The organism is Streptococcus halichoeri, from assembly GCF_019774635.1.
Lineage (GTDB): Bacteria > Bacillota > Bacilli > Lactobacillales > Streptococcaceae > Streptococcus > Streptococcus halichoeri.
The window spans coordinates 864,548-979,890 of sequence record NZ_CP081502.1 but is presented as its reverse complement, the minus strand read 5'-3'; the positions used below and the strand labels follow the sequence as shown (position 1 = coordinate 979,890).

At 42.5% G+C, this 115,343-nt stretch carries 108 protein-coding genes, 1 other RNA gene, 1 pseudogene and 1 riboswitch (2 of these 111 running past the window's edge); of the genes and pseudogenes, 15 read left to right on the top strand and 95 right to left on the bottom strand.

Annotated features, from left to right (window positions below):
* Nucleotides 1-383, top strand: partial view of a VOC family protein gene (locus K5J94_RS04720; RefSeq protein ID WP_221913686.1) — the 3' portion only. It extends 28 nt beyond the left edge of the window; only the last 383 of its 411 coding nucleotides appear in the window; its start codon lies beyond the left edge, outside the window; the stop codon is at nt 381-383.
* Nucleotides 384-438: 55 nt separating this feature from the next.
* Here K5J94_RS04720 and K5J94_RS04715 read toward each other — a convergent pair whose 3' ends face one another.
* Genes K5J94_RS04715 through K5J94_RS04705 form a run of 3 tightly spaced genes read right to left on the bottom strand, consistent with a single transcriptional unit; the run spans nt 439 to nt 1,865 of the window.
* Entirely contained in the window at nt 439-804 is a 366-nt protein-coding gene (locus K5J94_RS04715; RefSeq protein ID WP_159544999.1) for an arsenate reductase family protein, read from the bottom strand.
* Nucleotides 801-1,298 carry a methylated-DNA--[protein]-cysteine S-methyltransferase gene (locus K5J94_RS04710; protein ID WP_221913683.1) on the bottom strand — a complete coding sequence of 166 codons (498 nt, stop codon included), beginning with the start codon at nt 1,296-1,298 and terminating at the stop codon, nt 801-803. The genes K5J94_RS04715 and K5J94_RS04710 overlap by 4 nt, the downstream gene beginning before the upstream one ends.
* A gap of 15 nt (nt 1,299-1,313) precedes the next feature.
* On the bottom strand, nt 1,314-1,865 hold the full coding sequence (locus K5J94_RS04705; RefSeq protein WP_221913680.1) for a GNAT family N-acetyltransferase: 552 nt from the start codon (nt 1,863-1,865) through the stop codon (nt 1,314-1,316).
* A gap of 267 nt (nt 1,866-2,132) precedes the next feature.
* On the opposite strand from K5J94_RS04705, the gene K5J94_RS04700 reads away from it, so the two are divergent.
* On the top strand, nt 2,133-2,765 hold the full coding sequence (locus K5J94_RS04700) for a copper homeostasis protein CutC (protein WP_159544993.1): 633 nt from the start codon (nt 2,133-2,135) through the stop codon (nt 2,763-2,765).
* A gap of 154 nt (nt 2,766-2,919) precedes the next feature.
* Here the strand turns inward: K5J94_RS04700 and rsmI are convergent, their stop codons facing one another.
* The 10 genes and pseudogenes from rsmI to K5J94_RS04650 all read right to left on the bottom strand — a co-directional run bounded on the left by rsmI (nt 2,920) and on the right by K5J94_RS04650 (nt 10,955).
* Entirely contained in the window at nt 2,920-3,792 is an 873-nt protein-coding gene (gene rsmI / locus K5J94_RS04695; protein WP_159564931.1) for a 16S rRNA (cytidine(1402)-2'-O)-methyltransferase, read from the bottom strand.
* 4 nt (nt 3,793-3,796) lie between these two features.
* Entirely contained in the window at nt 3,797-4,126 is a 330-nt protein-coding gene (gene yabA / locus K5J94_RS04690) for a DNA replication initiation control protein YabA (RefSeq protein ID WP_159544989.1), read from the bottom strand.
* Nucleotides 4,119-4,907 carry a regulatory iron-sulfur-containing complex subunit RicT gene (gene ricT, locus K5J94_RS04685; RefSeq protein WP_221913678.1) on the bottom strand — a complete coding sequence of 263 codons (789 nt, stop codon included), beginning with the start codon at nt 4,905-4,907 and terminating at the stop codon, nt 4,119-4,121. Before ricT ends, yabA begins: the two co-directional genes overlap by 8 nt.
* Nucleotides 4,904-5,779 carry a DNA polymerase III subunit delta' gene (locus tag K5J94_RS04680; RefSeq protein WP_159564927.1) on the bottom strand — a complete coding sequence of 292 codons (876 nt, stop codon included), beginning with the start codon at nt 5,777-5,779 and terminating at the stop codon, nt 4,904-4,906. Before K5J94_RS04680 ends, ricT begins: the two co-directional genes overlap by 4 nt.
* Entirely contained in the window at nt 5,779-6,432 is a 654-nt protein-coding gene (tmk, locus tag K5J94_RS04675) for a dTMP kinase (protein WP_221913676.1), read from the bottom strand. The genes K5J94_RS04680 and tmk overlap by 1 nt, the downstream gene beginning before the upstream one ends.
* A 378-nt stretch (nt 6,433-6,810) precedes the next feature.
* Nucleotides 6,811-7,089, bottom strand: coding sequence for a YlbG family protein (locus tag K5J94_RS04670; RefSeq protein ID WP_159544981.1), 279 nt, complete (start codon nt 7,087-7,089; stop codon nt 6,811-6,813).
* Between the two features lie 31 nt (nt 7,090-7,120).
* Nucleotides 7,121-7,420 (bottom strand): annotated as a pseudogene (locus K5J94_RS04665) (YlbF family regulator); the annotation flags it as partial.
* 246 nt (nt 7,421-7,666) lie between these two features.
* On the bottom strand, nt 7,667-8,257 hold the full coding sequence (locus tag K5J94_RS04660) for an ATP-dependent Clp protease proteolytic subunit (protein ID WP_159544977.1): 591 nt from the start codon (nt 8,255-8,257) through the stop codon (nt 7,667-7,669).
* Nucleotides 8,258-8,448: 191 nt separating this feature from the next.
* Nucleotides 8,449-9,078 carry a uracil phosphoribosyltransferase gene (gene upp / locus K5J94_RS04655; protein WP_159544975.1) on the bottom strand — a complete coding sequence of 210 codons (630 nt, stop codon included), beginning with the start codon at nt 9,076-9,078 and terminating at the stop codon, nt 8,449-8,451.
* 239 nt (nt 9,079-9,317) lie between these two features.
* Nucleotides 9,318-10,955, bottom strand: a complete 1,638-nt coding sequence (locus K5J94_RS04650) for a putative polysaccharide biosynthesis protein (protein WP_159592561.1) — start codon at nt 10,953-10,955, stop codon at nt 9,318-9,320.
* An 88-nt stretch (nt 10,956-11,043) separates the two neighbouring features.
* Here K5J94_RS04650 and K5J94_RS04645 point away from each other — a divergent pair, with 88 nt between their 5' ends.
* Nucleotides 11,044-12,498: a UDP-N-acetylmuramoyl-L-alanyl-D-glutamate--L-lysine ligase gene (locus tag K5J94_RS04645; RefSeq protein ID WP_221913674.1), complete on the top strand. Its 1,455-nt coding sequence runs from the start codon at nt 11,044-11,046 to the stop codon at nt 12,496-12,498.
* Between the two features lie 234 nt (nt 12,499-12,732).
* Here the strand turns inward: K5J94_RS04645 and K5J94_RS04640 are convergent, their stop codons facing one another.
* The 22 genes from K5J94_RS04640 to K5J94_RS04535 form a co-directional block, all read right to left on the bottom strand.
* Entirely contained in the window at nt 12,733-13,386 is a 654-nt protein-coding gene (locus K5J94_RS04640) for a DUF1803 domain-containing protein (protein WP_159564919.1), read from the bottom strand.
* Nucleotides 13,387-13,543: 157 nt separating this feature from the next.
* Nucleotides 13,544-14,479, bottom strand: a complete 936-nt coding sequence (locus tag K5J94_RS04635) for a manganese-dependent inorganic pyrophosphatase (RefSeq protein ID WP_221913672.1) — start codon at nt 14,477-14,479, stop codon at nt 13,544-13,546.
* A gap of 99 nt (nt 14,480-14,578) precedes the next feature.
* Complete coding sequence (pflA, locus tag K5J94_RS04630; protein WP_159544965.1) at nt 14,579-15,370, bottom strand: pyruvate formate-lyase-activating protein; 792 nt, start codon at nt 15,368-15,370, stop codon at nt 14,579-14,581.
* A gap of 893 nt (nt 15,371-16,263) precedes the next feature.
* Nucleotides 16,264-17,616, bottom strand: coding sequence for a hemolysin family protein (locus K5J94_RS04625; protein ID WP_221913670.1), 1,353 nt, complete (start codon nt 17,614-17,616; stop codon nt 16,264-16,266).
* 164 nt (nt 17,617-17,780) lie between these two features.
* The gene (locus tag K5J94_RS04620) at nt 17,781-18,320 is read right to left on the bottom strand and encodes a tRNA (mnm(5)s(2)U34)-methyltransferase (protein WP_221913668.1); all 540 of its coding nucleotides are present in this window, start codon (nt 18,318-18,320) and stop codon (nt 17,781-17,783) included.
* Nucleotides 18,321-18,494: 174 nt separating this feature from the next.
* The gene (locus K5J94_RS04615) at nt 18,495-19,412 is read right to left on the bottom strand and encodes a TIGR01212 family radical SAM protein (RefSeq protein WP_159544959.1); all 918 of its coding nucleotides are present in this window, start codon (nt 19,410-19,412) and stop codon (nt 18,495-18,497) included.
* Between the two features lie 210 nt (nt 19,413-19,622).
* Nucleotides 19,623-20,273 carry a phosphatase PAP2 family protein gene (locus K5J94_RS04610; RefSeq protein WP_221913665.1) on the bottom strand — a complete coding sequence of 217 codons (651 nt, stop codon included), beginning with the start codon at nt 20,271-20,273 and terminating at the stop codon, nt 19,623-19,625.
* Between the two features lie 7 nt (nt 20,274-20,280).
* The gene (locus K5J94_RS04605) at nt 20,281-20,844 is read right to left on the bottom strand and encodes an ECF transporter S component (RefSeq protein WP_159547853.1); all 564 of its coding nucleotides are present in this window, start codon (nt 20,842-20,844) and stop codon (nt 20,281-20,283) included.
* 76 nt (nt 20,845-20,920) lie between these two features.
* Nucleotides 20,921-21,043: riboswitch (FMN riboswitch) on the bottom strand.
* A gap of 586 nt (nt 21,044-21,629) precedes the next feature.
* Nucleotides 21,630-22,169, bottom strand: coding sequence for a tRNA (cytidine(34)-2'-O)-methyltransferase (locus K5J94_RS04600; protein ID WP_159544955.1), 540 nt, complete (start codon nt 22,167-22,169; stop codon nt 21,630-21,632).
* Nucleotides 22,170-22,586: 417 nt separating this feature from the next.
* Nucleotides 22,587-22,835 carry a membrane protein insertion efficiency factor YidD gene (gene yidD, locus K5J94_RS04595; RefSeq protein WP_159544953.1) on the bottom strand — a complete coding sequence of 83 codons (249 nt, stop codon included), beginning with the start codon at nt 22,833-22,835 and terminating at the stop codon, nt 22,587-22,589.
* Nucleotides 22,832-23,557: a pseudouridine synthase gene (locus K5J94_RS04590; RefSeq protein ID WP_159544951.1), complete on the bottom strand. Its 726-nt coding sequence runs from the start codon at nt 23,555-23,557 to the stop codon at nt 22,832-22,834. Before K5J94_RS04590 ends, yidD begins: the two co-directional genes overlap by 4 nt.
* Before the next feature lie 19 nt (nt 23,558-23,576).
* Nucleotides 23,577-24,134: an SMC-Scp complex subunit ScpB gene (gene scpB / locus K5J94_RS04585; protein ID WP_159564667.1), complete on the bottom strand. Its 558-nt coding sequence runs from the start codon at nt 24,132-24,134 to the stop codon at nt 23,577-23,579.
* On the bottom strand, nt 24,122-24,838 hold the full coding sequence (locus K5J94_RS04580; RefSeq protein ID WP_159544947.1) for a segregation/condensation protein A: 717 nt from the start codon (nt 24,836-24,838) through the stop codon (nt 24,122-24,124). Before K5J94_RS04580 ends, scpB begins: the two co-directional genes overlap by 13 nt.
* Before the next feature lie 2 nt (nt 24,839-24,840).
* A complete protein-coding gene (gene xerD, locus K5J94_RS04575; protein ID WP_159564665.1) occupies nt 24,841-25,584 on the bottom strand; it encodes a site-specific tyrosine recombinase XerD in 744 nt (247 codons plus the stop codon).
* Entirely contained in the window at nt 25,568-26,047 is a 480-nt protein-coding gene (gene cbpB, locus K5J94_RS04570; protein ID WP_159559974.1) for a cyclic-di-AMP-binding protein CbpB, read from the bottom strand. Before cbpB ends, xerD begins: the two co-directional genes overlap by 17 nt.
* Nucleotides 26,044-26,565, bottom strand: coding sequence for a metallophosphoesterase (locus K5J94_RS04565; RefSeq protein ID WP_159564663.1), 522 nt, complete (start codon nt 26,563-26,565; stop codon nt 26,044-26,046). Before K5J94_RS04565 ends, cbpB begins: the two co-directional genes overlap by 4 nt.
* Nucleotides 26,544-27,536, bottom strand: coding sequence for a nucleoside-triphosphate diphosphatase (locus K5J94_RS04560; protein WP_221913773.1), 993 nt, complete (start codon nt 27,534-27,536; stop codon nt 26,544-26,546). The genes K5J94_RS04565 and K5J94_RS04560 overlap by 22 nt, the downstream gene beginning before the upstream one ends.
* Nucleotides 27,530-28,324: a glutamate racemase gene (gene racE / locus K5J94_RS04555; protein WP_159544939.1), complete on the bottom strand. Its 795-nt coding sequence runs from the start codon at nt 28,322-28,324 to the stop codon at nt 27,530-27,532. The genes K5J94_RS04560 and racE overlap by 7 nt, the downstream gene beginning before the upstream one ends.
* Nucleotides 28,325-28,493: 169 nt before the next feature.
* On the bottom strand, nt 28,494-28,736 hold the full coding sequence (locus K5J94_RS04550; protein WP_159544937.1) for a YneF family protein: 243 nt from the start codon (nt 28,734-28,736) through the stop codon (nt 28,494-28,496).
* Between the two features lie 331 nt (nt 28,737-29,067).
* A complete protein-coding gene (locus K5J94_RS04545; RefSeq protein WP_159544935.1) occupies nt 29,068-29,757 on the bottom strand; it encodes a Bax inhibitor-1/YccA family protein in 690 nt (229 codons plus the stop codon).
* A 13-nt stretch (nt 29,758-29,770) separates the two neighbouring features.
* Complete coding sequence (locus tag K5J94_RS04540; protein WP_159564659.1) at nt 29,771-30,271, bottom strand: HD domain-containing protein; 501 nt, start codon at nt 30,269-30,271, stop codon at nt 29,771-29,773.
* Between the two features lie 39 nt (nt 30,272-30,310).
* Nucleotides 30,311-31,048, bottom strand: a complete 738-nt coding sequence (locus K5J94_RS04535; RefSeq protein ID WP_159564657.1) for a TrmH family RNA methyltransferase — start codon at nt 31,046-31,048, stop codon at nt 30,311-30,313.
* A gap of 90 nt (nt 31,049-31,138) precedes the next feature.
* Here K5J94_RS04535 and K5J94_RS04530 point away from each other — a divergent pair, with 90 nt between their 5' ends.
* On the top strand, nt 31,139-31,417 hold the full coding sequence (locus K5J94_RS04530; protein WP_159564655.1) for an acylphosphatase: 279 nt from the start codon (nt 31,139-31,141) through the stop codon (nt 31,415-31,417).
* Between the two features lie 81 nt (nt 31,418-31,498).
* The gene (yidC, locus tag K5J94_RS04525; protein WP_159542758.1) at nt 31,499-32,440 is read left to right on the top strand and encodes a membrane protein insertase YidC; all 942 of its coding nucleotides are present in this window, start codon (nt 31,499-31,501) and stop codon (nt 32,438-32,440) included.
* 1,032 nt (nt 32,441-33,472) lie between these two features.
* Here the strand turns inward: yidC and hpf are convergent.
* The 3 genes from hpf to K5J94_RS04510 all read right to left on the bottom strand — a co-directional run bounded on the left by hpf (nt 33,473) and on the right by K5J94_RS04510 (nt 36,052).
* A complete protein-coding gene (gene hpf, locus K5J94_RS04520) occupies nt 33,473-34,021 on the bottom strand; it encodes a ribosome hibernation-promoting factor, HPF/YfiA family (RefSeq protein ID WP_159542761.1) in 549 nt (182 codons plus the stop codon).
* A 73-nt stretch (nt 34,022-34,094) separates the two neighbouring features.
* The gene (locus tag K5J94_RS04515; protein ID WP_221913663.1) at nt 34,095-34,757 is read right to left on the bottom strand and encodes a ComF family protein; all 663 of its coding nucleotides are present in this window, start codon (nt 34,755-34,757) and stop codon (nt 34,095-34,097) included.
* Entirely contained in the window at nt 34,757-36,052 is a 1,296-nt protein-coding gene (locus tag K5J94_RS04510; protein WP_221913661.1) for a DEAD/DEAH box helicase, read from the bottom strand. The genes K5J94_RS04515 and K5J94_RS04510 overlap by 1 nt, the downstream gene beginning before the upstream one ends.
* A gap of 57 nt (nt 36,053-36,109) precedes the next feature.
* Here K5J94_RS04510 and K5J94_RS04505 point away from each other — a divergent pair, with 57 nt between their 5' ends.
* Together K5J94_RS04505 and cysK are read left to right on the top strand one after the other, a co-directional pair.
* A complete protein-coding gene (locus K5J94_RS04505; RefSeq protein WP_159564649.1) occupies nt 36,110-36,745 on the top strand; it encodes a YigZ family protein in 636 nt (211 codons plus the stop codon).
* Between the two features lie 112 nt (nt 36,746-36,857).
* Entirely contained in the window at nt 36,858-37,784 is a 927-nt protein-coding gene (gene cysK / locus K5J94_RS04500) for a cysteine synthase A (protein ID WP_221913659.1), read from the top strand.
* A 279-nt stretch (nt 37,785-38,063) separates the two neighbouring features.
* On the opposite strand, the gene K5J94_RS04495 is transcribed toward cysK, so the two are convergent.
* The 13 genes from K5J94_RS04495 to K5J94_RS04435 form a co-directional block, all read right to left on the bottom strand.
* Nucleotides 38,064-38,420, bottom strand: coding sequence for a S1 RNA-binding domain-containing protein (locus K5J94_RS04495; protein WP_159542777.1), 357 nt, complete (start codon nt 38,418-38,420; stop codon nt 38,064-38,066).
* The gene (locus tag K5J94_RS04490) at nt 38,420-39,820 is read right to left on the bottom strand and encodes a bifunctional Cof-type HAD-IIB family hydrolase/peptidylprolyl isomerase (protein WP_159542780.1); all 1,401 of its coding nucleotides are present in this window, start codon (nt 39,818-39,820) and stop codon (nt 38,420-38,422) included. Before K5J94_RS04490 ends, K5J94_RS04495 begins: the two co-directional genes overlap by 1 nt.
* A gap of 33 nt (nt 39,821-39,853) precedes the next feature.
* Entirely contained in the window at nt 39,854-40,495 is a 642-nt protein-coding gene (locus tag K5J94_RS04485) for a response regulator transcription factor (protein WP_159542783.1), read from the bottom strand.
* The gene (locus K5J94_RS04480; RefSeq protein ID WP_159547791.1) at nt 40,492-41,493 is read right to left on the bottom strand and encodes an envelope stress sensor histidine kinase LiaS; all 1,002 of its coding nucleotides are present in this window, start codon (nt 41,491-41,493) and stop codon (nt 40,492-40,494) included. The genes K5J94_RS04485 and K5J94_RS04480 overlap by 4 nt, the downstream gene beginning before the upstream one ends.
* Nucleotides 41,490-42,185 carry a cell wall-active antibiotics response protein LiaF gene (gene liaF, locus K5J94_RS04475; protein WP_159542789.1) on the bottom strand — a complete coding sequence of 232 codons (696 nt, stop codon included), beginning with the start codon at nt 42,183-42,185 and terminating at the stop codon, nt 41,490-41,492. Before liaF ends, K5J94_RS04480 begins: the two co-directional genes overlap by 4 nt.
* A 254-nt stretch (nt 42,186-42,439) precedes the next feature.
* Nucleotides 42,440-44,356 (bottom strand): Stk1 family PASTA domain-containing Ser/Thr kinase, encoded by a 1,917-nt coding sequence (gene pknB, locus K5J94_RS04470; RefSeq protein WP_159547789.1) that lies wholly within the window; start codon nt 44,354-44,356, stop codon nt 42,440-42,442.
* A complete protein-coding gene (locus K5J94_RS04465) occupies nt 44,353-45,093 on the bottom strand; it encodes a Stp1/IreP family PP2C-type Ser/Thr phosphatase (protein WP_159547787.1) in 741 nt (246 codons plus the stop codon). The genes pknB and K5J94_RS04465 overlap by 4 nt, the downstream gene beginning before the upstream one ends.
* 38 nt (nt 45,094-45,131) lie before the next feature.
* On the bottom strand, nt 45,132-46,454 hold the full coding sequence (gene rsmB / locus K5J94_RS04460) for a 16S rRNA (cytosine(967)-C(5))-methyltransferase RsmB (protein ID WP_221913657.1): 1,323 nt from the start codon (nt 46,452-46,454) through the stop codon (nt 45,132-45,134).
* A complete protein-coding gene (gene fmt / locus K5J94_RS04455) occupies nt 46,444-47,382 on the bottom strand; it encodes a methionyl-tRNA formyltransferase (protein WP_221913656.1) in 939 nt (312 codons plus the stop codon). The genes rsmB and fmt overlap by 11 nt, the downstream gene beginning before the upstream one ends.
* Nucleotides 47,383-47,422: 40 nt before the next feature.
* Nucleotides 47,423-49,810 (bottom strand): primosomal protein N', encoded by a 2,388-nt coding sequence (locus tag K5J94_RS04450; protein ID WP_221913654.1) that lies wholly within the window; start codon nt 49,808-49,810, stop codon nt 47,423-47,425.
* A 60-nt stretch (nt 49,811-49,870) separates the two neighbouring features.
* Nucleotides 49,871-50,188 carry a DNA-directed RNA polymerase subunit omega gene (gene rpoZ, locus K5J94_RS04445; RefSeq protein ID WP_159542807.1) on the bottom strand — a complete coding sequence of 106 codons (318 nt, stop codon included), beginning with the start codon at nt 50,186-50,188 and terminating at the stop codon, nt 49,871-49,873.
* Nucleotides 50,189-50,211: 23 nt separating this feature from the next.
* Nucleotides 50,212-50,838, bottom strand: a complete 627-nt coding sequence (gene gmk / locus K5J94_RS04440; protein WP_159542810.1) for a guanylate kinase — start codon at nt 50,836-50,838, stop codon at nt 50,212-50,214.
* 469 nt (nt 50,839-51,307) lie between these two features.
* Nucleotides 51,308-52,915, bottom strand: coding sequence for a ribonuclease Y (locus K5J94_RS04435; RefSeq protein WP_159547780.1), 1,608 nt, complete (start codon nt 52,913-52,915; stop codon nt 51,308-51,310).
* A 152-nt stretch (nt 52,916-53,067) separates the two neighbouring features.
* On the opposite strand from K5J94_RS04435, the gene K5J94_RS04430 reads away from it, so the two are divergent.
* On the top strand, nt 53,068-53,550 hold the full coding sequence (locus tag K5J94_RS04430; protein WP_221913651.1) for an S-ribosylhomocysteine lyase: 483 nt from the start codon (nt 53,068-53,070) through the stop codon (nt 53,548-53,550).
* 269 nt (nt 53,551-53,819) lie between these two features.
* Here K5J94_RS04430 and K5J94_RS04425 read toward each other — a convergent pair whose 3' ends face one another.
* Nucleotides 53,820-54,014 (bottom strand): hypothetical protein, encoded by a 195-nt coding sequence (locus K5J94_RS04425; RefSeq protein WP_221913648.1) that lies wholly within the window; start codon nt 54,012-54,014, stop codon nt 53,820-53,822.
* 262 nt (nt 54,015-54,276) lie between these two features.
* Between K5J94_RS04425 and K5J94_RS04420 the strand changes: the two genes are divergently transcribed.
* The gene (locus K5J94_RS04420; protein WP_221913646.1) at nt 54,277-54,579 is read left to right on the top strand and encodes a hypothetical protein; all 303 of its coding nucleotides are present in this window, start codon (nt 54,277-54,279) and stop codon (nt 54,577-54,579) included.
* Between the two features lie 344 nt (nt 54,580-54,923).
* Here K5J94_RS04420 and K5J94_RS04415 read toward each other — a convergent pair whose 3' ends face one another.
* The 5 genes from K5J94_RS04415 to K5J94_RS04395 form a co-directional block, all read right to left on the bottom strand.
* A complete protein-coding gene (locus tag K5J94_RS04415) occupies nt 54,924-56,465 on the bottom strand; it encodes a cell division site-positioning protein MapZ family protein (protein WP_221913644.1) in 1,542 nt (513 codons plus the stop codon).
* Nucleotides 56,466-56,481: 16 nt separating this feature from the next.
* On the bottom strand, nt 56,482-57,633 hold the full coding sequence (locus K5J94_RS04410) for a THUMP domain-containing class I SAM-dependent RNA methyltransferase (protein WP_159564643.1): 1,152 nt from the start codon (nt 57,631-57,633) through the stop codon (nt 56,482-56,484).
* Between the two features lie 61 nt (nt 57,634-57,694).
* Nucleotides 57,695-58,069, bottom strand: an RNA gene (rnpB, locus tag K5J94_RS04405) — RNase P RNA component class B.
* A gap of 20 nt (nt 58,070-58,089) precedes the next feature.
* Nucleotides 58,090-58,416, bottom strand: a complete 327-nt coding sequence (gpsB, locus tag K5J94_RS04400) for a cell division regulator GpsB (RefSeq protein WP_159542825.1) — start codon at nt 58,414-58,416, stop codon at nt 58,090-58,092.
* Between the two features lie 109 nt (nt 58,417-58,525).
* Nucleotides 58,526-59,041, bottom strand: a complete 516-nt coding sequence (locus K5J94_RS04395; protein ID WP_159564136.1) for a DUF1273 domain-containing protein — start codon at nt 59,039-59,041, stop codon at nt 58,526-58,528.
* Between the two features lie 78 nt (nt 59,042-59,119).
* On the opposite strand from K5J94_RS04395, the gene recU reads away from it, so the two are divergent.
* Together recU and pbp1a are read left to right on the top strand one after the other, a co-directional pair.
* Nucleotides 59,120-59,728 carry a Holliday junction resolvase RecU gene (recU, locus tag K5J94_RS04390; protein WP_159542831.1) on the top strand — a complete coding sequence of 203 codons (609 nt, stop codon included), beginning with the start codon at nt 59,120-59,122 and terminating at the stop codon, nt 59,726-59,728.
* Entirely contained in the window at nt 59,715-61,940 is a 2,226-nt protein-coding gene (gene pbp1a / locus K5J94_RS04385) for a penicillin-binding protein PBP1A (protein ID WP_159564134.1), read from the top strand. The genes recU and pbp1a overlap by 14 nt, the downstream gene beginning before the upstream one ends.
* 166 nt (nt 61,941-62,106) lie before the next feature.
* Here the strand turns inward: pbp1a and nadE are convergent, their stop codons facing one another.
* The 26 genes from nadE to citC form a co-directional block, all read right to left on the bottom strand.
* A complete protein-coding gene (gene nadE, locus K5J94_RS04380) occupies nt 62,107-62,931 on the bottom strand; it encodes an ammonia-dependent NAD(+) synthetase (RefSeq protein ID WP_159582944.1) in 825 nt (274 codons plus the stop codon).
* Nucleotides 62,928-64,388, bottom strand: a complete 1,461-nt coding sequence (locus K5J94_RS04375) for a nicotinate phosphoribosyltransferase (protein ID WP_159547851.1) — start codon at nt 64,386-64,388, stop codon at nt 62,928-62,930. The genes nadE and K5J94_RS04375 overlap by 4 nt, the downstream gene beginning before the upstream one ends.
* 395 nt (nt 64,389-64,783) lie before the next feature.
* Entirely contained in the window at nt 64,784-66,181 is a 1,398-nt protein-coding gene (locus K5J94_RS04370; protein ID WP_221913771.1) for an amino acid permease, read from the bottom strand.
* 613 nt (nt 66,182-66,794) lie between these two features.
* Nucleotides 66,795-67,712 (bottom strand): thioredoxin-disulfide reductase, encoded by a 918-nt coding sequence (gene trxB, locus K5J94_RS04365; protein WP_159542838.1) that lies wholly within the window; start codon nt 67,710-67,712, stop codon nt 66,795-66,797.
* A gap of 61 nt (nt 67,713-67,773) precedes the next feature.
* Complete coding sequence (locus K5J94_RS04360; protein ID WP_159547771.1) at nt 67,774-67,998, bottom strand: DUF4059 family protein; 225 nt, start codon at nt 67,996-67,998, stop codon at nt 67,774-67,776.
* Between the two features lie 99 nt (nt 67,999-68,097).
* Complete coding sequence (locus K5J94_RS04355; RefSeq protein WP_159542842.1) at nt 68,098-68,841, bottom strand: amino acid ABC transporter ATP-binding protein; 744 nt, start codon at nt 68,839-68,841, stop codon at nt 68,098-68,100.
* Entirely contained in the window at nt 68,838-69,644 is an 807-nt protein-coding gene (locus tag K5J94_RS04350; protein WP_159547770.1) for an amino acid ABC transporter permease, read from the bottom strand. The genes K5J94_RS04355 and K5J94_RS04350 overlap by 4 nt, the downstream gene beginning before the upstream one ends.
* Nucleotides 69,645-70,598: 954 nt before the next feature.
* Nucleotides 70,599-71,942: a DEAD/DEAH box helicase gene (locus K5J94_RS04345; protein ID WP_159564130.1), complete on the bottom strand. Its 1,344-nt coding sequence runs from the start codon at nt 71,940-71,942 to the stop codon at nt 70,599-70,601.
* A gap of 73 nt (nt 71,943-72,015) precedes the next feature.
* Nucleotides 72,016-73,023 carry a phospho-N-acetylmuramoyl-pentapeptide-transferase gene (gene mraY, locus K5J94_RS04340; protein WP_159542848.1) on the bottom strand — a complete coding sequence of 336 codons (1,008 nt, stop codon included), beginning with the start codon at nt 73,021-73,023 and terminating at the stop codon, nt 72,016-72,018.
* 1 nt (nt 73,024) lies between these two features.
* A complete protein-coding gene (gene pbp2x / locus K5J94_RS04335; RefSeq protein WP_159542850.1) occupies nt 73,025-75,277 on the bottom strand; it encodes a penicillin-binding protein PBP2X in 2,253 nt (750 codons plus the stop codon).
* Nucleotides 75,278-75,280: 3 nt separating this feature from the next.
* Nucleotides 75,281-75,604 (bottom strand): cell division protein FtsL, encoded by a 324-nt coding sequence (gene ftsL / locus K5J94_RS04330; RefSeq protein WP_159542853.1) that lies wholly within the window; start codon nt 75,602-75,604, stop codon nt 75,281-75,283.
* Nucleotides 75,605-75,609: 5 nt separating this feature from the next.
* Entirely contained in the window at nt 75,610-76,560 is a 951-nt protein-coding gene (gene rsmH, locus K5J94_RS04325; protein WP_221913641.1) for a 16S rRNA (cytosine(1402)-N(4))-methyltransferase RsmH, read from the bottom strand.
* A 225-nt stretch (nt 76,561-76,785) separates the two neighbouring features.
* The gene (locus K5J94_RS04320) at nt 76,786-78,048 is read right to left on the bottom strand and encodes a transposase (RefSeq protein WP_221912773.1); all 1,263 of its coding nucleotides are present in this window, start codon (nt 78,046-78,048) and stop codon (nt 76,786-76,788) included.
* Nucleotides 78,049-78,361: 313 nt separating this feature from the next.
* The gene (locus tag K5J94_RS04315; RefSeq protein WP_221913639.1) at nt 78,362-80,011 is read right to left on the bottom strand and encodes an ABC transporter permease; all 1,650 of its coding nucleotides are present in this window, start codon (nt 80,009-80,011) and stop codon (nt 78,362-78,364) included.
* 1 nt (nt 80,012) lies between these two features.
* A complete protein-coding gene (locus K5J94_RS04310; protein WP_159564126.1) occupies nt 80,013-80,747 on the bottom strand; it encodes an ABC transporter ATP-binding protein in 735 nt (244 codons plus the stop codon).
* A 174-nt stretch (nt 80,748-80,921) separates the two neighbouring features.
* Nucleotides 80,922-82,907: a transketolase gene (gene tkt / locus K5J94_RS04305; RefSeq protein ID WP_159564125.1), complete on the bottom strand. Its 1,986-nt coding sequence runs from the start codon at nt 82,905-82,907 to the stop codon at nt 80,922-80,924.
* Between the two features lie 254 nt (nt 82,908-83,161).
* Nucleotides 83,162-83,812 carry a fructose-6-phosphate aldolase gene (gene fsa, locus K5J94_RS04300; protein WP_159564124.1) on the bottom strand — a complete coding sequence of 217 codons (651 nt, stop codon included), beginning with the start codon at nt 83,810-83,812 and terminating at the stop codon, nt 83,162-83,164.
* Between the two features lie 220 nt (nt 83,813-84,032).
* A complete protein-coding gene (gene glpK, locus K5J94_RS04295) occupies nt 84,033-85,547 on the bottom strand; it encodes a glycerol kinase GlpK (RefSeq protein ID WP_221913637.1) in 1,515 nt (504 codons plus the stop codon).
* Between the two features lie 394 nt (nt 85,548-85,941).
* Nucleotides 85,942-86,199 (bottom strand): DUF896 family protein, encoded by a 258-nt coding sequence (locus K5J94_RS04290; RefSeq protein ID WP_159542874.1) that lies wholly within the window; start codon nt 86,197-86,199, stop codon nt 85,942-85,944.
* A gap of 158 nt (nt 86,200-86,357) precedes the next feature.
* Nucleotides 86,358-88,397, bottom strand: coding sequence for a glycine--tRNA ligase subunit beta (glyS, locus tag K5J94_RS04285; protein ID WP_221913636.1), 2,040 nt, complete (start codon nt 88,395-88,397; stop codon nt 86,358-86,360).
* A gap of 168 nt (nt 88,398-88,565) precedes the next feature.
* Nucleotides 88,566-89,483, bottom strand: a complete 918-nt coding sequence (gene glyQ / locus K5J94_RS04280; RefSeq protein WP_159542880.1) for a glycine--tRNA ligase subunit alpha — start codon at nt 89,481-89,483, stop codon at nt 88,566-88,568.
* A gap of 645 nt (nt 89,484-90,128) precedes the next feature.
* Complete coding sequence (gene citG / locus K5J94_RS04275; RefSeq protein WP_221913635.1) at nt 90,129-91,493, bottom strand: triphosphoribosyl-dephospho-CoA synthase CitG; 1,365 nt, start codon at nt 91,491-91,493, stop codon at nt 90,129-90,131.
* Between the two features lie 3 nt (nt 91,494-91,496).
* Nucleotides 91,497-93,035 carry a citrate lyase subunit alpha gene (gene citF / locus K5J94_RS04270; protein WP_221913769.1) on the bottom strand — a complete coding sequence of 513 codons (1,539 nt, stop codon included), beginning with the start codon at nt 93,033-93,035 and terminating at the stop codon, nt 91,497-91,499.
* Complete coding sequence (gene citE, locus K5J94_RS04265) at nt 93,025-93,939, bottom strand: citrate (pro-3S)-lyase subunit beta (protein ID WP_159542886.1); 915 nt, start codon at nt 93,937-93,939, stop codon at nt 93,025-93,027. Before citE ends, citF begins: the two co-directional genes overlap by 11 nt.
* A gap of 3 nt (nt 93,940-93,942) precedes the next feature.
* Nucleotides 93,943-94,233, bottom strand: coding sequence for a citrate lyase acyl carrier protein (gene citD, locus K5J94_RS04260; RefSeq protein WP_159542889.1), 291 nt, complete (start codon nt 94,231-94,233; stop codon nt 93,943-93,945).
* Nucleotides 94,230-95,264, bottom strand: a complete 1,035-nt coding sequence (citC, locus tag K5J94_RS04255) for a [citrate (pro-3S)-lyase] ligase (protein ID WP_221913634.1) — start codon at nt 95,262-95,264, stop codon at nt 94,230-94,232. Before citC ends, citD begins: the two co-directional genes overlap by 4 nt.
* 74 nt (nt 95,265-95,338) lie before the next feature.
* Between citC and K5J94_RS04250 the strand changes: the two genes are divergently transcribed.
* Nucleotides 95,339-96,277 (top strand): sugar-binding transcriptional regulator, encoded by a 939-nt coding sequence (locus K5J94_RS04250; RefSeq protein WP_159547759.1) that lies wholly within the window; start codon nt 95,339-95,341, stop codon nt 96,275-96,277.
* A gap of 184 nt (nt 96,278-96,461) precedes the next feature.
* Here the strand turns inward: K5J94_RS04250 and K5J94_RS04245 are convergent, their stop codons facing one another.
* From K5J94_RS04245 to K5J94_RS04200, 10 genes are all read right to left on the bottom strand, one after another.
* Nucleotides 96,462-97,796, bottom strand: coding sequence for a 2-hydroxycarboxylate transporter family protein (locus K5J94_RS04245; RefSeq protein ID WP_159542898.1), 1,335 nt, complete (start codon nt 97,794-97,796; stop codon nt 96,462-96,464).
* Nucleotides 97,797-97,824: 28 nt separating this feature from the next.
* Nucleotides 97,825-98,970 (bottom strand): NAD(P)-dependent malic enzyme, encoded by a 1,146-nt coding sequence (locus K5J94_RS04240; RefSeq protein ID WP_221913633.1) that lies wholly within the window; start codon nt 98,968-98,970, stop codon nt 97,825-97,827.
* A 320-nt stretch (nt 98,971-99,290) separates the two neighbouring features.
* Nucleotides 99,291-100,130: an aldo/keto reductase gene (locus tag K5J94_RS04235; protein ID WP_221913632.1), complete on the bottom strand. Its 840-nt coding sequence runs from the start codon at nt 100,128-100,130 to the stop codon at nt 99,291-99,293.
* A gap of 125 nt (nt 100,131-100,255) precedes the next feature.
* Nucleotides 100,256-101,107 (bottom strand): alpha/beta hydrolase, encoded by an 852-nt coding sequence (locus K5J94_RS04230; RefSeq protein ID WP_159564117.1) that lies wholly within the window; start codon nt 101,105-101,107, stop codon nt 100,256-100,258.
* On the bottom strand, nt 101,100-102,266 hold the full coding sequence (locus K5J94_RS04225) for a PTS sugar transporter subunit IIC (protein ID WP_221913630.1): 1,167 nt from the start codon (nt 102,264-102,266) through the stop codon (nt 101,100-101,102). Before K5J94_RS04225 ends, K5J94_RS04230 begins: the two co-directional genes overlap by 8 nt.
* A gap of 464 nt (nt 102,267-102,730) precedes the next feature.
* Nucleotides 102,731-103,666 (bottom strand): ATP-binding cassette domain-containing protein, encoded by a 936-nt coding sequence (locus tag K5J94_RS04220; RefSeq protein WP_221913628.1) that lies wholly within the window; start codon nt 103,664-103,666, stop codon nt 102,731-102,733.
* Entirely contained in the window at nt 103,659-104,729 is a 1,071-nt protein-coding gene (locus K5J94_RS04215) for an ABC transporter ATP-binding protein (protein WP_221913627.1), read from the bottom strand. The genes K5J94_RS04220 and K5J94_RS04215 overlap by 8 nt, the downstream gene beginning before the upstream one ends.
* An 8-nt stretch (nt 104,730-104,737) precedes the next feature.
* A complete protein-coding gene (oppC, locus tag K5J94_RS04210; protein ID WP_159542918.1) occupies nt 104,738-105,664 on the bottom strand; it encodes an oligopeptide ABC transporter permease OppC in 927 nt (308 codons plus the stop codon).
* Nucleotides 105,664-107,163 carry an ABC transporter permease gene (locus K5J94_RS04205; protein ID WP_159542921.1) on the bottom strand — a complete coding sequence of 500 codons (1,500 nt, stop codon included), beginning with the start codon at nt 107,161-107,163 and terminating at the stop codon, nt 105,664-105,666. The genes oppC and K5J94_RS04205 overlap by 1 nt, the downstream gene beginning before the upstream one ends.
* Nucleotides 107,164-107,230: 67 nt before the next feature.
* Nucleotides 107,231-109,207, bottom strand: a complete 1,977-nt coding sequence (locus tag K5J94_RS04200) for a peptide ABC transporter substrate-binding protein (protein ID WP_221913625.1) — start codon at nt 109,205-109,207, stop codon at nt 107,231-107,233.
* A gap of 322 nt (nt 109,208-109,529) precedes the next feature.
* On the opposite strand from K5J94_RS04200, the gene pbp3 reads away from it, so the two are divergent.
* The 3 genes from pbp3 (at nt 109,530) to K5J94_RS04185 (ending at nt 113,658) form a co-directional block, all read left to right on the top strand.
* A complete protein-coding gene (gene pbp3 / locus K5J94_RS04195) occupies nt 109,530-110,774 on the top strand; it encodes a D-alanyl-D-alanine carboxypeptidase PBP3 (protein ID WP_221913623.1) in 1,245 nt (414 codons plus the stop codon).
* 356 nt (nt 110,775-111,130) lie between these two features.
* Nucleotides 111,131-112,369, top strand: coding sequence for a serine hydrolase (locus K5J94_RS04190; RefSeq protein ID WP_221913620.1), 1,239 nt, complete (start codon nt 111,131-111,133; stop codon nt 112,367-112,369).
* A 140-nt stretch (nt 112,370-112,509) separates the two neighbouring features.
* Nucleotides 112,510-113,658: a D-alanyl-D-alanine carboxypeptidase family protein gene (locus K5J94_RS04185; protein WP_408022840.1), complete on the top strand. Its 1,149-nt coding sequence runs from the start codon at nt 112,510-112,512 to the stop codon at nt 113,656-113,658.
* A gap of 409 nt (nt 113,659-114,067) precedes the next feature.
* Here the strand turns inward: K5J94_RS04185 and K5J94_RS04180 are convergent, their stop codons facing one another.
* The gene (locus K5J94_RS04180) at nt 114,068-114,901 is read right to left on the bottom strand and encodes an energy-coupling factor transporter transmembrane component T family protein (RefSeq protein ID WP_221913618.1); all 834 of its coding nucleotides are present in this window, start codon (nt 114,899-114,901) and stop codon (nt 114,068-114,070) included.
* Nucleotides 114,894-115,343: the end of an ABC transporter ATP-binding protein gene (locus K5J94_RS04175; protein ID WP_159564110.1), read on the bottom strand. It continues 1,251 nt past the right edge of the window; 450 of the gene's 1,701 nt are visible here — the last part of the coding sequence; its start codon lies beyond the right edge, outside the window; the stop codon is at nt 114,894-114,896. The genes K5J94_RS04180 and K5J94_RS04175 overlap by 8 nt, the downstream gene beginning before the upstream one ends.

The following is a 115,343-nucleotide window of genomic DNA, read 5'->3' as shown; positions in this document are numbered from 1 at the left end:
TTACTGATGGCAATGGTCAAGAAGCCGTTCGCTTCTACCAAGAAGTCTTTGATACTGAGTTGCTCAGCCTGACCTTGTGGCAAGACCAAATCCCTGATTGTCCTAAGGATCGAGCACAATTAGTACTAAATGCTCAATTGGCTTTTGATGGCATTATTCTTCAGCTATCTGATGAAAATCCCGATAATAGCTACCGTCCGGGGACAAATATGTCTGCTGCTATTATAGTGGATAGCGTAGAGAGGGTACAAAAACGCTATGACAAATTGGCAGTTGATGCAAAATCCATTGCCCTTCCTCTGCAAGAAACCTTTTGGAGCCCCGCCTATGCTAATCTGATTGATAAATTTGGTATATTTTGGCAAATCAGCACCGAACTTTAATATAAAAGGCCCGCCTATTCCCCCATATAATCAATGGGTGAGCAGGCAGGGCTTTTTAGTCGGTTAGAGGTAAGGCCTGATAGGGCGAGCGATAGCCGATCTGTAATAGGGTGTCACCTTGCACTAAGAGGGGTCGTTTAATTAACATACCATCTAAAGCCAGGAGCTTGCTGGCTTGCTCAATGGTCAAATCATCAATCTTATCTTTTAAACCTAATTGGCGATAGCTATTGCCACTAGTATTAAAAAATTGCTTAAGCGTGAACTTTCCTTGGTTCATCCACTGAATTAATTGTTCTGCTCTTGGGGGCCTTGCTTTGATGTCAATGGCCTGCCATTGGTCTTGAGCTAATAAGCTTTGTAATTCAGCTTTAGCTCGTTGACAGGTCGAGCATTTAGGGTATTCATAAAAGGTAATCATAGAGTCTCCAATCTGTTTTGTTCATGGTCTAAAAGCCAGGCCTTACGTTCAAGGCCACCAGCATAGCCGGTTAGCTGATGATTCCTTCCTAAGACACGATGACAAGGAAGAAAGAGTAAGAGGGGGTTACGCCCCAGGGCTGCGCCAATGGCTTGCGCAGAACGACAGTTCAGCTTTTTAGCGATTTGTCCATAAGTCTGCGTCTGCCCATAGGGGGTAGACTGCAAAGCCTGCCAAACAGTATTTTGAAAAGGGGTTCCCCGTAGCGCCAAGTAATCAGATGGTTCAGGCTTCTCCCCTTGAAAATAAGCATCCAACCACCACTGGGCTTTGACTAACACAGAAGTCTCGGTTTGATTTGTTTGACTGAGATCAAAAAATCGGCTGAAACTGTCCGTTTGATCGCAAAAACAAGCTCCCAACAGCTGACGACACGAGGCCAGCAAGAAAATCTCCCCGATTGGGGAGGTGTAGATGGTTTGATAATAGGTCATCTCTGTACACCTCAGTCATGAATAAGGATAAGAAGCTTCTTCATCAAGGTATTGAATCGGAGCTTTAGCTTGTCCATCTGTGAGCAGCTGGTAAGCTAAGCGCTCACCCGCCAAGGGAATCTTGCCACAATAGGTAAAGCCGAGTTTTTCTAGTAGGCCTTGCATGGCACGGTTCTTTTCATGCGTATCACAGCGAAAGTCTGTTTGAGCCAGCCCCTCCATCATTCCTTGCAAAAAAATCTGTGCTAAACCCTGACCTTGCCATTGCTGGCTCAAGACTAATCGATGAAAGACTACATAATCTTTCGTTTGAATCAGCCACTGTCCCTCATAGATGGCTTCATAGGCTTCCTCGCCGCCTTGCACAACCGCTACATAGCCGATAATCTCGCCTGCTTGGCAAGCAAGATAGGCCTGCCCTTGCAAAATGTCATTGCTTATCACTTGATAGTCAGGATAGGCATCCTGCCACTGGTCACTACCATAAGCCGCCATCTGACGCTTAGCCTGTTCAAAAAGCGGCAGGATTTGGTTAATTTCGTTGGGAAAGGCTAATCGAATGTCCATGGTATAATCCCTCCTTAGCTTTTGCTATTGCGCTTATCTGTTGCACTCAATCGAACAATCCAGCAGTAAATCTAAAGCACTAAGCAAGCTTAGTTTACTTGTGCTGATTGCTGATGCTGTACAGCTTTTTTTGCTGCACCAGCCTATTTTCTTTAAGTATAGCAAAGGCCAAACAATTTGACAAAACATTCTTAACCACATAGTAAGGTATTTGATTTCATGCTATAATGAAAGAAGATTAGCAATCGCTAACATAAGGAGATTTAAATGATTTTAAGAGAATTCTGTGCAGAAAATCTAACAGCATTACCTCAACTTCAAGCAGGAAATGTCGCTCGTGTGGAGCTCTGCGATAATTTAGCTGTTGGGGGGACCACCCCTAGCTATGGTGTCATCAAGGAAGCTTGTCGCTTGCTACATGAAAAGGGCATATCAGTGGCCGTGATGATTCGACCACGCGGGGGTAACTTTGTTTATAATGATACAGAATTACGGGTCATGGAAGAAGACATCCTTCAAGCCGTTACCCTAGAAGCTGATGCTCTTGTCTTTGGTATCTTAACAATCGACAATCAGATTGACCGCGAAGCTATTGAACAACTCTTACCCGCAACCCAGGGGATTCCTTTGGTATTTCACATGGCTTTTGATGCCATCCCAGCAAAAGAGCAATTCCAAGCTCTTGATCAGTTGGTGGAACTGGGCTTTACCCGAATTTTGCTGCATGGTTCAAAGGCCGAGCAGCCCATTCATGATAATATTGAACATTTAAAAGCTTTGAATGCTTACGCTGACCAGCGTATTGAATTGATGATTGGTGGAGGCGTGACTGCCGATAACTATCAAGATTTAACTGCCCAAACAGGCATCACTCAGGCCCACGGCACTCGTATCTGTTAAGCCTTATTAAGAAATTAAAAAAAGAGAGTAGACTGATTTGATATGACACCTGTCTCTTATAATTTTGACGCGCATTTTGTTTTTTACGTCAAAACTATGAGAAAAATCTATCAATTGTCTGACCTCTTTTTTTACTTGTAACGCCATGTGAACATCAGCCTTTACTCTGGTGATAGTCTGCATATAAGGCTTGACGATTGCGTCCTAAGGCTTTAGCTACTGCCTTGATTGCTTGATTTGGTTTTTCACCGGCTTGAATGCGAGCTTCAATCAGGGCAAGAGGATCCTGATGCGCTAGTTCTTGTTCATAGGCACTCTCACCTTTATCTCCTTCGACAATAATCAAGCATTCTCCTTTTAAAGGATGAGTTTCGATAAAGGTCCGAATCTCGGAGATAGTCCCCCGCTGATATTCTTCAAAGCGTTTTGTTAGCTCCCGCACAAGGACAAGCTTACGATCACCATAAATAGCTTGCATGTGCTTGAGCGTATCAGCCAGCCGGTAGGGCGATTCATAAAAAATCTGGGTTTCTGGGTATGCTTTTTTGCTTTCAAAAAAGGCTGCTTGTTGCCCCTTTTTGCGAGGTAAAAAGCCGTAAAAGACATGAGGTTGAGGCGCTAAACCACTAGCAATCAAAGCCGTAATACCAGCACTAGGGCCGGGTAAAGCAACCACCGGAATCGCCGCTTGAAGGGCTGCTTGGACCAAATCATGACCAGGATCAGAAATGGAGGGCATGCCCGCATCTGATACCTGGGCTACCGATTTTCCTGACAATAACCACTCCAGGATCTGAGGAATTTTGTCATAAGCGTTATGCTGATGAAAGCTAACCTGCCTTGCGGTAATTTGAAAATGCTTGAGCAATAGACCAGTGTTTCTGGTATCCTCAGCACAAATAAGGTCAACAGCTTTTAAGGTTTCCAGCGCACGAAAAGTCATGTCTTGTAAATTACCAATCGGGGTTGGCACCAGGTATAGGGTACCTGATGCTTGCTCTTCTTTAAAACTTTTTTGAACTCGCATTATCTTACTTTCTGTCTAATAATTCCCGACAAAACATGCACTCTTCATCATTTTCACGGCGCTGACCGTAGAAAAAGTTACAAATATGAAAACCCTCTTCATAAATGGTTTCCAAGTGTTCCTTTCCTTGACTAGGAGAGGTCTTAACACTGTTTTCGTGCTCATGCTCTAATTGGCTTAAACGTTCGCGAAGCTTGGTGTTTTCTAGACGAAGAACGGTGTTTTCTTCAACCAAGCCCTGCACTTGCTTTTTCATAGCTTCAATATCAGCCAGGGTCACCATCAAATTTTGTGAAAAGTCATCAAAAGCATCAAATAATTCGCGTTTATCCACTGATTGTGACCTCCTCTAATGCGTAATGAACAATGGGATAATGATCAAAAAAGCGAACAGCCACCACATCATTAAAAATGTCAATGCCTGTTACAATAGCTTGACCATCTTTGGTAAGGACTGTCTGTCCAAAATCAGGAAACTTAGCCTTACTTTCTTGATAGAACTGTTCTTCGTATTGTAAGCAACATAACAAGTGACCACAATAACCGCTTGATTTGCCCGATGAGAGTGATAGATTTTGATTCTTAGCCATTTTGATTGACAGTTTGGGAAATTCTCCCAGAAAACTAGAACAACACAGGGGACGGCCGCAAGGTCCTAAGCCACCTGATATACGAGCTTGAGCTCGGCTATTAATCTGCTGCAGTTCAATGCGCATCCGAAAGTGAGCAGCTAAGTCTTTTAATAAATTTCTAAAATCAACACGTTTATCAGAGGCAAAGGTGATTAAAACAAATTGGCGATCCAGGGGAAAGATGATTTCTTGAAGCTTTACTGTTAACTGATTGGATTGCAGTAAGGCCTGAACCTTAGCATAAGACGCCTTAGCAGCATAGTCATTAGCTGTGGCAGCTTGAATGTCCTTGACCTTTGCTCTTCTTAGGCATTTTGGCACTTCCTTATCAGCCATCATACGTGTTGGTTCATTGACTTCACCTAGATAGATAGCCTTGCCTTCTTTGATGAGCACCTGCGTCCCAATTGGATAAGCTTCTTGTGTTTGGACCAAGTGGCCTTGGGCATATTTACGATAGGTTACACCAATCACTTGCTTCATGTTATCACCATATATTCTAATGCATTTTGAAAACTCACGTTGCTTTGCCACATTAACCGAGCCTGGTAGAGACCTTCAAGATAGTGAAGAGACCAAGGGGCACCATATTGGCTAGACAAGAGCACCGTCAACAATTGAAAAGTGCGGTCTTGATCTTGCTTTTCTGGGGCTAATTGGCTAATGCGGCTAACTTCAATATAAGCCTGGGCTTTCTGACTTAATAACAAGTCCACAAAACGTTGACACCCATTGATTAAGTCTAAAAGCTTGTTATCTGCCATTAGCACCTCGAGATGAGCGGGATTTTTAGCCAACTGGGCTAAGAGCTGGGCTTGGCTTTTTAAAAGGCCCTGCTGCTGTGCTTGTTGCACCAAGTAGTCTTGATTCTTGGGAAATCGAAAGACCTGCGTTCTGCTTTTGATGGTCGGCAAGACTTGGTTTTCATCATTAGTCAGTAAAAAAATGTAAGAGTCGCTTTGTGGTTCCTCGATATATTTTAGGAGACTGTTAGCAGCATTTGTATGCATTTTTTCACAGTCTTTTACAATAAAGACCTGACGATTACTTTCATAGCCCGTTGATGAAAATTGGCGCAACATTTCGCGTACTGTCTCTGTCTTAATCACCTGGCCAGCTGGTTCCAAAAGGGTCACATCCGCATAGTCTTCTTGGGCAATTAAATGACAGGTGCGACAATGACCACAAGGCAAATGGTCCTTGGGTTGCTCACAAAAGAGCGCTTGTGCCAAATAGATAGCCATATCATAATTAGCATAGTCTCCTGCAAAGAGATAAGCATGACTCAAGCGATTGTGCCCAATAATCTGCTGAAATTGCTGAAATATTTCTGGTGCTAACTCTTGAATTGCCACTAACTTTCCTCTCCTTGATGTTTGGCCAAAAATGGTCTTAACACTTGCACAGTATCTGCAACAACTGATTCAAAATCCTGCGAAGCATCAATCGTTACAATCCGCTCGGGATAAGCCTTAGCCAAGGCCCGATAACCTGCTCGCACCCGCTGATGCAACTCTAGTTGTTCTAAATCAAGGCGATTGACTTCGCGCTGTCCATTTTGTGAAATCCGGCTCAAACCAATATCAGAAGGCACATCAAAATAAAGTGTTAAATCAGGCAAACGCCCATCAGTAGCATAATGATTGAGCCACTGAATGGCCTCAATGTCCAGCCCACGCCCATACCCTTGATAAGCTACTGAACTGTCAATAAACCGGTCCATAATCACACATTGCCCTTGCTCAAGAGCTGGTTTGACTTTTTCAACCATATGTTGCCTGCGTGCAGCAATATAAAGGAGAAGCTCTGTCTTAGCATCCATTGCTGAATGGTTAAGATCTAAAATCACTTCACGAATCGCCTCTGCTATAACAACACCACCTGGTTCTCGGCTGGTCACAAGCTGCCCAGCAAGCAGAGTGTTTAATAGTGGTAGAATTTCTTGTAAAACACTGGTTTTACCAGCACCATCTGGCCCTTCAACCGTAATCAGTAGTCCTTTTTTCATGGTCACCTTTATATCCTTAATAGTTCTATTTTACCAAAAATCACACAAAAAAACACGGTCAATCTGAGCGTGTTAACTGTTGCAATCACTGCATTACTCAGCCACATGCCTATATGCATAAAGCCCAAAGAGGCAACATAAAAGGGCTTAGGCTGCCTTTGATAGCAAGCCCTAGCAAAAGGGATTGACGTGGTTTACAGCTTTTGTCTTAAGGTGGTTCTGTGGTCACAGCAAAGCCTGTCGTTTCCAGCTCAATCTAAGACCACCTGCTTAGCTAGCAAAGTTACAAAAAAGGTCCCACCATCTAACCTAGCTGTGCTCATTAATCATCAACCATTTAAGCAAAACCCTTTTTCAGCCTGTAAGGTCATTAGCCAGCTAGTAAGCAGTTGCGCCTGATTCGTCTTCTTGTCGATGCAGGTTACCAACAAAATGAGTATCAATAGCAGCAAGCTCTGAGGGTTTCACCTTTTTGACAAAGCGTAATTTACTTAACTCTTCTATTTTCTGAGCAACTTCTGACTGATTCACATATAAATACAGATAACGAGAGCGTTTAGAGTGGTAATGGAGATCACCATACTTCATCACTTTGCGCGCATCGCGATTATAATAGAGATACACAACTAGACCTTGTCTCTCTTGTTTTTGATACATGGTTTATCTTTGATCCTTTTCTTTTATATTCTTATAAATCCCTTGAGGATGGGGGTACTTTTTTGGCTGCCAGGGGCAGACCGGTATCCACAAAAATAGTGGGCGATACAGCCTCAGCCAGGCTTTGGGTCACCTGCGCCAGCAATTTTTGAAAATCAACCTCCGCATAACGTAGTTGAACCATGGCCGGGTGCAAATCTAATTGCTTTTTGCAGGCTAGAACTTGCTGCCGAAGTGCTGACAAATGGCTAACATCCTTGCTATGTCTGGCAGCTTCCTCGTAGGTGTCCACTAATTGCTGAAAAGCCTGAATACGGCGCCCAAGCTCTGTATCTTTGTGTACTTACTTACTTGCTAGCTGATAGTGCCCATATTGAGGAGTGTTTTTCAGGGCTTGCACCAAGTCTAAGGCGGCAGCTTCTAAGGCAAATAAATGATCATTAACGGCTAACATACTTTTGATTATATCATATTTTTAGCAGAGTCGCTCAGCTAGGAGTACGCAAAAAACACTTAAGCCAGGACTTAAGTGTTTATGTTTGAGAGCGTCACCTAATGCTACACCCTAGTGTGAACCTTAGACTAGCTCGTTATTTTCCATAATTTCATCAATAAAGCCATAAGCCAGCGTTTCTTCTGCCGTCATCCAATTATCACGCTCAGCATCTTTGTGAATTTGTTTGATGGTCTTGCCAGAATTTTGGGCCAAGATTTTTTCCAAACGATGACGCGTTTTCAAGAGATGCTCAGCAGCAATGGCCATGTCTGATTGTTGCGTACCGCCACCGGTGCCACCCATTGGCTGGTGAATCATGTACTCCGCATTAGGCAACATGAAGCGTTTGCCTTTTGTACCAGATGAGGCAATGACTGTCCCCATTGAGGCAGCCATCCCCATAACAATCGTTTGCACGTCTGATTTGATGAAATTCATCGTATCAACAATCGCTAAACCAGCCGAGACAGAGCCACCAGGCGTATTGACGTAAAGGTAAATATCTTTGGTATTATCTTGTGCATCCAAGAATAATAGCTGCGCGATAATACTGTTAGCAAGATTGTCTTCGACCGGACCAGTCAACATAATGATACGGTCTTTTAATAAACGCGAATAAATGTCGTAAGAGCGTTCGCCACGACTTGTTTGTTCAATAACAACAGGAATCATAGAAATCTCCATTCTATTTATGATTGACAAACAGGGTTCATCAACCATGATATTAATGATTGATACTATTATAAGCTAATGGTCAACAAAGGTCAAATATTTGCTTTGCCAAAGGCTAACTTTTCGCCCATATCAAGGTTTGTTCCTTTGGTGCTTTAACTCAGTGCCTACTTAAAAAAGGGCTTAGCACGTTATTTTGTCCCAAAGAGACGGTCACCCGCATCACCAAGACCAGGCACAATATAGCCATTTTCATTTAGTTTTTCATCAAGGGCTGCTGTATAGATGTCCACATCAGGATGAGCAGCATTTAACTTAGCAACGCCTTCTGGGGCTGCAACCAGACAGACAAATTTAATATTAGTAGCACCGCGTTTTTTCAACGAATCAACCGCTAAAATAGCAGAGCCACCAGTTGCTAGCATGGGATCAACGATAAAAATCTGCCGTTGGTCAATATCTTCAGGAAGTTTTACCAAATATTCAACTGGTTGCAATGTTTCTTCATCGCGATACATACCAATATGACCAACTTTGGCAGCCGGCACCAAACTCAAAAAACCATCAACCATACCAATCCCTGCTCGAAGGATAGGAACAATGGCTAGCTTTTTCCCTGAAAGTTGTTTTTGCACGGTGGTCGCCACCGGTGTTTCAATCGCAACATCTTCTAATGGGAGATCACGCGACACTTCATAGCCCATCAGCATGGCAATTTCGTTTACTAATTCACGAAAATCTTTGGTTGAGGTATCTTGACGACGTAAGATTGATAACTTGTGTTGAATGAGCGGGTGTGAAATCACTTGACATTTTCCCATTTTGATTACTTCCTTCTTCTTTTTTCACTTTTAACATTATAGCAAAAAAAATTTGATTTTGCTTGATTCTTTAAGACTTTTCAAGCTTATTTTTTAAGTCGGGTAAGTAAAAAAGCCCGGGCGAAAACCCAAGCTTTCTGTGGTCATTGATGAATAAAATAGGGCACATCCTGCCTGAAAAGGGGCGGCTAAACAAGTCAGAGTAACTAATATATGATTTGCCTGCCTTTTGCTGGCTACTAAGCAAGGTGAAGCTTTTGGCGCAATTTTTTAGCTTTGCTTTCACCAATAAAACGATCAAGCAGATGCGTAGCAAGGGCGAGATAGCCATAAACACCAAAACCAATCGCACCGACAATCGTTAAGTAAAGCAGACTAGTCAAACGATCGATTGGAATGAGCACCATGCCTAAGAGCCAGCTGGCAAGCAGCACCACTAGCCCCATGATGAGGGTAATAAGGCTAACAAGCAAAACTTGCCGGCGCAATCTTTGGCGATTGAAATGGGTTACTTTGTGCAGGCGATGATACATCAGATAAATAGGCACAAAAAGAGCCACACAGGTTGCAAGGATTGGGCCATAAGCATGGAAGACATAAATCGCAGGGATTTGTAAAAGCAGTTTAACCATAATCCCATACATAAAATAAAGTAAAGCTTTGCGATTTTCAAATAAGGCCTGAAGCATCGGCGATAAGAGCGAGTAAAGCGCTAGAAAAATCGTTTGGACAAGAGCCGCTATAAACAAATGAATCGCCTGATTACTGCTAGGACCATAAAAAATCGTATAGAGCGGACGAGCCAAAATAATGGCGCCAGTCAAAGCCGGCAAGATAAAAGCCAGCAGCATGGTGATATTATTAATAATCAATCTGGCCGCAGCATGCATGTCTTTTTTGACATAGTTCTCGGTTAAAAGGGCGATGCCCACTCCCCCAATGGAAGCTGCGACCGCAATCAAAATCATCGTAATCTTCGATGGATTAGCATTAAAGTAGCCAAACAGAACCAGTAATTGCGATTTTGAGTAGTTGGTCAAAAGCAACATCGTGTTAGAAAAGGTCCATTGGTCAATCAATTGAAAAGCTTGGATGGCACTGCCAATGATGATAAAAGGAATGGATTCTTTAATGGTTTCAAAGAGCAGGCCCTTAGCATCAATCTGATAGCTCAGCTGATTTTTGCGTAAGATAGCCTGGAGCAAGCCTTCGCGCCATAAATAATAAATCAGCACCGCCATGCTGGCAAGCATTCCGACAAAGGCCGCAAAGGTGGAGTGAGTCACTGCCTGAACGTAGTTCCCTGAGCCCAGCTGCATAATGTAGTAAGTCGTAAGCAACATCCAGATAACACGGATAAACTGCTCTGCAATTTGGCTTAGGGCAAAAGGCTTTAGATTATTGTAGCCTTGAAAGATGCCACGAATAACGCTCATTACTGGAAAGACAAGGACAGCCAAAGATAGGCTGTGCATGACTGGGATGAGTTTTGCATCACTACCTGATAAGCTAGCAAACAAAGGAGACGTGACATACATGATGACAGAGAAAAACACACCAAGTCCAACCATTAGCTTTAAGGTAGTTCGAATCAACTGGTAACTATGCTCTTTTTGGCCCATAGAATTGTACTTTGCCACTTGTTTAGCAATAGCTACATTCAGCCCCGTCGTTGACACCAATAAAAAATAGGCATATACATTATAGCCCATATTAAAGAGTGCATTGGCTTGCGTGCCATATCGGCCCATCCAAATTAACCAAGGGATGATATAGACAACCCCTAATAGGCGACTGGTGAAATTGCTAACAGTTGACCAAATCGTCCCTCGTAGCATTAATTGTTCTTGCGTTGCTTGCGCTTTTTTTCTTGGCATTTTTTAACATTCCATTCTATAAGTAGCTATATTATAAACTTTTGCCTCATACTTGTAAATCATCAACTTTAAAGATAAAATAAGAACTATGATAAGAATTGAACAGACTATTGATATTTTAAAACAAGATCATAATTTTCGAGAAGTAATCAGGCAGGGCCATTATTTTTATAACTATAGCGGCCTTTCTTTTACAAAGCTTAGCTACGATTCTCGGACAGCCGATGCAGAAACACTTTTTTTTGCCAAGGGTGCTTCTTTTAAAAAAGAATACCTTGAGCAGGCCTGCCAAAATGGCCTGCAGGCTTATGTCTCTGAGGTTGATTATGACTTACCAATTCCCGCCATTATTGTCAGTGACATCAAACATGCAATGAGCTTGATTGCTATGGCTTTTTATGATAACCCCCAAGATAAGCTGCAATTGCTAGCATTTACAGGAACTAAGGGCAAAACCACAGCAGCTTACTTTGCCTATCAGATATTAAGCCAAAGTCACAAACCAGCGCTCCTTTCCACCATGAACACCACACTTGATGGCAAAACCTTTTTTAAATCAACCCTAACTACACCTGAAAGTCTTGATCTCTTTCAAATGATGGCGACTTGTGTGGCAAATGGCCGCACGCATCTCGTTATGGAAGTCTCAAGCCAAGCCTACTTAGTTGGTCGTGTCTATGGCTTAACCTTTGATGTAGGCGTCTTTTTAAATATCAGTCCTGACCATATTGGCCCGATTGAACATCCAAGTTTTGAGGATTACTTTTATCATAAGCGACTGTTGCTGGACAATAGCCGTGCTGTTATCATCAACAGCGGCATGGATCACTTTGCCATTGTCAAGGAGCAGATCGCTCATAAAGCTCATGACCTTTATGGTGCTGACTCAGACAATGCTATCATTGACAGTCAGGCTTTTACATTTACAGTTAGCGGCAAACTGGCTGGTCAGTATAAAATTAGACTCATCGGCCGCTTTAATCAAGAAAATGCCATCGCTGCTGGCCTAGCTTGCTTACGTCTGGGTGCTTCGCTGCCAGATATTGCAACTGGCATTGCCACCACGCAGGTCCCCGGAAGAATGGAAGTCCTCAACCATCCTTTAGGAGCCAACATCTTTGTCGACTACGCCCATAATGGGGATAGCCTCGCCAATTTAATCTCTGTAGTTGAGGAGCATCAAGCTGGCCATTTAACGGTGATCTTAGGCGCTACTGGTAATAAGGGCGAGAGTCGCCGAGCTGATTTTGGTAAAGTACTCAACCAACACCCCAACCTGAATGTTATATTAACCGCAGATGACCCCAACTTTGAATCACCACAAGCCATCTGTGAAGAGATTGCGCGTTACATCAGTCGTCCAGTGACCATTATTACTGATCGCCAAAAGGCCATTGAAACTGGTTTGACCTATTGCAAAAAAACCGGTGATGCCCTAATCATCGCCGGTAAAGGAGCAGATAAGTATCAAATTGTAAATGGGGTTAAAGAGGATTACCCTGGAGACTTAGCCATTGCACAGCAAGCTCTTAGTAGAAACTAGCTCCTTTTAAAAACTTAAAATGGTTTTTAACCAAGTATTTTTTCAGCCTGCTTTTTCCATGTCAGGCTGAAATAACAACATTAGCATTAAGCTTAAGAAAATTGTACTGATGACGTTAGAAAACTCTCAGGACAAGACACTTAAGCTTTTTTAGATTTGATAACAAACAAGTTGGCATCCAAAAGGCAACGGTTAAGAGCCGTGATTGTGGTTCAAGCGCAAACAACAAACCGTTTATTGTGCACTGAATTGTAAACTTTCTGGCTCAACCTGCATAGCTAACTGATAGCTATCATCACCAAGTGGCTTAAGATAGCCTAATAAAACCAAGGCTTGCCAAAAAATATCGGGCCGTTTTTGCTTCACACTATCATGAGTTAAGAACTTAAGTAACCATTGGCTGATATATTTCATAGCATAGGCGGGATTAACATCACCCAAGAGCTGATAGAGAGGAACTTGTTGGCTGCTCATCGGATAACCCTTGGCCAACTTGTAAAAAACATTGTTCAGAGTGAGGCGCTGCCGCTCAAAATCCGTTTCTTCAAGTAGAATCAGGTGATTGTTTTGAGAAGTCAAGCTTGTCGAGTAAACATAGGTCTTGAGACGCTGATGCGCTTGGGACTGATCATCAATAATCAATAGTTGATCCAGCGGTGGCTTCTCAAAGGCATCAGCAATAGCTAGATGATTAACATAACGCCGATTTTCGCGATACACATAGCCAGCTTCAATAATCTTATCTAACTCCCGATCGCTATTAGGATAGGCCGGTAGGGCCTGCTTGATTTGTCGCAACGTTACCTCCTCATGCTGATCAAGGTAATTGATCAGTTCAAAGAAATAGGCAGTTCCAGTCAGTTTATCAGGATTAATCACACGTAACATATTTTTATTATACCAAACAACCTCAGCAGGTCTAAACGCTTAAACCACATTGATGTCTAAGAAGGACGCTTTTTTGAGTTGTGCATTCATCTGTTGACAGCCAAAAAGAGGTGAGAATAGAACTTCCTCACCCCCTTTTTTGTAGGCTGATAAGTAACTATAAGCCAAAGCTCTCAGTCAGTTGTGGCACGACTTGTTTTTTCCGAGAAACAGCTCCTGCTAAGAAAGCGTGGTTGTTTTCTAAAACAAAATCAAAAGCTTTTTCAATCTTATCCATATTGGCACCAAGAGCAAGAATTTCCGAATTAGAATTAACAATATCCGTAATCATCAACACAAAGTCAGAATACCCTTCCTTTGCCATAGCTTCTAAGATAGCTTCTTCAATAGCCGCTTTTCGAGTGAGTACTTCAGCAATATCAACTGTGTTGACCTGAGCGACACGCACAGCATTGCCATTTAATTCAAAGGTTTTAGCATCAATATCAATTAATTGAGCCTCGGTTTTGCTTGCAAGATTAGTCCCAGCCTTCAACATCGCCATACCATATTCTTCAAGAGAAACCCCAGCGATTGCTGCTAGTTCTTCAGCTACTTTATGATCAGAAATATGGGTTGTTGGTGATTTTAGCAGCAAGGTATCAGAAATCAATCCAGATAATAATAGACCTGCCATTTCTTTTGGTACTGCAACGTCACTTTCCTTAAACATCCGATAAACAATTGATGATGCTGATCCAACTGGCTCTAAACGCATATAAAGCGGATTAGCGGTTTCAAAATTACCAACACGGTGGTGATCAACCACGCCATATATTGTTAGCTCAGCAATATCAGAAATAGATTGCTGAAATTCATTGTGGTCGGTCAAAATGACAGTATCTACGCCTTCTGCTTTTGCTGATACCACCACCCGCGGAGCTTTAACGCCAAAATAATCCAAGGCAAAAGCAGTTTCTTCATTAGGTGTGCCCAAAGCAACTGCTTCTGTCTCTAATTGATAAGCTTCTCTTGCTAGATAAGCAAAAGCATAGGATGATGCAATAGCATCCGTATCTGGATTTTGATGACCAAAAACTAAAATCTTAGACATTCTTTTACCTCATTTATTATAATCACTTTATTTTAGCACGAATGTACCCTAAAATCAAAAATTATCAACAAAAAAGAGTAGTTGAGCATGGCTCAGCTACTAGTGATGATGCACCCGGCGCATGTATTCAGTATAGCTTTCTGTCTTCATAATATCTTTAGCATTTTGGACCCGTTCTTTGCTTGGCGGTTTTACCCCAGCTAAAGTATAAGGAATGCCCAATTCGCGCCATTTAAATTCACCCATCGTATGGTAGGGCAAAATTTCAAATTTATCAACATTCTTTAATGTCGCAACAAAAGCTCCCAATCGCTCCAAATGCTCATCAAAATCGGTCAAACCAGGAACTAGCACATGACGTATCCAGACCGGAATCCCCTTATCAGATAGGTACCTAGCAAATAACAAAATGTTGGTATTGGGCTGACGCGTTACGATTTTATGTTGCTCGGGGTCTATTTCTTTTAAATCAAGGAGAACCAGATCTGTCACAGCCAACAACTGATCCAGTTTAGCATGGTAGCTATCAGTCGGCCGGTAGGTAAACCCACACGTATCAAGTGTGGTATGAATGCCATGTTTTTTAGCTTCAATGAATAAGGCCGTAATAAAGTCGAGCTGGAGCATAGCTTCTCCACCAGATACTGTAATGCCACCTTTATCACCCCAAAAATGCTTGTATTGCATCGCTTCTTGTAAGACATCACTGACTGTACGGACTGTGGATTGATTGGTTTCTAGCTCCCAGGTATCAGGGTTATGACAGTATTGGCAACGCATCTTACAGCCTTGCATAAAAATGATAAAGCGAATGCCCGGACCATCTACTGAACCAAAACTTTCTGTCGAATGAATCATTCCAGTGACTTGGCCATAATCAACTTCTGACATAAGTCCCTCCTTCATTTTTGCAACCGTTTTTACATTTTCATTATACCATTTTCCCTGCTAAAACGATGGGCTTTTCCGCGGCATAAGCCAAATTCTGTTCTATAGTAGTCCGCAATCAGACACCCTAGTTTGTTTCAAAAAACTTATATCCGAACCGCTGCTGTTTCATTAAGCTACCCAAAATAAGCTTAAAAAGAAGCAGCTCTTTCCCAAAAATAGGGTGTTTCGAAAATTTTTTTGACCATGGCATTGCTCATATGCCCAGAACAAAACACTATGGTGGGGCTGCGCCAGCTAGCTTTGTTTCACAAACCACCTGAGTAGTCTGTTTCATGGCAGCCAACAATAGATAAAGCCATATGCGACTTACTAATGTAACTTTAGTCGTATTTCATTTAAGTTAGATGGGCCTTTTTGTCTGCATGAAAAAAGGCCTATAATCTCCAGAGTCGCGTTACCCACTACAGAAATTATAGAGTCAAAAGAAGACGAATTTCGTCTCCTCTCGCGCTTAGTTATAAGTTATAAGTCACCCACTACAAGTTGACAATGAGACCAAAAAAAGCTCCATCATCCCTGTAGTAGTCTTCTCCACTACAGACATAATAAAGCCAAAAGTTAGACACAGATTCTAACGATTAGAGGTCATTTTAATCTAGATTTTATCTCTTAGTGTCATGCCAAGTCAGCCTAGCTAACATTCACTCATACTACAAGAAATCGCGCACTCGCACCTTTGAAGGGAGGAGTGCCTGTCTAGGATGAGAGGCAAGCAGGTGATTCTCTTTGAAACTAACAGTCGTGACAGCTGATCGATGCCGAAGGTTTGGGCCATTCAAAACAGTACAAACTTTAAGCTTTGCCTGTTAGCGCTGCATTCTAGTTAATAAAGATCAGTCAGTCGCTTTATCGCTACTGAAATCTTGAGCTGTTTCACGCTGAGACATAATCATCTTTAACTTAGTGATTCGGCCATCCTTAACTTTATCATTAATTAAGGTAATATGTTTATCCTTGTTATCAAGTTCAAAGATTTCTTTTTGGTCCTGACTAGGAATCGAGCCAATACCGGTTAAGTAAAAACCGGCAATGGTGTCCACATCATCACTCTCAAGTTCTGTTTCAAAATACTCATTGAAATCATTAAGGGTCATAGTGCCAACAACAATAAAGGTGTTTTCACCAATAACATGGACAAATTCTTCAGCCTTATCAGACTCATCATCAATTTCCCCAACGATTTCTTCCAAGAGATCTTCTAAAGTCACCAATCCAGCAACCCCACCATATTCATCAAGTAAGATAGCCATTTGGTTTTGGGTATTGCGCAGCTGCCTGAGCAAATCATCAACAAAGATTGTTTCAGGAACAAACAGAGGTTCTTGCAGGATTCGCCTAAAATTAATATTGTCAAAGCCCTGCTTAAAGCCAGCTTCTAGCAGACGTTTGGTGTGGATAAGACCAATAATTTTGTCCTTATCACCATCGTAAACCGGAATCCGTGAAAAGCTTTGTCGCAAAATGTCAGTGATGGTTTTTTGAGGATCATCATTAATATCAACCATAAAGGCATCTGTGCGGGGAACCATGACTTCACGCGCCATCATCTCATCCAGTGAGAAAACGCCTTGCAACATCTCAATTTCTTCAGCATCAAGCGTCGCTTCGCTATTTGAGAGCATGTATTCAATCTCATCACGCGTCATTTGCTCATCGGCATCATCAAAAGTCATTGGTGTGATCCGACTGAGTAAATTAGTAGAAGCTGATAGGAGCCACACAAAGGGGCTGACTAGTTTGCCAATGATGATAATGACAGGAGCTGAGATAATCGCAAGGCGGTCTTTGAGGTTCATAGCAATCCGTTTTGGATAAAGTTCACCTAAGACGATAGAAACGTAGGTCAAAAAGACCAGGGAGCTAATGCTGCCAACTGTTTGGGCGGTGGTTGAACCACCTAGCCAACCGGCAATGACTTTGCCAAGCGAAGCTGATAGGCTAGCCCCTGATAAGAGGCCAATAAATGTAATCCCAACCTGAATAGTCGATAAGAAATTATTGGGTTGGTTCAAAACAGATAGTAAACGTTGGTATTTTTTATCGCCATCAGCTGCTTTTTGTTCAACGCGCGAGCGATTTAAAGATACCAAAGCCATCTCGCTGGCAGAAAAAAAGGCATTTAGCATGGTCAATACAAGTAATAGGAGGAACTGTAGCACTAAGGGCTGACTCCCAGGGTCTTCCATGACAAAAAATCTCCTAAAGTTAGATATAGTACCCACATTATATCATATTTTTCAAATCATGCTATCAAAATTTATTAGCTGCGGGCACAGCTAATAAGCACCTTTTTACTCAAGCAAAATAGCCCAAGACTTACTAAATGACTGCCTGGCTATTTTCCAAAAGCTTAGTGCTTTTCAATCATGATCAAAAAAGGAGGCTGATTGGCCTGATTCAAGGGCTTATAGAGCATGACTGTATAGCTCCTTTGCTCTAAGGTCGCCACAAAATCAAGGACGGCATCCTTTTCCTCCACACCGCCTTGGTGGCCATAATAAACCATGATAGCCACTCGGCCTCCTGGCACCAAACAGTGCAAGGTTTTTTTGAGGGCCACAATCGTGCTATCCGGTTTGGTCATTAAAGACTTATCCGCGCTAGGCAAATAGCCCAGATTAAAGATAGCAGCATCCAGACGCCTGACATAGGTATCTAGATTTTCATGGCTATCTAAGATCAATTGGACATTAGTCAGGCCAGCCTGATCTAGACAATCTTTTGTCCTGGCAACTGCCGCTTCTTGAATGTCAAAAGCATAGACTTTTTGGGCCCTTTGAGCCAGAAAAAGGGTATCATGGCCGTTTCCCATGGTCCCATCCAGCACCTGTGAATGCTTGGTCAGAATTTCAGCTAAAAATGTGTGGGAATACTGCAATGGGCCTTTCATGATCTCTCCTTTAGTCCTTACTCATCTCTTTTACAGATTTATTTACAAAATAGCTAGCGCCGCAAAAGGCAGCAAACGCTAAGGCCAAGCCTTCTAAAAAAGAAGCATCTGCTCTCAAGACTAGACTCTGGTAGCATTTTCTTAATCTGCCGTAGGAGACTTGGCTTGCAATCACTACAGTTTGCACCCCTGGACACTGCCGCGCCGCTTCATTTCCTGATTGATGGCATTAAGCACTTCCCATTTGTTTAAACTCCACATAGGACCAATCAGCTTATCTCTTGGTGCATCACCGGTAATGCGATGAATAACAATCTCTGGTGGAATAATCTCTAGCTGATCACAAACCGTCATAACATAGTCCCTTTGGCTCATCAGTTTTAGGCGGCCTTGATGATAATCACGCTGCATGCGTGTATTGGTCATCAGATGTAATAAATGCAATTTGATTCCTTGAATGTCGTTATCGCTCACGCAACGGCGGACATTCTCAACCATCATATCGTGGGTCTCCCCAGGCAAACCATTAATCAGATGGGAGACAACTTCAATCTTGGGATAGCGCCGGACACGCTTCACCGCATCCTTATAGAGTTCATAAGAATGGGCCCGATTAATTAAAGCTGAGGTTGCCTCGTAGGTTGTTTGGAGACCTAGTTCCACCGTTACATGCATGGTCTGTGCGAGCTGGCCCAGGTAATCAATGGTTTCATCGGGTAAACAATCCGGTCGCGTACCAATGTTGATTCCGATGACGCCTGGTTCATAAATGGCTTGTTCATAGCGCTCTTTAATCAGCTGCAAAGGAGCGTGGGTATTGGTAAAATTTTGAAAATAGACCAGATAGCGGCGCACATTGGGCCACTTGCGATGCATAAAGTCAATTTCTTTATAAAACTGTTCTTTAATAGGAGCATCTGGAGCAACAATGGCATCCCCCGAACCAGACACCGTACAAAAAGTACAACCTCCCCGAGCAACTGTCCCGTCACGATTGGGACAATCAAAACCAGCATCAATGGGGACTTTAAATATTTTTTCACCAAATAATTGTCGGTAGTAATCATTGAGTGCACGATAGCTTTTTTCCATACTGTTATTGTATCACAACTCAAAAAATAAAAAAGCGAAATAAAAAGGCTGCTTATCAAGTAAGCACCCCTTATTCCACCACCATTAAAGGGGAACAACATAGTTAGCCTTTGTAAAACAAAAAAGGCATTGAAGCACTTTCTTAGTCACTGCCAATGCCTATAAGTACTAAAAATAGCCAGAGCTTTGAAACGTGTTCACTCTAAGCACTTAGTTTTGCTCACCGTGAAAGCGCCATTCAAAGCGCTTGCGATCATAAAAGGGATAGACTAACTCTAAAACACCAAAACCCAGGATAAAACCAGCTAAAACATCACTTGGATAATGCACGCCCAAATAAATCCGTGATAAACCAATCAGAACAATCAAACTGCCTAGCAGCCATTGAACAACTAGCCGCAAGAAAGGCTGCTTGATCCGTTGATGAGCAATAACAATTAAACTACCATAGATAAGCATACTTCCCATCGAATGACCACTGGGAAAAGAATAGCCCCCTGCAAACACCAAATGCTCAATGGTCGGGCGAACGCGCTGGTAAATTAATTTTAAACTGATAATGAGAACACTCGCACCAAGCCCTGCTATTAAAACATAATAGCTTTCTGCTTTCCACTTTAGAGCTTGTAGGATGACAAAGGCAAATACCACCACGATGAGTTGCGTTAATACATTTCCTAAGACAGTTATCAGCATAAAGAACCTCGTCATATTATCCGGTAGATTTCCTCGCACCATCGCTTGGATTGTCTGATCATACCCTGTCAATGTAGCTGGGTAAAAACGAATGGCATAGCCAATCATCACAAATAATAAAAAGGCAAACGAAGCAATTAAGAAGTGTTTTTGTTTATTTTTCAAATCTGGTTTAATATCTTTCTATAAGTGGTTTACATGCAATATACACAAAATAAAAGGAAAGGGCAAATAAAGCACCCTCAAGGAGATTAAAAGGCACAACCATAGCCAGCAAATAATTACTTAAACCAAGCATGGTTTTAATATCAAACTGGGCAAATTTAGCATAAAGGGGAATGGCATAACCATAATTGAGAAGAACCATGGTTATTGTCAAAACAAGTGTTCCAACAATGCTAGCCAGCAGATAGCTCTTAGGCTTAGGCCTTTTTCGTGGTTGCCAAATGAGGGCAAATACCGTAACAAATAAGCCAATGGCTACTATATTCATAGGTAAGCCAATAAAATCATTAACACCACTATTGTTTAATATAAATTTCAAAAGTGTGCGAAAGATTAAAATAATATAAGCGCTCCTCAAATCAAATAGGACAAGCCCTAACAAAATAGGGATAATACTAAAGTCAATCTTTAAAAAATTAGCTCCTGGTATGACTGAGAAACTAAAAAACATTAGTAAAAACGAAATAGTGGACAATATAGCAATCGCCACTAATTGTCGTGTTTTGAACATAAAAAATTCCTCCAATTTTTGCAAATTGAAAGAAGTTCCGTTGTCGTTGAGGTAGCCAAAAAGGCACCTCAAAAAGCCCGGTCTTCTCTCATCCAGACTTTACTGTCGGTTGTGGAATTGCACCACATCAGCTTGCGCTCGCGGACTTCTATAACTAGTCACCGCCGGTCGGGAATTACACCCTGCCCTGAAGACACTTATAGAATAGCATATTTATCACTATCTAGCAATAAATTTGCGTCATAATTCAAAAAAATCTCCCTCTTCCTAATAAATTCCAGTCTAAACTGCTCGACCACACTGAGCAATTCTCAGTAAAATAACACCAGTAAAAAGCTAAGCAAGAGGACAAAGCAGATCGCGCCTAAAATCACGCTGGGCAAATAGCGAGTGGGCTTGAACCATAATCACACAAAAACCTAGTGAATTCCCACTAGCTGTAGCCCTGTTAACAAATAGCAAAAAGCAAATTATTTGACCATGAGGCTGACTTAGTTCCTCTGACAGATAGCAGATCAGGCGACTTAATCACGAATCAGCTTCAGCGATGTTAACAAATAGCAAAAAGCAAATTATTTACTCCGCTAGCAGATTAAACTACTCATCTCAAATGATGAAAATCACTTTATTAAGAGAGGCGCCGCACTGCTCAGCTAGGAATGCAAACTTAGCTTTTCACTAAGAGAGTGACAGCCTAGCTTAGCCATTTTTCTTAGTAGGCAGGAGCAACAGCTAGGTTTCTAAAACAAGGACTTGTCTTTATATTATTAGTATATCCACAAAGCTCATTTTAATTTATCATGATCATAAGTATGGCTTAGCTCTAAACCCTGAAAGGACTGCTGTTTGAGCGCCTCATACACAATCATACAAACTGTATTTGAAAGATTAAGGCTGCGCACATGTTGGTCATTCATAGGAATCCGCAAAGCTTTTTCAGGATGATGCCGCATAAAAGGTTCTGGCAATCCCTTATCCTCTCGTCCAAATAAGAAATAGTGCTCTTGGCCATCATTATAATTAACATCTGAATAAACCTGCTCAGCAAACTTGCTAATCAGGTGCAACTGTCCCTGACACCGGGTCATAAAATCATCTAAACTCTCATAGAAAGTCACGTCCAGCTTATCCCAATAATCCAGACCTGCCCGTTTCATCTTGCGGTCATCAATGGGAAAGCCCATTGGTTTAATAATATGTAAAGGCGCATTGGTTGCTGCACACGTCCGAGCAATATTCCCAGTATTTTGCGGTATTTGCGGTTGAAACAGAACCACATGATTTCGCGGATGTGCTTCCTTATAATTAAGTTGATGAATAGCCATAACCGTTCCAACTTCCCTTCTACATTAAAAAACCACAATGCCCGGAGTCGTTCTCAGCAGACAATGTGGTTATGGTGCTTCGTTACCTTAAATCATAACAGGTTTGATTTAAACCAACGAATGCTTAGTCATTATTATAGCACTTCTCGTTGAGAAGTCAACAGCTACTCTAAGCTCATAGCCACTGGCCAGTAAGAATGTCTGCTCAGCCATTAACAAGCCTTTCACACACTTACTTCCTAAACACACGCCACGACGGCTGCAAGTCTTACTTCTCAGCCTTATTCTCAAGGTCGCCATCATCTGACTTTAGGTGAGCCAAAATGGTATTAAGACCTCTGGTGGACCACAATTCTAAAAAGCATAGCAATTATTGAGCTACAAAAACCAACTTTCTCAAACTCCAAAAAGGTAAGTTTAGTATTTTTTCCCATCAGGATTACGGCGTAAGGTAAAATAATCAGGAACTGGATCTTCTCCACCAGCAGCAAAAGGATGACAGCGCAAAATGCGCGCTAATCCCATGACAAAACCTTTTAAGCCATGCTTTTCCAAGGCAGTAATCATATAGGCAGAGCAGGTTGGACGGTAACGACAAGAAGGCGGAAACGCAGGTGAAATCCATTTTTGATAGGCACGTACCAACAAAATTAAGATAGTTTTCATCTTTGTTTGATAACAGCTGCATTATGCAACTGGCTAATTTCTTTTTTATTTAAGCGACGAGCCTCGCCAGGGCGCAAACCAGTTAAATCCAGTGTGCCAAACTGGGTACGCGATAATTTATCTACTAGTAGCCCTACTGCTTCAAACATTTTCTTGACCTGGTGATTTCGACCTTCGTGGATGGTTAGCTCAACTATAGAACGATTCTTATCTGTTTCAACCCGAATAATCTTATAACGAGCTGGTTTTGTCTTTTTCCCATCTATGACCACGCCACGTGTCAAAGGACGTAGATTCTCCTTGGTTGCAATTCCTTTGACCCGCGCCAAATAGACCTTGTCAATTTCATTGCGTGGATGGATCATCTTATCCGTAAAATCGCCGTCATTGGTTAAAAGTAAAAGTCCAGACGTATCCCAATCGAGACGACCAACAGGATAAATACGCTCTTGCACTTGAGGTAAGAAATCCAAGACGGTGGTACGTCCTTTATCATCAGATACACTGGAAATGACTCCGCGAGGCTTATTTAAGAGGTAATAGACCTTTTCTTCATTGTAGATAGGGGTTCCTTCAATCTCAACCCGGTCACCACTTTTTACCAGAGTGGCTAAGTCGGTGACAACCTGGCCATTAATCGTCACCAGACCTTGCTTAATGAATGTTTCAGCTTTGCGACGACTGGCAACACCAGCATGCGCAATAAATTTATTGATTCTCATATTTTTCCTTATCTTTGTTCTAGGCTTCATCGCTCGTTTGGAATAACTCTGGTGCCTCTTCATCAACGGCTAAGTCCTCAATCGCCATTAGCTCTTCTAAATGATTAATCCCCATGTAGTCAAGAAAGTAGTCAGTTGTCACATAGAGATTGGGGCGACCGATGACTTCTTTTTTGCCGGCTTCTTTAACTAATTCAAAGGCAACTAGTTTGCTCAAAGCTCCACTGGAATTTACTCCGCGGATTTCGTCAATTTCAAGCCTGGTTATCGGCTGTTTATAGGCAACGATTGCTAAAACCTCTAAACTTGCTCGAGAAAGGGATTGGTTGATTGGTGCTTTGGCATAATCGCGCAGCAAAGCAGCAAACTGCTCCTTAGTAACCAATTTATAGGTATTAGAGGATTCCAAAAGGCACAAGGCAGAAGAAGAATCACTCGCATACTTTTGTGCTAATTTGTCTACTTGCTGCTGAAGAGCTGATGGCGTTAAAGCCAGTAATGTTCCCATTTGACGTAAACTCAAACCTTCTTCACCAGCTACAAATAATAAAGCCTCAATTTGGGCTAAGTATGACATGACGCCTCCCTTTGTAAGACAATTGTCCCAAAGTTAGTTGCTTGACTAACCGTGGCAAATTGAATTTTAATGAGTTCTAGTGTTGCTAAAAATAGTGTAATCATTTCATTGCGAGACTGACAAGCAGCAAAGACCTCCTCTAATGTTAGTCTTTCTCGCTGCTCAAGCTGAACTTGCAATTCCTGCATCTTGTCTTCGATCCGATAATGATCTCTTTCAATAACCGTGTGGTTTTGCTTAAAGGTAGCTTGCTTGACTGTCATCAATTTGGAAAAAACCAGAAAAAGATCCATGACTGTTTTATCTTCTTGCAGGACCGTATCTTCAAAAATAAGCTCTTGCTTTGGCTTAGAAAAAAATTTAGCACGTTGGTCATGTTTAAGGGCTAAGCCTTCACTAAGCTCCTTGAATTTACTGTATTCCTCAAGCTGATTTAATAAGGACATTTCAGGATCAGCTTCCACTTCTTGAGGTTCAACGACTTTTGGTAAGAGCTTTCGACTCTTAATTACCATCAATTGACTAGCCATTACCATATAATCACCAGCCACTTCGAGTCGCATGATTTGCAAGGTTTCAATATAGGCTAAATACTGTTCAATCACTTCAACAATGGGCACATCATAAATATCTACTTGATATTTGGCAACCAGATGCAAAAGCAAGTCAAGTGGCCCTTCGAAATCTTTTAACTTTATATCCATGTTTATTTAAAATACTTTTCCAATGTGACTGGACTTTTTAACCCTAATTGCTGACTGATAGCCAAGAGAGAGGCCCCTTGGGCTTTTTGGGCTAGGATAAATTGCTGGCGCAGACTCTGAGCCGATAGATCAGCACAGTTAACAGCCACCAAAAAGAGCCGCAATTGTTGAAAGTACCACTGCCTGGAATAGGGCTGTCCGTGATGCTCAATTAAATAAGTCTTTTGGCTATCCATAAAAGGGGCTAAAAAGGTTGGCAATAATTTTGGCAGACTTAAAACTTGCACCTGCTTAGCAGTACGTGTACTGAGTACATTGAAATTCAGGTCAATATCATCTTGTTTAAGCATAGCAATCTGACTAGGCGTTAATCCCAAATGGTAGATCAATAAGGCAATTAATTGCCCTACAGTGTGTTTACTTTCTTTTTCCAATACAGTCAAATCACGTAATTGGTAGTCTTGTTCACTACTGCGCTGTAAACGAATAGCTTCATCTAGTTGCATAAAACGGTCACAATAGCCGATTTGGTAGAGGTAGTGTAAAAACTGATTAACTGCTGAATACTTGCGTTTTCTAGCAGACAAACTAAGCTGGGCGACCGATTGTTTATAAAGTTCTAATTTAAAGGGCGTTAGTTGGTCCCTAGTCAGTGCCAAAAACTGCTTTAGGTCGTAACGATAAGCCTTTTGCGAGTTAGTACTCAACTGTCGACTTGTGAGAAAGTCCTCAATTAAATGAATCATCTTCTTTTTTGGTTATCGTGTAATCATCGGTAAAATCATGCAAAAGACTGTTTAGGGCCTTAAGAATGGATTTACGGGTAATAATTCCTATAAACTGATGTTGTTTATTAACAACAGGTAAGAAAGGATAGTCCACTAAATCGTGCATGATATGAGTTAAAGTAGCATCCTCAGGAATTGCCTGAATTTTAGTGTTCACCATATTGCCAATATCTATTTGACTCATTTCCCAATCAGTCAAGCCATGTTTTTGTTGGAAATTTAGAATGTCAGAAATACTGATTGTCCCTTTGAATTCTTTATCTTTAGTGATAACGGGAACACGTGAAAAACCATTACTCACTAATAAGAGCATCACGTGGTCTGAATTATGTGTATCAATAAAAATGGCAAGGTCATCAGCTGGCAGTAAGTAACTATCTAAATGTTGAAGGATAAACTCCTCAAATGGTTTTGCTATCATCGTCTAAATTCCTTAGAGAGTTGTGGGTATAGTGTATGGTGAAGCGTATAAAAGTCAACTGCGATTTTTTCATCTGTCAAGGTTATATAGGCATAAAGCTTCTCAGAGACTTCCCCACGGGGCTGAGCTACAGATCCGGGATTAATAAAGACAGTGCCTTGACTTTGCCAGGCCGCCGGTCGGTGCAAATGGCCGTATAAACAAAGGGTTGCTTGGGCTTCTTGCGCTAAATAACCTAATCGATCCCAGGTAAAATTAATGTGCTGTAAGTGCCCATGGGTCTGAATAATCCGGTCTTGCCCTAAAGAAATGGTTTGGGTAGCTGGGTAATCAGAATCATAGTCACAATTGCCTGCAACGACAAAAATACCTTGCCAAAGAGGATCGCAAGCCAGCAGTTCCGAGTCGCCATTGTGAAAAATAGCATCCACCTGGTTTATATACTTGGCTTTAATATCTTCAACCACTGCACGATCGCCATGTGAATCACTCATGACTATGATTGTTTTGCTTGCCATGCTGGAAACACCTCCATTAATTTTCTCACCGCTTGCCCTCGATGGGACAGACGATTTTTTTCTTCTGCTGAGAGCTCTGCTGCATGGCGCTCACCTTCTCCAACAATAAACAAAGGGTCATAGCCAAAGCCGTTATCGCCTTTTGGTTCTGTGGCAATGTAGCCAGGCCACTCAGCTTCGACCACTAAACTGTCTCGATCTGGAGCTGCCACCACCAAAGTGGTATGAAATTGAGCAGAGCGTTTATCCTTATCAAAGACCATCGCTAATTCATGAAGGAGCTTGGCGTTGTTCTTGGCATCAGTGGCATCTGGCCCTGAAAAACGTGCTGACCAAACCCCTGGTAGGCCACCTAACACGTCAACTTTTAAGCCAGAATCATCAGCTAAGACCATCTTTTGGGTCAGCTTGGCAATAGTTTCTGCTTTTAAGCGGGCATTTTCTTCAAATGTCATTCCTGTCTCTGGGACTTCTGGTAGTTCTGGATAATCATTTAAGTTTTCCACCTGAATGCCTAGAGCACCAAATAGGGTACGAAATTCTTTTGTCTTGCCTTCATTTCTAGTCGCAATTAAAATGCTATCACCCATACCTGGTGACTCCTGCGAAGCCAAAAAGGCTGTGCTCGGTAAGCCCGCTTGTGGTAAATGGACAAGTCTGATCGTCTCACCTTCTTTGACGATGAAAGCCCCCTGGTGCTGAACTAACTCAAAGTTACGTTTGGTTTCGTGATTGATCATATCAAGCAAAAAACGAAACAAATGAAGGTCAGAGGTAAAGCGATTGACCGAAACACTAAAGCCGCCTTGGCTCTCATCAGTAACGGGCACAAGCATATCTAATTCTCGGATGATTTGCCAGATAGGCGGGGCAAAAAGCGTCCGATCTAAAATGTGCAAATCATTATAGCCACCCCAACAGCCAACAAACCAATTCTCTTCATCTTTATATTCGTAAATTGTTGTCATAATGTTACTCGCTCCACATTAATATCTTCTTCTAGCCACTCAAGTGCAATGTGCCGGAATCGCTCTACGCTAGCGGTCGTATAAAACAAATTCTGCCTGTCTTTGACCAATCGACTGGCATTAATTTGGAAATAATTTAACAAAACAGAAACATCCCGAATACACTCAGCTCCGCTATCAATCAGCCGAACATCTGGCCCCATAACATTTTGAATGAGGGGACGTAATAGCGGATAGTGCGTGCAACCTAAAATCAAAGTGTCAATACGACCAATAAGGGGTGCCAACGTTTCATAAACAATTTTTTTGGCGACACTTGACTTTACTTCATTGGACTCAACAATAGGGACAAACTTGGGACAAGCTAAACTTGTCACCTGCATCTGAGGCGCTAAAAGCTTAATTTTCTGCTGATAAATATCCGACTTGACAGTCATTGGTGTTGCTATCACACCAATCCTTCCTGCTTGGGTATTTTTGATGGCAGCACTGGAGCCAGGTAAAATAACACCCAAGACAGGAATGGTTAACTTAGCCTTTACTTCTTCCCAGGCAACTGCAGTTGCTGTATTACAGGCAAAGACAATCATTTTGACGTTCTTAGTCAATAAAAAATTGACCATATCCCAAGTAAAAGCCTTAATCTGCTCAGCAGGTCTTGGGCCATAGGGCGCTCTGGCTGAATCTCCAATATATACAATTGTTTCGTGCGGCAGTTGGCGTCGCAGTTCTTTTACAACTGTTAAACCACCAACACCCGAATCTAAAAATCCGATTGGCCGATTATCCATCTTTACACTTTCTTATACTAATAAAAACCCAGTCGGTGCTAGCCAACTGAGCTTTTTTTGGAACCCTGAACAGTTGACATCTGAAATGGTGCCGACAAAGGGGGCCCTTTTGGCATCGTTGTCTGCTCGCTCAAAGCACATACCAGTACCTCAACTTAGCAAAAAGCTTTTATTTTTTTCCTTTTGCTGAAGCTAATTTTGATTGCTTAACAATATTACGATAGGTTTGCTGAACCTTTGCTTCACTTGGTTTTTGACCCATTTGACTCATCATTTCACGGATCGCTTCTGGTGTTAAACGGGGATGTTCACCAATTTCTTTTTCAATTTGCTTGCGTGCAATGAAAATGCCTCCCACTAGGCCGGCACCTAAAGCAAGGATAATCAGTAATACCCATATAGCTGTTGACATATCGTTTTATAATCTCCTCGTTCATTATTCGTCCTATTATATCAAAAAAAATACCAATACACAAACAACAACCTATGGTTAAGAAAGAGCACACTAGCCATTATCAAGACCTGTGCCTACCGCCCCTTATTAGCTTGGCAGAAATTTTAAATAGCTTGAAGCAGGCGGACTATTTGACTTGTCCATCTTTTTTTGTTACCTCACAAGTCAAACACGTGTAAAAAGAGCTGAGCTTCATGTAGTAGCTGACATCAGCTGCTGTTTGACCTTCCTAGCTAGTATGATGAGCCAAAACAAGGCTGGGACGCACGTCCACAGCCTCTTGTTACACTTAGTCATTTCGGCCAAATAGGCGGAGCAGACTAATAAAAATATTAATAAAGTCTAAATACAAGGACAAGGCCAAGGATACAGCCCAGCCATCGCTGACTTGGCCATTTGTTCCTGTGTAAACCCGCTTAATCAACTGGTTATCAGAAGCAATCAGGCCTGAGAAAATCAAGACAGAAGCGATGCTAATCATATAGCTCATGGCATTGCTTTTAAAGAAAAAGTTAATCAACATGGCAATGATGATACCAATCAAAGCTGCAAAGAGAGCTTTACTCATCCCAGATAAATCTTTCTTTGTTTTAGCACCAATCATCGCCATTACAAAGAAGACAGCCATAGCTGATAAGAAGGCTTGAAGAACTGTTGTTTGTGCATAAGCGGCCACAATAAAGCTCAAGGTAAAACCATTTAAGGCCGAATAAACCAAAAATAAGGGTAAGGCCGCCGGGGTATTACGACGAGCTACCCCGCTCACTGTAAAAACAAGGACTAGCTCTAAAATACTAGCTCCCCAATACCACATTGGGTGGTTGGTCAAAATATTTAAGAAATTAGCCTTAAACGGAAACAGCATTAAATAAGAAACAAAGGCCGATAAGCCAATGCCCATACCTACTAAACTATATATTTTAACAAAAAAGCTATTAAGGCCTGTATCTGATTCTTGATAGATTACTTGATTATTCATTCATTTCTCCTTATTAATGGTGGTGACTCTTAAGTGTTTTACGTTTAAAAAAGCGGCGTTTAGCCCAGCGCGTGCGCACTGGTGTCACTGCTTCTTTGATAGCCCAGTATTTATCTACCAGAGTAACAATGTAACTTTCTTTATAGCGCGGAAAAGCAATGGTTGCTCCCCACATATGCTTTAAAATAATATCTTCTTCTTTTTTATTTAAAGGGGTTAATTTGCGAGCATTGCGGACAGCAATTCGCGGATGAACCCAGGCGTGACTCTTATTAAATTTTGTTACGCGCCAATCATAGTAGAAAAAATCATGCAATAGTCCGCCACGCGCTGCACTCTTGGCATCCCAGCCAAATTTACGAGCCATTTTAAAACTCGTATAAGCAACGTTAACAGAATGTTCAAGACGGGTAGAATAGTGATGTTGCACAATATTGCCAAGTTTTTGAAAGCGCGGGTGTTCAATCAAAGAGCCAACATGGTCCATAAATTCTTTATCTTCTCGATAATCCATATCATATCACCTCACATAAGGTATTATACCATAAGTAGCTTAAATCAGGCTGAAAATAAGGATTCCTGCTGCTACGGCAACATTTAGGCTTTCTGCCTGACCAGGCATGGGGATATGTACCAACTGGTCAGCTTGCTCAGTCATATAATCAGAAATCCCACGCCCTTCATTTCCTAAAACCAAAGCAAAGGAGGAACTTTTTGCTAAGTCTTGGTAGGCAACCGAGGTGCTTGATAAGGTCGAAGCCAACAAAGGAAGCCTTGCAGCCTGTACACGGGCACAAATCTCTGAAATATCAGCCCGCCAAATCGGCAGGTGAAAATGGCTACCTTGCATGGCGCGCAGCGTTTTTTCGTTGTAAATATCGGCAGTTTTTTGTGAGATAAAAACCCCGTCAAAACAAGCAGCGTCAGCTGTTCGGATGATCGTACCCACATTACCAGGATCTTGAATATCTTCTAAAACCAAGTATCTGCCTGTTAATTCTTCAGGTAGTGGCTGTGTTTCCATTGCTACTTCGGCAATAACCCCTTGGGGCTTAGGAGACTCGGTGAGTTCTTTTAAAACCTCAGGACTAACCACTGTGACAGGCTTAAAATCACTGAGCCGCTCAGCCATTTCCTCAAGAACAAAAAGGTGTTTAAAGGTTTGATTGGCTTTTTGGGCTTCTTCTACCAAATGCCATCCCTCAATCAAATAGGAATGCGTGCGGTATTTCTTTTGCTTTAATTTTTTGGTTTGTTTAATCAAGCTATTTGCTTTTGAGGTTATTTTCATAGCACTATTATACCATAGTTTACTTGGCCCACCTTCTTCAAGACCATCTTTTAAGCTTATGTTATAATAGGAGAAAAAAGGAGAGATCGTATGACCAAAGTACGTATAATTGTCTCTGGTCGGGTGCAGGGAGTGGGCTTTCGCTATGCCACCTATAGCTTGGCACTTGATATGGGAGAAATCTATGGCCGGGTTTGGAATAATGATGATGGAACTGTTGAAATCTTAGCACAGTCTACTGATGCACAAAAGCTGGCTGCCTTTACTCAAGAAATCCGCAAAGGGCCATCCAAATGGGCAAATGTTACCTACGCTGATGTGACTCAGGGGCAATTTTCAGACTATGAGGATTTTCGAATCGGCAAGTAAAATACAGCTACAGAAGTATTGTTAAAAAAACAAAAAAAAAGTAAAATAGATAGGTATCTTATAAGTTAAAGGAAAATGACATTGAAACTAAAATTAAATCGCATCCTATTTTCAGGACTAGCTCTATCCATCCTCTTGACCCTCACTGGTTGTGTTGGTAGAGATTCACACGGCAACCCAAAGGGGATTGTTTGGGACTATTTAGGCAGACCCATGTCACATTTTATTGATTACTTTGCTAATCATGTCGGATTGGGCTATGGCCTAGCGATTATTATCGTTACTATTATTGTCCGGACTGTCATCTTACCGCTTGGCTTGTATCAATCCTGGAAGGCGAGCTTCCAATCTGAAAAAATGGCCTATCTAAAGCCAATTTTTGATCCGATTCAAAAACGGATGAAAGAAGCACAAACTCAAGAAGAAAAACTAGCTGCTCAAACAGCCTTTATGGCCGCCCAAAAAGAAAATGGTGTTAACATGCTTGGTGGCATTGGCTGCCTACCTTTGCTTATTCAGATGCCTTTTTTCTCAGCCATGTATTTTGCAGCCATGTACACAAAAGGCGTTGCCTCTAGTACTTTTTTAGGCATCGCCCTAGGCAGTAGAAGTTTGTTACTGACAGCTATCATTGCTCTTTTATACTATTTCCAATCTTGGTTGTCGATGCAAGCTGTCACTGAAGACCAACGGGCACAAATGAAGACTATGATGTATTCAATGCCAATCGTGATGATTTTCATGTCCTTCAATCTACCAGCTGGTGTTGGTTTGTATTGGTTTGTTGGTGGTTTCTTTAGTATTTTACAACAATTAATCACCACCTATATCTTACGACCAAGAGTGCGCAAACAAATCGAAGAAGATTTCAAGAACAACCCACCCACAGCTAGTACCGCTGGCAAAAGCTTAAAAGACGTCACCAACACAGCAAGCAGCAAGCCAGATACTGGAGCTATTATGCAGACTCCGGCTAAAACAAAATCCAATCGAAATGCCGGCAAACAAAGAAAACGTCATTAGCCGCTAAAAGTCACTTCTACATATACCAGACTTATCTGATTAAAGTCCAAATGATTTAGATAAGGCCACTGGTATCATACAGAAGGTGGCTTTTTTTGCTAAATCAGGCAACTCTAGTTTTCCCACCCATTCCACCTACCCTGACTAACATGTAGTAAGACTAGATTTCCTTTCTTGGAAAATAGCAGAGCAACTGATTAACATTTACATGGGCTACTGCTGAACTTATCAAACAAATACCAATGCAGTAACACCCAAGTGGCTAGGTGACTTGCAGTGAAGATCTATCCTAGCTAAAAGCCCCTACAATCGCAGAGTCAACCAATGTATTTTCAGCTAGTTACTAAAAACTCTACCTCTAAAAAAGGAGCCAAAAGCAAAGACCTACCTCGCTACTGAAGGACCAACAGGCACACAGACACACAGCAAAATTTTGGATAGGTAAAAACTAACCCTTGACACAAGCCCCATACTTAGGTAACTGACCCCTCAGCGAGCCAGACCTAGCTAACACGACATCACTTATACAAGAAACAAGCCAACCGTGTTTTTCTTGGCTCTACAAACAAGAAAAGAAGCCAGGTTGCCAAGCCAAAGTTCCTCTAAAGCATTGCAATGTTAACAAAAATGCCGTGGATAAACCAGTGATTACTCTTAGAAATGTTGACAGGACAGCCTGCTAGGAGTTTTTGTTTTGCAGCGAGAAAATAAAAAAGATTGAAGAAAATGGTCATAATAGACTTTTTCTTCAATCTAAGAGGACAACTTAGGGTCTTCTTCTCTCGATTCGTTGAGCTGCTGGCTACGATTAATAATAAACCAGGAATAAGAGGGGCCAGACCTGCTCAATTATTCCCTTTTGCATTTGGTCACAACGCTACATAGCTACATTGTTCATGCTAACCATCACTAAAGTTCACAACGATGAATGTTTTTTCCTTGCAAATGGGTGCTCTTAGCAAATCAACCATTTTCTAGTTCTTAAGTAAGCTACTTCTCAGCTATTAGCTTAAGGGCAGAAGTTAGATCAAGTTATTTTGCTTCAATCAAGCCAAGATTTCCATCTTCGCGGCGGTATAGAACATTTGTTGCACCATCTTCAGCATCGGTATAGATGAAAAAGTCATGCCCTAACAGTTCCATCTGTAAACGTGCTTCTTCAATGTCCATTGGTTTTAAAGTCACATTTTTGGTACGAACAATCTTGATTTCTGGTGCTTCTTCGCTTGCTTCTGCTTCAAATTCGCTTGTAAAGACGTGACTAGCAGGTCGTTTTTCACGATGCTTCTTTGCAATTTTTGTTTTGTTTTTGCGGATTTGGCGCTCAATCTTATCAACTACCAAATCAATAGAGCCATACATGTCTTGTGAGACATCTTCGGCACGAAGGGTCATGGAACCAAGCAAAATGGTTACTTCAACTTTTGCAGTTTTTTCTCTATATACTTTTAGATTGACACGGGTATCAATTTCATTATCTTCGGTAAAATATCTTTCAATTTTAGTAAGCTTTGATTCTACATAATCGCGAATAGCGTCGGTGACTTCGATGTTTTCTCCACGAATACTGAATTTAATCATAGGATACCTCTTTCTTGCGCTAGTAGCGCTTTCTTTATATTAATTATACCGCTTTCATGAAAATTTGCAAGTTTTAGCGTGCCAGTGAAAAACTTTTGATGGTTGTAACTCCTGCTTGTTTTAAGAGATTGGTCAGCTGAAAGATTGTGGCTCCAGTGGTGTAAACATCATCAACAAGCAGGATCTGCTTGGGAGGCTTTGCCTTAAGAAAAAATGGATTCTCGGTCATCAAGCGCGCTTGCCTACTTTTGGCAGACTGGCGTTGGCTGGGATATTTGCCAAATACCTGATGATAGGGGACTTTTGCTTCCTCAAGCAGAGCCACTACTTGATTAAAGCCCCTGCTATTTAACCGAACCTCATCAAGTGGGACTGGTATGATATGGTAAGTATTTTGATAAGGTTTTAGGGCCTTTCGAATTGGCTTTATAAATGCTTTTCGTAAGAGAAAATCGCCCTGAAATTTATAGGCTTTAAAGTAGTCCTTCATTGCTTGGTTGTATTTGTAAAGAGCGAGATGATCCACTTTATGCTGATAATCGAGTTGCCATTTTTGGCAGTCCTGGCAGGGAGACTGGCTGCTGACCTTGCAACAGTGCATACACAGCTCGCCCTTAAGCTGATGAAACTTTTGCTGGCAAGCTAAACAAAGATAGCTTTCTTGATTAAAAAACAAGAGGATGGCTAACAGGCTTTCATTGCTGTCAGAGTTGTTTCCACAAAGTAAGCAAACCACTAAAAACCTCCTAATCGATTCATCTGTTTTATCTCGCGCCTGGCTAGCAGCATGGCAAGGCTTTGACCATCATGGAAAAAAATCAAACTTCCCGTTGGACGCTCTACTGAACGTCCAACCCGCCCAGCAATTTGGACAAGACAAGTTCTTGGAAAGAGGTGGTGATTAGCACCAACCACAAAGACATCAACGAGAGGAAAAGTCACGCCCCGCTCTAAAATCGTGGTAGTCACAAGAATCGTAACCTTGTGACTACGAAAAGCCTCAATTGTCTCTTGCCGCGTGGCGCTTTGACTCGACACGATTCCAATCGTCTCCTTGGGGAAGGCCTGCTCTAAACAATGGGTAAAGTCTGCACCGCCTTCAATTGTCGGGTAAAAAATCAAAAGTGGAAAAGTGCTCTGGCGTTGTTTTTTTATTGCTGCCAAAAGGGCGACTGGGAGCTGGCCCTTTTTGATATGCTTCATGAGTCCTGGAATCCACTGAAATTGCGGAACAACCAATGGCTGATTATGAAAGCGGCGTGCCAGAGTTAGTTTTTCCATAGCACCCTGCCTTACCGCCTTTTGAAGGGAAGCGGTTGCTGTTGCCGTAAGGAGGATAATCCGTCCTGCTCTTTTTTTAGCCTGCTGAATGCCAAATTGTAAAACTGGATTGCCAGCTAAGGGAAAGGCATCCACTTCGTCAATAATCAGCAAATCAAAGGCCCGAAAAAAGCGGAGCAATTGATGCGTCGTAGCAATAAGGAGTTGACTAGCAACATAGTCAGGAGACTGACCATGCAAAAGCACCACAGGACACTTAAAGTCTCGCTGAAGACGGCGGAAAAGCTCAACACATACATCAATCCGTGGACTCGCTATACAAACACTGCCACCTTGATTAATCACCATGGCTGCAATCTCATAAATCATCTCGGTCTTACCGGCGCCTGTAACAGCATGAACCCAACTGTCTTTACCTTTTTGATAGTGCTCTATAAGCCCATCTGAAATTCGCTGTTGTTCTTTGGTCAGATGACCCGACCAAGCTAAACAATCTGTCACAGCAAACGCAGCTGGCGCAAAACGATATAAATAATCTCCTTGCGTCAGGCGACCAAAAGGCAAGCACTGACGACAATAAATGCGACCATCAGGTAAGCGATCTTTGCTAGCGATACTAGCACAGCGGCAACAAATCAGCTGGCCACGGTGTTTCTTAAAAGCTGGAACAAGCTTGGCCAGAGCCTGTAATTCGGGACTCAAGTCCGCCTGAGTTAACTGACGACCTGCAACTCTCAATAAATCTTCCATACCTTATTATTCGAAAAAAACTTTGCCAAATATGCTCATTTACAGTAAACTTTTGATATGCTTAATTATCTTACTATCAAACAAAGTGGGACAGTTGAAACCACTATCAAAAAATCGCGTTTTATCACACACCTAGCACGGGTTTCTAATGAAGAGGAAGCCAGGGCCATTATCGCAGCAATCAAAAAAAATCACTATAAGGCTAATCATTCCTGCTCTGCCTTTATTATTGGTGAGCAAGGAGAATTAAAGCGCTCTAGTGACGATGGTGAACCTTCTGGAACAGCTGGCATCCCCATGCTCAGCGTGCTTGAAAAGCAAGGATTAACCAATACCTTAGCCGTGGTTACCCGTTATTTTGGCGGTATTAAACTAGGAACTGGTGGCCTTATTCGTGCCTATTCTACTTGTGTTTCTGAAGCTATCGCAGAGCTTGGCCAGGTAGCCATAAAAGAACAAGCAGGCATTGCTATCCAACTGAGCTATTCCCAGTACCAACGCTATGAGCCATTTTTGGCAAAGCTTGGGCTAGAAGCCGGGAAAATGGAGTTTGGCCAAGAAGTGATCGCACAGCTCTTTTTTGCACCCGAAAAAGAGAAACAGATTACAAAAGAATTGATTGATTATTACCAAGGTCAGGTGAGCTTTGAGAAAATAGCACCACAAATTATTGAAGTGCCTTTTACGAAGTGATAGGCTTTTCTTATCAAAGTGATTGAAAACTTATATTTTACAGATAATTTCATTGGCTTTATACTTAATATAGCTAAAAATGCATAAATGGGATATAAAAAGGAGATTTTCTATGGCAGCACTTTATCAATCCATCACGGAACTGGTCGGTCAAACACCAATTATAAAACTACACCATTTTACCAGCGACCAGGATGCCGATATTTACGTTAAGCTTGAGTCCTTCAATCCAGGCTCATCTGTCAAAGACCGGATTGCCCTAGCTATGATTGAAGCAGCAGAAGCTGATGGTACGCTTAAACCTGGTGACACCATCATCGAACCAACCAGTGGCAATACCGGGATTGGTCTAGCCTGGGTAGGTGCTGCCAAAGGCTATCCTGTTATCATTGTCATGCCAGAAACGATGAGTAAAGAGCGGCGCCAACTTATCCAAGCCTACGGAGCTGAGCTTGTCTTAACACCAGGTGAACAAGGAATGAAGGGTGCTATTGCCAAGGCGCATGAACTGGCCCAAAAACGTGGCGGCTGGGTACCACTACAATTCAACAATCCAGCTAATCCTAAAATCCACGAAACAACAACCGGTAAAGAGATTGCTGAAGCCTTTACCAACATTGGTTTAGATGCTTTTGTTGCTGGTGTCGGGACTGGCGGTACCATTAGTGGTGTCTCGCACGTGCTCAAAGAAACCTTCCCCAATATTCAAATTGTCGCGGTGGAAGCAGATGAATCTGCGGTCTTATCTGGTCAAGAACCTGGTCCTCATAAAATTCAAGGCATTTCAGCTGGTTTTATTCCAGAAACATTAGACACCAAAGCTTATGATGCCATTACTCGTGTGAAGTCACAAGACGCACTCCTAACAGCCCGTCAAGTTGGACATAAAGAAGGCTTCCTCGTTGGTATTTCATCAGGAGCTGCTCTGTATGCAGCCATTGAATTAGCTCAAAAATTAGGCAAAGGCAAAAAGGTCCTCGCCCTTTTACCCGATAATGGCGAACGTTACCTTACCACAGAATTGTATCAAGCAGACTAAAAACTTTCAGCTAGGATCGCCTTGACTGCCAAGCCAAGACAAGTCTAGCTGTAGATCAAGAGGTCTTTGCTAACAGAGACAGCCACCCTCTTAGGCAAGTAAGATTTGTCTTTACTTAGCCTGAGAGGGTGTTTTTTTGCTTCATTGTCAACTGTGGTCGGTGACAATAAGCCTTTTAAAAAGCCTCAAAGATGACTTTAAGGCACTCCTACTACTAAAAAAGATTGAAGAAAACACCAGCCCAGGTAGCTATCTCCAATCTCAGGTATGTCATGGTTACTAAGAGCCTTTTAAATCCTTTAAGGCCTGATTAATCCAGTCGGGCAGTTGTTTAGCAAGCGGCTCAAAGCCAAATGTGTAGCGACTATTGGAAAAGCGATGGTGAGATCCCACATGATGTTTTTCTTCTTCTAAAGAGCGTAAAGACAAGCTCGCCTTACGATTATACTCATCATAATCAATAACCTGAACATAGACCTGATCACCAACTGCAACAAGCGCATGAATATTCTCAATATAACCAGTTTTTAATTCTGAAATGTGAATTAGTCCTATTTTACCATTTTCTAAAGCAACAAAGGCACCATATGGCTTAATTCCGGTGATTGTCCCCCGGTATTTATCGCCAATTTTCATTAGTCTTTTACCTCGATGGTTTGAATCGTAACATCTTCAAGTGGCTTATCTTGAGCACCTGTTTCGACCGCGGCAATCGCATCTAGTACGCGGTAAGATGCCTCATCTACCAATTGACCAAAAACGGTATGGCGCCGGTCAAGATGCGGTGTCCCGCCTTTTTCAGCATAAACCGCCGCAATAGGAGCTGGCCAGCCACCACGTTCTAATTCTTTTTGGGCGTAAGGAACTTTAGCATTTTGCACGATAAAGAATTGGCTACCGTTTGTATTTGGACCAGCATTAGCCATTGAAAGAGCCCCACGAATGTTATATAGCTCATCAGAAAATTCATCTTCGAAGGCTTCACCGTACAAGGACTGTCCACCCATGCCGGTACCAGTTGGGTCCCCTCCTTGAATCATAAAGTCTGGGATAATCCGATGGAAAATAATGCCATCATAGTAGCCTTCTTTCGCTAAACCTAAGAAGTTAGCTACTGTCTTAGGGGCTTGATCTGGAAACAGCTTAACCGTCAAATCCCCATGGTTTGTTTTAATGACAGCTAGCGGTCCATCAACTGTTGTCACATCCAACTGTGGAAAATCTAATGTCTTTTCTATCAATCCTAATTCCTCCAAGGCATACTTAATGCCATCTTCTTCTACTTTTTTTGTCACAAAGTCAGCTTTTTCTTTAAGCTGCGGATGGGAGACGCCCATAGCAACACTGATGCCAGCATAGTCAAATAATTCTAAGTCATTGCGTTCATCCCCAAAAACCAAGATATTTTCTGGCTTTAGACCTAGATAATCAACCACTTTTGAAACACCCAAGGCTTTTGAAGTGTCTTTTAACACGACATCAGATGAGTGGTCATGCCAACGAACAAGGCGCAGATGTTTTGCTAGATCTTGTGGTAATTGCAGAGCATCACCTTTATCTTCAAATGTCCACATTTGATAAACATCATGTTTTTCGTTAAAATCAGGGTCAACTGCCAAATTAGCATAAACATTATCAATAGCATCGCTGATGATTTGGTTGCGTTCTGATAAGACTGCCTTATGACGACCAGCCATGCCGTAGGCAATACCGACAGCATTAGCCCACTCCTTGTAGCGTACAACTACTTCTGCTGGAATGGGTGCTTGAAAAATAATCTTTTTTTGATCATCTTTGGCGTAAGCACCATTGAGTTTGACACAGTAGTCGGCATGGAGAGCCTGAACTTCTGGAGGTACGCCGTAGCGGGCACGACCAGAAGCAATACCAGTCAAAATCCCCTTGGCCTTGAGTTGCTGGAAAACCTGCCAGATAGAATCCGGCATGTAACCAGTGTCTTTAACCCGAAGGGTGTCATCAATATCAAAAAAAACCATTTTTATTTTTTTGGCTTTATATTTTAACTTTGCGTCCATTTTTCCCTCTGCTTTCCACTTTCTATTATACCATTAATTCTCATCTTGTGGCACTAAGTGGTGCTGAAAGGCATAGACTACAGCCTGTGTCCGGTCATCGACCTGCAATTTTGCGAGGATATTTGACACATGGGTTTTGACTGTTTTTAAGGAGATAAACAATTCATCAGCAATCGTTTGATTGTCATAGCCTTTGGCTAGAAGGTGCAAAATATCATACTCACGTGCAGTGAGATCATCATGTAACTCAGGATTTTGGTCGTGATGCTTCATTTTTTTATCGACTTCTGTTTCAATGGCTAGTTGACCTTTAGAGACCTTCTTAATAGCATTTAAGATCTCAGCAGCACTGGATGTTTTTAACATATAGCCCTTTGCACCAGCATCAATGACGGGATAAATTTTTTCATTATCTAAATAAGAGGTCAAAACAAGGATTTTAGCAGTCTTCCATTGTTTTAAGATAGCCAAAGTGGCATCAACCCCATTCACACCAGGCATGACCAAGTCCATAACCACTACGTCAGGTTTTAACTCTAAGGCTAGAGCAATCCCTGCTTGTCCATCTGAGGCTTCTGCGATGACTTCAACATCAGCCTGTAAATTTAAGAAGCTCTTTAGACCTAGGCGCACCATCTCATGGTCATCTACCAGAATCACACTAATTTTTTTCATTTTCCTTCCTTAAGGGTCACTGGTAGACGGACATCCATTGAGACCCCTTTTCCTTTCTGACTAATGATTTGTACTGTTCCTGCTAGGTCATCGACTCTGTCTTCGATATTTTTAAGACCATAACTGAGGTCTCGAACTTCGTCCATATCAAAGCCAATTCCATTATCCAACATTTTTAATTCAATTTCATTATCGGCTTGATTGAGGTAAACTTCAATACGGCTAGCTTTTGCATGCTTAAGAGTATTACTAATAAATTCCTGTGCTATCCGAAAGAGATTATCTTCTACTGCTTTTGGCAATTTCCCAATATTTTCACGATAAACCACCTCAATGGCGCTTTTATCTGTTAATTCCTTGAGAATCATCTCAATGCCTTCGGTCAGGGTTCGATTGGCTAATTCGGTCGGTCTAAGGTGCAATAGCAAAATCCGTAAGTCGTTTTGAGCATTTTGCAACATCTCTTCAACTGCTTCTAATTGGATTTTCAACTGCTCTTGCTCCAAATGTTCCAAGCTAAGCGAAATTCCAGATAAAATCATGGACGAAGCAAACAATTCCTGGCTGACAGTATCGTGCAAATCCCGCGCAATCCGCTTGCGTTCGCGGTGTACGATATTTTGGGTGTCTAGGATATAGGCACTTTCTTTTTTTTGCAGACTTTTAGTCATATGGGCCATTTTTTGTGAGAGGCGCACAAGGTTAACATTGGTTTCAGAAGTTTCATCCACATAGATTTCTTGATTATTGAGAATACGGCGCAGGTTTTGATTAATGCTACGCTTACTATTATCATCGAAAATAATCCAAATTAATAAGAGCAACAAGGTTACCGAAACAATTAACAATAATATGGAAAAAAGTAATTTCTCTAAAATCCAAATATGCTCATATAAATAGCTCAGGGTGATGCCTAAGTTATTAAGAACAATAAAGACAATGGATAAGATCGTAATGCTGGCATAGGCCCAAACGAGAATATAGTAACGCTTTTTCATCGTTGCACCACCTCAACATCCCCTGCAATGGTATTGACAATGATTTTTACTTTTTTTAGGTAATAGTCCTTATCAGGACCTTCTAAACGCAAGGATTCATTTCGTAAATCATAGGCCGCTTTGCTAAAAAATTGCACAGTGGCATAGACCGAGCTCACATCCAGAGTCACTGCAACATCAATTGGTACATAAAGTGTGGTTTTACCAAGGATTTTACGGATAATAATGACATTGTCTTGCCCAGCAATGATAACCTTGGTCAAATCAATAGTGTCATTACCACTGATGCGAATAATATTAATATCATCAAAGGCATAGTAGTCACTATCATAAACGGCAGCACCAATCCACTGATGCTTGGTTGGACGCGGCTGGACGCCTTCTTGTTTGAGTTGGAGCAGCGCCAGACGATTTTTTTTCTTGACCTGTGAAAAATGATTAATGATTACATAAACAATGGCTAATAAGACACCTAAAATAATATAGGGATTGAGCATAAAGACTAGGAAAAGCAGCAATAAACTGACCGATAAAATAAAATTATTGCGGCTATCTTGATTGTAAAAACGTAACACTAATAAGACAATAACTAAAATAAACAAAAAGCTTGTCAGACTGTTTGACAAGATAGTCATTAAGCCCATGGCGAATAAAATACATTCGACGAGGATAAAAAACTGGAATTTGCGCATTGGACCCCTTTCGTTCTCTTGTCATTTTATCAAAATTCTGTTAATAATTCATCTCCTAGCGCACCTTATGAGCAGGTGAAAAACGCTATAATTGCTGTAGTGACTAGCGCACCCCCCAGGAGCGACCAAACCACAAAAGAAAAACGTTTTTTAGCTGCTCTCGTGCTTAATTATCAGTCTATCAGTCACCCACTACGGTTGACAACGAGGCAAAAAAGCTCAGCAGTTCATAATTGACTGCGGAGCTTTTGTAATTATGGTGACAGGGTTGGTTCTGATGTACTATGGCTTGTCCCATTTTGGCTTGATTGTGAGGAGCTCGATGATGATGTCGCATCTTTTGAAGTACTGCTGCTGCTTTGACTGCTATTATGCGAAGCATCTGATGACGATGAGCCATCAGGATGAGCGGCATCACTTGGATAGAAGTAAAGGCTGATTTCATTAGTATCTGAAACACTAACCTTTGTACCAGCATAAGGGTCTTGCGCACTCACAACTAGGGTGCCTTTGGGCGAAGCCATTTTGGTATAGCCTGTTGGAGAATTTGGATCTGGATAATAGCCCTTAATCCGGGAGGCAGAAATGCCAAGTCTTGTCAATTCTGCTACCGCGTCAGCATAGCTAAAGCCTGTTAGGACCGGCATTGAAACAGTATCAGAACTGGCCACACTCAAGGTGATTTTCGATTTACCATTGGGATGGAACTTCTCGCCACTCGTTGGCGATTGGCCGATGACTGTGCCCACCTCATATTCGTTTGTATCAATGCGTTCAATCTTGATTTTTGATTTTGCAACGCCGTAGGTGTCCACCAATTCAGTGATGACATCCTTGTACTGCTGGCCCTTGTAGTCTTTCATCACAAAGCTTTTGTTGCCAATCGAGACAAAGAGATCAACTTTTGAACCTTGACGTTTGGAGGTCCCGGCTGCCGGATCGGTTTTGACAACATTTCCTTCAGCAACCCGGTTACTTTCTATTTCTTTAACCTTGCCAATCTTAAAGCCCAGATTTTCCAGTTCTTCTCTTGCAACTGCCACACTTGAACCGGTCACATTTGGCACTCTTACGGCATTAGGCTTAGTGAGGATTAAGTAGGCAAAGATGGCTAAGCCAACAATAAAAAGAGCAAAGACTATTTTTAGCAGGGTGCCAAAAAAGCGGCCCTTCTTTTCTTTTTTTGGCTTTGGCACTGGTTGCGACTGGGGCGTTTTTTCGGATTGTGTTTTAACCGCAGGAGCAGGCGTTGCCTTGGGTGCTACATTGGGTGTCGGTGTCACCTTAGGCAGAGGCTTGGTATTTTCAGTATCACTAAAAACCAGCTTGCGCTCGCGGCTTCGATTATAGCTGAGCGCCGTCATCAAGTCTCGACTCATTTCAAAGGTTGTCGCATAGCGATCAGACAAACGTTTAGCTGTCGCTTTGATGACGACATTTTCCAGAGCCTGCGGCACCTGACTATTTTCTCCAATAATAGACGGCAGGGGCTTTTGGAAATGTTGCAGGGCAATGGTAACGGCACTGTCCCCATCATAGGGAATATGGCCAGTCAACATTTCAAATAACATAATCCCCATGGCATAAATATCACTTTGCACAGTAGCCTTAGAGCCTCTTGCCTGCTCAGGTGATAAATAATGCACACTGCCTAGCATGGAATTTGTCTGGGTTAAACTGGTCTCAGCAAAAGCTACTGCAATCCCAAAGTCAGTAACCTTAACCGTGCCAGATTTGGTTAATAAGATATTTTGCGGTTTTAAATCTCGGTGCACAATACCTTTTTGGTGAGCCAGTGTCATAGCTGACAAGACTTCTTCCATAATCCGGACAACTTCATTATTAGATAGTGGTGCATTATCTTGAATGTATTTTTTAAGATCAGCACCATCCACATATTCCATTGCTAAGAATTGCTGGCCGTCTTCCTCGCCAATATCTCGTATCGCAACAATGTTCGGATGATTCAATTCAGCCATGGCTCGAGCTTCTCGTTGGAAACGAGCAACTGCCACCTGATCGGTTTGATAATTCGTCCGTAACACCTTGATGGCTACATCTTCGTTATCTAAGATTAAATCATTAGCTAGATAGACATCAGCCATCCCTCCGCGACCAATTGATTTTAAGATGCGATAACGACCAGCAAAGAGCTTGCCAATCTGTATCATTCAACATCCTCACTTTCGTTATGGACAATAGCTACTGTGATGTTATCAAGACCACCGCGAAGATTTGCCAACTGCACCAAGGCATCATTTTTTTCGTCTAAAGTTAACTCTTTAGAGAGAATTTCGGCAATTTCAGCATTGGAAACCATGTTGGTCAGGCCATCAGAATTAATGACCAAGTAGTCCCCAGGTTCTAGAACCTTCAATCCCAGATCAGTCGCTACAGGAGCTGCTTGACCAATGGATTGGGTAATGATGTTTTTCTGGGGATGGCTGGCTGCTTCTTCTTCTGTGATTTGTCCAGCTTTGACCAGTTCATTAACCAAAGAATGGTCACTAGTTAGTAATTCATACTGGCCCTCACGGACTAATCCAATGCGGGAATCACCAACATGGGCAAAAATAGCTGTTGAATCAATCAAGACAATCGCTTCCACAGTTGTTCCCATACCCTTAAAGTCTTCGGTTTGGCCCATTTCATAAATACGTTTGTTTTCTTCTTCAATGGTTTCTACCAACCAATTTTTGACCTCATTGAGATCACTTAAGTCATTTTGGGTCCATTGTCGTCCAAGATCAGTCACCGTCATCTCACTGGCAATATTACCAGCGCGGTGCCCGCCCATACCATCTGCTAGGACAATCAAGGTTGTGCCTTTTTTATTATCAAACTTATTGACAAAATCTTGATTATTGGAACGTTTCTGTCCAATGTCTGTTATTAACGAGATTTCCATAATGTATTTTTCTGACTGTGTCAGTCTCCTCCTAAATACTACTGAATACGACGAAGTTGAGCAATGAAAAACCCATCCGTATGGTATTGTTCAGGTGTGATAAGGATGCAGCCATCTCTCACAATATCTGACTGAGTATGTTTTAATGTTACTTGCTCAAAATTAGGATGATGTTGCAAGAATGTTTCGATAACTTGCTGATTTTCTTCCTGAAAAATCGTACAAGTGCTATAGGTTATTATACCACCTTTTCTTAGTGTTTGACAAACACTAGACAAGATCGCCAATTGAATCGCTTGCAAGGCAGCAAAATCCTGGTTGGCCTTGTTATATTTTATATCTGGTTTACGACGAATCAAGCCAATTCCTGAGCAAGGAGCATCAACTAAAATTTTATCAAAGCTATCAGCAGCAAAATATTGGTGGACATACCGAGCATCCAGCTTTTGGGTCTTGACCTTATCTGCTACGCCTAAGCGACTAGCATTTTCTTTGACCAGGGCAAGTTTATGGTCGTATAAATCAAGAGCAGTCACATGTCCGCTCGTTAGTTGAGCGGCAATCTGACTGGTCTTACCACCAGGTGCACTGCAGGCATCTAGGACTGTTTCTGTTCCTTCCAGCGCCAAGGTAGGAACAACCAACTGACTTGACTCATCCTGGATGGTCACAAGGCCTGCTTGAAACCATTTACTAGCAGCAAAGCGACCAGAATCAGCTACTAGCGCTGTCTTGGCCAATTGGGAATCGCGTAAGCCAAGGTCAGCCTTAATAGCCGCTTTTTGCTTCATATCAATCAGACGTAAACTAGCCTTGCTAGGCACCCAAAGACTTTCCATGATAGCCACAGCACGGTCTTTTCCAAACTGTTCGATCAATTTTTTAACCAACCAAACTGGCACAGAATAAAGCGTAGCATAACGTTTATTAGTACGCTTAATCTTATTAGGATCTGGCCAAGCTTCTACACTAGCTCGGCGCAAAACAGCATTGACTAACTTCTCTGCCCCCTTTTTATTGCCCCGGCTTTTGGCAATAGCTACCGCATCATTGACAATTGCATGAGCAGGCACCTGATCCAAATAGTGCAGTTGATAAAAACTGAGCAAGAGCAATAAATAGACCCAGGTTTCCAATTTGTCTCGATCGGCTATAAAATGCGCCACGTACCATTCCAAGGTGATCTTGCGTGCTACTGTTCCATAGACCATTTCGGTCACCAAATTTTTATCTCTTTCAGCTAAGTTGCTGGATTTGAGGTTTTTATTAAGTGCGATATTGGAGTAGGCCCCTTCTACAAACACGTCCTCTAATGTTTTAAGAGCTAAGCCACGCGCACTGTTTTGCCCATCATTTGCCAAAATAATCTCCCACTTCTAAACTACGACCAAAACCATTTAAGAAATCCGTGACGGTCATCCGTGGCTTGCCTGCTGGTTGGACAACCTTGAGAGCGAGAGCCCCTTGCCCAGCAGCAACAATCAATGACTTTTTCGTCTTAGCAAGGATCTGACCAGGCTGACCTTGACCATCAACTACTGCTACTTCATATAGTTTAAAACGTTGTCCGCCTAAAAGCGTATGAGCAACCGGCCAAGGATTCATGCCCCGAACATGATTATAAATGGCTCTAGCCGGTTGGTTCCAATCAATTCGTTCTTCTTCTGGGCTAATATTGGGTGACAGGCTGACTTGGCTCTCGTCTTGTGCTTGGGGTTTTAATTGGCCAGAAAGATAGGCTGGCAAGGTCTTTAACAATAAATCGCGACCAAGAACCGCCAATTTTTCAAACATCGTTCCCACATTATCATCTTCTTCAATGGGAAGAGCCGCCTTAGCGATCATATCACCGGCATCCATTTTAGTGACCATTTCCATGATGGTCACTCCTGCCTCTTTGTCGCCATTAATAATGGCATGATGAATCGGAGCGCCACCACGATACTTAGGCAGTAAGGAAGCATGAACATTAATTGCAAAATCAAACGTCTTAAGTAATGAGCCCGGCAGAAATTGGCCAAAAGCAGCAGTTACAATCCCGTCAGCATCAAGCGTCATCAACTCTTCTAATTCTTGACTACCTGCTAGTTTTTCTGGCTGATAGACCGGCAGGTGGTTGGCCAAGGCCAACTCCTTGACAGGTGTCATCTTTATAACTTTTTTACGACCCACTGCACGATCTGGCTGAGTCACTACTGCTAATACGTGATACCTGTCATCATTTAGCAAGCCCTGCAAAATAGTTGCAGAAAAAATAGGGGTGCCCATAAATAGTATTTTGGTTGTCATTGTTCTTCCTTTCAGTCTTATGTTAAGCAAATCGCACTGCTTACATTAATTGTTGGGGCTCATGGTCAATACTCAATCGCAAGGGACGATTTTCCACGAGCTGATGCCAATCTAGCAGTTGATTTAAGACAGCCTCTAGCTGGTCCTCAAAACGGTACTTAATAATAATTTGGTAATGGTGCATGTTGTGGGTGCGAGCAATCGGCTTTGGTGTTGGCCCAAGAAGCTTGGTTTTATCTGACAAGGCTGCCTTGAGCTGGCCTAAAACCGCATAGGCTTTTTTGGTCACAAATGCCACATCGCTATGAGACAGCGTGATGCCCACCGTATAATAATAAGGGGGATAAGCCATCATTTGCCGGATTTTCATTTCATAAGCATAAAACGCTTCATAATCTTGCTGCTTGGCTAGTTGAATCGCATAATGGTTAGGATTATAGGTTTGAATGAGGACTTGACCTGGCTTATCTGCCCGGCCAGCCCGGCCAGCCACCTGGGTTAATAATTGAAAGGTTTTTTCTGATGCCCGAAAATCAGGCAGGTTAAGAGACGTATCCGCATTTAAAACCCCAACCAAGGTGACATTTGGAAAGTCTAAGCCTTTAGCAATCATTTGCGTGCCTAAGAGAATATCAGCTTCGTGCCGGCCAAAGGCGCTCAGCAACTTCTCATGACTGCCTTTTTTACGTGTGGTGTCAACATCCATCCGTAAAATGCGGGCCAAAGGCAAGAGAGCACTCAGTTCCTCATAGGCCTTTTGTGTCCCAGTGCCATAATAACGGATACTCTGGCTATGGCAGTTAGGACAAAGCTTGGGAATCGGCTTTTGAAAGCCACAATAGTGACAGTTCATAGTCTTTGTGTCCATGTGTAAGGTCAAGGAAATATCACAATTAGGGCAGTCATCCACATAACCACAATTGCGACACATGATAAAACTAGAATAACCGCGACGATTTAGCAGAAGAACTACTTGTTCTTGCTGGGCCAGGCGGGTTTTGATCTGCTCTAGCAGATAAGGGGTAAACGTACTGGTCTGATTTTGGCCGATATAATCTCGAAAATCAATAATCTGTACTTGAGGGACGCGAGCTGCAGGATTGGCTCGCTGGCTCAAACGCAAAAGCTGATATCGCTCCTTACTAGCCCTAGCACGACTCTCAATACTTGGCGTTGCTGAGCCAAGGACCAAGGCTGCTTGATGCCTTTTGGCCCGCAAAAGAGCAACGTCTCGGGCATGATAACGAGGATTTGATTCTTGCTTGTAGCTGGCCTCATGCTCCTCATCAATGATGATTGCACCAATATTTTCTAAGGGCGCAAAAATAGCTGAGCGAGCACCGACCACTACCTTGGCCTGGCCTAACTTAATCTTTTGCCACTCATCGTATTTCTCCCCATCAGAGAGACCCGAATGCATAATAGCAACCAATTTGCCAAAGCGAGCAATAAAGCGTTGCGTCATCTGCGGTGTCAAAGAAATCTCCGGAACTAAGACAATAGCTGTCTTTCCCATCCTTAAGACTGCCTCTATTACCTGCAGGTAAACTTCGGTTTTGCCAGAACCTGTAATCCCTTCTAGTAAAAAGGGCTTTGCTGTTGTGCCAATAGCAGCAGTAATTGCTGCAAGTGCCTTCGCCTGCTCAGTATTAAGAGGAAGGGCCTGCGTTTGCTCTATTGTGTCAAAATAGCTGTCGCTACGATTGACTTGCTCCGTTGTGATCACTAGGGCAGCTTGGTCAATAAAATAGCGAACGAGCTCCCGCGAATAAATCTGATAAAGGTCCGCAAGTGGGGCTTGCTGGGGATTGGCTAACAAAAACTGCCGCAGAGCCTCTTTCTTTTTCGCACGAGGAGAAATCGACAAGGCTTCTAACACAGCCAGGTCAACCTGATAAATCTTACGTGTTTTCAGGGTTTTCTTATCCGTTGCCAAATAGCTAAGGGAAAGCTGACCTTGTTTGACCAGGGTGAGAGCCCTTGCTTGTTGGTCTTGACTGAGCTGGGAAAAGAGAGCTTGGTCGCCTTGACCAAAAATAAGCTCGTGGTCCGCTGGCTTAAGCTCCTGTGTAGGACTCAGTAATTTGTCATAATGAGAATTAAGCACATTTGGTAGCATTGCTTTTAACAAGCTAATTTTGTAGGAAAACACCTTATGACGCATCTCCGTCGCTAAATCAAGCTGTTCTTGGTTAAGGACAGGCTGAGCATCTAAGACTGCTACAATCGACTTAAGCTGGCTGGGGACTTTCGTGCAGTGCACCGCAATGACAAAGCCCTGAAGTAAGCGATCACCCTTGCCAAAAGGGACGTGCACTCTTGAGCCTATCGCCACCATATCAAGAAGGTGATCTGGTACTAAGTAGGTATAAGGGCGATCGGTCTGCATTAAAGGAATATCGACAATAATGTCGGCAACTCTTGTCATACTGCCTCCTTCTTTAACGTGTCTTTAGTAGCATGAAAAAAACTAAGATTTTTAAAAACCTTAGATTTTTTCTCCTTCTTCTTCTTTTTCTTTGGCAATTTGTTCTTTAATTTTACGTTCTTCCTCTTCCTTAGCAATGCGGTCAGCTTCTAATTTTGCCCGCACAGCTGCACGCTTAGAAACAGGATCTGGGTGGATTACCACATTGCCAGATTCGATTTCTTCAAGGGCGCGCAAGGTGGATTTTACTGACTTAAAGTCTTGGGTAGGTTTGGCACCTGCCTCCAGTTCATGTGCACGTTTTGCTTGTAACATCACAAGAGAATATTTTGAAGGAACTTTGTCCAATAAGGTATCAATTGAGGGTTTTAACATCATGGTAATTCACTCTTTCCAAATAATTAAGATAGGGGATTGGTTTCTTTAATCATATTATCATAACGACCGATAACCCGCTCCACTCGAAAATGTTCGGTTTCAATGATTCGTTTCACTCGCTCTGCAGCTAAGGGAACCTGGTCGTTAACCACCGCATAATCATATTCGCGCATCAAGGCAATTTCTTCCTTGGCCCGTTCAATGCGTTTTTTAATGACTTCTTGACTATCAGTTCCACGACCTACCAAGCGATCTTGGAGCTCATCTAAATCTGGAGGAGTGAGAAAAATAAAGACACCATCTGGCACTTTATTTTTGACCTGTAAGGCTCCTTGTACTTCAATTTCTAAGAAAACATCAATTCCCTTATCAAGCGTCTCATTCACATAAGTCAAGGGTGTCCCATAATAGTTGCCAACGTATTCTGCGTATTCTAACATTTGCCCCTGGCGAATGAGCTCTTCGAATTCTTCACGGGTTCGAAAGAAATAATCCACGCCATCAACTTCACCCGGCCTTTGCGGACGCGTCGTCATTGAAACGGAATACTCAAATTTATGATCAGGCGTTGAAAAAATTTCCTGGCGCACCGTTCCTTTTCCAACACCTGATGGCCCGGAAAAGACGATCAACAAACCACGTTCAGACATTCTTATCTCCTTAAAAACTGCTTTCTAATAGTTTAACAAAATCACCTACCTTTTTCAAGGTAATTATTTGCTCGCGCTAGCTTTGTATACCAAGTAAGCTATTTCTAGTTAAGCCCCTCCTTACCGTTTGCATTTCAAGGAGGGTGCCTGGTAGTCTTCACAAACGAAACACCCTGCTGCACAAATGTGCCAACACAACATAATAGCATTCGCCTCTCTTAGCCGTCCTTATTTACAGCAACTTAATTTACAGCAACTTACAAGGTATTAAGAAAGCCAAGCCGAGTCAGGTGAGACGAAGCGAGGTGTGGTGAGCACTTCCTTGCTAGAGCGGCTTGGCTTGCTATTTTTTAACGTCTAATCAGTAGCTAGGGCAAAGCAAGCCCTGTGACCGCTGCCTTTTTGTGCTTGCAGGTTTTTTGCCTTTCTGTACAAAAAATTGTGACTCAGACGAATCACAATTTTTGTCTTATTTAGCATAATCAATAGCTCGCATTTCCCGAATGACAGTAACCTTGATATTGCCCGGATAGTCCAGGTTATTTTCGATTTTTTCACGAATTTTATGGGATAAAACGACCACCTGATCATCAGAAACCTTTTCTGGTTGGACCATGATGCGAATCTCACGACCGGCTTGGAGGGCAAAGCTATTTTGCACCCCATCAAAGCTAGTGGCAATTTCTTCTAAATCGCGTAGCCGCTTGATATAATTTTCCATAGATTCATTGCGCGCACCAGGTCGAGCGGAGCTTAGGGCATCCGCTGCGGCAACGAGCACAGCAATCACTGAATCGGGCTCAACATCACCATGGTGACTAGCAATGGTGTTGACGACAACAGGGTGTTCCTTGTACTTACGAGCGAATTCCATGCCGATTTCGACGTGGCTACCTTCGACCTCTCGGTCAATGGCTTTGCCCATATCGTGGAGAAAGCCGGCGCGCCGCGCAAGCGAAACATTTTCGCCCAGTTCACCAGCTAAGATACCAGCCAATTTACCAACTTCCACGGAATGGCGAAGGACATTTTGGCCATACGAAGTGCGAAATTGCAGGCGACCCATAATCTTGATTAAATCTGGGTGAAGATTAGGAGCCCCAATCTCATAAGCAGCTGCTTCACCATATTCGCGAATGCGGTTATCCATCTCCAGGCGATTTTTTTCGACTAATTCTTCAATCCTTGCAGGATGAATCCGGCCATCAGCAATCAAGGACTCCAAAGTCATGCGAGCAATCTCACGGCGAATCGGATCAAAACCTGACAAGACAACCACTTCTGGGGTATCATCGATAATGACATCAATACCTGTCAAGCTTTCTAAAGTCCGGATATTACGGCCCTCACGGCCAATAATACGGCCCTTCATATTGTCGTCTGGCAGATGAACTGTCGTAATCGTTTGCTCGGTCACATACTCACCTGCCACACGTTGCATGGCTTGAGCCAATAAATCTTTAGCGGTCTTGGTGGTACGATCCTTAATCTCACGCTCAGCTTCACGGATACGTGTCGCAATTTCATGCGTGAGCTTATTTTCCGTTTCCATCAGGATGACTTCACGAGCTTCGGCAATTGTCATCGCTCCAACGCGTTCTAATTCCGCGCGTTTTTCATCTTCTAATTTTTCTACCTGCGTTTGGCGCTCATCAATATGTTTAGATTTATCGGTCAGACTTTGTTCTTTACTATCAAGTGTTTTTTCTTTACTTGATAGGTTTTCATCTTTACGGTCAAGAGAAAAGGCACGTTCTGTTAAACGTGTTTCTAACTGTTTTAACTCTTGTCTTTCAGATTTAAATTCATTTGCAACTTCTTCACGATATTTTCTGGCCTCTTCTTTTGCCTCAAGCAGTAATTCTTTACGGCTTGCTTTACTGTCACGTTCAGCTGCCAAGCGGATATTTTGGGCATCAGACTCCGCTTTTCCCCGAATGTTAACAGCATCTTGCTCAGCATTTAAAAGGGTCAAATCTGCACCTTCTTTCGCTGATTTTAATTTCAACGAAATAAGCACATAACCTATGATCAAACCAATGAGGGCACAAACAAGTAATGTAATCACATAAATCATGTTTATACCTCAATATATATTAGTTTTCTTTATAGAAATCTATTACTAAGTTTATCATAAAATAATCTTTTAGACAATTTAAATAAAACAGAATTCTCTCTTAGTCAGAAAGTTTTTATGGTATCATAAGAACATAAAAAAAGGAGACTTTTATGGCAAAAGACGTTATCGTTGAGAGTTTTGAACTCGATCACACCCTCGTTCAAGCCCCTTATGTTCGACTGATCTCTAAAGATCAAGGACCAAAGGGCGACACCATTACTAATTTTGATGTGCGGCTGGTGCAGCCAAACACTAATGCTATTGAAACCGCCGGCCTACATACTATTGAGCATCTCTTGGCCAAGCTTATTCGCCAACGCATTGATGGCATGATTGACTGCTCCCCCTTTGGCTGCCGGACTGGTTTTCACCTGATCATGTGGGGCCAGCACAGCAGCACAGAAATCGCCAGCATCATCAAGGACTCTCTGCAAGAAATTGCCAACGGCATCACTTGGGAAGACGTGCCTGGTACCACTATTGAATCCTGTGGCAACTACAAAGATCACAGCCTCTTTGCCGCTAAAGAATGGGCCAAGCTGATCTTAAGCCAGGGAATCTCAGATGATGCCTTTAAGAGACAGATCGTCTAAACCCTAAGCCCAAGCACCGCTCACAAGGGCCCTTTGGCCTGAGCCTTAGCTCCTTGGGCCCTCTAATCACCAACCCCTCTTTTTTGACCAAAAAGAGGGGTTTTGAGCAGCCAGCATCCCGCCAATCAGCCCCTTGCTGCGCGAGCAACTAAAGCAGCACCCACCAGCAAGCGAGCCGCACAAAAAAAGGATTGATCGAGCCAATCCTTGGGGATGTATTCTAACAAATTAAACTTAAGCCACTAGAACTGACTTCTCAGTGTTAACTCTTATCTAAACAACCCTACAATTTTTCTAATAATATCAAATATGAAGCCTAGCACGGCGCTAAATATCGTTTCATCCTCACCCTGAAATTCACCGTTTGTATTCGCACTAACGGCTTCAGGAACCCATAAGCATAGCCCTAAGATGACCAAGCTCAAGCAGGCTAACATCACCTGAGTGCGTTTTTTCTTTAACATTAGTGTTTCTCCATCTCTATTATTTTTTAGAAACCTAGCTTTTTTCTAAAATCCGCACCCATTATATATAAGTCTTTGGTGGGACACAAGTTCATAAAATAAGAATATGGTGCAGGTCTGGCTAGAGCCGGTTCTGCTTTTTTAGATTGGATTTCCTCTCGACAATGCCACCACGCTTTCTCTGGCTGGCACATTCGGATGTTTTGGTTTTTGCTGAACTTTCTCGAACCACAAGGACATTTTTATCATGATAGGTGACTTATTGAAGTCAAAAGAAGTCCTTCTGAAAAAAACTGCCCGGCAAACCTCTTTATCTCAAATCCAAGATGATGATGTCATCATGTATAAAATGGATTGGAATGCATTGGGAAGTTATATGGCAAATAAAATCAAAGACGAGTTGTTAGCAATGATAAGTATTGGAACAATCATTACGTATGCCAAAAGAAAAGCATGGAAAGAATTAGCCACAATAGTCATTAAATATGTTGCCAAAGCATGGGTCAGAACAAACGTTGCATTCATTGCTGGACAATTAGCTATTTGGGGTTACAATGCGGCATAAACTTCTAAAAGAAATATTATTTTGGACCTTGCTTTTCGGCATTTTTCAGCTGATATACTTCAGTCGAACTAACAATTTCTTTTCGCTCCCAGTTGCTTTAATCTGGTTAATTGTTTTTGTGATTTCTAAGTATTTAGAATCAAAAAGTAAATGAAAGCGGAAATAGAATTTCAAATGAGAAAGACTAACAAATCGTAAAAACAATATCAATTGACATGCCTTTGATTGTTACATGTAGTGGGGGACAAAGTTTATATACGAGAGAAAACCTCAATTTGGTTCTCTCTTTTGTTTTGTTCAAAGTACTAACGATTTTTGTGCTGAAAGTGTTTTGTATGTTTCTATTAATAATCTAGCGCGTCAGCATGGCCTGGAGCATTGCCGACAAAGTAACCCGTCTTACAATTAAGTGAGAACAAGTAAGTGCCATCTGGTTTAAACATATTGTAGTAGCCATTGCCATTGATAATATTCACCGGATCTAAGATATAGTTATTGCCGGAAATATAGCCACGCGCTTGCGAAGTGGCAACAATTCTTTCCAAAACACCAGGATTGAAGGCCCAGGCCGGATTAGTCCGGTCTGCAATCAAGCCTTGATTGTATGGAACCCGAGAAAGGTTGCGCTCAAGATGACTATAGCTAGCGCCATTACCGACAATGGTCACAGAACCAGTCGGATTTGGGGTCACTTGGGCCTGATTAGCTTGTGGCCCTGCCTCTTGCCCACCAGGCTGACTATCGGTGTTTGCTGCCTCTGCTTTATCAGCTTGCGCTGCCGTTTTAGCGGCTTGGGCAGCTTTTGCGGTCTCGGATTTTTGTTTGAGTTGGTTGCGGCCATCTGTAATGACCGATTGTAGCAGGCTATCTAGGGTTGCGTTACCCGTTTTGAGCTGATCAGCTTTTAAATCATCAAAGTTCGCATCAGACTTTACACTTGCCGTCACCTTTTCGCCGTTTTTAATCGCCTGACTTGAAAACTTACCATTGACTGCCTGAATAGCAGCAATCTGTTTTTTCAATTGGTCAACTTTTTGATTGGCCGACTCATAATAGGCTGTGCCTTTTAGCTTGGCTAATTGGGTCGTAAGCTGTGGCAAATGGTCAAACATATCATTTTTTAACTTTGTTTGATTTTTATCAAGGAAAAAACTAGCGTAGCTTTTTTCAAAGGCTTGAGCGTTGGCCTTGTTTTTGCTAATTTTAGAAATTTCCTTGACACTGGTTTGACTCTGTTTTGTGCTTGGTGCACTATTTTTTTGTTTGAGAACATTTAGGCCAAAAGCAACCGCCAAGATAAGCAACAATAAGGCTAAGAGAGCGACTAAAAGGCCCTTTTTGGGGTTTTTCTTTGGCGTTTCATCCTTAAAAGGATGGTCTTCATCTGAATGAGGCTCATCAAAATGGGATGGAATCACCAGGTTTTCTGTTGGTCCAGGCACTATTACTGGGGCTTCCTCAACCAATAGGTCTTCTGTGACCGGGGTTTGAGCAGCAACAATCACCTCTTCCTCCTCGTTAGCAGTGTCGTGATGATTTGGCTGTTCACCATCTGTCGGTGAGGTCTCCTGAGCTGCTTGAGCTTGCTGGTCAGCAACCTTAGATTCTGTATATTTTGCCAACTCTTGCCGCTGCTTTTCGATGAATTTATCTAAACTAGCCGTATCTAAGGCTTCCATCTCAGCAGCCTTCGTTTCGAACTTTTGTGATGCAACCTCGTCACGGTGTTGTTTGATGTATTTATCCAAGATACTATCATCTTCAGTGACTCCGGCTTTGATTTCTGATTCTTTGCGAACAGCTTCGCCAACAGTCAGATGCTTAGCATCATCTATGGCTAGCGACTCTTGTTCGTCTTGTTCAAAATCCTTTGTATCTTCTGACACACCTATTACCTCTCAATCATTGCTGACGCTTTATACGCTGACCGTAAAAGTGGTATAAATCAACTTTTAGGGTGCCGTTGTATAATTTGCGTTTTTTATCGGCGACTCGCCCAAAGTGACGTTCAAACTGTTCGTCACTGGTCAAAATAAATTGACTCCAAGTTTTTAGCGGAGCAAATGTTGCACCCATTTCATTATACAAGATGTCAACAGCTTTGTCATCAAGCAACCGTTCTCCATAAGGAGGATTGGCAACAATCACGCCATTTTGCTTTGTCGTGCGAAAATCTTGTAGTCGCATTTGCTTAAAGGTAATCACACCGGTCAGGCCAGCTTCAGCGGCATTTTGCTCGGCAATGGCAATCATGCGGCCATCACTATCAAAGCCCGAAATATCCAGCTCAATATCATAGTTGGCTTCCATTTCAGCAGCATCACGAACGGCTTGGATCAGGCTTTGATCTACCCAAGGCCAGGCTTCAAAGGCAAAGGAACGATTAAAGCCTGGGGCAATATTCATGCCAATCAAAGCGGCTTCAATACAAAAGGTGCCCGAACCACAAGTCGGGTCAACCAGCGGCTTATCCGGGAACCAATTGGTCAAAGCTAAAATAGCCGCCGCCATATTTTCCTTAATAGGCGCTCCGCCCTTAGCCACACGATAACCACGCTTAAACAAGCTAGAACCGCTGGTATCAATCATCAAAGTAGCTTTGTCCTTCACAAGCGAAACTTCAATATTAAAGGCTGCACCCGACTCTTGAAGGGGGACGCCTTCAGGGCGATGATAAACCTGCTGAAGCTTTCTGGCCACGGCCTTTTTAGTGATGGCCTGCACACTTGGTTCATTATGGAGCCTTGATTTGACACATTTGGCCTTGGTGATGGGAAAGGCTGCGCCCAAAGGGAGGTAGGCCTCCCAGTCTAGCTTGAAGACGCCTTGGAAAAGATCTTCGAAGGTTTTTGCTGGAAAAGTTCCTACGATAATTTTAATCCGATCAGCTGCGCGCAACCATAAATTAGTGGTGATGATAGCTCTGACATCCCCTGTAAAATAGACTTTACCGTTATCAACCTGGCAGTCATACCCTAAAGCACGGACCTCTTTGGCCACGACTGATTCAAGTCCGGCAGCAACAGTGGCAACAAGTTTAAATGTTTCTTTCATGTGATTACTTTCTCATTAAATAAAGCTAGCCAGAGCTAGCTTAACAACCTAATATGCAATTTTCTATAAGCCATGTTTTGTTCCAGAAATGACTAGGTCTCATTTCCTTCGATAATCATCTGTCTACTGTTTAAATAAACAGTCAGGATACCTTGTTCGTTTCCAAGTATCCCATGCCCCGACCAAAGTTTGGGTTGCTAGCTTGAGGGGTTTACCGCGTTCCATTTTTTACGTTTCCATAAAAACTCCGTCACTGTGGCACTTTCAGAGATACTATGGCATATCCTAAAACTTAGCCAGTTCTCCCGCCGTAATATTCTTAAACGAATATTCCTAGGCTTATTTGTTCGCCTAGCACAAACACTACCGGCATCACAGCCAGTGCTAGCATGGACTTTCCTCATAGTATGACAATACCATGCGATTATCCAAAAATTGCATTTCCTTTGTGATGAATTATTTATCAGCGATTTGTTTGCCAAAGACCTCTTTTTCTAAGCGGCTAATCCGCTTGAGAATATCAAAGTTAGTCGCTGATTGAGTGATACGTGTTGGCTGTGGCGCCATATTGGTCTCCATAGCCGAGGTTTGGCGTTCGGGTGGTGTTACCTTTTTCAAGCGTTCAATCTCAGCTTTTAAGGCTTCGTTTTCTGCAATATAAGCTTCATAGTCCTTGATAACGTTATCTAAGAACTCATCGACTTCTTTCTTGTCAAAACCGCGCATGCTGGTCTTAAACTCTTGTTCAAAAATGTCCTTAGGACTGTAAATAATACGTGCCATTCTATACTCTCCAACTAGTCATTCTAATTTTTTCAATATCACTATTATGATACAGAAAAAGATACTAAAAAGCAAGCCTAAAACAGACCGCTTGCTTAAAAAACGCTGACTATTCTTCTGCTATTTCATTTAGGCGATCAAAGGTTAAAAAGTGGGTAGTATAGCTAGTTTTGTCCTGTATATCCTTGATGAGATATTTTAGATTGGTTTCATTTTCTGGATCATAAAAGAGATAGGCTCCATCCGTATTATCAAGCAAAAAACGCTGGTGTTGCTGAAGTTGCGATGGATTTGTATAGGCAGGAAAACTATATTTGACAAAATCGGCTTGCTTAAAAAGGGTTAATTTTTCCTGATTGCTTTCTTTCCAATTAGCTCCCTGGTTTTCAAAAGCAAACAGTGTAGCTGTATTTATCGAATAATCAGATTGGAGACTAGTAACCTCTTCTAAAACCCAGTATTCAAAACCTAAATCACCTGTAAAGATAAACCAGTCTGCCCCTTCATCAATAAAGCGCAGCAGATCGCTTCTAATGGCCTTTTTTATGATGGTTATACGCGGGTCCTTATCTTTAAAAATACCGAGTTCAAAGCTACGATAACCTTTAATCAGAATTGCAGTCAATAGGTGTTGTCCTTTCAAAAAATATGATATAATAAAATGTGCTAAATTTCTCATTAAGTGAAACATGACAGGAGAATAATGGTTAATTATCCACATCATATTGTTCGTAAAAGAGAAAAAACAGTACAAAACCAACTGCCCAAAGCCAAAGTTGATTTTGCCAATCGTGGGATGTCCTTTGAGGCAGCGATTAATGCGACAAATGCCTATTATTTATCGCGTAACATCGCCGTCATCCATAAAAAACCTACTCCGATTCAAATCGTTAAGGTAGACTACCCCAAAAGAAGCAAGGCTAAAATTGTTGAAGCTTACTTTAGACAGGCTTCAACAACTGACTATTGTGGCGTCTACCAGGGGCACTACATTGATTTTGAAGCAAAAGAAACTCGTCAAAAAACAGCTATGCCGCTGAAAAATTTTCATTTGCATCAAATTGAACATATGGAGGCTGTTTTACAACAAGCAGGTATTTGTTTTGTTCTGTTACATTTTTCCACATTAAAGGAAACCTACTATTTGCCCGCACGAGCCCTGATTGATTATTATCAAATCGAGCAGGGAAATAAGTCCCTGCCACTTGATTATATCAAAAAGCACGGCTTTAAGATAACAATAGGAGCCTTTCCTCAGGTCCCTTATCTAGAAATTATTGAACAAAATTTATTAGGCGGTGATGACAATTAATAATCCAAAAACTCTCAAAATCCTTAAATATGTCTTGGCTGGGCTGGTTAGCCTGATTATTCTTAGTATTGTCCTTGGAGCATTGCTCTTTCTATTTTACATCAGTACAGCTCCAAAGCTATCTGAGAACTCACTTAAATCAACCAATTCAAGTTTAATTTATGATGCAAATAATAAATTAATTGCTGATTTGGGGTCAGAAAAACGCGAGAGTGTTACTGCTGATAGCATTCCACTCAATCTGGTCAACGCTATTACAGCAATTGAAGACAAACGGTTCTTTAAACACCGTGGTGTCGATTTGTATCGGATTATGGGAGCTGCCTGGCATAACTTGACTAGCTCAGGCACACAAGGGGGCTCAACTCTTGACCAGCAATTGATTAAGCTTGCCTATTTCTCCACCAAAGAATCTGACCAAACACTCAAGCGTAAGGCCCAAGAAGTTTGGTTAGCCTTGCAGATGGAGCGCCGATACACCAAAGAAGAAATTCTGACTTTTTATATCAATAAAGTCTACATGGGAAATGGCAACTACGGCATGCTGACTGCCGCTAAGGCTTATTATGGAAAAGATTTAAAAGATCTTTCTTATGCGCAGTTAGCCTTACTTGCTGGCATTCCTCAGGCGCCAACCCAGTACGATCCCTATAATCAACCTGAATCAGCGACTAATCGCCGCAACGTTGTCTTACAACAAATGTTTGCTGATGGTGATATTAGTAAGGCTCAATATGACAAAGCCATCAACACTCCAGTTACGGATGGACTGCAGCCGCTAAAAGCATCGGCTAGCTATCCTAAATACCTTGATAATTACTTAAAAGAAGTGATCAAGGATGTCCGCCTGCAAACCAATAAAGATATTTTCACATCTGGCTTAAAAGTCTATACGAATATTCAGCCAGATGCTCAACAGCGGCTCTTTGACATTTATAATTCTCATGACTATGTGGCCTACCCAGATAAGGACTTCCAGGTGGCCTCAACCATTATTGATGTTACAAATGGTCATGTTATCGCCCAATTAGGCGGACGTCATCAAGATACCAAAGTATCCTTTGGTACCAACCAGGCTGTCCTTACAGACCGTGACTGGGGCTCAACCATGAAGCCAATCACAGATTACGCACCAGCCATTGAATCAGGCGTCTATACCTCAACGGCACAATCCATCAATGACTCTGTCTACTACTGGCCGGATACAAATATCCAGCTCTATAACTGGGATCGTAGGTACAATGGCCTAATGACCATCCAAACTGCGATCATGCTCTCGCGTAACGTTCCAGCGGTTAAAGCACTCGAAGCGACCGGACTTGGTTATGCCAAATCATTCCTTAGCGATTTAGGCATTAACTACCCAGAATTGCATTATTCAAATGCTATTTCTAGTAATACAAGTAGCAGTGATCAAAAATATGGCGCTAGTAGCGAAAAGATGGCAGCAGCTTATGCCGCCTTCTCAAATGGTGGTCTCTACTACAAACCGCAGTACGTTAACAAGATTGAATTTAACGACGGAACGACAAAATCCTTTGATACCAAAGGAAAACGGGTCATGAAAGAAACAACTGCTTACATGATGACGGATATGTTAAAAACTGTTCTAACTTATGGTACAGGTATTGAGGCTCAGATTCCAGGTGTTATTCAAGCCGGAAAGACAGGGACATCCAACTACACCGATGATGAACTGACCAAAATCGGTAATAACTTTGGCCTTTATGTTGATTATGTTGGCACTATGGCCCCTGATGAAAACTTTGTCGGCTATACTAACAAATATGCCATGGCTGTTTGGACAGGGTACCGTAATCGCTTGATGCCAGTTTATGGGAATGGTTTAAAAATCGCCTCACTGGTTTATCGAAACATGATGTCTTACCTAACAGATGGCTATAGCGAAGATTGGATAATGCCTAGTGGCCTTTATCGCAGTGGTAATTACCTCTATCTCAATGGCGGTACCTATACCACTAATAACACCAACTCAAGTAGTGTCTATAATAATATTTATAATAACTCTTCCACTGCTGCTAGCAACAGTAGCAATACCCATGCTAAAGAAGCCGAAGATAGCACTAATAGTTCAAAGGATGATAGCAATGCTAGCAATGGCACAAACAGTGGAAATGGCTCAAATACACCAGTGCCTGGTGGAAACACTAACACTAGCCAAAATGGCACCACTAACCAAAACGGTCACTAAGTAAGCCAGCCAATCTCAGAGTTGTCTGTGAGAATGCAGAACGACTAAGCCAAAAAGAATTCAGTTTTAGAGCTGAATTCTTTTTTAGGACATTTTTTCATTGGGATACATGAGCTGAAATAGTAAGAAAAGACAGTTAGTTTTAGGAGACTAACTGTCTTTTTGCTTATTTCCAAAAATCATCAAATAAAGTGATCGGTAGATGACGCTTATGTTGACCTTTTAGCCACCAGGATTCAATGGTTGCTTGGGCTTTAGCACTTACCTGTTTCCCTTCTAGATAGTCATCAATGTCTTGATAGGAAACTCCAAGTGCTACTTCATCAGCTAGGCCAGGTCGCTCTTCCTCCAAGTCTGCAATCGGAACCTTTTCATAAAGGGCACGAGGGGCACCAAGCTTAGCAAGTAAAGCTTTGCCCTGCCGTTTATTAAGGCGAAAAAGCGGGAGGATGTCTGCTGCCCCATCACCGAATTTTGTAAAGAAACCAGTGACATTTTCAGCAGCATGGTCGGTACCAATCACAGCTCCCTTGGTCTGACCTGCTATGGCATATTGTGTAATCATACGTTGGCGGGCTTTGACATTTCCCTTGTTAAAATCAGAAATAACAAGCCCAGCTGCCTTGAGTGCTGCGACCTGGGCATCCACGGCTTGTTTAATATTAACGACCAATGTCTGATCTGGGGCAATGAAGTCTAAGGCTCTTTGGGCATCAGCCTCATCAGCCTGTACTCCGTAAGGGAGGCGTACGGCAATGAATTGGTAAGATGCATCGCCAGTTTCTTGACGGAGTTCTGCGATTGCCATTTGCGCTAGTTTGCCTGCTAGGGTTGAATCTTGGCCGCCAGATATTCCAAGCACATAAGTCTTAAGGAAAGGATGCTTGATAAGGTAGGATTTTAAAAAGTCCAGTGTTTTTCGTATTTCAAGGACAGGATCAACCTCTGGTTTGACTCCTAGTGTCCGAATAATGTCTTCTTGTAAACTCATTTGATCTCCCCATTCTTTAGATTTTCTTTGCGAATTTTATCAATTAGGGTCATCTTATTTTGCCAGACATCAAGTGCCAAATCAACGGGATAATCTTGAGGATTCAAGATGCGTTTGTATTCATCCCAAAGCTTATCAAACTCTTGGCGAGCGTAGGTTTTGATTTCTTGCAAACTAGGCAAGTCATAGACCAATTGTCCCTGATCAAAAATATCTACCAAGAGTGGCACCGCATCAAAATCACGGATGGTCTTATTAATATAGGTGTAGGTGGGATGAAACATCTCTAGTTCATCTAGTTGGGTAACATCTGTGTCGGTAAAGGTAATATAATCACCTTCTGATTTGCCTTTTTGCCGGCTGGTAATGCGCCATACTTGTTTTTTTCCTGGTGTAGAGACTTTCTCTGCATTGTTGGATAGCTTAATCGTATCACGCATGCTGCCATCTTCTTGTTCAATGGATACCAATTTATAAACGGCTCCTAGGGCTGGCTGGTTGTATGCCGTGATTAGCTTGGTGCCCACACCCCAAACATCAATTTTTGCTTTTTGCATTTTTAAGTTAAGGATGGTCATTTCATCAAGATCGTTGGAAGCATAGATTTTCGCCTCAGGAAAGCCTGCTTCATCTAGCTGCTGGCGAACTTTTTTTGACAGATAAGCCAAGTCGCCCGAATCCAGCCGAACCCCAAGGAAGTTAATGCTATCTCCTAGTTCTTTAGCAACCCTAATCGCTGTAGGCACACCCACGCGCAAGGTGTCATAGGTATCAACTAAAAAAACACAGTCCTTATGCGTATGTGCATAAGCTTTAAAGGCTTGGTAGTCATTGCCATAAGTTTGCACTAGCGAATGCGCATGCGTCCCAGAAACAGGAATATCAAAAAGTTTTCCTGCCCGTACATTACTGGTGGCATCTGCCCCACCAATTACTGCTGCTCGCGTTCCCCAGATGGCGGCGTCTAGCTCCTGGGCACGGCGTGTCCCAAATTCCAGCAAAGGCTCATCGTCAATCACAGAGCGAATCCGCGCAGCTTTAGTAGCAATCAGAGTCTGGAAGTTGACGATATTAAGTAAGGCTGTTTCAACCAGTTGGCACTGGCCAAGTGGCCCTTCCACTTGAACGATAGGCTCATTGGCAAAAACTAAATCACCTTCTTTTGCTGAGCGAACTGTTAAGGCCAATTTGAACTCCCGTAGATAGGCTAAAAAATCAGCCTTATAACCTAAATCCTGCAGGTAGGCTAAATCACTTTCTGTAAAACGCAGATTTTGTAAATAGGTAACAATCCGCTGTAAGCCTGCAAATACAGCATAGCCATTATCAAAAGGTTCTTTGCGAAAATAGAGCTCAAAGACTGCTTTTTTTTCATGAATCCCCTGATCAAAATAAACTTGCATCATATTAAGTTGATAGAGATCAGTATGAAGTGTGAGACTATCATCGTTGTACATGTATGGACTCCTTCTCATTATTGCTCTTATTATAACATAAAAGTATGATTAGCTTGACCGCTTAGCACTAAGACAGTATTACTTCCTTGTTTACTGATCTTGTCTTAACCGACTCCTTAAATGACCAGGGAATTATCTTAAAGCAAAAACTAGTCTTAGACCACAGCTAAAGACCCTAGCGTCGCAAGCAACCTTGACAATTGATAAACTTAGGATTTAGGCCACTCAGTGAGCTGGCTAGGCCCTACGATTAGGCTTGGGATAAAAAAAGAGGTTACCCAAACGGGACTAACCTCCAAAAATGAGATAAGGTGTTTCAATCACCGGGTTTATTTTTACATTGCAAAAAGCCCGCCCTTTGTTGCTAGTGGCTTAATCGCTTAATCCAATACCCTCTACAGTTCTACTGCTTTGCGCTTAAATTTCTTATTACAATAAATCCCAAAAACGATTATCCAGATACTTGCACCGATAGCCCCAATGTAGGTTGATTGTTGTAGGAACAAGGAAATAAAGACCAGAGCGAAAAAGGCCATGGTGATAGGTGAGAGCACCTGATAATAGGGCATGAGAAAGCCATCTGCCAAAAAATCAGCCGATTTTCGATAATTCCAGTGCGCCAGCATGGTAAGGACATAAATGGCAATATAGACTCCTGATGAGGAGGCTGCAATCAAACTAAAGGCATCTGAGATACCTGGAATGACACTGATCAGCGCAGAAATACCAATAATAAAACCTGAGCCAATAATTGCACGACTTGGCACACCTTGTCTTGATAGGGTATTGAATTTCAATCTATCCATCAAGCTAACCGGATATTCTGAGGCAATCTGGTAAAGATGGCGACCGGTAGAATAAAGGACCGAATTTAAAGCAGAAGCCGATGAGGTAAGCACGACAAAGTTAATCAAAGCCGCTGCCCATTTTATCCCTAATAATTGAAAAACCATCACAAAAGGAGATTTATCTACTGGTAAATCATACCAAGGGACAATGGCCATAATAGAAATCAAAGATCCTACATAAAAAACAATAATGCGAACCGGTATATCCTTGATTGCTTTTGGCAAAACCTTGCGTGGATTAACCGTTTCAGCAGTAGTAATACCTACAAATTCGATTGCTTGGTAGGCAAAGAAAACCATCTGAAATCCCATCAAAAATTTTAATTTTCCATTTGGAAAAAATGAAAAATGGCGTGTGATATTAGCAAGGCTAGCATGGCCTGTTGGTGTTTGAAAGCCTGTTAAAATCATAAAAATAGCTGTCGCAATCAGTGCTAAAATGGCTACAATTTTAATCATCGCAAACCAAAATTCAGTTTCTCCAAAAAATTTAACCGCAATCAGGTTGACCGATGACAAAATAATCAGGAAAACAATTTGAATCAGCCAGGAAGGCCAAGTCGGAAACCAATATTGCACATAGGTGCCAACTGCCGTAATATCAGCCATACCAATGAAAACTAAGGATAACCAGTAGGACAAGAGTGAAAAATGTCCCCAACCTGGACTTAGGTATTTGCTGATAAAGTTAATAAAGGTATGCTGATCAGGATCATAGTAGAGCATCTCACCGATAGCGCGCATCATCAAAAACATAAAGAAGCCTGTAATAATATAGACAAAAATAATAGATGGTCCCGTCAAGGCAATAGAGCGACCTGCCCCAAGAAATAAGCCAGTCCCGATGGTTCCTGCGATAGCTATCAGCTGAACATGGCGATTTTTTAAGCCACGCACCATTCCATTTTGTGATTCATTTGTTTCATGTGTCTGTTTGTTGGACATCATACACTCCATTCGCTAAAAATATAATTATTATACTCGTTTTTCAGAATATTTTCAACATTTGGTCGCAAGACCAGAGCAGTCAGATGACAAAAAGACAGTAAGCTTTTACTAATTAGATGGTTTTTCTTGATATCGTTATAATGCAGTTAGTTGTTCTGATAGGACTTATTCTTTAAATTCAGCTTGGTTATACCATAGTTGTTTCTCCCTCAAAAGACAAGAGTGCTGAGGAACAACAGCTATTTGGAAAAGGAATTAGCTGGAAGTGTATGGTGTGAACAAGAGGGAGCTAAGCGCAGCGTATTATGAAGAAAGTAAGGTCTAAACTTACAAAACCTCTCAGCAAACAGCAGCAGCAAGAACATTAGTTAAAGCACTCACCCTAGCCATAATAAGCTGTTAAAGTCCCAAAAACTCAATCAAAAAAACTGTATGACAGCAAGCTTTGTCAAGCAAAGTTGTCATGCAGTTATTAACATTTTTTAATTGGGATAAGTACTGTTCACCACTGTAAGCACTTATTTTCTTAGAGCTTAAGCGAAGTATTAGCTTTTTCAAAGTCTAAGAGAGCCAAATGATGGCAAGGGATTATGCAAACCTTATCACGTTACTAGTCATTTAGCTGTTGCAAATAGTGATAAACTCCCTGTCCAGCTATCGCCCCATCACCAACTGCCGTGGTAATTTGTCGAAGGTCCTTTTGTCGAACATCACCAACGGCAAAAATACCTGGCACAGTGGTCCTCATGTGATCATCTGTTTCAATCCAACCTTCCTCATTAGTGATGCCAAGATCCGCTACCATGGCTGTCACAGGTAAAAGGCCGACATAAATAAAGACTCCACCAAATGGGTGATTGCTGATTTGGCCAGTTTTCACGTTTTTTAACGTGACATTGGTGACCCTAGTAGCATTCCCTTGAATGTCATCAACAACCGAGTCCCAGATAAAGGAAATCTTGTCGTTGGCAAAGGCTCGTTCTTGTAAAATAGCTTGCGCGCGAAGCTGATCACGCCGGTGCACGACTGTTACCGATTTAGCAAACTGTGTCAAATAAACTGCTTCTTCAACTGCGGAATCTCCGCCACCCACAACCAATAAATCTTGGTTACGAAAGAAGGCCCCATCACAGACCGCGCAGTAAGAAACCCCTCGGCTGGTGTATTCTTCTTCACCTTTGGCACCAAGCACTTTATATTTAGAACCAGTGGCGATAATAAGGGTCTTAGCTTGATAGATATTATCTTCTGTGACGACTTCCTTGTAGCTTCCTTGGTCACGAACAGTTTGAACGATACCATATAAATGCTCCACCTGAAATTTCGCAAGAGGCTCAAACATTTTCATTGACAATTCTGGTCCTGTAATCTGGTCATAACCCGGATAATTTTCAATCTCAGAGGTGTTGTTCATTTGTCCACCAGGTGCACCTTGTTCCACAATAGCTACTTTAAGATTACTACGGGCCGCATACAAAGCCGCTGTCATCCCTGCAGGGCCTGACCCTACAATTAGCGTATCATACATATCATTCTCCTTTTTTATATCATGCTTTCATTGTAACAACGCCTGAATGATTATGCAATTTTTATGCCTTTCCTACTAGGAGAATACTCATAATGGCAAAGGATAAAATGGGGATTACTAATATAGTAATCAAAACCATGTCTAATAAAAAGGCCTGACGCTCTTGGGCTGTTTTATCTTTTTTTGTGCGCACCCGTACAAAAGTCCACAGGGCACAAATCGCTACCACTAAAAACGTTGCAATCAGTAACCCTTGTATATAAAGACTAAAAATTTGCTGTAACATATCTCACCTTCTCAGTAATCTCCCTTGCGAGCTTGCTTTTCTTACAAGAAAAAGTCTAGGAAATTCTAGACTTCTTCTATTATAGCAAAAAGTTAGCACTTAAAGAGCGGATTTGGTGTAGTTAGCAAAAAATTCTTTGGTTCTTTGCTCTTTTGGCTGCCGCATTAATTGCTGTGGGCTACCTTCTTCAATAATCTGTCCTTGGTCCAAAAAAAGGACGCGATCAGCTACTTGCTCGACAAAGGCCATGTCATGGCTGACCAAAATCATCGTCTGTCCTGCTTCAGCAGCTAATTGAATGGCCTTTTCAACCTCACTTACCAGCTCAGGATCTAAGGCAGAGGTGGGCTCGTCTAAGAGCAACACCTCAGGGGTCATAGCTAGCGCACGCGCTAAAGCAACACGCTGCTTTTGACCACCAGAGAGCTGCTTGGGATAGTAATTAGCCCGATCTGATAAACCAACTTTTGAAAGCTCTTTGCGGGCTATCTGAGTGGCTTCTTGATCGCTCATTTTCTTAACCACCAGCAAGCCTTCTTTGACATTTCCCAGAGCCGTCCGCCGCTCAAATAAATTGAATTGTTGAAAGACCATTGCTAATTTTCTGCGCAACTGCAAGATTTCTGGCTTGCTAATCTTTGCAAAATCAATGGTCATTTGACCAATGGTGATCTGGCCACTATCAGGCGCTTCCAGATAATTTAAACTCCTCAAGAAGGTCGATTTTCCTGCTCCAGAGGCGCCTACCAATGCAATGACTTCGCCTTTTTCAATGGTTAGGGAAATATCTTCTAAGACCTTATGCCCTGAAAATTGTTTTTGTAGATGGTTAATCGTTATCATACCAATTCGCCCCCTGCTCTTGTCTGTGGCTCTTCTTTTGGCACTGGAATGGCCATCTTGCGTTCAATGGCTCCTCCTGCTTGTTCAATGATAATACTAATGATCCAGTAAACAATCGCTACTGAGATATAACGCTCAAAATAACGGTAGTCTGCCCCACCTAAAATTTGCGCCTGAGCAAACATTTCCACAATCCCAGCGTTAAAAGCAAGTGAGGTTCCCTTTGTCAAGCCAATTAAACTATTAATCAAGGTTGGTGTGGCAATGACTGCGGCATTAGGAATGATTACCCGCTGGTAAACCTGCCGATTGGTCATCCCTAAGCTGCGCGCTGCCTCAATTTCGCCTTGTTGGACTGCTAAAATAGCTGCGCGAATGGTTTCACTCATATAAGCTGCTTCATTAAAAGCAAAGGCTGTAATCGCAAAAATGGCCGCTGGAATAGCATTAATATTCCAGTTGAGCTGATAGGTAAGATTTAAATACTTCAGAAATAAAGGAATCCCGTAGTAGGTTAACATCAGTTGCACTAAAATCGGAGTGCCGCGTAAAAAACTGACAAAGACCGCCTGAATGGGATATAAGACTGGTACGCGATTAATTTTGACTACTGCAAATAAGAGGCCCAGCAGCAAACCAACAAATGCCCCAGCAATGGTCAGACCAATTGTCAAGGGCAAGCGTTCAACAATGCTTGGGATGGCATCAAAAACAGCATGCCAGCTAAATAACTTGCCATGCGGCAGCCATTCAATAAGTTTGCTATACCAGGTCCAGTGGGCACCTGTTAATAATAGTGGCATAGTTATCCTTTCCTTTTCGAATATGCTTAGAATAAGGCATGGCCATTTGTTGGCCATTGTATTTGTATTTGCAAAGCCTAAAAGGCTTGCAATAGGGCTTAGCTCCTTGCTGATGCTAAGTTAAACTCCTTTTTAGCTTAACAGTCATTATAACAAAAGTAAAGTAATTCGCCCAATAGTGATTTTCTATCATCGTGATAAGCAAAGTCTATAAAAAAGAAGAAGACAAGCACAAAAACACTGAGTAATTGCCGGCTGAAACTCCCCGGAAATTACCGACTTGTCTTGGCAGGAGTTGCCGGCTAAAGTCGCCAAGCGTCAGCGGGCTGCCTCAGGAATTGTCGGCTAGCCTTGCTCTTAAAGCGCATGCTACAGCCGCTTTTTTGTCTACTAAACCTGGGATAACAAGGCTGCTTTTGCACTTTAAGAACGTTATGGTCTGTTATAGGCTGATTGTCACTCTTTTGGGGCTTGATTTTACTGTGACGTCATTAAAAAACTAGTAATTGCTTGCTGACAGAAGCACACTCAATAGAGAAACTAAAAACATCAAAAAACATCACTAAGATTGTTCTCCTAGTGATGTGTTTTTTCGCTCGTGAGTCATTTGTGGCCTTATCATTTCTAGCTCATTATCACCTGGAGTGGGTAAGGCCACCACCGCAGCAGGGTTTAGGGAGTAGACGCTGTTCATCTACTCGCATGCTTAGCACTCAGTTGTCAGTCATTGGCCAGCTACTACAGTTACACGGACATACGCTTGTGAGCACAAGGATTGCGTAGAGCTCTCAAGCAGACGAGGCCTCACCTGACTTTTTATGCTGCTAGCGATCAGCCAGACAAGGCATTCATTTGTTAGCTTATTAATTGACTGGCTGACTAGCAGTGCACTTGTTAACCGACTGGTTAATTTATTAACTAGCTGACTAGCTTGCTAACCGGGTCCACCTGCCCTTAAAAGCTTTGTTTTTTTGCTTTACGCTCAGCGCGTCCCTTGGCTCGTTCATTAGCACGGCGCTCACGCTTACGCTTTTCATCAACTTTCCACTGAATTTTCTTCTTATAGCCTGGTTTGACTTTTTTCTTTTTCTTTTTAACTAAGCCAAGCATCTCTGTATCTAATTTTTGATAGGATTTTTCGCGAGTTTGGCGGCGTTCCCGATCATAGGTGTCTTGGACTTCTCCGTTTTTTAAAACCTTTGGAACAAAGGTAATGCCCATTTTTTCGAGTTCTCTAATATCAGCATCATCACTTGGTTGATAAAAAGTAATAGCGGTGCCAGTCAAGCCATTGCGACCTGTTCGCCCGACGCGGTGAACAAAGAAAGAGAGGTCTGTGGGAACGGCGTCATTAATCACATGACTGACGCCTTCAATATCAATCCCACGCGCCGCCAAATCTGTGGCGACAATGTATTCAAAGTCGAGTTTTTTGACTTGGTTCATGATGCGTTTGCGCTCGCGCGGTGGAATACCACCATGGAGCTTAGCAACCTTTAAGCCATTACTGATGAGATAAGCATACAACTCATCAGCACGCTCTTTTGTATTGACAAACAGCATGGCCAAATAGGGCTGCATTGTCTTTAGGAGCTGTAATATTTGACTATTCTTATCACGACCCTTAGTAGAAATTAGCCAGTTATCAATGGTATCGGCAATAACCGTCTGCGTTTTAATCTGCTCAATCAAAGGATTGGATAAGTACTTTTTCAAGAAAGGCTGTAGTTTTTGAGGGATTGTTGCGGAGAAGACCAAGATCTGAACCGATTTGGGCAAGGCTGCCGCAATTTTATCCACTGTCTCCAAAAAGCCCATGTCGAGAGTCATATCTGCTTCATCAACGACAAAAGTCTTCGCTTTATAAATCGCCAGATCACCAGATTTAACCAAATCGTGAATACGTCCTGGTGTGCCAATAACCACATGGGGCTGGGCGTGTTTGAGTTTTTCAATTTGCCGCTGCTTGTCGGTCCCACCTACATAGTTAGCCAGACGTATTTCAGTCGGCGCATAGGCTGCAATTTGCCTAGCAGCTTCATAAATTTGCGTAGCTAGCTCCCGACTAGGGGCGGTAATGACGGCTTGGACATCTGGGCTGGCTTCATCTAGTTTCTCAAACAAGGGCAACAAGAAAGTATGTGTCTTCCCAGAACCTGTCTTGGATTCTCCGACAATATCTCGATTAGCCTTAATAAAAGGAATCAAGCGCTGTTGCACAGGGGTCGGTTCCACAAAATGGATGGCTGCTAAAGCCTCCTGAATATAGTGTTTAAAATGATAATCTTTAAATGACATAGGTACCTCTTTTCCTATTATACCACAAAGGGTGAACCAGGCAAAAAGCAGTGGCTAACCACTGCTTTAACCATCATAAATATAAAATAGCTAGAACTAGGGCACTTGCTGCTAGACCAAGTGTCCATAAGAAGGCATCCACTTGCCATTCCGACCAGCGACTAGCCTTGCCGCTTAAACCGCCAAGCTCTAAGTGATGATGAAAAGGTGTCATTCGAAAGATACGTCTTCCCTCACCAAATTTCTTTTTGGTATATTTGAAATAGGAAACTTGCATCATTACTGAAAGCGTCTCCAAAACATAGACAAATCCAATCACTAACAAGGTCCACTCTTGGTGGAGAGTGATGGAAATTGCAGCCAGCAAAGCACCCAGTGCTAAGCTCCCCACATCACCCATGAAGACCTTGGCTGGTTTGTGATTATAGAAGAAAAAGCCTATTAAACCACCAATCATTGCCCCAATAATCAGCAAAACATCAAACTGTTGTTGCACATAGGCGATAACGCCATAGGCAAGTAGGCTAATCACAACGGAGATGGAAGCTAGTCCATCAATGCCATCGGTTAAATTGACCGCATTGGAAAACCCAACTACCCAAAAAAGCACAAAGAAAACATAGAAAAAACCCAAGGGTATCTGGTAACCAAAAACATTCACGGCATTAGTCCCACTTGGCAAGACATGAATGAGATAAAATATCAAGCCACCAATAAGCTGCAGAGTCATCTTTTGGCCAGGCGTTAAGCCTTCATTCACTTGCCTAAAAATCTTTAGGAAATCATCTAAAAAACCGATAATTCCATAAATAAGTACTACAGAGAGCATTCCGGTTATTAAGCGAATTTCATGCCACTGAGTAAAATGCAATAAGCCAAGCACAAAGGCAGTCGTAATTGCGACGGCCAGAAAAACCGTGCCACCCATGGTTGGTGTTCCTGCTTTTGCTAAATGTTGTTTAACATCTTCATGCATTTGTTGGCCACCGATTTTTTTCAACTGATAGTAACGTATAAAAAATGGCATGGTAACAGCAGTCACAAGCAGGGAAACCATTGCGGCAACGATGGTTAAAAACATGTTAATCTCCTAGAGTTATTTTTATTTTTTTGAGTTTTTTCAGTGACGTACCCACAGTTACCGATTGGTTGGTCACTGTACCAGATTCAGAGCCTTTATATTCTATCTCAATATCCAGCCACTTAGCAAAGGTCTCGACATTTTTTTTCGTCCAGCCATACATATCTGGCAAGGTATCAAAATCATTCGTCAATAAGAGGATCTGCTGGTTTGCTGCCAGAGGTGTTCCTTTGGTAACTGAGGCTTTCTTAACTTTGGTCCCTGTACCTAGGACAATTGGTTGAACTAAGTTTCTTCGCAATTCATCTGATAGATTGCCAGGCTTACTGCCTTTGAGCTTTGGAGCCTGGTAGCTTGTTTCTTTTTGGCCCTTATCAGCCACTGGGCGTTTGAGGGTGTCTTGCATCAAATAGGCTTCTTCTAAGACAGGATTCACCACATCTTGCCAGAACATCCCACTCCAGTGCTGTGGTTGTTGCATTGTCACATACATGATAAAATCTGGATTGGTTGAAGGCACCATGGCAACAACTGAAAAGATATAATTGGTCTGGCCACCCTCTAAATAACCACTCCCATCGTCAGCTGCAATTTGGGCCGTTCCTGATTTTACCGCGATAGGTAGATTACCAACCTTGATGATTGGTCCAGAACCTGGCGCATATAGGGTTCCGTATACAGGATCAGTTCCAACAGTTACCATATAGTCTCTGGTTTCACTGGCTGCTTTTTTCGATACTGGCTTGCCCACAACTTCTTTTGCCGCTGTGCGGTAAGAGGCGGTATTAGGGTCATAGATTTGACTGATAAATTGTGGCTCTAGCATGACACCATTGTTAGAGATGGCTGAAAAAGCTCGCAACATCTGGATCTGTGTCACACCAATCCCCTGACCAAAGGCACTCATCGCTCTGGTCACTACATTGTTTGACGGAAAAATACCGGCTTCTTCATCTCCTGTTCCAAAACGAGTTGGAAAGCCAAAGCGGAATTTAGTCAGGTAATCCAACCAAACTTTATCTCCCATTTTTTGTTCCAATTTGGTTAAGCCAACGTTACTAGAATAGGCAAATCCTTGGGCATAGGTCATATACTGCCCAGTCGAGACTCCTTCGTTGATAGCCCAGTCCTGAATAGTTGCATCGGCAATCGTAATCCCGTTAGCATTAGAGAACACTTCATTTGGTTTAAAGACACCCTTATCAATAGCAGAAGCTAAGGTCATAACCTTCATGGTGGAACCTGGCTCAAAGTTGGTTTGGTAAAGTGCGCTTTTCCAGTTGTAGTTCTTATTGTTAAGACCTTCTAGGGTGTCGGCATTATAGCTGGGCCGCTGGGAGGTGGCTAAAATTTCGCCTGTCTTAGCATTAACCAGGGTGGCGCTAGCCAAGACCCCTTTGGATTTATTCTGAAATACATCCATCTTGGTTTCCAAAAAGGTCTGAATGGGTTCAGAAATGGTCGTATAAATATCCTTGCCATCAATTGGTTTTTGAACAGTCTTGCCCGTCCCAAGGAGCGTATTTCCTTTTTTATCTTTTTCGTAGGTAATAATGCCATCTCGACCAGCCAAGAGTTTGTTAAGGGAAGATTCTAGACCTGTTTTTCCCACTAAACTTTTTGAGCCATCTTTATTTTCATGTAAAGAGGCTAGGCCGATAAATTCTGAAGCAAAGGTGCCATTAGGATACATACGACCAGGACTTGGGGTGAAGGCCACGCCTTTGATACTAGCTTTTTCCATTTCCGTTCGGATCTTAGTCATCTTGCTATAGGAAATATTAGAGCCAGACGTGCCAAAAGAAACCTGAAACAAGCCCTTTTGCTTGAGCTGCTTTAAGACCAATTGCTTTTTGATACCTAATTGGCTATTTAAAATCTGCGCAACCTCTTGGTATTGCGACGGTTGAACATATAATTTTTCACCTGTCGCTGAAACAAAGGATTTATTTAAAATGGCATAGATGCTATAGGTTGTAGAGTCTACAGCAATGGCTACACCGTTACGATCATAAATAGTCCCACGTTTGGCTTGGACATTAACGGTTTCTTGGTAGACATTGCGCGCGCCCTTGGACAAATTAACGCCAAATTTTCGGTCCGTCCCAATAATGATGACAAAATTAATAATGAAGACAAAAAAGATAAAAATGGTTAAAATCATCAAATTTTGTCCCACATGAATCCGATTTTTGACGGGTGATTTGCGATCACGAACGACGTAATCTAGGAAATAACCTTGCAATTTTCTCATCGATTACTCTACCTTTTTAATGTTATTAGTTTGATTACTCAATCCTGCCTTGCTGGCAATATCCACAATTCGATCCCGCCGTGTCAATTCATTAACCTCTTGCTTGGCGTTGTTGAGTTCTGTTTTTTTATCACTAATTTGACTATTGAGAGCTGTAATGTCTTGTTGCATTTGCAGCCTACGGCTTTGCAGATAAATAATACTTACTGCCATGGTAATGGAAGTGATAATAATAGCTGCATAAAAAGCCTTCTCAATCCGAGAGAAAGTTTTTATCCGCTTTTGTAAAACAGTTGAAACCGCTTGGGTCTTTTTTTCATTTATCATAGTCGTTAATTTCGTACTTTCTGTGCAACACGCAATTTAGCAGAGTGTGCACGGTTATTAGCTGCTAATTCTTCAGCGCCGGGTAAGATGGGCTTGCGCGTTACCACTTGGAATGTTGGTTTTAAGTCATCGGGGATAAAAGGCAGTCCCTTAGGGACATCTACATGACTTCTTTCTTTAAACAATTGCTTGGTTAAGCGATCCTCTAGGGAATGAAAAGTAATCACCGCAATGCGCCCATTGACAGCTAAGAGATCCATAGCCTGCTGAATAGAGTCCTGCGCTGCTCCTAATTCATCATTGACTTCAATACGAATGGCTTGAAAGATCTGCTTGGCTGGATGCCCCTTCTTCTTTAATTCTTTTGCTGGTTTGGCAGACTTAATTAATTCTGCCAATTCAGTCGTGGTTTCGATTGGTTTTTTGCTTCTTGCTTGCTCAATGTTACGCGCAATGGACTTGGAAAATTTATCTTCGCCATAACGGAAAAACAGGCGAACCAGCTCCTGATAGCTATAAGTATTGACAACCTGATAGGCCGTTAAGGGAGCCTCACGGTCCATCCGCATATCAAGCGGCGCATCTTGTTTATAGGAAAAGCCGCGGGCTCGCTCATCCAGCTGAGGACTAGAAACCCCTAAATCATAAAGAATTCCATCAATGGTGGTCACACCACGTTCTAATAATTGGGCTTTTAAGTCTCGAAAGTTAGCTTTAATAAAGGTTACTTGACCTTTAGCCACAAACTCAGCTAAGCGCACTTTGGCGTGATCAATGGCTTTTTGATCTTGATCAAAACAAAATAGGTGTCCTTTTTCGTTCAATTGGGACAACAAATAAGCCGAATGACCTGCTCCACCTAGCGTTGCATCAACGTAGATACCATCTGGCTTGATCTGGAGCATGTCAACAGTTTCCTGTAAAAGGACAGTTATATGATGAAAATCTTTAGTCATAGCTTTAATTCTACCACATTTTATAGTTTTAGAAAACCAAAAGTCAAGGCGAATCATTCCCGTAGTTAATATTGTTGTCCAATTTGTTATAGTCCAAAGGGAGATAATAATGACTTTCCTTGTCTTAACAATTGCTCAACAATATTCACTGATGCCCTTTCTTCCAATTAAATGCAAAAAAGGGCGAAATAACCCCTTGTTTATGTGGTGATTTTTTTGAACCAGTTAAACTACCCAGCTCGCAAGGTGAGTCCTTGTCCCTGACTTGGCTTTCCTTAAGGCAAAGCCGAGCATGACTAAAAAGCTCATGGCAACAGCTAAACTCATCTTCTTTAACCCTCGAATAGTATGGGTCTCAAACCTAAAGTCTCTGTCTAATCGTCCATTCACTCGCTCCACAGCTATTCGCTTCCTGTATAGCCTCTTGAACTTCTTACTATCTCGCGCTACTTGATTAAAGATAATCGGTTCAACACATCGTTTTAAACGAAAAATACAGTTATCTTGATACTTAGGGTGAAAACCATATCGTAAACTATCACTAGAAGAATCATAGCCCTTGTACATGAGCTGAATCGCTTGGCCTCTATCATCTACCCAAAACACTTCTCCTGATTGGTTATAAATCAAATCGGTATCCAAATATTGCCTAGTGCCATTCTCTTTCCACTTATGTGGGTTATCAATGATTGTGACGATATGAGCCTCCTCCAAAAGAGCTTGAAGAGGGCTGCCACTGTAGCCTTTGTCTGCCATTAGGTACTTCCCTTTTTCAAGCGTCATTGGACTGAGGTTCCTGATGAGCTCTTTCGCAACCGTTGGTTCCCCTTTTGAGGCTGGTGTTACTCTCCAAGCCACAGGTAATTCATAGGTCGTATCAACGATAAGATGACAACGATAGCCATAATGGGTTTCTTTAGTTACCATCCCATTTTTATGAGGGCACTGTTTGATTCCACTATCGGCATCTAAATCGGCACGCTTATCTTTCTTTTTCTTATATTTACCATAAGGACTAGCATAGCTATCTATGAATTTACCATCTAAGGCCAAGTTAACACCGAAATTAGGAAGAAGGTCATATAGTTCAGATATGCCAGATAATACCCAGTCCTCAATATCAGGGCAGACCTCTTCCAAGTCCTGGATGAAACGGGAATAAGCAGATTTAGAGGGGGCATGGACTAGTTTTATCGTCCCATTTTTCAATTTAACCCCGTGGGTTTCAAAGCCACAGATTTGACGTAGTTGACTATTCATATTAAGCTGACGAATCAACTGTTGATCGGTTTCCAATTGAAGAACTATTTTAGCAATATAGGCAATGAAATAGGACTGGATGGTGTAATCTTTTCGACCATGTTTTCGTTTGGCTTCTAACTGGTCAAAGAAATCCGTTTCTGGAAGACCATCTAATACCATCAAAATTTTTTCCAAATCACCCAGTTCCTGATCTTCAAAAAGGTTAAGCTGTGTTATAATTTTCATAGTGAGACCTCGTTAATAGAGATTTTTGCTTAAAACTATTATAACGCTTTGACGTTTCATTGAGGCTCACAAAAGGGAAAAATCGCTACTTAACGTGGCGATTTTTCTTTTTGAGGGTTTGAAAAGCTATGATGGCTATGGAATAACTAACTACGGGAATGATTCAAGGCCGCACTGCTGGTCCTTGGGTCAAGCATGTCCGCACCCCATACAAAAAGGGCCAGGCAGCCAAGCTACCAAACCCATTACCAGAATTCTTTTGTGCTAATCGTTTCTGATCCCATCACAGTCTGTGATAAAGCACTAGGTTCAGTTAGTGAGCCTCTGAGTCTAGGCCTTGTGCTAGCTGCTTCCAAAACTTGTGATGCAAAAATAGTTGCACAGCAATTGCTATGCCCAACATCAAAAGGATCGTTAAGCTATTAATCAATAGGGTTTGCTGGGTGACTATAGAAAGCATAACCACGCCTCCTAATAAGCCTCCACCAATAAGGACAGCACCCAACATTATTCCCATAAATAGCCACTGATTGCCCTGCTGTGTGAACAATTCAGTGACATTTTGCCAATTGAGATTAAGGTTTTTGTAATCGCGTCGATAGAAGATTTGCCCCATCAAGGCACTGCTGAGCAGGTAAGCCAGCATAAAGCTTAGAAAAATAGGGGCATTAAAGTGAAATAGGCTTACCTCAAGGATCAGAAACAACAAGACAGGAACACCAATTTGTAAGAGGAGCAGGGAGAAGAATTTTCCCTGTAAAAATGACTTCATCGAGACAGGTAAACTCTTGATATAGTTGAAATTTTCTTTTTCCAGGGAAATACCTACCCCGACAAAGGTTGTTGGTAGCGTGGTTATTCCCCCTACGGTAATGCCAGCTAAGGCAGCTGCTCCAAAGTAATCAGCGGTTATAAAATGACCAATCGTTCTTGCATTCATAAAAAGCGGCATAAATAAGGAAGCTAGCATAAATAGAGGAAGCAAAAAAGTCTGACTCAATAAGGTTGGATCCTGCACAGTGGCAACGTGGTGCTTGAACCAAACCATTACCAAATGGTCCTTGTTTGTAATCGTCTGCCAATTAGACTTACTTGGCTTTTTAGCTGATTGCTTTTGTTGGTAAAGGGCTTCGTTGTAATAATTTGGAATGACTTTCCAATAAAGGTAAGCTGCCAAAGCAAACGTCAAAGCAAGCGGTGCCCAAAAATGCAGTAAACTAGCCTGCGACAAGGGGGCTTGAACCACGTGGTAGAAGCCTGCAAAGTAAGGAACCAAAGGCTGATCACTCAACTGATCGCCCACTGCCATCCGCTGGGTGTTCACAATGTTTAGATAAAGGAGCAACCCAAAGGCACCTAAACTTGAAAAGAAAATCAAGGCAGTAGCAATGAGCTTACGATGCCGACTACGAACGATAATGTGCCCAACCAAAGCGGTCAAAATAAGTGATAAGACTAAGCTTGAACCTAAAATGATGGCAAACATCATCAGGGCTAAAAAGATAGCTAAAGGCCCCGCCAGCATTTGCCAGTAAGCAATGATAAAGAGGGGAAAGAGCGGCATCAAAAACAGTGTCCCCATCCCAAGCGAGGCAACGACCTTGGCCAGATAGATTTCGACCGGGCGAATCGGCAAAGGCACATAGCCTTTAATATCTCTACTGTCATAAAAAACTGAGTACATGGCTGTAAAGCAGCTAACCGTCGCCATGACAAAGAATAAGGCAAGGTAGAAGGAAAAATAGCCCGGATAATGCTTAAAATTAACACCCATAAACATATAGATGTAAACCAGCAAGAAAGAGAGGGAGAGGAAAGCTTGACCGCGCAGCATACTAGCATAAGCATGAAAATTTTCCTTGGGCTTTTTTTCCTGCTTGCGCCTAAGGCTATGGAGTGCTGATGGGTTGGAATAAAGAATATTGATCTTAATAAGTTCCCAAATAATGGACCAACGAATCATCCTACACCTCCTTTTGCTGTTGCCGCCCAGCCAAACTCAAGTAAATCTCCTCTAAGTCCTTGCCTGGATGCTCACGTTGTAGATCTTCCATGCTACCTAAAAAGATGACTTTGCCTTTTTTTAGAATAGCAAAGCGGTCACAAATTTGCTCTGCCACTGCTAGGACATGGGTGGACAGCAAGACGATTTTCCCCTGATCGGCGTGCTTGCGCATTAATTGCTTCAAGTCAAAGGCTGCTTGAGGATCTAAACCAGTCAATGGTTCATCAAGCACCCAGATGTCAGGATTGGATAAAAGGGCACCAATAACAATTGTTTTTTGTCGCATCCCATGTGAGAAACTCTCAATAGTCTGGTGCAGGTCATCTTGTATATCAAACAAGTGACTTAGGCTATCAATACGCTCACGAGCATGCTCGCTATCAACTCTGTAAATCTTTGCAAGAAAGTGCCAATATTCCAAAGCTGTCAGGTTGAGGAAAAGGTCTGGTGAGTCAGGCACATAACCAATCTTTTGTTTGATTTGCTCACGATGCTCACTCAGCGCTTGGCCATCAACGATGACTTCACCATAACTCGCTGCAATTTGTGAGGTTAAAATACTAAGGCTAGTGGTTTTACCGGCACCATTATGCCCTAATAATCCAAAAATCTCCCCGTTTTGAATTCTTAAATTGAGATCACTTAAGGCCTCTTTGTCACCATAGAGTTTTGAAACATGTTGAAAGTCAATCATAGCTACTCCTTTTTTCCTGAAGACACGTAAAGCATGCGTTGTATTTCTTTTCTAATACAATCTTTTTTATTCATCTTAATAGATTCTCTTCATCTTGTCAAGCCTGGTTCAAGCTCTCCTCGTCCGGTTGAAAACCAGTTCAAAAAAGAAGAGCCAAAGCCCTTCTTTTGATCTTTATAATGATTTGAAAAGAGCAAGGGCATTGGCGGTGGTAAAGCCGTACTCTTCAAAAATGCGGTTGCCTGGTGCTGAAGCTCCCCAAGTATCAATGGTTAGGGTCTTACCAGCAAGGCCGACGTATTTGGCCCAACCAAAGCTTGAGCCTGCTTCGATGGCTAGACGTTTGGTCACTGCTGCTGGTAAAATGCTTTCTTTATAGGCTGCTGATTGCTCATCAAAGATATTTTGGGACGGCATCGAAACGACCCGCACATGGATGCCTTCTACTTCAAGCGCTGCTTGGGTATCAAGGGCCAATTTCACTTCGGATCCTGTCGCAATCAAGATACCATCAAGCTCGCCTTTAGCTTCTGATAAGACATAAGCTCCTTTGTTCAGACCAGCTTCAGCCAATTCCTTAGTGCCTTCAAGCACAGGTAAATTTTGCCGGGTCAAGACCAACATGGTAGGCCGGTCTGTTTCAGCCAAGGCGCGCTTCCAGGCGGCATTGGTTTCATTGCCATCTGCTGGGCGAATCACATTTAGATTTGGCATCGAACGCACCGAAGCTAATTGCTCAATAGGCTCATGAGTAGGGCCATCTTCACCAACTGCAATAGAATCATGGGTCATGACATAAACCGTTGGGAGTTTTTGCAGCGCAGCCATCCGCACCGCAGGAAGCAGATAGTTAGAAAAGACAAAGAATGTTCCGCCGTAAACTCTGGTTCCGCCGTGGAGGGCAATCCCATTCATCGCAGCTGCCATGGCAAATTCGCGTACCCCAAACCAGATATTGCGGCCTACATAGTGGCCAGGTTGGAAGTCCGTTTCTGCTTTGACCATAGTGTTGTTAGAAGCTGATAGGTCAGCTGAACCACCCCAAAAGCTGGCCACTTGTTCAGAAATCTGCTGGATGGCTTCTTGACTGGTCACCCGGCTAGCCTTGGATGTGCCCAGCTCATGCGCAGCTAATTCTACCGACAAGGCCTCATTGGCAAAAGCAGCTTGGTAAGCTTGGGCCAATTCTGGGTAGGCTGCTTGGTACTTGTTAAAGAGAGCATTCCACTCAGCCTCGGCTTTGGCACCGCGTGCTTGCAGGCCTTGGGCAAAACGCTCTTTGACAGCTTCAGGGACAACGAAATCATCGTAGGTCCATTGGTAGGATTGCTTTGCAAAGGCGATGCCTTCTGGTCCTAGTGGTGCGCCATGGACAGCAGATGTTCCTTGTTTTTGCGCTCCAAAGCCGATAATTGTCTTGACTTCGATGATACTTGGTTTAGTGCTCTCAGCCTTGGCTGCTTCGATGGCTTGGGCAATGGCTTTTAGGTCATTTCCATCTTCTACCAGGATGTGTTGCCAGCCATAAGCTTCAAAGCGACCTTTCACATCTTCTGTAAAGGCCATGGATGTTGGCCCATCTAAGGAAATGTCATTTGAATCGTAAAGCAAGATCAGTTTCCCCAATTTCAAATGGCCAGCTAAGCTAGCGGCTTCTTGGCTAACGCCCTCCATCAAGTCGCCGTCACCATTAAGAGCAAAGGTATAGTGGTTGACAATCTCATAGCCAGGTTTGTTATATTTGGCAGCCAGATGAGCTTCAGCCATGGCCATTCCCACAGCATTTGCGATCCCTTGACCTAAAGGTCCTGTGGTTGCCTCAACACCATCGGTATGGTTGACCTCTGGGTGGCCAGGTGTTTTAGAACCCCATTGGCGAAACTGCTTTAAGTCTTCTATTGTGACATCATATCCTGCTAAATGCAAAAGGCTATATAACATGGCACTACCGTGGCCAGCTGATAAGACAAATCGGTCACGATTGGTCCAATTCCGGCTTGTTTTAGGATTACAATTCATGAAATGATTCCATAGCACATAAGCCATCGGCGCGGATCCCATCGGAAGGCCAGGATGCCCTGAATTAGCCGCCTGAATGGCATCCATAGAAAGCGTGCGGACAGTAGTTACTGCCAACTGATCGACTGCATCAAATGTCATAAGTAAAACCTTTCTGTTATTCCCTATTAAAAATACAACGTTTTTACGTTTTCTATTGTATCATAAAAAGCCCCTTAGTCTTTCATAAAATCATGAATTCACCAAAAATTCATCCTTGAGAGACACTTATCTGACAGCTATGTAATCACTTACATCAATTGGCTTTTTTGATGTGTCGTGGTGTTTTAAGCTTTTTTGCTAAATCGTTAAGCACTTCACGATCTTCTTCATATCCTCTTACGAGTGCCAAAGTCCTATTTTAATGTTTTAAAGGCTGCCCAGTCTTTCATGAATTGCTCAAGACCACTAGTGGTCAAGGGATGGGCGACCATTTTACTAAATACCGCATCAGGAATAGTGGCAATATCTGAACCTAGCCGAGCAACAGCTTCGACCTGAGCAGCATTACGAATACTTGCCGAAATGATCTCGCTCTTAAAGCCATAATGATCAATAATCTGACGTAAATCAGCAATTAGCTGATAAGGATCAGAGCCAATGTCTTCTAGGCGACCAATAAACGGACTGATGTAAGTAGCACCAGCCTTCATCGCCATGAGACCTTGAGAAGCAGTAAAAATAAGCGTGACATTCGTCTTGATACCTTCTTTGGCTAATTGGTGCGTCGCCTTTAAGCCCGCTTTAGTCATGGGAATTTTGACAACTACCTGGTCATGCCACTGCGCAATGTTTCTCGCTTGCTCAACCATCTCATCAGTGGTCAGACCGGTTACTTCCGCACTGACGGGACCATCAACTATCTGACAGATCTCTTTGATCTGGGTCTCAAAATCGCACCCCTCACGAGAAATAATAGTCGGGTTGGTTGTCACCCCATCAACTAGACCAAGTTCCGTAATCGCTTTGATGGCTTCAACATTTGCAGTATCTAAGAAAAATTTCATCTTTACCCTCCTTTGAAACTATGTTTTAGAAAATACCAGCTAAAAAAAGCCCTTTTCTCTACAGGTATTGCTCCCAAAGTATACCAAGGAAATGCAGGCATCAAAAGTCCAAGTCTTACACACTTTTCTGTGCAAAGTTAGACTTGTTTTTAGCTAACTTCAACCTAGCACTGACTAGGACGTTAAAAAAGCAGGCTTAGGGTTTGGCCTGCTGCTATGCTTACGAGTTACTATCTGGCTGGGCAAATAATTGAGTTGCTTTAATGGCTTGTTTCCAACCTTGATAGAGTTTTTCTCTGCGATCTAGCGGCATCTGAGCTCTAAAAAGCCGACCAGTCGCATTTAATTCTTTGAGCGCAGCCAAATCCGGCCAATAACCAACTGCAAGGCCAGCTAAAAAGGCTGCTCCCAGGGCAGTAGTCTCCAAATTTCTCGCCCTAGCTATATCAATGCCTAGGATGTCTGCTTGAAATTGCATGAGGTAGTTATTCATCGCTGCTCCGCCATCTACCCGTAGCTGGGGAATGGTCATGCCAGAATCTACCGTCATGGTATCAAGCACATCGCGGACTTGATAAGCAATGGCTTGGAGGGTCGCCTTAACAAAGTCGGCTTTGGTGCTTCCTCTGGTTAAGCCAAAGACAGCACCACGCGCATCAGAATCCCAGTAGGGCGCCCCAAGGCCCGTAAAGGCAGGCACCACGTAAATATCATCTGAGCTGGTGGCTGAGTAAGCGAGAGTCTCAGAGTCACTGGCTGTATCCACCATCCTAAGCCCATCGCGCAGCCATTGCACCGCACTACCAGCAATAAAAATCGAACCTTCTAAAGCATAGTGGATCTGCCCATTAATACCGTAGCCAATCGTTGTCAGCAAGTTATTGGAAGATAACTGCATGGTCTGGCCAGTATTCATAATGATAAAGGAGCCCGTTCCATAGGTGTTTTTAATCATGCCCGGCTCAAAAGCCAGCTGGCCAAAAAGCGCTGCTTGTTGATCGCCTGCCATCCCAGCAATGGGAACCTCGCCACCATAAAAATGAAAGGGAGCTGTCTTGCCATAGATCTCTGAATTGGAGCGGACTTGTGGCAACATGATCTTGGGAATATTTAATAAAGCTAAAATCTCATCATCCCAGTCTAAGTCCTTGATGTTAAACAACATAGTCCTAGCGGCATTGGTATAATCGGTGACATGGACAGCACCGTCTGTCAACTTCCAGACCAACCAGGTATCAATGGTGCCAAAGAGCAAGTCCCCACGTTCTGCGCGCGCCTGCGCGCCTGGTACCTGATCAAGAATCCAGCGAACCTTGGTCGCTGAAAAGTAGGCATCAATGACCAGGCCAGTTTTACGATGAATCATCGCTGTGTGTCCGGCTTCTTTGAGCTGATTGGCAATATCTGCGGTTTGCCGCGACTGCCACACTATAGCATTATAAATAGGCTTCCCCGTTGTTTTATCCCAGACCACGGTGGTTTCTCGCTGATTGGTAATACCGATGGCCTCGATTTGTCCAGGTTTAATGCTTGATTCAATAAACACATCTGCAATGACCGATTGGACAGAATTCCAAATCTGATGCGGGTCATGTTCAACCCAGCCAGCATGTGGGAACAGTTGGGGGAATTCCTTTTGGCTACTACTAATTTTCTCACCTTGATGGTTAAAAATAATTGCTCTAGAACTTGTCGTTCCTTGGTCAATCGCCATGATGTAGGTCTCTTGTACCATTTTACTCCTCCTAAAAAATGGGGTTTGGGGTTGTCTGTTTCTACTATTATACCCAAATTCAGATCAAAAGCCTGCCAGAAAACCTGACTTTACCCCAAAAAACATTCTTTTAGACCAGTTGGACCACAGCTACTGATGTGCTCAGTCAGCTATTCACTTACTCCCTACAGATAAGAAAAAGCCGCCTCTAGCTCAAACAAACAGTGCTTGGTGGATTGCTTAAGCTTTTCAACGACAACAAAAAAGAAAGCCAAAGCTGGCTTAATGCCTACTTGACTTTCTTAGCTTGGCTGGCTTTGTGCTCGTAACCTGTAAGCTGTAGCTGGGCCAAGCAGGACTTACTGCCAAACAAGGCCACGGTCCCATGGCCAAGCCTAGTTCCTGCTTCTTTGCATTAGGAATTGGGATCATCCAAGCTACGGCCATGTAGCCCTTTTTCCCTTTGCACTTGGCGGAGCTTTTCTGGGGTAACGTCATTGCCTGCTTCATCTACTAATTTGATGCCTTCAACGTGATGGCGTACGGAGCGACGAAAACCTTCTATGTATTCTTCACGCAGCTTGGCTTGTTCCACTTTTTCTGGACCAGTGAGGCCGACGGTTTTTTTCTTTTTAGCAAGTTCGTTAATACGTTCGATTTTTTTAGGATCCATTTATTCTTACCGATCTGGGCTTAAGGCTGTTTTTCCTCGGCTTAACAAGGTTTAGCAAGCACTAAGTGTGACCTTTGGCCCTTTTTCCTTTCTCCTGTATTGCAGTGATGGGTAGGCTTGCAGCGTCTTTTCAAGCCTAGCCGCCAAGTTGACAATGCTTATTTTGAATTTAAGAGATTAAAGGCTGCAACCTTTTTTGCTTTTGCCACTAGGCTAGCAAGCAGAGCCAGACGATTGTTTTTGACTTGCTCATCATCGGCCATTACCATCGTCTGGTCAAAGAAAGCATCAATCACCGAACTTAGGGCAAATAATTGGGTCACATTTGCTGCCATGTCATCGCGCAAATCAAGAGCAGCGACAGCTTGATACAAGTCGGCTTCAGCGGCATTTTCAAAGAGGTCTGGTTGCACACTGATAGCTGCGTCAGCTTTTTGTGCCAAGTTAAAGACTCTAGATAGGCTCTCGATGGCTCCTTTGTAGTCAGCTTCTTTACTCTTTTGGGCAAGGGCTGCGCTGGCTGCTAGCATGAGACGGACCACATAGGTGTCAGAGGCAAGAACAGCTGTGCGAATGTCTTTAGCAATGGTTGGGGCCATCATCTTTTCAATCCGTCCAGCAATAAAATCCATGACTTCTGCCTGATGCGCATAGGTTAGACTGTCAAAAGACAGGCTATAGAGATGGGCAATTAGCTCATCCAAGGCAATATCCCAGCCAAAGGCTTCCAGAATGCGGACAATCCCCTGGGTAGCTCGGCGTAGCGCATAGGGGTCATTAGAGCCACTTGGAATCAAGTCAACACTAAAGAAGGCTAGCAACGTATCGAGTTTATCAGCTAGGGCCAGCACTGCACCGACCTTTGTCTCTGGCAGAGCACCTTCTGCTGAGCTTGGTAGATAGTGCTCGCGGATAGCGATGGCTACTGCTGGGTCTTCACCAGCCAGTAAGGCGTATTTTTCACCCATAACGCCTTGCAATTCGTCAAATTCATCAACCATGCCCGTCAAGAGGTCAAATTTGTAAATCTCAGCTGCACGCAAAAGCGCAGTCTGCTCAGTTTTTGACAAGTCAGCTTGTTGAGCTAAGTATTGGGCAATCAGCTTGGTCCGCTCCATATGCTCAGCCAAAGACCCGATCTTTTCATGGAAGGTCACCTGGTTTAATTTGGCAACTAAATCAGCAATCTGGAGTTTTTGGTCTTCTTGCCAAAAGAATTCGCCGTCTTCAAGCCGGGCAACCAAGACCTTTTCATTTCCCTTAATCACATTTTCAATGTGCTCAGCATTCCCATTGCGCACTGAAACAAAGTTAGGCAAGAGTTTGCCAGCCTGGTTGCGCACAACAAAGTAACGCTGGTGATTTTTCATAGACGTTACCAGCACTTCCTCAGGCACATCCAGGTATTTAGGATCAAAGCTGCCCAAAAAAGCAGTTGGATACTCCACTAAATTAAGTACTTCGTTTAGTAAATCAGGATCAATCTCCACCTTAATCTGATGTTGTGCTTCAATCGCCTTGATTTGATCCAAAATCATTTGCTGGCGTTCCTTAGCATCAGTAATGACAAATTGCTGGCGCAGGTCATCTTGGTAGGAATTGGCTGAAGCAATCGGCGTCTCTGTCCCTAAGAAACGATGGCCGCGACTAATGCGATCAGACTGAATAGCCAAAAAAGACATAGGCAAAACTTGCTCATCAAGTAAGACCGTCAAGGTATGGACCGGACGAATGTATTCAAAATGGTGATTAGCCCAATGCATCGTCACAGGGAAGGTTAGGCTTGCAAGCACTTCTGGGATGGCTGCAAGCACCTCAACCACTGACTTACCTGGTTCATGTTTGGTGACATAGGCATAGGATTCGCCTTTGACTTCACGAAACTCAATATCAGCCACAGTCAAGCCCTTGCCCCGGACAAAGCCCTGCGCTGCCTTGGAAAAATTCCCTTGGGCATCCAGTGCGATCTTTTTGGCTGGACCTTTAAAATCCTCCGTCAAATCAGTCTGCTGCTCGGCTAAGCCTTTGACACGAACGGCCAAACGACGCGGCGTTGAGAAGGTTTCAATGGATTGATAAGCGAGGCGATTATCTTGCAAGAATTGGCCCATTTTTTGGCCTAGTTGGTGTTCACTCGGAGTCACCACATAAGCCGGTAATTCTTCTAAGCCGAGTTCTACTAATAAATCTTTTGTCATCTGTTACTCCTTACTGGTAAAAATTTGCAAAAGGATATGCGCTTAAAATGCTCCTTAGGCACATTCCATTAGCTCTGCTTGAGCTTTCGTAAGCCTGACAAGGCAAGAATCAAGCGGCAGAAGACTGCTCGTCAGGTTGCTGTGCCCTTGTTAAGAGCTCCTTAGAACTTAAGCTTCGTCTTTGGCTAGGAGTTTAGCCCGACTCGCTTCATCTAATAGAGGAAAGCCTAACTTTTTACGTTCGGCCACAAATGTTTTAGCGACCACCCGCGCCAGGTTTCTGATTCTAGCAATATAGCCCGCACGTTCCGTCACTGACACTGCACCTTTGGCATCTAACAGGTTAAAGGTATGGGAACATTTGAGCACATAATCGTAAGCAGGATGCACCAGACCTTCAGCCAGTGCCCGGTTGGCTTCTTTTTCATATTTTTCAAAATTATCAAGCAGCATCTCCTGATTGGCAACCTCAAATGAATATTTTGAGTGCTCGTATTCTGGTTGCTTAAAGATTTCACCATATTTGATCCCTGGTGCCCACTCAATGTCGTAAACCGAGTCCACTTCTTGAATATAGGAAGCTAGGCGCTCTAAGCCATAGGTTACCTCAGCTGTCACAGGTGAGGTAGCAAGGCCACCTACTTGTTGAAAGTAGGTAAATTGGGTAATTTCCATCCCATCCAGCCAGACTTCCCAACCAAGACCAGCAGAACCTGTTGAAGGATTTTCCCAGTTATCTTCCACAAAACGAATGTCGTGCTCTAGGGGATTGATGCCAAGCAGTTCTAAGGATTTTAAATAGAGCTCTTGGATATTATCAGGTGATGGTTTCATCACAACCTGAAATTGGTGATGCTGGTAGAGACGGTTAGGGTTTTCCCCATAGCGGCCGTCAGCTGGTCGGCGGGATGGTTCGACATAGGCTGCATTCCAAGGCTCAGGACCAATAGCCCGTAAAAAGGTATAGGGTGACATGGTGCCAGCTCCTTTTTCATTATCATAGGCCTGCATCAACATACAGCCCTGATCATTCCAATAGGTTTGCAAGGTTAAGATGATTTCTTGAAAGGTCAATGGTTGTGTCATGTTCTTTCTCCTTAAATGTGTTTAGCTGATCTTACCAAGACTAGCCTGGTCTTTGCGCTAGCAATTGGGCTTTGCAGATTGGCTAACAAAGTGGCATCTCTTTTTAACAAGGCGCCTGACTTTTAAGTTTATGCGGTTGAAAATAGCTAGCGCGTTACTGATTTGCACTTGGTTCAACACCTAGTCAACATAAGAAAAGAACCGCCTGTCCGCCTCCCATGTCTTATGACATAGGGGCGTCAAAACGCGGTTCCACCCTATTTTATTACTTCGTTTAAGCTTATCTTAGCTAAAGGCTGCCTAGGCAGTCTGATAAGAAAGCGCCACTGGGTTTTACCATCACCATCCGGCTCCCACTCTCCCGGATTCGCTTGGCATGAGAATAAAACTGTTTCTTTCTTGGACTTGATTGTAACACATTCTTGTGTCTTTGTCCAATCGCTTTTCTGGCTTCCTGCAGGATTTCATGCTGGCTTTGCTGCTGAGCATAGACAAGAGGTCTCTTAGCTGGAAGCAATGCTTTTTTGCATGCACGTAGCAGTCAGTCTGGCAAGAGTTACCGCCACTGCTGCGAGGCGCTAGCTAATCCAAAAGCTAGTTCAAGCCAACATGCAAGCCGGTCTCAGCTAATAATAGCTGGCAGGCTCAGCGATTTTCCTTACCCAAACTCCCATCTAAAAGTGCTAGAAAGATAGTGACAATCAGCAGGTCGGCGGTTCCGCCTAGACTGAGGTTTTGGCTGATAAACGCTGCATCAAGTGTCTGTAAGTAGGCGATGCCTTGAGGTGTTTTGGCTCCTCCTAGGTCAAAAAAGGTCTGGACCTGAGTCTGTAGGGTCTCAACCACAGCGAGATTGCCTGCTCGCTTGATGAGATTAGAATCCTGTATCTGAGTGGACACAGTCATCAGCGTATCTAGGAGGCGCTGGTTAATGGTGCCTTGCGTTTGTTTGAGATACGGCAGGGCCAGCTCAAAGACTTGGGGAAAGCCTTTTTCGGCTTCGCCTCTGACTCCCTTGAATCCATAGTCTAAAAATTGCTGTTCACCTGCTGTTAGACTAGGTTTACTGGCTAGCTTGGCAAAGTCAGTCTGGGTAATGCCTTTAGTCATTGCACGAATGATTTCTGAACAAGACAGGTCAGTGAAACACTGGTAGATGCTCGCTATATACACAAGCCCTAGTGAAAAAATGGCTCCCTTATGGGTATTAACACCTGCTGTCGCTGCAAACATTTGCCGCTCAGCCTTAATTCCTTCTCCTCGAGCAGCAGCAAATAAGGCTGGCAGCGAGCCGGTCCAGTTAATCGTTAGGTCAAAAAGTGCGGCAAAATAGGGAGCTAGACTGGTCGCGCTATCAATAAAAGTAAAGACATCCATATCTGGGTGGCTGCCTTGACTAGCCGGATCAACTAGGCCCGGTTTGGGCAAGACCGAGACCTCATAGAGCAGGGCTTTGATAGCTGTTCCCACCATTCTTTGTTTTTCTTGCTGAAAAAAGGTTGCAACAGCATCTGAAAGCTGGGTAATAATCTCTTGTGCGTCATGATTTTGACTGCGTGAGCACACTTTAGCTGGCTTGCAACACACAAAACAACTCCTTGGGGGCGCACCTAGGGCTGTGCGGGAAAGCTGTTGAGCATCTGGCTGCAAAACATCGGCATCAAAGAGCCGCCCGAGTGAGAAATTTTCCTCAAAATAGATGGTCTTTTGCTTACATGCCTTAGCTGAGCATTCCAAGCATAAAAAAGCTTCTGGTCCGGTGCTACGCTCGGCAAAAACAAGCTGGTGACTCGGTTGTAAGTCTGCCGTTAATGCCATAAGTCCCTGGTAAAAAATATAACGCAAAAGCTGGCTATTTTTTATTGACCCAGGTATGTTTAATTTAAGCGCCACAAGGCTTTGTGGCTGGTGTTTAGCAAGCAGTTGCGTTTGGATCGCAACGCGCCATTCTCGGTTTAATAGAATGTCATCTAGGCTAACTGCTTTGCCGCCTTCAAATAATTTTATCATGAGTTAATCGTTGACTTCTAAAATAGTATCCATTAAAGTGCCGTCACGGTATTCAATGAGGGCAACGACCCGATCGGTAAAGCTCAAAGCTTGTGGGGTACCCGTTTGTTGCTCGGCCATTTGTTGTAAGGCTTCAATGGTATAAACGGGAATACCTGGAATGTTGCTTAGGACTTCTTGCAAGTCCCGGCGTTTTGGATTAATCGCGATTCCGACTTCGGTGACTACCACATCGATAGAATCACCAGGAGTAACGACAGTGGTCACCCGAGGCACAATTGTTGCGATCCGGCCGCGGACCAACGGGGCTGAGATAATGGTCAACTGCGCTGTTGCGGCATCTTGGTGCCCACCGATGGCGCCACGGATAACGCCGTCTGAACCGGTCATGACATTGACGTTAAAGTCCGTGTCAATTTCTAAAGCTGACAAGATGACAATATCTAGTTTGTCAACCATGGCACCTTTATTAGCTGGATCAGCATACCAAGACGCATCAATTTCTTGTTGGTTTGGGTTAGTGTGCATGGATTGGGCCGCGCCTTTATCAAAATCTTGCACATCCATGAGCTTATCAACCAGGCCTTCTTCTAGCAAATCAACCATTGGTTTGGTAATACCTCCTAAGCCAAAGGAAGCTGTAATCTTTTGATCAAGCATGGCCTTACGAAGAAAACGTGAAACTGCTAGCGCGGCACCACCGCTCCCTGTTTGAAAGGAAAAGCCTTGTTTAAAGTAGGGAGAATGCGTAATCACTTCGTTGACTGTTTTAGCAATTTTTAATTCCTTAGGATCAGTGGTAAAGCGCGTAGCACCTGAGCCGATTTTATCAGGATCACCTACCGCATCAACCTTTACAATATAATCCACCTGCGTTTGCGTAATCGAGGCGGGGGTATTAGGATAAGGTTTTAATTCGTCTGTGACAAGCACCACGGTTTGCGCATACTGGGCATCCATAAGAGCATAGCCTAAGGAGCCAAAGGCTGTCGCACCAAACATACCATTGGCATTGCCCATTTCATCAGCGTTAGGAACGCCTAAGAAAGCCACATCAATAGCAATCTCACCCGTTTCAATGGCGCGAGCACGACCACCATGGGACCTAAAGATTACCGGATTAGCTAAAGCTCCATGGGAAATAGCATCGCCTAGGGTACCTCGCATGCCAGAAGAAGTGATATTAGTGACTACGCCTTTTTCAATAGCTTCAACCACAATAGCATTCATAACATTGGTCAAAGAAGAAGGCGCAATAGCGATATTTTTATATCCCATATCTATAACCAGCCGCATCACCTGATTAAAGACAAAGTCACCTTCGCGAAAATGATGGTGAAAAGAAAGGGTCATGCCATCTTTCACTGTTTTTGCGATGACTTCTTTTAAGCTAGCTACCACTTTGGAGCGGCCGCTAGTAGCTGTGACTCTAGGAGCAACCCGCTGGGTCACGGTGCCTTCATAGTCGACAGTAGTAAATGGTTTTCTGTTTAATGGTTCTAATAAATGATCTGGTATCTCACGATTGACATTATTTTTCACGGTCATTGCCCTCCTCATCTAACAGATTTGCTGCTTTGGCTAAGCGCAGCACGTGTTGCGCTTGTAAGACTACGGGTCGATCAACCATCTGACCGTTTAGTGCAATCACGCCAGAGCCCTTCAAACGCGCTTCTTCGATAGCTAGCATGACATTTTGAGCCTTGATAATGTCTTGTTCACTTGGTTGGTAGACACTGTTAACCCATTCAATCTGTCTGGGATTAATAATGGATTTGCCATCAAAACCAAGTTGGCGTATCAAGGCGGTTTCCCGCAAAAAGCCTTCTTTATCATTCATATCAGTAAAGACGGTATCAAAGGCAGATATTTTAGCAGCACGAGCAGCATGCAAAACCATGTTCCGGGCAAAGAGAAGCTCTTGTCCATCAGGGTAACGATGGGTCTTCATATCAGTGGTATAATCCATCCCAGAAAGGGCCACTCCCATCATCCGCTCAGGACAAGCAAAGGCAATTTCTCGCGCATTGAGCACACCAAGTGCTGACTCAATCGCTGCCATCACTTGGGTTTGGCCCTCTTTAATGCCAAAGGTTTTTTCTGCTGCTTCTACCTCAGCAACGAGTTCGGTCATCATCTGAGCGGACTCGACCTTGGGCAAGCGAATGACCTCAATCCCTGCTTTGACCATCGCCTTGACATCGTCCTTCCAATAAGGCGTATCAAGTCCATTAATCCTAACGACGAGCTCGGCACTTCCATAATCACGAAAAGTCAGCATTTGATAAACCAAATCACGCGCAGCATCCTTTTCAGCTATAGATACAGCGTCTTCTAAATCAAACATAATGGAGTCTGCCCCATAAATACCAGCATCTTTTAGCATAGCTGGATTGTTACCTGGCACAAACATCATCGTACGTCTTAAGCGTTCACTTGCCACCATTTTTTATAACACCTCCCACTTGGGTTCATCCAACTCTAGTGCTCTTTGAAGAGCAGTTATGGTGCGTGCTTTAATAACCAGATCCAAAGCTCCCTTATCAACAATGCTTACCTTTGCATTTTCAATCGCATAAGCAGCAAGGACATCTTTTACCGTTGCGATAATCGCATTGCCAAATTGCTTTTTAACATCGGATTCAAGCTCAATAGTGATTCCGTGACTTGCTTTGGTAATCATGATTTGGACATCAGATGATTCCAGAGTCCCAGCTAGGGCTGTTTTACGTATGTTCATTTTTTTCCTTCCTTCATTTTGTGATGTAGTTCTAAGAGATGCTCTTCAATAAAAGCGTAGCTTGTTGGTGGTACCAACTGATCTAAATGCGTCAAGTCCTGCGCAGCAATCTTTTTTCTAACCTCTGTTGCTGAAATCACGTCATGCTTGGTTTTCTTTCGCTCTAAGATGACCACTTCTACCTCTGGTGCAAGCTCTTTTTGAAGCATCTGATTATAGAGTGCTGTCGTCTGTGAGAAGGGTTCTTGCCCCAAATACCGCCTTGTAATGGCAAAATAGGGAACCAACCAGCGTTTAAACAACCGCGCATCAAGCTGGGTTTGATAGCTTGTAATCAGACTGTCGTCTTGAATAAAATAAGCAGGAAAGGTGGTATAGCTGACCAGATAGTCTGACGTTGGTAAAATAATCACATTCTTTAAATGGCTTAGGCCAGCCTTGACCAAATGCATCCTTTCTGACGTTGTAAACAAGGACTTGTCTTCACTAAGGACAAAGACATAGACCCAGTCATTTTCCTGAGCAGCTTTTTCCACTAAATAGCGGTGCCCCAGCGTAAATGGGTTAGCATTCATAACAATAGCCGCATTGCTTAGCTGCGGGTCGCCCACTGGAAAATCATGCAGGTAATCGTTAATGTCAGGATGCCCTTTTTCCAAAATCGCACCAAAATCTGAATGCGCTAATTCCTTAAATCCCACATGCTGAAAGCTTTGCCGATAAGCTTCCTTAGTGAAAACAAAGTAATGCGTATGACCGGCTTTAATCAAGTCTTGCTCCAGTCGACTAATAATGCTATTAAAATAGCTCGCGCCCCGGCCATCTTTTTGGCTACTGGCAACATATTTGATGACATTGCTAGCCAAGGAGCCCGTTGCGACCAGCTCGTCTGCTTCATAAATACCAATCGTTTGTGTAAGGCCTGCTAGTTCGCCTTTAGCAAAGTTTTCAATCCCTCGCTCCCGCAAAAAACTTTGCCACTCTTGCTTGGTTTTGGGATTTTTTAAAAAAATATCTTGAATTTTTGCCATTTTCAAAGCCTCCTTTACTGTTATAAAAATACTTAGAAATGCTATAATAGATTTAACACCCTTTGGAGGACAAGATGGAAAACAAGACCGAATTATTGACTAAAATTGCTCAAGACTACTATATTTCTGGTCTATCAATTGGTCAAATTGTGGATAAATATCATTTAAGTCGCTACCTCGTAAACAAATACTTAGAAGAAGCCAAGCAAGAGAAAATTGTGACCATTACAATCCACACACCCCTTGAGCGGCAGCGCGACCTCGAAAAGAAAATTCATGACTTATTTGACATTGATAATATTTATATCATCAAGGATTCCCAAGACACATGTGATCAAGAATCACACGTCATCACCTTTGCTGCGAGTGAAATTTTTAGGCACATTCAAGCAAGCCGCATCGTAGGGACTGTTTGGGGCGAAACCATTTCAGAAATCATTGAGCAGTTCCCACAGGTCATGCTAGAAGACTGCACCTTCACCCAATTCATCGGTGAAAATAAGAAATACAAGTCAAAGGCAGGCACCATGCGGATGGTCCAAAAAATAGCCGATAAATTTTCTGCCAATTACCTAACCCTATCTGGCCCCTTATATATTGCTGAGCCTAACACGCGCAAAGGCATGCTAGAAGAATTCTCATCACAGCCAACCTTAGCAGCAGCAAAGCAAATGGACTTGATCTTCTGTGGCTTGGGCACCTTAGCCTCTTTAAAATCCATTCCCATCTGGCGTGACCATCTAAAAACCTTATTTCCCAAAATCAACACCGGTGATATTGCGGGTATGGCCTATGGTCGCCCCTACGATATTCATGGCAATTTTCTTAATCAAGACAGTGACTGTACTTTTGGAATTGATCTAGCGACTATCTTCAAGGTTCCTAAAAGAATCTGTGTCGTTCGCAGTAAGTTTAAAAGCCAAGCCACCATTGGAGCGCTGCGCGGCCGGCTCTTTACCGACCTAATCCTGACCGAATCTGTAGCCAGACGCCTACTAGACGACCTCAAATAGCAAGCGCAGCAACAAGCAAGCCTAGTCAGATAACAATACGACCTCTCACCCTTTTGGCTCCAATTTTTCAAGCTAAAAAGTATCACAACTAATCAAACACACCGCTTAAAGCCTTTCTCGAAAAGGCTTTTTTGGCGTCCTTTGATGCAACAATACTACACACCTAGCACCAGATTTTAAAGGCTTATCTCGTTAGCAACCCCAGTAAGAAAATGGCTACGGTAACTGTCATCGCACCGCCTAGCCGAACTGCCACTTGGGCAAAGGGCATTAATTCCATCCGGTCACCGGCCGATAAGATCGCAAGCGCACCAGTCCCTCCCTGACCACTACAGCAAGATACGGCAATGGCAGTGTCAACTGGATAAAGGCCCAGTAATTTAGAAGCAATAAAAGCAGTCAAGACAATGGCAACCACTGTTACCACAATCGTTGCAAGGGCAGCCGGACTTTTGAAGACCTGGATTAATTCCTTCCAGTCAGTCTTAGCTACCCCAACGCCAAAGAGCAAAGGCGGTGTGATTCCTTTGACTGTAAAACGATTTAAGGAAGCTCCGCCATTTTCTATTTCCTTAGGAATATAGCCCAGCATTTTAGCAGCCATAAGCACGATCAACAAAATAATCGGCGCAGGCAGGTGGAAACCCAGGCTTTCTTTTAAAGCGGATTCCAACCAAACCGCAATGAAGTAAATAGCAACTGCTAAAACACCTGCTGTCAAGGTTTTTTCGATACTGACTGCTTTAGTTCCTGATTTTAAATTATCCAACTTATCGTCATCATTATCAAGCAGCTTGCCATTGCCCGTAAGCTCCGGTCTGATTTCCCCTAACTTTCTTAATAAACCTGCTAATAATACGGCAACCAAGCTTCCCAGCATCACACAAGGCAAAATTTGCCCAAAAATATGATTTTGGCTAACCCCTGATAAAAGAGCTGCATAACCAATCGATAAAGGCATTGCCCCTTCGCCAACTCCACCAGCCATAATCGGAGCGACAATAAAGAAATAGGTTTTATAGGCGGACATGCCAAAGAGCATGCCTGCGCCTGTCCCAATAAGTGAACCCATCAGATCACATAAGATTAAAATGACTATAATCCTTGAGGTGGCTTTTACAAGTGTTCTTCGATTCATCGAAGCAATACTGCCAACAACCAATAAGGTGATGAAGAACATCAAAAAATTATTATGCTCCATAAATGCTGATACGACTTTGACAGTCGAGTGAGGCAGAAGGTTTTTATAAACCAAGTAAGCCGGTAAAAAAGTGACCACTAAAACTTTACCACCCAAAGATTTGAGAATAGGAATGTGGGCTCCTACTTCTTCTAAAACATAAGCAAAGACTGTCATAATCCCCAATGCAATCAGCATATCATTTTCAGGAACAATATCTAAAACGGTAATCCCTACGTAGCCTATTAGTAAAATAAGATAAACAAATAAAGGGATAAAACCGATTTTAACCTCTTTTAACTGTGACCAAAACGACTTGTTAGCAACATTACTCTCCATACTAATGTACCTCTCTTATGACTCACTTCTAATGGTTTACAAATGCTTTAACAGCCTTAACCACTACCGGTACGACCCTCTCATCAAACACATCGATAATAATTTTTTCTGGTGTTGGCTTACTGGTTAAGGCACTGAGGGCCTGGGCTACAGCAACTTGCAGCTCTAAACTAATATCCTTTAGTTGAGTCGCTAAGACGCCTTTAAACAACCCGGGAAAAGCTAAAACATTATTCACTTGATTGGGATACTGGGAAGAACCCGTCGCAACAACCTTTGCTCCACCTGCATGAGCAAGCTGTGGTAAAATCTCTGGAATCGGATTAGCTAGTGCAAAGACAATACTATCTTTAGCCATTTTAGCGACTTGCTGTTGGCTAAGGACTTCCTTGTCTGACAAACCAATGAAAACATCCTGGCCTTCGATGACCTCATCAAGGGTTTGCCCCTTGGACTGAGTAACTTTGGCCGCTAAGGCCTTTTGATAAGGATTATAATCAGGACTGGTGGTTTCAACTTTCCCATAGCGATCCATTAGACTAATCTGCTGAATGCCATAATGATAAAGCAACTTAGCCGTAGCCAAACCAGAAGCCCCCACCCCATGGACAAGCACTTTTAAGTCTTTAAGGGGCTTGTTCACCACCTTAGCAGCATTAATCAAGGCTGCTAAAACCACAATGGCGGTGCCGGTTTGATCATCATGATAAACCGGAATAGCCAAACTAGCTTTGAGCTTTTCTTCTAATTCAAAGCACCGCGGCGCGGCAATATCCTCTAGATGAATCCCAGCAAACGATTTGGCAATATTTTTAATCGTGGCAACCATTTCATCCACAGGCACCTGCTCAATGGCAATAGGCAGGCCATCCACCCCAGAGAAATTCTTATAAATCAAGGCCTTGCCTTCGACAATGGGTAAACCACCTGCCGGACCGATATTGCCTAAGCCTAAGACCGCTGAGCCATCTGTAATCAAGGCCACTAATTTGCCGCTCATCGTGAATTTATTCTTAGCAGATGCATCCGCCTCGATCCGCCTGGCTATCTCAGCAACTCCTGGCGTATAGGCTTGCGCTAAATCATCCTTTGAGGTAATAGCAATGTCCGCTTTAATATCCAAAACCCCAGTATGATGTTGATGAAGCTCTAACACTTTATTAAAATCAACCATAAATAAAGCCCTTTCATTTTTTTATTTTTAAATAAAGTGTACGCCTTGATTTAAAAATAGTCAATATTTATTTTCTTTTTTTAAAAATAAATATTTATTTTTAAAACTATTTAAAATCTTGGTAAAAGTCAAAAACCACTAAGCAGCCCCTTTCACCAGGCCCGAGCCTCCACCCAGTAGCCAGAAAGTTTTGGTGCTCAGCTATTTTGCCCACAAAAAAACCTCAAAAGAGATAAACTAACTTCTCTTTTGAGGTTTCGGTGTTTGTGGGGCTCTGTGGCGGTGACAGGCCCCGTCAGAGGCACGAACTTCATGCAGCTCTAGAAATTTTTAGTATCAGGATCTGGGATAGCAGACATGCCTGGTAAGTTGCGAATCGTTTGGGCGTCTTCTTTTGATAGTTCAATATCCAAAAAGTCCAGATTTTCTTTGATCCGCTCTTCATGGACAGATTTAGGAAGCGGAAGAAAACCTTCATAGGCAAACCAAGCAAGGGCTACTTGGGCAATGGTCTTATGATATTTTTGAGCCAATTCTTGCATCGTTGGATTGTTAAAAATCTCCCCTTGTCCTAATGGACTCCACGCTTCAAGGACAATGTCATGTGCGCGACAGTAATCGATTACTTCCGTTTGATAACAACCTGGCGCTAAGCGAATTTGATTGACTGCTGGTTTGATCTGCGCCGTTTTAGCCAAGGCTTCTAAATGATGCACTAAGAAGTTACTGACACCAATAGTGCGCACCAGCCCTTGAGCAACAGCCTCTTCCATATAACGCCAAGCTTGGGCATTGGCCTCTTGCCAATGATCGCGGACAGCTACAGGATTAGGCCAATGAATCAGGTAAAGGTCAACATAGTCAAGTCCTAACCGCTTAAGCGAATCATGTAAGGCTTGCTTGGCCCCTTCATAACTATGCGCATCGTTCCATAGCTTGGTGGTTATAAATAACTCTTCACGAGCAATCCCGCTATCTTTGATCGCCCGACCGACACTTTCTTCATTTTTATAAACAGCAGCAGTATCAATATGCCGATAGCCTAATTTTAAGGCTGCCAGAGTTGATTGATAAGCTTCCTCGCCATCAGCTGCTTGGTAGGTACCAAAGCCAAGTGCAGGAATGGTCAAATTATTGTTCATTGTAATCGTCTTTATCATATGACGTCCTCCTTACATGTCCCCATTTTACCATACCAGGTGCAAATGATTAATTAATTGGTTTTCTTTTTACCACTAGACTTTTGTATGTTGGGTTTATCTCCTTTGTCATAGAAAAAAGGCCATCATTCTGTACTTGCCGGCAGCAAATCAGCTGAGCGGCCTTTTAGAATCAATTTATCTATAACATAATCAATCACTTCAAGATTACTTGGTAGACCAGAATGGTCGGCCTGATCACCTGTTACGGTCACTTGTGTGTAGTGTTTAACGGCCTTTTGAAAAATATATTTGCCCGCTTGCACACTTTGGATGGGCACAATTTTATCAGCCTCATACGTATTAGTACCTGCAATATTATAGACAACCAGGTCAGAAGGCAACTTACTATTTTGCGCAATGAGATCTTTTAGGAGTTGTGTCTGATTAGCAGGATTGGTTTCCTCAAAATTATAAGGGGTACCCATAGTTACCAAATGATTCATCTTGAAATGATTAGCCGTATCATATTCTTCAAGGAAAATGGTCCAGTTTAAGCCGCCATTAGAATGGCCAATGGCATCAAAGGTCTGGAATTGGTATTGCTGTTGCAACGCATCCATGGCCGTATTGAGCCAATAGGCTTGCTTTTTGATATTTTGATAGCCATCTTGGTTGTTTTCAAAGGCAATCACAATTAAGGGCTTGCGTTCATTATGATTGATATGCCCTTCATAGGTAATGTTATTATTCTTAGAGACGGTTAATTTTAAAACATTGTGCTTGGGACCAAGTCTATTAATATCATCAATCATGTCATTAAAGCGTTCCTTGGTCGCACTTGAGCCTGGAACAAAGATCAGGGGGACCATATTGGAACTGGCTAATTTTTTCTTATGATGCGTTGTTGTCTGCACATAGGCTAGACCAATGCTGCCTATGGCCCAAAGCAAAACAAGAAGCAAGCCAATGATGAACCCGTGCTTTACTTTAGCCATGACCGCCTCCTTCCTTTGCTATTAACCGATTAAGATAAGGCCAATAAATGCCAGCAGATAAGACCAAGATGAGCAAGGTTACAAGACCATAGCGCCAATCTCCATTACTTGCTAAAAAACCAAAAAAGATATTCGGCGTACCACTAGGAATCGTGTACACAGCAGGATCCAACCAGTGCCAATGCAACATTAAGGCTCCTATCCCTTCAGAAACCACGATAGTCCCTAACATAGGCAAGATTAGCTGCAAATCAAAAAGCAAGGGCACAGCCAGATAAAGTGGTAAGACTTGATCAAATAGCGTGGGGATCAAGCATAGCAGTGCTATCTTCTTAAAGTGGTGCAGTTGATACCGATGGGCCAGCAGATAAAGTAGACCAACCAAGGCTAAAGTATTGCCAACTCCGCCAATCATTGCAAAGCTATCACGCACCGTATAGAGGGTCTGTAAGTGAATCCCGCTAGCATGACCACTCAAAGCCATCGTTAAATTATCCGCGCTGACTTGCAAATTTGTCGTCGGTTGTTGGAGACTCAGTGGCAACGAAAAACCAAAAATAGGGAGCAAACCAGTAAGCACCGACCAAAATAAAACACCGCTAAAATGCGTGGGCCCATTCCCCAACCAATCCATACTAAGTGTCTGTAGCCAAAAATCAAGGCTATAGTTAGAGTGCTTAGAAACCGTCTCTGCCATCAGGTAAGCCAAAAATAGGAAAATAAGTACCAAAAAAGCACGCCTTTGCACATTGATCTGATGAAAGGCAACAAAAGCCAAACCCATCCCAACCGCAAAAACAATCAACAAAAGCCAAAAAGGTTGGCTCAGATGATGAGTCATGAGATGATCACTTTGAAAGAAAAGGATCCACGTCAGTAAAAAAGCTAGAAAGACTGCCCTTTGGTTGGCCTTTCCCCAGAATGTCAGCATTTGGTTCACCAGCTGCGCTACAAAGATACTTGCCATAAAAAAGAGCGTCATCCTAGAGAGTTGAAATAATTGTTGCGAGGTCCAAAGAAACCAGTGCTGAGTAAAAAGAGCACCCCCAATCGTTTGTCCCACAAAAGAGCTATCACTCATAACAAGGTGACGTAGGATTTGTAGATAGGCATAAACCAATGAAAAAGGGAGCAACTCCTTAAGACTATGTTTAACCATTTGAGGCAACTGCCTCATGAAATGCAATTGATGAGTGATCATGAATTCTCCCTTTATTTCTATCCTTAACCTTATGACTAAGTCTATCACAAACTCAAGCAGAAACAGAAATAAAAAGAGCTCATAATTTGAATTTCTTAAGCCCAAACCAAAACTGCTATGATTTGTTAAGTATTTGAAAATCCGTTAGGTCTTGTTTAGTGTCCAGACGCAAAATGAAAGAGTCCAAAACTCGAGGATTTGAAGTGCTCTTAGGCAGTACAACTACAAGCACTTATCAAAAATAGCAAACACCTAAATCATAGCTCTCTTACAGCAAAGGTTTTGTCTGCAGACTGATCCCTGGAGTAGGCTCAAGTATATGAAGCAAAAATTTCTCTATTTTGGGTTGATTTCTACTAAAAAACGTCTTCTAAATCCAAGACTGCCTGTCTTGTTTTTAGAAAACGCTTGATTGCTTAAGCTTATGATGAAAGGTTGAGTTGTTTTTTGTACATCTCCTGTTCAGCTTGGTTAGCCCAGACAAAGTGGCCAGGTTTTAATTCTACCATCTGTGGCTTATCAACTGAATAATCATGCTGATCTGCCGAGTATATGACTAGTTTCTTTTGTCTTTCTAAGATGGGATCAGGAATAGGAACGGCTGACAGGAGTGATTTAGTGTAGGGATGGATGGGATTGAGAAAGAGCTCTTCGGTTTCTGCAACCTCAACAATCACTCCCTTATGGATAACCGCAATACGATCCGAGATAAAGCGTACGACTGATAAATCATGTGCAATGAACAGATAGGTCAGTCCTTTTTCTTTTTGCATCCGTTTCAAAAGGTTTAAAACCTGAGCACGCACCGAAACATCCAAGGCCGAAATCGGCTCGTCTGCAATGACAAACTCTGGATCCATGACTAAGGCACGCGCGATGCCGATCCGCTGGCGCTGTCCACCGGAAAATTCATGCGGATAACGAGACAGATGTTCAGACAACAAGCCGACCTCTGTCATGATATGATTAATTTTTGCTTTCCGATCTTCTTTGTTTTTAAACAGCTTATGATTATAAAGCCCTTCTGAGATAATATAATCTACTGTTGCTCGCTCATTTAGACTAGCAGCTGGATCTTGAAAAATCATTTGGATTTTCTTGATTAGATCAACCTGTTCTGACTTACTCTTGCTTTTGTTAATTTGTTTACCATCATAGAGAATTTGCCCTGAACTTGTCTCATTTAAACCAATGATCGCCCGGCCAATCGTTGTTTTACCACTTCCTGACTCACCAACCAAGGAAAAGGTTTCACCTTTATTGATGAAGAAATTGGCATTTTTCACTGCTACAAATTTTTTCTTTCCTTCACCGAAGGAAATTTCCAAGTCCTTAACTTCGACTAATTTCTCAGACATTTCCTTCCCCCCTATAAACATGTTTATTAGAAATTTTTTCGTGAATATTTTGGATGACCTCAGGCTTTTCAACCTTAGGGGCATCCGGATGCAGCAACCAAGTCTTGGCCCAGTGGCTGTTTGAAATGTCAAAACGAGGCACATTTTCTTCAAAGTCAATTGTCATAGCATAGCGAGAACGCGGTGCAAAGGCGTCCCCAACAATTGGAGTATACAAAGAAGGCGGGGTGCCAGGGATTGAGAATAAAACGCCTTTATCATCAGCCAACTGAGGTAAACTTGACAACAAACTCCAGGTATAAGGATGTCTAGGGTCGTAGAAAATATCTTCGACTGTGCCGTATTCTACAATGTCACCAGCATACATGACGGCGACAGTTGTCGCAATGCTGGCTACCACACCCAAATCATGAGTGATAAAGATAATGGTAAAGCCATACTCTTTTTGCAATGTCTTAAGCAAGTCAATAATTTGCGCCTGGATAGTCACATCCAAAGCCGTTGTGGGCTCATCACAGATTAAAATATCTGGTCGACAAGCCAAGGCAATGGCAATAACGATACGTTGCCGCATTCCACCTGAATACTGGAAAGGGTATTCATAAAAGCGTTTCTCAGGCTCAGGAATGCCGACTCTAGTCATATAATCAATGGCCATTTTGTAGGCTTGTGCCTTGGATTGTCTTTGGTGTTTGATAATCACTTCGGTAATCTGACTACCAATAGTCTGAATCGGGTCCAAGCTGGTCATGGGATCTTGAAAGATCGTCGCAATTTTTGCTCCGCGGATACCTTCCCAATCTTTATGATTTTTTAACTTTGTTAATTCTTGGCCCCGATAGGTGATGCTACCTGAGGCAACGCGACCATTGGATTCTAGCATGCCGGTAAAGGTCTTTGTCAACACTGATTTTCCACTACCTGATTCACCAACCACTGCTAGCACTTCTCCTTCATGTAAATCAAGTGAAATATCACGGATAGCTGTTAGCACACGATCACGAACATCAAATTCAACAACAATATTTTTTGCACTTAAAATTACTTCTTTTTTCGCTTCCATGGCTGCTCCTATCTATGAGTTCTTGGGTCACTTGCATCAGCTAAGTTTTGTCCCACAATGTATAGTGGGAGAGAAACTAAGATAAGCGTCGTAAGCGGAATCCAAAAGAGATAAGCATTTGTCGTTAAATTTGAAGAGTAGTTAGAAATCAACCGTCCCAAACTTGGCTGAGATAAGGGCAAACCAAGGCCAAAGAATGACAAGAAGGCTTCAGATGAAATGTAGGCTGGCAACAAGAGTGAGACCATCGATACAATAACAGAAACCAATTGTGGCAGGAGATTCTTACTAACTACTTTATAAGTTGGTGTGCCCAGGGTCTGACTAGCAAGATTATATTCTAAATCCCGATAACGCAGCACTTGCACGCGCACTGCGTAAGCGATACCAATCCAACCGGTCACACAAAAAGCAAAAATCAGGTTCCAAAACCCTGCACCGATAGAATAGGTGAGGACAATGATAATCAACATTTGAGGTAGATTGGAAATAATATTGTAGATTTCAATCATGACCTTATCGACTGTCTTAGAAACACCCCAAAGTCCACCAACCACAACACCAATGACCATATTAATCGCTGTTGCAATTACTGAAATCAAGATGGAGTTGCGCGCTCCATACCAAACACCATCAAATAAAGACTGGCCGTTCTTATCAGTCCCAAACCAATAGTCAGCGTTGGGTGAAATATACCGTTTGCCAAAGTCGTTAATGTTGGAAACATCCCCAAAGTCATAATTGGCAAACATGGGATAAATGAAACTCATTAAAATAATGGCGGTCAAAATAACAAGCATAAAGACCGTTGATTTCCGTGAGAAAAACTGGCGGAAAACAGATTTCCAGTAGGAATAAGAAGGGGCATCAATGACTTCTGATGCATAACTATCTAGTTCGACAAATTCAAACTTCTTTTTATCAATCTCAGCCATTATTTCCCTCCTTTGCTTGATAATTTAATCCGTGGGTCTAAAATCGTCATTAATATATCCCCTGCTAGCAATGCCAAAATAGATAAGACCGCGAAAATGAAAACCAGTCCCACTACCATTGAGTTATTGGCGGCTTTGATGGCATCAATTAACATTTTCCCCATGCCTGGAAAGGCAAAGACCGTCTCGGTCAAGGTTGCACCAGCAATCGTTGCAACAATGGCTTGAGGAATACCATTTACAATTGGCACCATGGCTTGTTTAAAAAGATGATGTTTGGAAATCTCTGCCTCTGTTAAGCCCTTAGCACGCGCAAAACGGACAAAGTCGCTCCCTTGCAAGTCCACAATATAGCGACGGAACCAGACAACTGTTCCTGGCGTCCCAAGAATCCCCAAGATAAGAGCAGGTAGCACATAAGATTTAGGATTTCCTGCCCCGAGCAAAGGAAAAGTATCAGGTAAGCCAACTTTTGAACCTAAAAATCGAATAATATAGATGAGGGCAATACTTGGCAAAGCTAACATAAAAGTTGTCACAGCCGTTGAGAAACGATCAAAAACACCATCTTTGTAATAAGCCATTAACATCCCAATTGGTAAGCCTAAAACATAAGAGAGGAGTACACCGATAATCCCAATCTTGAAGGAATTGGCAATCATAGATGGCTCAGCATGCTTATTATTGGTTGCTGTATAGGGATCTTTTGCCCCAAAGTTTGCTCGGTCACGAGCATCCGCTTGACTAGGGGACTTATAGGTACGAGAGTAGATGTCAATCGGGGAGAATTTAGTGACTCCAGTCGGGAATTTCGTTTGCTCTGACAGTGTCCGCCCCTGGCCTTGCGTGATTACCTGAATGACCGGAATATTAGCATAGGTGGGATAGGAAGTTCCAAGGTCAAAACTAACAATGTTTTGATGAATAAAAGGAAAAGCACTATTAAAATAGATCAAATATTTATGTTTGGTCCCTGAACCAACCAAAGCTGGACCGACCGCCGGATCAATTTCTGGTCGAACGTAACGTTCTAACTTAGGATTTTTTGGATCTTGAATAACCCAAGGATGATCAATCACAATCATATGGCTAAAGAAATTCCAAACCCGCTCATGAATGGGAATCTTGCGGATAGCATAAAACTCTTTACTCTCTGTAAAAGTTTTCAACTGCCAACCATGACCTAATTCTTTAAGGTATTTCTGGTAAATCTTTTTATTCTTTTGGGTAGGTTCGACGGTGACACTCTTATCCACTTTTTCAGCTCTATTTTTAAGTTCTTTACTGTTATAGTAAGTTATATAGCCCATACGCTGAAAAACCGTATTGCGATAATTGTCCTTTTTATCTGGTGTTGTGACCATCTTGTTATAATTAGGGTCTTGTTTAAAAATCAAGCTTGTCGGTACCAAGGTAAAGACAATGACATAAGTCAAGGTTGTTACCAACAAAATCGAAACCAATGACCTTAGGATGCGTTCGAATATATACTTTTTCATTCCAATCCTCATAATAAGCTCAAAAGAACTTCCTCACGTACAGAGAAAGTTCTTAATTGAACTAGCCTTATTTCTCAATATGCTTTTCTAATGACTCTTCATATTTTTTAGTTGCTTTTTCTTTAGCCTTTTCCCATTCTTTTGCGGCCTTGGCCTGTTGTTTAACTGTTACTGGCTTGTCTTGAATCTTCATGTATTTGTAATAGGTATCATCAGATTTAACACCTGCCCAACCAAAAGCATTAGAATAAGGAACAATTCTCGTAACCCTTGGTGTACCACCTAATGAAACAGTTGGAATATAAACTGCCGAATCAATAAGGGCTGCTTGGGCTTGAGCATATTTTTCATAGCGAACTTCTTGATCATTAGTAATCTTGCTTGCCTCAGTGACCAATTGAGTAAAGTCATCTAAGCCAGCCTCTGAAACAATTGCTTGATCCTTCAAAGGTTGAATACCGATGAATTTCGTTTGGGCAGTTGGTAATTTTGAGTTAAAGATGTCAAGATAAGAACCTGGATCAGTGTAGTCAGGGCTCCAACCAGATGCTGTGTTAAGGTCCCAATCTTGTTGGGCAGGGGTTTCTGCCATATAAGTAACATTATTGTAAGTATCGCTTTGCAGCTCAACAATATCAATAACAACATTTTCCTTACCAAGTGTGTCTTCAATAGATTGCTTCATTGACTGAGCTTGCTGTAAGAGCACTGTTGCTGTTTGTTCTTGCGGCAAATCAAGGTGAATTGGGAACTGAACGCCCTGTGCTTGAAGGGCTTCCTTAGCCTTAGCCATTGCTGCCTTAGCCTTGTCTTTGTTGTAGAGGCCATCTTGAGCTTCAGCTAGATTGATACCTTTCCATTGATCACCATAGGCTGCTAAATCTTTTTCAACGATTTTACCGAAGTCTTGATCCTTGATTTGCACAAAAGCTGGTGGTACTAGCATATTTCTCAAGGATTTATCAGCACCTTCTTGACCAGCTGATTGGGCAGAATAGGATTTACGGTTAAAGCCAAAGGTCAAGGCTTGTCGGAAGTCTTTGTTTAAGATAGCTTTATGGGTATCATCTTTTTGCTTATCATTAGTCTTTTTGGTATGTCCATAAGCAGTACGATTCAAGTTAAAGGTTACAAAAAAGGTATTTGACTTTTGCGGTCCATAGGTAATGCTCTCACCGTATTTTTTCTTAGCTGTTTTGTAAGAAGGCGTTGTCGGAAATAGCCGAGCAGCTGTGTAGGCACCCTTATCAAAGTTTCTAAAGAGCGATTCTTGGTCCTGCCCATCATAATAGGTCAGCTGAACATTATCAATGTGCACATTTTTCTTATCCCAGTAGTTTTCATTTTTCGTGAATTCAATAGAAGACTTACTGGTCAGTGAGGAGATAAGGTAAGGACCATTGTAGAGAATCGAAGAAACATCTGAAGCCTTACCAAAGTCTTTTCCTTTGGATTTTAAGAAATCAGCGTTAACCGGAGCCAAGACCCCATAGGTCAATTTGGAATTCCAGAAGTTTTCTGGTTGTTTTAAGGTATATTGAACGGTATGTTTATCTAGCGCCTTAACACCTACAGTCGAGAAATCTTTGGTTTTACCATTGATATAATCATCTAGACCAGCAATTGAGTCTTGAATAAGATAAAGAGCGTCAGAGTTCTTATCTGCAGCGTGTTTAACCCCTGTGACAAAGTCATTGGCTGTGACCTTGGCATACTCTTCGCCATCAGCCGTATACCATTTGGCATCGTCACGGAGCTTGTAAGTATAGGTCAAACCGTCTTTTGAAACAGTCCATTTTTTAGCCAAAGAAGGGATGAGATTGCCAAAACGATCATATTCGAGCAAACCATCAATAGCCTGTTGCGTGATATCACTGGTCGAAGCACGGCCTGAAATCGTATAGTCTAAGGTATCTGGGTCTTGAACGTAGACATAATTGTAAACACTGCCTTTGCTTGTTTTGTTAGAATTACCACAAGCAGCCAAGACGGATACCGATAAGACTGTAACACCGGCTACTGCTAACCATTTACCTTTTTTCATAAGCTTCTCCTAAAACTTTTTAAGCATTTTTATTTGCTAATTGAAAATATTATATCATAAATTTTAGTTAAAAAAAGAACCAAGCATAAATTTTCTGACTATTTTTTATATTACTTAAAATGAGAATTCCCAATTTTCTCGTTAAAGTGACATTTCTGTCCCTATTTACTCGTTAGAATGGCTTGTTTCTCAATTGCTTTGCCGTCAAAGCACCATACTTTAAAAAATGGTAGCGATTTACTTTTTCATCTTCTTCTTATCATTTCAACTTTTTGGTATTATTTATATGGTATAATTAACAAAATGATTAAGGAAGTTAAGGATGATTAAACAATTTACACGCCTGCTATTGCTTATGCTTTTTTTCTGTGTCAATAAGGCTCAGGCTCAATCCAAACCAATCCCATTTGCTGCTGAGAGCGGCTTTGCCTTTGAAGCTGCAACTGGTAAAATTCTCTTTGAAAAAAACAGCAATAAAGCTCTGCCTGTAGCCTCTATTAGCAAGGTGGTAACAGCCTATCTCGTCTATCAGGAAGTGCAAAAAGGGCACCTCAAATGGGACAGCCCAGTGACCATTTCTAACTACCCCTACTGGCTAACATCTCAGTATCACATTAGCAATGTTCCCTTAGACAAGCGCCAATATTCTGTTTTGGATTTACTCACAGCGATGTTAGTCACTAATGCCAATAGCCCAGCCATTGCCCTAGCTGAAGCTATTGCTGGCACAGAAGAACTTTTTGTGAAAAAAATGAACCAGCAGCTAAAAGCCTGGGGAGCAACGGATAGTAAGTTAATCAACGCCAGTGGTTTAGCCAATGAGGAGCTGGGGGAATTTGCTAAGCCGCAGCTGGCTAAGACAGCAGAAAACCAAATGTCTGCTAGTGATGTTGCCATCGCCACCTACCATTTATTGAAGGACTTCCCTCAAGTTACCCAAATCACTAGTCAAGCCAGTGCAACATTTGCTGGGCAAACCATCTTTTCCTATAACTATCTTTTACCAGGTATGCCCTACGCCCGAAAAGGTAGCCAAGGTCTTTTTTTAGGAACTTCTGCTCAGGGTCTTTCCTCATTAGTCACCAGTTCAACAGAAGGCGATCTCTCCATTGTAACGGTTTTGCTAAATGTTGATCAAGGAAAAGATCAACCTACCGAACGCTTCCAGGTTGCCAATCGTTTCCTTGATGAGATTACCAAGCAATTTCAAAAGGTCACAATTCTTAAAAAAGGGCAAAGCCTGAGGCAACCTCGATTAACCGTTAAAGACAGTCCTGATAAGTTGATCCCGCTTGAGGTAGCTACAACGCTCACTGCTGTCCAACCCCGGGTAAAGGGCAAAAAGCTAACCTATCAAGTAAACAAAACACAGGCCCAGTATTTTGCCCCTTTGGCTAAGCATCAAACCGTTGCTAGCATTACGCTCGTTGATAAAAACAACATTGGAAGAGGTTACATGGGTAAGATGCCCCAAACTAAGCTTGTCACACAAAAGGCCATCCCCCGCAGCTTTTTCCTTAAAGTTTGGTGGAGTCACTGGGTTGATTATGTCAACCAAAATCTATAAGTCAGCCAAGGCAGCTCACAGCAATCACACCTCTTTGAGCCAACGCAACCTTTTAGGCTTTAAAGACAAGCTACTTGCTGCCTCAGGTTGAAGAAAAAGTCCATTTTGGACAATTTTCTTCAATCTTTTTTTCTGTGATACTAATCAAGAACTCTCAGAAGCATTGCTAGATTAACGTTTCTAAGAGTTTAGCAATTTAGCAGCTCACTTAGGCTAATTCAAAAGATGACATTCGATAGGAGTTTGTCCACGTTCTGAAGCTGCTTGCTGCCTTGCCTTCTTTTTCTAGCTCCTCACACAGAAAAAAACACCTCTAAATTTTGACCACCTTAAACAAGCTTGATACAATAGATTGTATGAAGAAAAACCTATTATGCGCCGTGCTGATGAGTGCTTATCTTTTCCTTTTTGGTGTGCAAAGGAGCCAAGCTGCAGACCTTACTATTGACAGCCAGGCGGCAATCGCCTATGAGTATCATTCGGGCCAAGTTCTTTATGAGCATAATAGCCAAGCTAAGTTGCCTGTGGCTTCGTTAAGTAAATTACTCACCATCTACTTAACACTCTCTGAAATCAAGTCTGGCCGCCTCCAGTGGGACACACAAATACCACTTTCAGACTATGCCAAAGAACTTAATCAAAATCTCGACATTAGTAATCCTCACATGAGTAACAATAGTTACTCTGCTAAAGAACTCATCGAATCAACGCTAATTGTAAGTGCTAATAGCTCAGCAGTAGCTCTAGCCGAATACATCGCTGGCTCAGAACCACGATTTGTCGATCAGATGCTAAAGCAAGTACAGGCCTGGGGCATACGGGATGCCACGATTGTCAATGCCACTGGGCTCAATAATAGCATGCTGGGACGGCACATCTATCCTGGTTCAAAACCAGATGAAGAAAACGCCTTTAGTGCCCGCGATTTAGCCCTGATTACCCAGCATCTCCTTCATGATTTTCCAGAAATTAACACGATAACAGCTCAGCCATTTCTAAAATGGGAAAACGAACAAATGGCTAATTCCAATCTTCTTTTACCTGGGCAGACGTTTGCTCTTCAGGGGGTAGATGGCTTAAAAACGGGGACCACCGCTAAAGCCGGCCAGTCCTTACTGGCTACTGCTTCACATAATGGCATGCGCTTTGTCCTGATTTTGCTACATGCTGGTGAGGCAAACAAGGCAGATGACAAGCGATTTGTCGAAGCCAAAAAGGCACTTACCTATCTTTACGACCATTATCAAGCAACGGTTATCACACCAGCAAGCCCTATTTTGGCACAAACATGGCCGGTAAGTGGCGGCACCAAGTCCAAGCTTGCTATTTATACGCGTGGTAAGCTAACCATTATTCATCCGAAAAACCAACCTCTGGCCAGACAACATATCAAGGTTAAGCTCAGCCATGCGCAAGCTCCCATAACCAAGCAGCAAAAACTGGGCCACATGTCCTATCAGGTTGACTCTTTCTCACCGTCCTTGACTTACCTTGACAAGCAGCCTGACCTGTCAATCTATGCCAAGGAAGATCTCCCTCGGCAAGGCTTTTGGTCGAGCATCAAAAACTGGCTCAAAACTAGCCTTTTTTATTAATAAATGATAATAAAATGAAAAAGCTCTTGTCTTGTATTAAGTAAATGGTATAATTGAGTTATATTTTATCTGATTACGACTGATACAAAGGAGTTTTTTATTTGAAAAAATTGTTTGTTTGTGTGCTGCTTGGCCTTGTCATTCTTATAGCACCATCATCCCTTGCACAAGAGCAAGAAGACATTCTAAAAATTACCCAAGATGCGGGATATACGGTTGATCCTATTAATCGGCCGAAAGCTTCTATTGTCGTCGATGCTGACTCGAGTCAGATCCTGTGGCAAGACCACATTGATGATCTTCGCGATCCAGCAAGTATGTCAAAAATGTTCACACTCTATCTCTTATTTGAAGATATGGCAAGTGGCAAGGTCTCACTTGATACTACCGTTACAGCAACTGAGACCGATCAAGCCATTAGCAAAATCTACGAAATCAGTAACAATAATATCGTGGCTGGTGTTGCCTATCCCATTAAAGACCTGATTGCCATGACTGCCGTTCCTTCTTCAAATGTTGCGACTATTATGATTGCCAACTATTTGTCCCAAAATAATGCGGGAGCATTTATTGATCGTATCAACCAAACAGCTAAAAAATTAAAAATGACCAATACGCATTTCTCTAATGCTAGTGGAGCTGCTGCGGTTTCTTTTAAAGGCTATTATAAGCCGCAAGGGTATGATCCAGAAGCACCCAATCAAACAACGGCACGTGATTTAGCAATTTTAATCTACCATATGCTAGACAGGTACCCTGAAATCCTCCAATACACTAATAAACTCGTGGTTAAAACAATGGTAGGAACGCCCTATGAAGAAGAGTTCCATTCTTATAATCATTCTTTACCAGGTGACGAGTACGGTATCCCAGGGATTGATGGCTTAAAAACAGGATCAAGCCCTACAGGTGCCTTCAATGCCATGGTAACTGGGCAACGAGATGGTCATCGTGTGATCACAATTGTGATGGGAGTTGGCGACTGGTCTGATCAAAATGGCGAATTCTATCGTCATCCCTTCATCAACGCTCTCACCGAAAAAGGATTTAAACTTTTAAAAGACCAGCCTCAGGCAAGATACGAACATTTGATTTCTGAAGCCCAAGTAACAACAGATGCTCCGCCACACGCACACAAGCACAAGCATGAGCATACCAACCATCAAAATACTCTCTTAGATCAGATTGATCACATCTTTGATCGTTATCACAATTACATTGCCATTGGTCTGGTTCTCTTTGTCTTAGTTGCTTTAATCACCATCTGGCGGACGCTTAGCAGACGCTAACAGCAATAAAGCATGACCACAATTGATACACAATAACCAGCCAATCTACTTACAAGCAAAAAAAGACTTTCTAACAGTTATGAGTGTTAGAAAGTCTTTTTTAGAAACTTAGAGGAATGGTTTGATTAGACATCAAGCTCAGCTTTAATAACTAGACTAACTACCTTATCGACAGAGGAACATTCCTGCCAGGATTTTTTGCTTGTTTAGCCAATTTTGGCAACGATCAAGCTCCTAAGCAGCTTGTGGAGCATCTTTGCTGCGCAGCTGATAGAGCCGTATGAACTAGGCTACTAAGTCAGCAAGTCTTAAAAAACAGAAAAATCAAGCTTTGCCATTCTCCTTTTACCCGCCTTAAAGCAGCAAGTCTGCCGCTTTGGGCTAGCCGGAGCGGGGCTGGCTTATCAAGTCAAGTCCGCCAAGGGTTGTAAAAGCGGCCGCCATTCACGGTAAACAGGTACAAGGTGAGCAAAAACAAACTTAGGGCCAGAGCCATGACCAGGTAATCACGCCAGTGAATCCTTTGCTGGCTATACCAGCTCCTGCGGGGATTCTTGCCAAAACGGCGCAGCTCCATCGCCGTAGAAATGGTCTCAATCCGCTCTAAGGAACTAAAAATGAGAGGAAGGACAATCTGCAAGTTGCCTTTGATTCGGGTAAAGAGACTGCTTTTTGGCGACAATTCAATGCCCCGAGCTTCCTGAGCACGGCGGATGGTATAAAAGTCCTCTTGGAGATCAGGAATATAGCGGAGCGTTAAGCTGACCGCGTAAGCGATTTTATAGGGCAGGCCCAATTGATTTAAGCTAGAAGCAAACTGGCTAGGGTTGGTTGTCATTAAAAACAGCAAGGACAACGGGACCGTACAAACATATTTCAGGCTTAAATTAAAGAGATAAAATGCTTCCTCAAGGCTGAGACGATAAGGGCCAATCCCCTGAATCAATACACTTGAACTCCCATAAATGTCATCACCATACTGGGGTGCAAAGAGATAAACCATGAGCAGATTTAAACTAGCAAAAATCATCACCAGCATGAGCACAAACGAAACCTGATGCCATTTAATCTTGGCCAATCTAAATAGTACCAAGGCGCTTACAGAGACCAGGACTAAAAAGCGAGTATCATAGGTCGTCATACAAGCAGCCGACACCAGGATAAAAAACAGTAATTTACTGGCGCCTGAGAGGCGGTAAAGAAAACCGCTGCCTTCTTGATAACCAATTAAGTGATTAGCCATGGCTTGGCCCTCCTTGCTGCTGAATATACCACTGCGTTAAAGCCTGCGGTGATTGCCCAAGACGCTCTGCTAAGTCAAACAAGCTGGTCTTTTTCAAATGGGCCTGCTCAAGGAGCTCTGGCCTTGACAAAATACTAATTGGAGCATCATCTGCTACAATCCGCCCCTGATGTAGCACTAAAGCCCGATCACAATGCTCTAACATCAGCTGCATATCATGAGTAATCATTACAATGGTATGCCCTTTTTGTTTAAGCTCTTCTACAAACGACATCATTTCTAAATAATGCTTTTTGTCTTGGCCAGCTGTCGGCTCATCTAAAATAATAATAGCTGGATTGAGCACCAAGATCGAAGCAATCGTAACCCGCTTTTTTTGGCCAAAAGACAGGGCCGAAATAGGCCACTTGCGAAAAGGATACAGGTCACAAATCCTTAAAAT

What these genes read in the sequence shown, in the direction of transcription:
- K5J94_RS04490 (WP_159542780.1), bottom strand. Translation starts at nt 39,820, where the DNA reads ATGGACGCAAAGTTAAAATATAAAGCCAAAAAAATAAAAATGGTTTTT.
- K5J94_RS04450 (WP_221913654.1), bottom strand. Translation starts at nt 49,810, where the DNA reads ATGACAAGAGTTGCCGACATTATTGTCGATATTCCTTTAATGCAGACC.
- glyQ (WP_159542880.1), bottom strand. Translation starts at nt 89,483, where the DNA reads ATGACACAACCATTGACCTTTCAAGAAATCATCTTAACCTTGCAAACC.
- K5J94_RS04565 (WP_159564663.1), bottom strand. Translation starts at nt 26,565, where the DNA reads ATGGCAAGCAAAACAATCATAGTCATGAGTGATTCACATGGCGATCGT.
- K5J94_RS04510 (WP_221913661.1), bottom strand. Translation starts at nt 36,052, where the DNA reads ATGGAAGATTTATTGAGAGTTGCAGGTCGTCAGTTAACTCAGGCGGAC.
- scpB (WP_159564667.1), bottom strand. Translation starts at nt 24,134, where the DNA reads ATGTCATACTTAGCCCAAATTGAGGCTTTATTATTTGTAGCTGGTGAA.
- K5J94_RS04605 (WP_159547853.1), bottom strand. Translation starts at nt 20,844, where the DNA reads ATGTTCAAAACACGACAATTAGTGGCGATTGCTATATTGTCCACTATT.
- K5J94_RS04650 (WP_159592561.1), bottom strand. Translation starts at nt 10,955, where the DNA reads ATGCCAAGAAAAAAAGCGCAAGCAACGCAAGAACAATTAATGCTACGA.
- K5J94_RS04225 (WP_221913630.1), bottom strand. Translation starts at nt 102,266, where the DNA reads ATGGTTAAACATAGTCTTAAGGAGTTGCTCCCTTTTTCATTGGTTTAT.
- rsmH (WP_221913641.1), bottom strand. Translation starts at nt 76,560, where the DNA reads ATGACTAAAGATTTTCATCATATAACTGTCCTTTTACAGGAAACTGTT.
- rsmI (WP_159564931.1), bottom strand. Translation starts at nt 3,792, where the DNA reads ATGCGAGTTCAAAAAAGTTTTAAAGAAGAGCAAGCATCAGGTACCCTA.
- K5J94_RS04250 (WP_159547759.1), top strand. Translation starts at nt 95,339, where the DNA reads ATGGAAAACAAGACCGAATTATTGACTAAAATTGCTCAAGACTACTAT.
- K5J94_RS04700 (WP_159544993.1), top strand. Translation starts at nt 2,133, where the DNA reads ATGATTTTAAGAGAATTCTGTGCAGAAAATCTAACAGCATTACCTCAA.
- pflA (WP_159544965.1), bottom strand. Translation starts at nt 15,370, where the DNA reads ATGTCAGAAGTTGATTATGGCCAAGTCACTGGAATGATTCATTCGACA.
- tmk (WP_221913676.1), bottom strand. Translation starts at nt 6,432, where the DNA reads ATGAAAAAAGGACTACTGATTACGGTTGAAGGGCCAGATGGTGCTGGT.
- K5J94_RS04320 (WP_221912773.1), bottom strand. Translation starts at nt 78,048, where the DNA reads ATGAAAATTATAACACAGCTTAACCTTTTTGAAGATCAGGAACTGGGT.
- K5J94_RS04215 (WP_221913627.1), bottom strand. Translation starts at nt 104,729, where the DNA reads ATGGAAGCGAAAAAAGAAGTAATTTTAAGTGCAAAAAATATTGTTGTT.
- upp (WP_159544975.1), bottom strand. Translation starts at nt 9,078, where the DNA reads ATGGGAAAATGTCAAGTGATTTCACACCCGCTCATTCAACACAAGTTA.
- glyS (WP_221913636.1), bottom strand. Translation starts at nt 88,397, where the DNA reads ATGACAAAAGATTTATTAGTAGAACTCGGCTTAGAAGAATTACCGGCT.
- K5J94_RS04625 (WP_221913670.1), bottom strand. Translation starts at nt 17,616, where the DNA reads ATGGAAGACCCTGGGAGTCAGCCCTTAGTGCTACAGTTCCTCCTATTA.
- K5J94_RS04240 (WP_221913633.1), bottom strand. Translation starts at nt 98,970, where the DNA reads ATGGTTGATTTTAATAAAGTGTTAGAGCTTCATCAACATCATACTGGG.
- K5J94_RS04425 (WP_221913648.1), bottom strand. Translation starts at nt 54,014, where the DNA reads ATGTTAAAGAAAAAACGCACTCAGGTGATGTTAGCCTGCTTGAGCTTG.
- K5J94_RS04205 (WP_159542921.1), bottom strand. Translation starts at nt 107,163, where the DNA reads ATGAAAAAGTATATATTCGAACGCATCCTAAGGTCATTGGTTTCGATT.
- tkt (WP_159564125.1), bottom strand. Translation starts at nt 82,907, where the DNA reads ATGACATTTGATGCAGTCGATCAGTTGGCAGTAACTACTGTCCGCACG.
- K5J94_RS04645 (WP_221913674.1), top strand. Translation starts at nt 11,044, where the DNA reads ATGATAAGAATTGAACAGACTATTGATATTTTAAAACAAGATCATAAT.
- K5J94_RS04485 (WP_159542783.1), bottom strand. Translation starts at nt 40,495, where the DNA reads ATGAAAAAAATTAGTGTGATTCTGGTAGATGACCATGAGATGGTGCGC.
- K5J94_RS04245 (WP_159542898.1), bottom strand. Translation starts at nt 97,796, where the DNA reads ATGGAGAGTAATGTTGCTAACAAGTCGTTTTGGTCACAGTTAAAAGAG.
- K5J94_RS04230 (WP_159564117.1), bottom strand. Translation starts at nt 101,107, where the DNA reads ATGGCTAAAGTAAAGCACGGGTTCATCATTGGCTTGCTTCTTGTTTTG.
- K5J94_RS04350 (WP_159547770.1), bottom strand. Translation starts at nt 69,644, where the DNA reads ATGCCACTATTATTAACAGGTGCCCACTGGACCTGGTATAGCAAACTT.
- citD (WP_159542889.1), bottom strand. Translation starts at nt 94,233, where the DNA reads ATGAACATACGTAAAACAGCCCTAGCTGGGACTCTGGAATCATCTGAT.
- K5J94_RS04355 (WP_159542842.1), bottom strand. Translation starts at nt 68,841, where the DNA reads ATGATAACGATTAACCATCTACAAAAACAATTTTCAGGGCATAAGGTC.
- K5J94_RS04235 (WP_221913632.1), bottom strand. Translation starts at nt 100,130, where the DNA reads ATGATAAAGACGATTACAATGAACAATAATTTGACCATTCCTGCACTT.
- K5J94_RS04705 (WP_221913680.1), bottom strand. Translation starts at nt 1,865, where the DNA reads ATGGACATTCGATTAGCCTTTCCCAACGAAATTAACCAAATCCTGCCG.
- racE (WP_159544939.1), bottom strand. Translation starts at nt 28,324, where the DNA reads ATGGATAATCGGCCAATCGGATTTTTAGATTCGGGTGTTGGTGGTTTA.
- K5J94_RS04710 (WP_221913683.1), bottom strand. Translation starts at nt 1,298, where the DNA reads ATGACCTATTATCAAACCATCTACACCTCCCCAATCGGGGAGATTTTC.
- xerD (WP_159564665.1), bottom strand. Translation starts at nt 25,584, where the DNA reads ATGATTCATTTAATTGAGGACTTTCTCACAAGTCGACAGTTGAGTACT.
- pbp3 (WP_221913623.1), top strand. Translation starts at nt 109,530, where the DNA reads ATGATTAAACAATTTACACGCCTGCTATTGCTTATGCTTTTTTTCTGT.
- K5J94_RS04345 (WP_159564130.1), bottom strand. Translation starts at nt 71,942, where the DNA reads ATGTCATTTAAAGATTATCATTTTAAACACTATATTCAGGAGGCTTTA.
- K5J94_RS04580 (WP_159544947.1), bottom strand. Translation starts at nt 24,838, where the DNA reads ATGGATATAAAGTTAAAAGATTTCGAAGGGCCACTTGACTTGCTTTTG.
- K5J94_RS04360 (WP_159547771.1), bottom strand. Translation starts at nt 67,998, where the DNA reads ATGTTACAGCAAATTTTTAGTCTTTATATACAAGGGTTACTGATTGCA.
- fmt (WP_221913656.1), bottom strand. Translation starts at nt 47,382, where the DNA reads ATGACAACCAAAATACTATTTATGGGCACCCCTATTTTTTCTGCAACT.
- K5J94_RS04220 (WP_221913628.1), bottom strand. Translation starts at nt 103,666, where the DNA reads ATGTCTGAGAAATTAGTCGAAGTTAAGGACTTGGAAATTTCCTTCGGT.
- K5J94_RS04290 (WP_159542874.1), bottom strand. Translation starts at nt 86,199, where the DNA reads ATGGATCCTAAAAAAATCGAACGTATTAACGAACTTGCTAAAAAGAAA.
- K5J94_RS04535 (WP_159564657.1), bottom strand. Translation starts at nt 31,048, where the DNA reads ATGAAAATAACCTCAAAAGCAAATAGCTTGATTAAACAAACCAAAAAA.
- K5J94_RS04600 (WP_159544955.1), bottom strand. Translation starts at nt 22,169, where the DNA reads ATGGCTATTCATCAACTTAATTATAAGGAAGCACATCCGCGAAATCAT.
- mraY (WP_159542848.1), bottom strand. Translation starts at nt 73,023, where the DNA reads ATGTTTTTAACCATCGTTGCCGCAATGGTTTCCCTGCTTGTGACTGCT.
- K5J94_RS04435 (WP_159547780.1), bottom strand. Translation starts at nt 52,915, where the DNA reads ATGATTTATGTGATTACATTACTTGTTTGTGCCCTCATTGGTTTGATC.
- K5J94_RS04615 (WP_159544959.1), bottom strand. Translation starts at nt 19,412, where the DNA reads ATGGAAAAAAGCTATCGTGCACTCAATGATTACTACCGACAATTATTT.
- cbpB (WP_159559974.1), bottom strand. Translation starts at nt 26,047, where the DNA reads ATGATAGCAAAACCATTTGAGGAGTTTATCCTTCAACATTTAGATAGT.
- K5J94_RS04545 (WP_159544935.1), bottom strand. Translation starts at nt 29,757, where the DNA reads ATGAATAATCAAGTAATCTATCAAGAATCAGATACAGGCCTTAATAGC.
- K5J94_RS04550 (WP_159544937.1), bottom strand. Translation starts at nt 28,736, where the DNA reads ATGTCAACAGCTATATGGGTATTACTGATTATCCTTGCTTTAGGTGCC.
- K5J94_RS04315 (WP_221913639.1), bottom strand. Translation starts at nt 80,011, where the DNA reads ATGATTCGTTGGTCCATTATTTGGGAACTTATTAAGATCAATATTCTT.
- K5J94_RS04465 (WP_159547787.1), bottom strand. Translation starts at nt 45,093, where the DNA reads ATGGAAATCTCGTTAATAACAGACATTGGACAGAAACGTTCCAATAAT.
- gmk (WP_159542810.1), bottom strand. Translation starts at nt 50,838, where the DNA reads ATGTCTGAACGTGGTTTGTTGATCGTCTTTTCCGGGCCATCAGGTGTT.
- K5J94_RS04200 (WP_221913625.1), bottom strand. Translation starts at nt 109,207, where the DNA reads ATGAAAAAAGGTAAATGGTTAGCAGTAGCCGGTGTTACAGTCTTATCG.
- nadE (WP_159582944.1), bottom strand. Translation starts at nt 62,931, where the DNA reads ATGAGTTTACAAGAAGACATTATTCGGACACTAGGAGTCAAACCAGAG.
- pbp2x (WP_159542850.1), bottom strand. Translation starts at nt 75,277, where the DNA reads ATGAGAAAATTGCAAGGTTATTTCCTAGATTACGTCGTTCGTGATCGC.
- ftsL (WP_159542853.1), bottom strand. Translation starts at nt 75,604, where the DNA reads ATGATAAATGAAAAAAAGACCCAAGCGGTTTCAACTGTTTTACAAAAG.
- gpsB (WP_159542825.1), bottom strand. Translation starts at nt 58,416, where the DNA reads ATGGCACGTATTATTTACAGTCCTAAGGACATTTTTGAACAAGAGTTT.
- ricT (WP_221913678.1), bottom strand. Translation starts at nt 4,907, where the DNA reads ATGAAGCAAGTGATTGGTGTAACCTATCGTAAATATGCCCAAGGCCAC.
- K5J94_RS04505 (WP_159564649.1), top strand. Translation starts at nt 36,110, where the DNA reads ATGCTTAATTATCTTACTATCAAACAAAGTGGGACAGTTGAAACCACT.
- K5J94_RS04375 (WP_159547851.1), bottom strand. Translation starts at nt 64,388, where the DNA reads ATGTACAACGATGATAGTCTCACACTTCATACTGATCTCTATCAACTT.
- trxB (WP_159542838.1), bottom strand. Translation starts at nt 67,712, where the DNA reads ATGTATGATACGCTAATTGTAGGGTCAGGCCCTGCAGGGATGACAGCG.
- K5J94_RS04190 (WP_221913620.1), top strand. Translation starts at nt 111,131, where the DNA reads ATGAAGAAAAACCTATTATGCGCCGTGCTGATGAGTGCTTATCTTTTC.
- K5J94_RS04590 (WP_159544951.1), bottom strand. Translation starts at nt 23,557, where the DNA reads ATGAGAATCAATAAATTTATTGCGCATGCTGGTGTTGCCAGTCGTCGC.
- hpf (WP_159542761.1), bottom strand. Translation starts at nt 34,021, where the DNA reads ATGATTAAATTCAGTATTCGTGGAGAAAACATCGAAGTCACCGACGCT.
- K5J94_RS04635 (WP_221913672.1), bottom strand. Translation starts at nt 14,479, where the DNA reads ATGTCTAAGATTTTAGTTTTTGGTCATCAAAATCCAGATACGGATGCT.
- K5J94_RS04660 (WP_159544977.1), bottom strand. Translation starts at nt 8,257, where the DNA reads ATGATTCCTGTTGTTATTGAACAAACAAGTCGTGGCGAACGCTCTTAC.
- rpoZ (WP_159542807.1), bottom strand. Translation starts at nt 50,188, where the DNA reads ATGATGTTAAAACCCTCAATTGATACCTTATTGGACAAAGTTCCTTCA.
- glpK (WP_221913637.1), bottom strand. Translation starts at nt 85,547, where the DNA reads ATGGTACAAGAGACCTACATCATGGCGATTGACCAAGGAACGACAAGT.
- fsa (WP_159564124.1), bottom strand. Translation starts at nt 83,812, where the DNA reads ATGAAATTTTTCTTAGATACTGCAAATGTTGAAGCCATCAAAGCGATT.
- K5J94_RS04430 (WP_221913651.1), top strand. Translation starts at nt 53,068, where the DNA reads ATGGCAAAAGACGTTATCGTTGAGAGTTTTGAACTCGATCACACCCTC.
- yidD (WP_159544953.1), bottom strand. Translation starts at nt 22,835, where the DNA reads ATGAAAACTATCTTAATTTTGTTGGTACGTGCCTATCAAAAATGGATT.
- K5J94_RS04180 (WP_221913618.1), bottom strand. Translation starts at nt 114,901, where the DNA reads ATGGCTAATCACTTAATTGGTTATCAAGAAGGCAGCGGTTTTCTTTAC.
- K5J94_RS04495 (WP_159542777.1), bottom strand. Translation starts at nt 38,420, where the DNA reads ATGAAAATTGGCGATAAATACCGGGGGACAATCACCGGAATTAAGCCA.
- K5J94_RS04480 (WP_159547791.1), bottom strand. Translation starts at nt 41,493, where the DNA reads ATGAAAAAGCGTTACTATATTCTCGTTTGGGCCTATGCCAGCATTACG.
- K5J94_RS04670 (WP_159544981.1), bottom strand. Translation starts at nt 7,089, where the DNA reads ATGTATCAAAAACAAGAGAGACAAGGTCTAGTTGTGTATCTCTATTAT.
- citE (WP_159542886.1), bottom strand. Translation starts at nt 93,939, where the DNA reads ATGGTGGCAAGTGAACGCTTAAGACGTACGATGATGTTTGTGCCAGGT.
- citC (WP_221913634.1), bottom strand. Translation starts at nt 95,264, where the DNA reads ATGGCAAAAATTCAAGATATTTTTTTAAAAAATCCCAAAACCAAGCAA.
- K5J94_RS04640 (WP_159564919.1), bottom strand. Translation starts at nt 13,386, where the DNA reads ATGTTACGTGTGATTAATCCTGATAAACTGACTGGAACTGCCTATTTC.
- liaF (WP_159542789.1), bottom strand. Translation starts at nt 42,185, where the DNA reads ATGCGCAAATTCCAGTTTTTTATCCTCGTCGAATGTATTTTATTCGCC.
- K5J94_RS04370 (WP_221913771.1), bottom strand. Translation starts at nt 66,181, where the DNA reads ATGTCCAACAAACAGACACATGAAACAAATGAATCACAAAATGGAATG.
- cysK (WP_221913659.1), top strand. Translation starts at nt 36,858, where the DNA reads ATGGCAGCACTTTATCAATCCATCACGGAACTGGTCGGTCAAACACCA.
- K5J94_RS04530 (WP_159564655.1), top strand. Translation starts at nt 31,139, where the DNA reads ATGACCAAAGTACGTATAATTGTCTCTGGTCGGGTGCAGGGAGTGGGC.
- citG (WP_221913635.1), bottom strand. Translation starts at nt 91,493, where the DNA reads ATGATAAAATTATTTGAAGGCGGCAAAGCAGTTAGCCTAGATGACATT.
- K5J94_RS04310 (WP_159564126.1), bottom strand. Translation starts at nt 80,747, where the DNA reads ATGATTGACTTTCAACATGTTTCAAAACTCTATGGTGACAAAGAGGCC.
- K5J94_RS04540 (WP_159564659.1), bottom strand. Translation starts at nt 30,271, where the DNA reads ATGGATTATCGAGAAGATAAAGAATTTATGGACCATGTTGGCTCTTTG.
- pknB (WP_159547789.1), bottom strand. Translation starts at nt 44,356, where the DNA reads ATGATACAGATTGGCAAGCTCTTTGCTGGTCGTTATCGCATCTTAAAA.
- oppC (WP_159542918.1), bottom strand. Translation starts at nt 105,664, where the DNA reads ATGGCTGAGATTGATAAAAAGAAGTTTGAATTTGTCGAACTAGATAGT.
- K5J94_RS04715 (WP_159544999.1), bottom strand. Translation starts at nt 804, where the DNA reads ATGATTACCTTTTATGAATACCCTAAATGCTCGACCTGTCAACGAGCT.
- recU (WP_159542831.1), top strand. Translation starts at nt 59,120, where the DNA reads ATGGTTAATTATCCACATCATATTGTTCGTAAAAGAGAAAAAACAGTA.
- K5J94_RS04410 (WP_159564643.1), bottom strand. Translation starts at nt 57,633, where the DNA reads ATGAAAGAAACATTTAAACTTGTTGCCACTGTTGCTGCCGGACTTGAA.
- K5J94_RS04620 (WP_221913668.1), bottom strand. Translation starts at nt 18,320, where the DNA reads ATGAAAGGCCCATTGCAGTATTCCCACACATTTTTAGCTGAAATTCTG.